100 protein-coding genes, 5 tRNA genes and 1 other RNA gene (2 of these 106 cut by a window edge) are annotated in these 115,343 nt (G+C 41.0%); 66 read left to right on the forward strand and 40 right to left on the reverse strand.

Translation table 11 applies throughout. From position 1 onward, the window contains the following. The 4 genes in view from NQT65_RS14775 to NQT65_RS14790 are tightly spaced (at most 24 nt apart) and all read left to right on the forward strand, a layout consistent with a single transcriptional unit that may run on beyond the window. On the forward strand, nucleotides 1-710 hold the 3' portion of the coding sequence (locus tag NQT65_RS14775; protein ID WP_004588314.1) for a ParA family protein. 61 nt of this gene lie to the left of the window's left edge; only the last 710 of its 771 coding nucleotides appear in the window; the start codon falls outside the window, past its left edge; its stop codon occupies nucleotides 708-710. Between the two features lie 3 nt (nucleotides 711-713). After that, a complete protein-coding gene (locus NQT65_RS14780) occupies nucleotides 714-1,496 on the forward strand; it encodes a chemotaxis protein CheW (RefSeq protein WP_256851457.1) in 783 nt (260 codons plus the stop codon). Between the two features lie 24 nt (nucleotides 1,497-1,520). After that, a complete protein-coding gene (locus tag NQT65_RS14785; protein WP_004588316.1) occupies nucleotides 1,521-2,018 on the forward strand; it encodes a chemotaxis protein CheW in 498 nt (165 codons plus the stop codon). A gap of 17 nt (nucleotides 2,019-2,035) precedes the next feature. Next, complete coding sequence (locus tag NQT65_RS14790; RefSeq protein ID WP_004588317.1) at nucleotides 2,036-2,437, forward strand: DUF2802 domain-containing protein; 402 nt, start codon at nucleotides 2,036-2,038, stop codon at nucleotides 2,435-2,437. Between the two features lie 82 nt (nucleotides 2,438-2,519). Here NQT65_RS14790 and NQT65_RS14795 read toward each other — a convergent pair whose 3' ends face one another. Next, nucleotides 2,520-2,840 carry an EscU/YscU/HrcU family type III secretion system export apparatus switch protein gene (locus NQT65_RS14795; protein ID WP_029773817.1) on the reverse strand — a complete coding sequence of 107 codons (321 nt, stop codon included), beginning with the start codon at nucleotides 2,838-2,840 and terminating at the stop codon, nucleotides 2,520-2,522. Between the two features lies 1 nt (nucleotide 2,841). After that, on the reverse strand, nucleotides 2,842-5,154 hold the full coding sequence (gene fliK, locus NQT65_RS14800; protein ID WP_256851458.1) for a flagellar hook-length control protein FliK: 2,313 nt from the start codon (nucleotides 5,152-5,154) through the stop codon (nucleotides 2,842-2,844). Between the two features lie 113 nt (nucleotides 5,155-5,267). Here fliK and ccmA point away from each other — a divergent pair, with 113 nt between their 5' ends. Genes ccmA through NQT65_RS14850 form a run of 10 tightly spaced genes read left to right on the forward strand, consistent with a single transcriptional unit; the run spans nucleotide 5,268 to nucleotide 12,983 of the window. After that, nucleotides 5,268-5,888, forward strand: coding sequence for a cytochrome c biogenesis heme-transporting ATPase CcmA (gene ccmA / locus NQT65_RS14805; protein ID WP_256851459.1), 621 nt, complete (start codon nucleotides 5,268-5,270; stop codon nucleotides 5,886-5,888). Beyond that, nucleotides 5,888-6,574, forward strand: coding sequence for a heme exporter protein CcmB (gene ccmB, locus NQT65_RS14810; RefSeq protein WP_004588321.1), 687 nt, complete (start codon nucleotides 5,888-5,890; stop codon nucleotides 6,572-6,574). Before ccmA ends, ccmB begins: the two co-directional genes overlap by 1 nt. A gap of 1 nt (nucleotide 6,575) precedes the next feature. Then, entirely contained in the window at nucleotides 6,576-7,313 is a 738-nt protein-coding gene (locus tag NQT65_RS14815; protein ID WP_004588322.1) for a heme ABC transporter permease, read from the forward strand. Between the two features lie 3 nt (nucleotides 7,314-7,316). Beyond that, the gene (ccmD, locus tag NQT65_RS14820; protein ID WP_004588323.1) at nucleotides 7,317-7,520 is read left to right on the forward strand and encodes a heme exporter protein CcmD; all 204 of its coding nucleotides are present in this window, start codon (nucleotides 7,317-7,319) and stop codon (nucleotides 7,518-7,520) included. Further along, on the forward strand, nucleotides 7,517-7,996 hold the full coding sequence (gene ccmE, locus NQT65_RS14825; protein WP_126007827.1) for a cytochrome c maturation protein CcmE: 480 nt from the start codon (nucleotides 7,517-7,519) through the stop codon (nucleotides 7,994-7,996). Before ccmD ends, ccmE begins: the two co-directional genes overlap by 4 nt. Before the next feature lies 1 nt (nucleotide 7,997). Further along, a complete protein-coding gene (locus NQT65_RS14830) occupies nucleotides 7,998-9,962 on the forward strand; it encodes a heme lyase CcmF/NrfE family subunit (RefSeq protein WP_004588325.1) in 1,965 nt (654 codons plus the stop codon). Beyond that, the gene (locus tag NQT65_RS14835; RefSeq protein ID WP_029773820.1) at nucleotides 9,962-10,531 is read left to right on the forward strand and encodes a redoxin family protein; all 570 of its coding nucleotides are present in this window, start codon (nucleotides 9,962-9,964) and stop codon (nucleotides 10,529-10,531) included. The genes NQT65_RS14830 and NQT65_RS14835 overlap by 1 nt, the downstream gene beginning before the upstream one ends. Beyond that, the gene (locus NQT65_RS14840) at nucleotides 10,531-10,992 is read left to right on the forward strand and encodes a cytochrome c-type biogenesis protein (protein ID WP_256851460.1); all 462 of its coding nucleotides are present in this window, start codon (nucleotides 10,531-10,533) and stop codon (nucleotides 10,990-10,992) included. Before NQT65_RS14835 ends, NQT65_RS14840 begins: the two co-directional genes overlap by 1 nt. After that, nucleotides 10,992-12,242 (forward strand): c-type cytochrome biogenesis protein CcmI, encoded by a 1,251-nt coding sequence (ccmI, locus tag NQT65_RS14845; protein ID WP_256851461.1) that lies wholly within the window; start codon nucleotides 10,992-10,994, stop codon nucleotides 12,240-12,242. Before NQT65_RS14840 ends, ccmI begins: the two co-directional genes overlap by 1 nt. Before the next feature lie 9 nt (nucleotides 12,243-12,251). Continuing rightward, nucleotides 12,252-12,983: an MlaA family lipoprotein gene (locus NQT65_RS14850; protein WP_004588329.1), complete on the forward strand. Its 732-nt coding sequence runs from the start codon at nucleotides 12,252-12,254 to the stop codon at nucleotides 12,981-12,983. Nucleotides 12,984-13,061: 78 nt separating this feature from the next. Here NQT65_RS14850 and NQT65_RS14855 read toward each other — a convergent pair whose 3' ends face one another. Continuing rightward, the gene (locus NQT65_RS14855; RefSeq protein ID WP_126007824.1) at nucleotides 13,062-14,285 is read right to left on the reverse strand and encodes an EAL and HDOD domain-containing protein; all 1,224 of its coding nucleotides are present in this window, start codon (nucleotides 14,283-14,285) and stop codon (nucleotides 13,062-13,064) included. A 334-nt stretch (nucleotides 14,286-14,619) separates the two neighbouring features. Between NQT65_RS14855 and putP the strand changes: the two genes are divergently transcribed. After that, the gene (gene putP, locus NQT65_RS14860; RefSeq protein ID WP_054983014.1) at nucleotides 14,620-16,098 is read left to right on the forward strand and encodes a sodium/proline symporter PutP; all 1,479 of its coding nucleotides are present in this window, start codon (nucleotides 14,620-14,622) and stop codon (nucleotides 16,096-16,098) included. A 116-nt stretch (nucleotides 16,099-16,214) separates the two neighbouring features. Here putP and fahA read toward each other — a convergent pair whose 3' ends face one another. The 10 genes from fahA to bcsR form a co-directional block, all read right to left on the reverse strand. Then, on the reverse strand, nucleotides 16,215-17,528 hold the full coding sequence (gene fahA, locus NQT65_RS14865) for a fumarylacetoacetase (RefSeq protein ID WP_126007822.1): 1,314 nt from the start codon (nucleotides 17,526-17,528) through the stop codon (nucleotides 16,215-16,217). Between the two features lie 130 nt (nucleotides 17,529-17,658). Continuing rightward, nucleotides 17,659-18,705 (reverse strand): 4-hydroxyphenylpyruvate dioxygenase, encoded by a 1,047-nt coding sequence (gene hppD, locus NQT65_RS14870; RefSeq protein ID WP_138685809.1) that lies wholly within the window; start codon nucleotides 18,703-18,705, stop codon nucleotides 17,659-17,661. Between the two features lie 308 nt (nucleotides 18,706-19,013). After that, nucleotides 19,014-21,761 carry a metallophosphoesterase gene (locus NQT65_RS14875; RefSeq protein ID WP_256851462.1) on the reverse strand — a complete coding sequence of 916 codons (2,748 nt, stop codon included), beginning with the start codon at nucleotides 21,759-21,761 and terminating at the stop codon, nucleotides 19,014-19,016. A 145-nt stretch (nucleotides 21,762-21,906) separates the two neighbouring features. After that, nucleotides 21,907-23,400: a peptide MFS transporter gene (locus NQT65_RS14880; RefSeq protein ID WP_024032295.1), complete on the reverse strand. Its 1,494-nt coding sequence runs from the start codon at nucleotides 23,398-23,400 to the stop codon at nucleotides 21,907-21,909. A gap of 245 nt (nucleotides 23,401-23,645) precedes the next feature. After that, entirely contained in the window at nucleotides 23,646-27,464 is a 3,819-nt protein-coding gene (locus NQT65_RS14885) for a cellulose synthase subunit BcsC-related outer membrane protein (RefSeq protein ID WP_256851463.1), read from the reverse strand. Beyond that, complete coding sequence (gene bcsZ / locus NQT65_RS14890; protein ID WP_256851464.1) at nucleotides 27,455-28,582, reverse strand: cellulose synthase complex periplasmic endoglucanase BcsZ; 1,128 nt, start codon at nucleotides 28,580-28,582, stop codon at nucleotides 27,455-27,457. The genes NQT65_RS14885 and bcsZ overlap by 10 nt, the downstream gene beginning before the upstream one ends. Beyond that, a complete protein-coding gene (bcsB, locus tag NQT65_RS14895; protein WP_126007815.1) occupies nucleotides 28,582-30,828 on the reverse strand; it encodes a cellulose biosynthesis cyclic di-GMP-binding regulatory protein BcsB in 2,247 nt (748 codons plus the stop codon). The genes bcsZ and bcsB overlap by 1 nt, the downstream gene beginning before the upstream one ends. After that, complete coding sequence (gene bcsA / locus NQT65_RS14900) at nucleotides 30,821-33,490, reverse strand: UDP-forming cellulose synthase catalytic subunit (RefSeq protein ID WP_126007814.1); 2,670 nt, start codon at nucleotides 33,488-33,490, stop codon at nucleotides 30,821-30,823. The genes bcsB and bcsA overlap by 8 nt, the downstream gene beginning before the upstream one ends. Before the next feature lie 2 nt (nucleotides 33,491-33,492). Beyond that, entirely contained in the window at nucleotides 33,493-34,206 is a 714-nt protein-coding gene (bcsQ, locus tag NQT65_RS14905) for a cellulose biosynthesis protein BcsQ (RefSeq protein ID WP_004588340.1), read from the reverse strand. 31 nt (nucleotides 34,207-34,237) lie between these two features. Next, complete coding sequence (gene bcsR, locus NQT65_RS14910) at nucleotides 34,238-34,417, reverse strand: BcsR/BcsP family cellulose biosynthesis protein (protein ID WP_256851465.1); 180 nt, start codon at nucleotides 34,415-34,417, stop codon at nucleotides 34,238-34,240. A gap of 114 nt (nucleotides 34,418-34,531) precedes the next feature. Between bcsR and bcsE the strand changes: the two genes are divergently transcribed. The 3 genes from bcsE to tyrR all read left to right on the forward strand — a co-directional run bounded on the left by bcsE (nucleotide 34,532) and on the right by tyrR (nucleotide 39,670). After that, a complete protein-coding gene (gene bcsE, locus NQT65_RS14915; RefSeq protein WP_256851466.1) occupies nucleotides 34,532-36,154 on the forward strand; it encodes a cellulose biosynthesis protein BcsE in 1,623 nt (540 codons plus the stop codon). Nucleotides 36,155-36,323: 169 nt separating this feature from the next. Further along, nucleotides 36,324-37,904, forward strand: a complete 1,581-nt coding sequence (gene bcsG / locus NQT65_RS14920) for a cellulose biosynthesis protein BcsG (protein WP_024032287.1) — start codon at nucleotides 36,324-36,326, stop codon at nucleotides 37,902-37,904. A gap of 209 nt (nucleotides 37,905-38,113) precedes the next feature. Continuing rightward, nucleotides 38,114-39,670 carry a transcriptional regulator TyrR gene (gene tyrR / locus NQT65_RS14925; RefSeq protein WP_004588344.1) on the forward strand — a complete coding sequence of 519 codons (1,557 nt, stop codon included), beginning with the start codon at nucleotides 38,114-38,116 and terminating at the stop codon, nucleotides 39,668-39,670. A gap of 18 nt (nucleotides 39,671-39,688) precedes the next feature. Here tyrR and NQT65_RS14930 read toward each other — a convergent pair whose 3' ends face one another. Then, on the reverse strand, nucleotides 39,689-40,183 hold the full coding sequence (locus NQT65_RS14930; protein WP_054983023.1) for a hypothetical protein: 495 nt from the start codon (nucleotides 40,181-40,183) through the stop codon (nucleotides 39,689-39,691). Nucleotides 40,184-40,286: 103 nt separating this feature from the next. On the opposite strand from NQT65_RS14930, the gene NQT65_RS14935 reads away from it, so the two are divergent. After that, nucleotides 40,287-40,823 carry a thioesterase family protein gene (locus tag NQT65_RS14935; RefSeq protein ID WP_256851467.1) on the forward strand — a complete coding sequence of 179 codons (537 nt, stop codon included), beginning with the start codon at nucleotides 40,287-40,289 and terminating at the stop codon, nucleotides 40,821-40,823. Nucleotides 40,824-40,883: 60 nt separating this feature from the next. On the opposite strand, the gene NQT65_RS14940 is transcribed toward NQT65_RS14935, so the two are convergent. Next, nucleotides 40,884-41,537 (reverse strand): OmpW/AlkL family protein, encoded by a 654-nt coding sequence (locus NQT65_RS14940; protein WP_004588347.1) that lies wholly within the window; start codon nucleotides 41,535-41,537, stop codon nucleotides 40,884-40,886. A 261-nt stretch (nucleotides 41,538-41,798) separates the two neighbouring features. Here NQT65_RS14940 and dapE point away from each other — a divergent pair, with 261 nt between their 5' ends. Continuing rightward, the gene (gene dapE / locus NQT65_RS14945; protein WP_256851468.1) at nucleotides 41,799-42,983 is read left to right on the forward strand and encodes a succinyl-diaminopimelate desuccinylase; all 1,185 of its coding nucleotides are present in this window, start codon (nucleotides 41,799-41,801) and stop codon (nucleotides 42,981-42,983) included. Nucleotides 42,984-43,299: 316 nt separating this feature from the next. Here the strand turns inward: dapE and olsF are convergent, their stop codons facing one another. Continuing rightward, nucleotides 43,300-45,006, reverse strand: a complete 1,707-nt coding sequence (gene olsF, locus NQT65_RS14950) for a bifunctional ornithine lipid synthase OlsF (RefSeq protein ID WP_256851469.1) — start codon at nucleotides 45,004-45,006, stop codon at nucleotides 43,300-43,302. Nucleotides 45,007-45,168: 162 nt separating this feature from the next. On the opposite strand from olsF, the gene NQT65_RS14955 reads away from it, so the two are divergent. Together NQT65_RS14955 and NQT65_RS14960 are read left to right on the forward strand one after the other, a co-directional pair. Beyond that, complete coding sequence (locus NQT65_RS14955) at nucleotides 45,169-46,089, forward strand: 2-hydroxyacid dehydrogenase (RefSeq protein WP_256851470.1); 921 nt, start codon at nucleotides 45,169-45,171, stop codon at nucleotides 46,087-46,089. Between the two features lie 96 nt (nucleotides 46,090-46,185). After that, nucleotides 46,186-46,326: a hypothetical protein gene (locus tag NQT65_RS14960; RefSeq protein WP_024032281.1), complete on the forward strand. Its 141-nt coding sequence runs from the start codon at nucleotides 46,186-46,188 to the stop codon at nucleotides 46,324-46,326. A 148-nt stretch (nucleotides 46,327-46,474) separates the two neighbouring features. On the opposite strand, the gene smrA is transcribed toward NQT65_RS14960, so the two are convergent. The 3 genes from smrA to NQT65_RS14975 form a co-directional block, all read right to left on the reverse strand. Next, nucleotides 46,475-47,056 (reverse strand): DNA endonuclease SmrA, encoded by a 582-nt coding sequence (smrA, locus tag NQT65_RS14965; protein WP_024032280.1) that lies wholly within the window; start codon nucleotides 47,054-47,056, stop codon nucleotides 46,475-46,477. A gap of 129 nt (nucleotides 47,057-47,185) precedes the next feature. Further along, a complete protein-coding gene (locus NQT65_RS14970; protein ID WP_083901815.1) occupies nucleotides 47,186-47,431 on the reverse strand; it encodes a hypothetical protein in 246 nt (81 codons plus the stop codon). A gap of 106 nt (nucleotides 47,432-47,537) precedes the next feature. Next, nucleotides 47,538-47,975: a hypothetical protein gene (locus tag NQT65_RS14975; RefSeq protein WP_096739284.1), complete on the reverse strand. Its 438-nt coding sequence runs from the start codon at nucleotides 47,973-47,975 to the stop codon at nucleotides 47,538-47,540. Between the two features lie 102 nt (nucleotides 47,976-48,077). Between NQT65_RS14975 and NQT65_RS14980 the strand changes: the two genes are divergently transcribed. Continuing rightward, complete coding sequence (locus NQT65_RS14980) at nucleotides 48,078-48,461, forward strand: response regulator (protein ID WP_004588354.1); 384 nt, start codon at nucleotides 48,078-48,080, stop codon at nucleotides 48,459-48,461. A gap of 111 nt (nucleotides 48,462-48,572) precedes the next feature. Here NQT65_RS14980 and rpsT read toward each other — a convergent pair whose 3' ends face one another. Beyond that, the gene (gene rpsT, locus NQT65_RS14985; protein WP_004588355.1) at nucleotides 48,573-48,833 is read right to left on the reverse strand and encodes a 30S ribosomal protein S20; all 261 of its coding nucleotides are present in this window, start codon (nucleotides 48,831-48,833) and stop codon (nucleotides 48,573-48,575) included. A gap of 294 nt (nucleotides 48,834-49,127) precedes the next feature. Between rpsT and murJ the strand changes: the two genes are divergently transcribed. The 13 genes from murJ to NQT65_RS15050 all read left to right on the forward strand — a co-directional run bounded on the left by murJ (nucleotide 49,128) and on the right by NQT65_RS15050 (nucleotide 64,156). Continuing rightward, nucleotides 49,128-50,666, forward strand: a complete 1,539-nt coding sequence (gene murJ / locus NQT65_RS14990; RefSeq protein WP_417655527.1) for a murein biosynthesis integral membrane protein MurJ — start codon at nucleotides 49,128-49,130, stop codon at nucleotides 50,664-50,666. 84 nt (nucleotides 50,667-50,750) lie between these two features. Further along, complete coding sequence (gene ribF / locus NQT65_RS14995; RefSeq protein WP_004588357.1) at nucleotides 50,751-51,677, forward strand: bifunctional riboflavin kinase/FAD synthetase; 927 nt, start codon at nucleotides 50,751-50,753, stop codon at nucleotides 51,675-51,677. 29 nt (nucleotides 51,678-51,706) lie between these two features. Then, nucleotides 51,707-54,535 carry an isoleucine--tRNA ligase gene (ileS, locus tag NQT65_RS15000; RefSeq protein WP_054983029.1) on the forward strand — a complete coding sequence of 943 codons (2,829 nt, stop codon included), beginning with the start codon at nucleotides 51,707-51,709 and terminating at the stop codon, nucleotides 54,533-54,535. Nucleotides 54,536-54,547: 12 nt separating this feature from the next. Next, nucleotides 54,548-55,048 (forward strand): signal peptidase II, encoded by a 501-nt coding sequence (gene lspA, locus NQT65_RS15005; RefSeq protein WP_004588359.1) that lies wholly within the window; start codon nucleotides 54,548-54,550, stop codon nucleotides 55,046-55,048. After that, complete coding sequence (gene fkpB, locus NQT65_RS15010) at nucleotides 55,045-55,485, forward strand: FKBP-type peptidyl-prolyl cis-trans isomerase (RefSeq protein ID WP_004588360.1); 441 nt, start codon at nucleotides 55,045-55,047, stop codon at nucleotides 55,483-55,485. The genes lspA and fkpB overlap by 4 nt, the downstream gene beginning before the upstream one ends. Next, on the forward strand, nucleotides 55,485-56,414 hold the full coding sequence (gene ispH / locus NQT65_RS15015) for a 4-hydroxy-3-methylbut-2-enyl diphosphate reductase (RefSeq protein ID WP_029774112.1): 930 nt from the start codon (nucleotides 55,485-55,487) through the stop codon (nucleotides 56,412-56,414). The genes fkpB and ispH overlap by 1 nt, the downstream gene beginning before the upstream one ends. A gap of 40 nt (nucleotides 56,415-56,454) precedes the next feature. Beyond that, complete coding sequence (locus NQT65_RS15020; protein WP_256851471.1) at nucleotides 56,455-57,489, forward strand: sensor histidine kinase; 1,035 nt, start codon at nucleotides 56,455-56,457, stop codon at nucleotides 57,487-57,489. Next, nucleotides 57,486-58,190 carry a LytR/AlgR family response regulator transcription factor gene (locus NQT65_RS15025; protein ID WP_256851472.1) on the forward strand — a complete coding sequence of 235 codons (705 nt, stop codon included), beginning with the start codon at nucleotides 57,486-57,488 and terminating at the stop codon, nucleotides 58,188-58,190. The genes NQT65_RS15020 and NQT65_RS15025 overlap by 4 nt, the downstream gene beginning before the upstream one ends. A 262-nt stretch (nucleotides 58,191-58,452) precedes the next feature. After that, the gene (pilV, locus tag NQT65_RS15030) at nucleotides 58,453-59,013 is read left to right on the forward strand and encodes a type IV pilus modification protein PilV (RefSeq protein WP_256851473.1); all 561 of its coding nucleotides are present in this window, start codon (nucleotides 58,453-58,455) and stop codon (nucleotides 59,011-59,013) included. 1 nt (nucleotide 59,014) lies between these two features. Next, nucleotides 59,015-60,010 (forward strand): PilW family protein, encoded by a 996-nt coding sequence (locus NQT65_RS15035; RefSeq protein ID WP_126007791.1) that lies wholly within the window; start codon nucleotides 59,015-59,017, stop codon nucleotides 60,008-60,010. Further along, the gene (locus tag NQT65_RS15040) at nucleotides 59,998-60,501 is read left to right on the forward strand and encodes a pilus assembly protein PilX (protein ID WP_256851474.1); all 504 of its coding nucleotides are present in this window, start codon (nucleotides 59,998-60,000) and stop codon (nucleotides 60,499-60,501) included. Before NQT65_RS15035 ends, NQT65_RS15040 begins: the two co-directional genes overlap by 13 nt. Nucleotide 60,502: 1 nt before the next feature. Continuing rightward, nucleotides 60,503-63,724 (forward strand): PilC/PilY family type IV pilus protein, encoded by a 3,222-nt coding sequence (locus NQT65_RS15045; RefSeq protein WP_256851475.1) that lies wholly within the window; start codon nucleotides 60,503-60,505, stop codon nucleotides 63,722-63,724. 9 nt (nucleotides 63,725-63,733) lie between these two features. Continuing rightward, nucleotides 63,734-64,156, forward strand: coding sequence for a type IV pilin protein (locus NQT65_RS15050; protein WP_024032268.1), 423 nt, complete (start codon nucleotides 63,734-63,736; stop codon nucleotides 64,154-64,156). A gap of 28 nt (nucleotides 64,157-64,184) precedes the next feature. On the opposite strand, the gene NQT65_RS15055 is transcribed toward NQT65_RS15050, so the two are convergent. Further along, a complete protein-coding gene (locus NQT65_RS15055; protein WP_096041389.1) occupies nucleotides 64,185-64,715 on the reverse strand; it encodes a GspH/FimT family pseudopilin in 531 nt (176 codons plus the stop codon). A 79-nt stretch (nucleotides 64,716-64,794) separates the two neighbouring features. Further along, entirely contained in the window at nucleotides 64,795-65,346 is a 552-nt protein-coding gene (locus NQT65_RS15060; RefSeq protein ID WP_126007785.1) for a GspH/FimT family pseudopilin, read from the reverse strand. 179 nt (nucleotides 65,347-65,525) lie between these two features. Between NQT65_RS15060 and NQT65_RS15065 the strand changes: the two genes are divergently transcribed. Then, a complete protein-coding gene (locus NQT65_RS15065) occupies nucleotides 65,526-65,864 on the forward strand; it encodes a P-II family nitrogen regulator (RefSeq protein WP_004588371.1) in 339 nt (112 codons plus the stop codon). 237 nt (nucleotides 65,865-66,101) lie between these two features. On the opposite strand, the gene NQT65_RS15070 is transcribed toward NQT65_RS15065, so the two are convergent. Beyond that, the gene (locus tag NQT65_RS15070) at nucleotides 66,102-66,470 is read right to left on the reverse strand and encodes a hypothetical protein (protein ID WP_024032265.1); all 369 of its coding nucleotides are present in this window, start codon (nucleotides 66,468-66,470) and stop codon (nucleotides 66,102-66,104) included. Between the two features lie 57 nt (nucleotides 66,471-66,527). On the opposite strand from NQT65_RS15070, the gene NQT65_RS15075 reads away from it, so the two are divergent. Next, the gene (locus tag NQT65_RS15075; protein ID WP_256851476.1) at nucleotides 66,528-67,064 is read left to right on the forward strand and encodes a GNAT family N-acetyltransferase; all 537 of its coding nucleotides are present in this window, start codon (nucleotides 66,528-66,530) and stop codon (nucleotides 67,062-67,064) included. Between the two features lie 95 nt (nucleotides 67,065-67,159). Continuing rightward, nucleotides 67,160-68,833, forward strand: a complete 1,674-nt coding sequence (ggt, locus tag NQT65_RS15080; protein ID WP_256851477.1) for a gamma-glutamyltransferase — start codon at nucleotides 67,160-67,162, stop codon at nucleotides 68,831-68,833. A gap of 44 nt (nucleotides 68,834-68,877) precedes the next feature. Here ggt and NQT65_RS15085 read toward each other — a convergent pair whose 3' ends face one another. Further along, complete coding sequence (locus NQT65_RS15085) at nucleotides 68,878-70,080, reverse strand: aromatic amino acid transport family protein (RefSeq protein WP_256851478.1); 1,203 nt, start codon at nucleotides 70,078-70,080, stop codon at nucleotides 68,878-68,880. 206 nt (nucleotides 70,081-70,286) lie between these two features. Here NQT65_RS15085 and NQT65_RS15090 point away from each other — a divergent pair, with 206 nt between their 5' ends. Continuing rightward, nucleotides 70,287-71,174, forward strand: coding sequence for a DMT family transporter (locus NQT65_RS15090; RefSeq protein ID WP_256851479.1), 888 nt, complete (start codon nucleotides 70,287-70,289; stop codon nucleotides 71,172-71,174). Between the two features lie 13 nt (nucleotides 71,175-71,187). Here the strand turns inward: NQT65_RS15090 and NQT65_RS15095 are convergent, their stop codons facing one another. Next, a complete protein-coding gene (locus NQT65_RS15095) occupies nucleotides 71,188-72,066 on the reverse strand; it encodes a flagellar protein MotY (protein ID WP_024032261.1) in 879 nt (292 codons plus the stop codon). Nucleotides 72,067-72,429: 363 nt separating this feature from the next. Here NQT65_RS15095 and rnt point away from each other — a divergent pair, with 363 nt between their 5' ends. After that, on the forward strand, nucleotides 72,430-73,122 hold the full coding sequence (rnt, locus tag NQT65_RS15100; protein WP_029774102.1) for a ribonuclease T: 693 nt from the start codon (nucleotides 72,430-72,432) through the stop codon (nucleotides 73,120-73,122). Here the strand turns inward: rnt and NQT65_RS15105 are convergent. Continuing rightward, nucleotides 73,106-74,731: a flagellar assembly protein A gene (locus NQT65_RS15105; protein WP_256851480.1), complete on the reverse strand. Its 1,626-nt coding sequence runs from the start codon at nucleotides 74,729-74,731 to the stop codon at nucleotides 73,106-73,108. The two genes, rnt and NQT65_RS15105, sit on opposite strands and share 17 nt — an antisense overlap. A gap of 266 nt (nucleotides 74,732-74,997) precedes the next feature. Between NQT65_RS15105 and ssrA the strand changes: the two genes are divergently transcribed. Next, nucleotides 74,998-75,354: a transfer-messenger RNA gene (ssrA, locus tag NQT65_RS15110) on the forward strand. Between the two features lie 86 nt (nucleotides 75,355-75,440). On the opposite strand, the gene NQT65_RS15115 is transcribed toward ssrA, so the two are convergent. The 4 genes from NQT65_RS15115 to mnmC form a co-directional block, all read right to left on the reverse strand. Further along, on the reverse strand, nucleotides 75,441-76,508 hold the full coding sequence (locus tag NQT65_RS15115; protein ID WP_256851481.1) for a hypothetical protein: 1,068 nt from the start codon (nucleotides 76,506-76,508) through the stop codon (nucleotides 75,441-75,443). Between the two features lie 355 nt (nucleotides 76,509-76,863). Then, the gene (locus NQT65_RS15120) at nucleotides 76,864-77,499 is read right to left on the reverse strand and encodes an SDR family oxidoreductase (RefSeq protein ID WP_054983048.1); all 636 of its coding nucleotides are present in this window, start codon (nucleotides 77,497-77,499) and stop codon (nucleotides 76,864-76,866) included. 169 nt (nucleotides 77,500-77,668) lie between these two features. Beyond that, nucleotides 77,669-77,992, reverse strand: a complete 324-nt coding sequence (locus tag NQT65_RS15125) for a hypothetical protein (protein ID WP_029772569.1) — start codon at nucleotides 77,990-77,992, stop codon at nucleotides 77,669-77,671. A gap of 270 nt (nucleotides 77,993-78,262) precedes the next feature. Further along, nucleotides 78,263-80,272 (reverse strand): bifunctional tRNA (5-methylaminomethyl-2-thiouridine)(34)-methyltransferase MnmC2/FAD-dependent 5-carboxymethylaminomethyl-2-thiouridine(34) oxidoreductase MnmC1, encoded by a 2,010-nt coding sequence (mnmC, locus tag NQT65_RS15130; protein ID WP_256851482.1) that lies wholly within the window; start codon nucleotides 80,270-80,272, stop codon nucleotides 78,263-78,265. Between the two features lie 181 nt (nucleotides 80,273-80,453). Between mnmC and fabB the strand changes: the two genes are divergently transcribed. From fabB to purF, 10 genes are all read left to right on the forward strand, one after another. Further along, the gene (gene fabB / locus NQT65_RS15135; RefSeq protein WP_004588393.1) at nucleotides 80,454-81,668 is read left to right on the forward strand and encodes a beta-ketoacyl-ACP synthase I; all 1,215 of its coding nucleotides are present in this window, start codon (nucleotides 80,454-80,456) and stop codon (nucleotides 81,666-81,668) included. Nucleotides 81,669-81,780: 112 nt separating this feature from the next. Then, nucleotides 81,781-82,902, forward strand: coding sequence for a 4-phosphoerythronate dehydrogenase (locus tag NQT65_RS15140; protein WP_256851483.1), 1,122 nt, complete (start codon nucleotides 81,781-81,783; stop codon nucleotides 82,900-82,902). A gap of 45 nt (nucleotides 82,903-82,947) precedes the next feature. Further along, nucleotides 82,948-83,964: an aspartate-semialdehyde dehydrogenase gene (locus NQT65_RS15145; RefSeq protein WP_004588395.1), complete on the forward strand. Its 1,017-nt coding sequence runs from the start codon at nucleotides 82,948-82,950 to the stop codon at nucleotides 83,962-83,964. A gap of 352 nt (nucleotides 83,965-84,316) precedes the next feature. Beyond that, nucleotides 84,317-88,519, forward strand: coding sequence for a FimV/HubP family polar landmark protein (locus NQT65_RS15150; protein WP_256851484.1), 4,203 nt, complete (start codon nucleotides 84,317-84,319; stop codon nucleotides 88,517-88,519). A gap of 270 nt (nucleotides 88,520-88,789) precedes the next feature. Next, nucleotides 88,790-89,584 carry a tRNA pseudouridine(38-40) synthase TruA gene (truA, locus tag NQT65_RS15155; RefSeq protein ID WP_054983053.1) on the forward strand — a complete coding sequence of 265 codons (795 nt, stop codon included), beginning with the start codon at nucleotides 88,790-88,792 and terminating at the stop codon, nucleotides 89,582-89,584. A 140-nt stretch (nucleotides 89,585-89,724) separates the two neighbouring features. After that, complete coding sequence (gene accD / locus NQT65_RS15160) at nucleotides 89,725-90,600, forward strand: acetyl-CoA carboxylase, carboxyltransferase subunit beta (protein WP_024032247.1); 876 nt, start codon at nucleotides 89,725-89,727, stop codon at nucleotides 90,598-90,600. Between the two features lie 25 nt (nucleotides 90,601-90,625). Further along, nucleotides 90,626-91,891, forward strand: a complete 1,266-nt coding sequence (folC, locus tag NQT65_RS15165; protein WP_256851485.1) for a bifunctional tetrahydrofolate synthase/dihydrofolate synthase — start codon at nucleotides 90,626-90,628, stop codon at nucleotides 91,889-91,891. Between the two features lie 11 nt (nucleotides 91,892-91,902). Further along, nucleotides 91,903-92,538, forward strand: coding sequence for an SPOR domain-containing protein (locus tag NQT65_RS15170; RefSeq protein ID WP_126007716.1), 636 nt, complete (start codon nucleotides 91,903-91,905; stop codon nucleotides 92,536-92,538). A 171-nt stretch (nucleotides 92,539-92,709) separates the two neighbouring features. After that, on the forward strand, nucleotides 92,710-93,204 hold the full coding sequence (locus tag NQT65_RS15175; RefSeq protein WP_004586885.1) for a CvpA family protein: 495 nt from the start codon (nucleotides 92,710-92,712) through the stop codon (nucleotides 93,202-93,204). 18 nt (nucleotides 93,205-93,222) lie between these two features. Then, nucleotides 93,223-94,749 carry an amidophosphoribosyltransferase gene (purF, locus tag NQT65_RS15180; protein WP_004586886.1) on the forward strand — a complete coding sequence of 509 codons (1,527 nt, stop codon included), beginning with the start codon at nucleotides 93,223-93,225 and terminating at the stop codon, nucleotides 94,747-94,749. A 99-nt stretch (nucleotides 94,750-94,848) separates the two neighbouring features. Here the strand turns inward: purF and NQT65_RS15185 are convergent, their stop codons facing one another. Then, nucleotides 94,849-95,448 carry a Yip1 family protein gene (locus NQT65_RS15185; protein WP_004586887.1) on the reverse strand — a complete coding sequence of 200 codons (600 nt, stop codon included), beginning with the start codon at nucleotides 95,446-95,448 and terminating at the stop codon, nucleotides 94,849-94,851. Nucleotides 95,449-95,663: 215 nt separating this feature from the next. On the opposite strand from NQT65_RS15185, the gene miaE reads away from it, so the two are divergent. Further along, entirely contained in the window at nucleotides 95,664-96,434 is a 771-nt protein-coding gene (gene miaE, locus NQT65_RS15190; RefSeq protein WP_004586888.1) for a tRNA isopentenyl-2-thiomethyl-A-37 hydroxylase MiaE, read from the forward strand. A gap of 32 nt (nucleotides 96,435-96,466) precedes the next feature. Here the strand turns inward: miaE and NQT65_RS15195 are convergent, their stop codons facing one another. The 3 genes from NQT65_RS15195 to NQT65_RS15205 form a co-directional block, all read right to left on the reverse strand. Then, nucleotides 96,467-97,267 carry a substrate-binding periplasmic protein gene (locus NQT65_RS15195; RefSeq protein ID WP_256851486.1) on the reverse strand — a complete coding sequence of 267 codons (801 nt, stop codon included), beginning with the start codon at nucleotides 97,265-97,267 and terminating at the stop codon, nucleotides 96,467-96,469. A 52-nt stretch (nucleotides 97,268-97,319) separates the two neighbouring features. Then, nucleotides 97,320-98,057, reverse strand: a complete 738-nt coding sequence (locus tag NQT65_RS15200) for a UDP-2,3-diacylglucosamine diphosphatase (protein WP_256851487.1) — start codon at nucleotides 98,055-98,057, stop codon at nucleotides 97,320-97,322. An 85-nt stretch (nucleotides 98,058-98,142) separates the two neighbouring features. Continuing rightward, nucleotides 98,143-98,634 (reverse strand): peptidylprolyl isomerase, encoded by a 492-nt coding sequence (locus NQT65_RS15205; protein WP_024032242.1) that lies wholly within the window; start codon nucleotides 98,632-98,634, stop codon nucleotides 98,143-98,145. Nucleotides 98,635-98,782: 148 nt separating this feature from the next. Between NQT65_RS15205 and NQT65_RS20310 the strand changes: the two genes are divergently transcribed. Both NQT65_RS20310 and cysS read left to right on the forward strand, forming a co-directional pair. Then, nucleotides 98,783-98,947, forward strand: a complete 165-nt coding sequence (locus tag NQT65_RS20310) for a hypothetical protein (RefSeq protein ID WP_420875624.1) — start codon at nucleotides 98,783-98,785, stop codon at nucleotides 98,945-98,947. Nucleotides 98,948-99,047: 100 nt separating this feature from the next. Continuing rightward, nucleotides 99,048-100,427: a cysteine--tRNA ligase gene (gene cysS / locus NQT65_RS15210; RefSeq protein ID WP_256851488.1), complete on the forward strand. Its 1,380-nt coding sequence runs from the start codon at nucleotides 99,048-99,050 to the stop codon at nucleotides 100,425-100,427. Nucleotides 100,428-100,499: 72 nt separating this feature from the next. Here cysS and folD read toward each other — a convergent pair whose 3' ends face one another. Beyond that, nucleotides 100,500-101,354, reverse strand: coding sequence for a bifunctional methylenetetrahydrofolate dehydrogenase/methenyltetrahydrofolate cyclohydrolase FolD (gene folD, locus NQT65_RS15215; protein ID WP_029772557.1), 855 nt, complete (start codon nucleotides 101,352-101,354; stop codon nucleotides 100,500-100,502). A 341-nt stretch (nucleotides 101,355-101,695) separates the two neighbouring features. Between folD and NQT65_RS15220 the strand changes: the two genes are divergently transcribed. From NQT65_RS15220 to NQT65_RS15270, 11 genes are all read left to right on the forward strand, one after another. After that, nucleotides 101,696-101,772: transfer RNA gene (locus NQT65_RS15220), tRNA-Pro, on the forward strand. 54 nt (nucleotides 101,773-101,826) lie between these two features. Beyond that, nucleotides 101,827-101,903: transfer RNA gene (locus NQT65_RS15225), tRNA-Arg, on the forward strand. 24 nt (nucleotides 101,904-101,927) lie between these two features. Continuing rightward, nucleotides 101,928-102,003, forward strand: a tRNA-His gene (locus NQT65_RS15230). A gap of 15 nt (nucleotides 102,004-102,018) precedes the next feature. Then, nucleotides 102,019-102,095: transfer RNA gene (locus tag NQT65_RS15235), tRNA-Pro, on the forward strand. Between the two features lie 51 nt (nucleotides 102,096-102,146). Then, nucleotides 102,147-102,223 (forward strand) — tRNA-Pro (locus NQT65_RS15240). A 355-nt stretch (nucleotides 102,224-102,578) separates the two neighbouring features. Next, nucleotides 102,579-103,883, forward strand: coding sequence for a trigger factor (gene tig, locus NQT65_RS15245; protein ID WP_256851489.1), 1,305 nt, complete (start codon nucleotides 102,579-102,581; stop codon nucleotides 103,881-103,883). Between the two features lie 163 nt (nucleotides 103,884-104,046). After that, complete coding sequence (gene clpP / locus NQT65_RS15250) at nucleotides 104,047-104,664, forward strand: ATP-dependent Clp endopeptidase proteolytic subunit ClpP (RefSeq protein WP_024033798.1); 618 nt, start codon at nucleotides 104,047-104,049, stop codon at nucleotides 104,662-104,664. A 135-nt stretch (nucleotides 104,665-104,799) separates the two neighbouring features. Further along, nucleotides 104,800-106,083, forward strand: coding sequence for an ATP-dependent protease ATP-binding subunit ClpX (gene clpX / locus NQT65_RS15255; protein WP_004586896.1), 1,284 nt, complete (start codon nucleotides 104,800-104,802; stop codon nucleotides 106,081-106,083). 150 nt (nucleotides 106,084-106,233) lie between these two features. Next, a complete protein-coding gene (lon, locus tag NQT65_RS15260; RefSeq protein WP_004586897.1) occupies nucleotides 106,234-108,594 on the forward strand; it encodes an endopeptidase La in 2,361 nt (786 codons plus the stop codon). A 183-nt stretch (nucleotides 108,595-108,777) separates the two neighbouring features. Next, nucleotides 108,778-109,077 (forward strand): HU family DNA-binding protein, encoded by a 300-nt coding sequence (locus tag NQT65_RS15265; RefSeq protein WP_286247754.1) that lies wholly within the window; start codon nucleotides 108,778-108,780, stop codon nucleotides 109,075-109,077. Nucleotides 109,078-109,249: 172 nt separating this feature from the next. After that, on the forward strand, nucleotides 109,250-111,151 hold the full coding sequence (locus NQT65_RS15270) for a SurA N-terminal domain-containing protein (protein WP_138685948.1): 1,902 nt from the start codon (nucleotides 109,250-109,252) through the stop codon (nucleotides 111,149-111,151). A gap of 113 nt (nucleotides 111,152-111,264) precedes the next feature. On the opposite strand, the gene NQT65_RS15275 is transcribed toward NQT65_RS15270, so the two are convergent. The 5 genes in view from NQT65_RS15275 to NQT65_RS15295 are tightly spaced (each overlapping or abutting the next) and all read right to left on the reverse strand, a layout consistent with a single transcriptional unit that may run on beyond the window. Next, nucleotides 111,265-112,026, reverse strand: a complete 762-nt coding sequence (locus NQT65_RS15275) for an ATP-binding cassette domain-containing protein (RefSeq protein WP_004586900.1) — start codon at nucleotides 112,024-112,026, stop codon at nucleotides 111,265-111,267. Then, nucleotides 112,026-113,018: a peptide ABC transporter ATP-binding protein gene (locus tag NQT65_RS15280; RefSeq protein ID WP_256851490.1), complete on the reverse strand. Its 993-nt coding sequence runs from the start codon at nucleotides 113,016-113,018 to the stop codon at nucleotides 112,026-112,028. Before NQT65_RS15280 ends, NQT65_RS15275 begins: the two co-directional genes overlap by 1 nt. Further along, nucleotides 113,019-113,912, reverse strand: coding sequence for an ABC transporter permease subunit (locus NQT65_RS15285; RefSeq protein ID WP_024033801.1), 894 nt, complete (start codon nucleotides 113,910-113,912; stop codon nucleotides 113,019-113,021). It abuts the gene before it with no gap. Continuing rightward, entirely contained in the window at nucleotides 113,899-114,933 is a 1,035-nt protein-coding gene (locus tag NQT65_RS15290) for an ABC transporter permease (protein WP_004586903.1), read from the reverse strand. The genes NQT65_RS15285 and NQT65_RS15290 overlap by 14 nt, the downstream gene beginning before the upstream one ends. Further along, nucleotides 114,933-115,343 carry the final stretch of an ABC transporter substrate-binding protein gene (locus tag NQT65_RS15295; RefSeq protein WP_096739311.1) on the reverse strand. It continues 1,197 nt past the right edge of the window, so 411 of the gene's 1,608 nt are visible here — the last part of the coding sequence; the start codon falls outside the window, past its right edge — the gene reads right to left on this strand; the stop codon is at nucleotides 114,933-114,935. Before NQT65_RS15295 ends, NQT65_RS15290 begins: the two co-directional genes overlap by 1 nt.

Below are 115,343 nucleotides of genomic sequence, written 5' to 3' on the forward strand. Positions count from 1 at the left end.
GTCTTGCTGGTATTTTGGCCTTGCAAGGTAAACGCGTATTACTCATAGATACCGACCCTCATGCCTCACTAACGTACTATTTTGGTATTGATTCTGAAGATTTAGAAGTCAGTGTGTACGATATTTTTGCTCGCGGCACCTCAATGCAAAGTGAAGAAATACTTCAAGCATTGTGCCCCTCTACCATGGAAAACCTGGATATATTGCCCGCGACGATGGCTATAGCAACCCTCGATAGAAGCATGGGCAATAAAACGGGAATGGGCTTAATTTTAAAAAAAACACTTGCAAAAATTAGTGAACATTACGATTATGCGCTGCTTGATTGCCCGCCCGTTTTAGGTGTTTTAATGGTGAACGCATTAGCCGCCAGCGAACGTATTTTAGTGCCTGTGCAAACTGAGTTTTTGGCGCTCAAAGGGCTTGATAGAATGATGCGCACTATGGAATTAATGCAAAGCTCTCAAGCGAAACAGTACCAATATACTATAATCCCTACTATGTATGATAAGCGCACAAAAGCGTCGCTTGAAGCCTACAAAACGTTACAAAATACATATAAAGATAAAGTATGGCCAGGGGTGATCCCCGTTGATACAAAGTTTAGAGATGCAAGCCTTGCACAAAAGGTACCCATAGAGTTTTGCCCACGTTCGCGTGGGGTTTACGCTTATAAAGCGTTATTAGATTATTTAATTGGACAAGGTTAATGAATGAGTAAGCAATTATTTGCTAATGAAAAAGTAATGACTCAATACTTAGGGGCGCTATTATGCGAAGACGAACCTGAGGAAAACCTTGAGCCTGTAGCAAAGCTACTTGAGCAAGTACCTAGTGCCTTACAAAACGACGAAGAACTTTTAAAGCCCAAAGCGCAATTAAAAGTAACCGAGCAGCTTTATTCTTTGCAAGTAAAAGAGAGTAATAGCGAGGCTGACGCCACTATTTCGCCACCGGCACCTATTGAGCCTGAGCCAGTAGAGACACCTGAGGTGCAAACCCAGTTAAGTACAGAACCTGCTCCTTTATTACATAGCCAAGAAGATTACTTTGAAGGTGAATTTCAGGCTCTGTTTTTTGAAGTGGCTGGCTTAACATTGGCTGTTCCTTTGAAAGCGCTTGGAGGAATTCATCAATTAGGTGAAGTAAATCATTTATTTGGTAAGCCAAAGTGGTTTAAAGGCGTTATGCTTAATAGAGATGAAAAGCTAAACGTAGTTGATACTGCCCGTTGGGTAATGCCTGAAAAGTACGATGAAAAGTTAGAGGCGTCTCTTAATTATCAGTATTTAATAACCTTAGGCGATAGCAACTGGGGTTTATTGGCTGAAAAGTTAATAAATAACATTACATTGAGTAAAGAAGATGTAAAATGGCGAAAAAACAGTGGCAAACGCCCTTGGCTTGCCGGTGTTATTAAAGAAAAAATGTGTGCTTTAATAGATGTAGATAATTTAAATGCACTATTAGAAAAAGGCTTAGATAGCCGTCAGTAGTAACGACCATTACGGGGTAACAGCATGAGCGAAGATAGACTATTATCAGCGAATAAAAACGCAGATAACAACGATGAAATTTTACAGTGGGTAACGTTTAAGCTTGAAGAAGAAACGTATGGCGTCAACGTAATGCAGGTGCAAGAAATTTTACGTTATACCGAAATTGCCCCAGTACCTGGAGCACCTTCATACGTTATTGGCATTATAAATTTACGTGGTAACGTAGTCACTGTTATTGATACTCGTGCACGCTTTGGTTTGCCTGCTGCAGATGCAACTGATAACTCTCGCATTTTAATTATTGAAGCAGAAGAGCAAGTAATTGGTATTTTAGCTGATAGTGTTTCTGAAGTTGTGTATTTACGCAGCTCTGAAATAGACAGCGCCCCAAATGTTGGTACCGAAGAAAGCGCTAAGTTTATCCAAGGTGTATGTAACCGCGATAACGAATTACTTATTTTAGTCGATTTAAATAAATTACTTAGCGATGACGAATGGGATGAGTTAAGCGATATTTAAGCTTTACCACTAAAATTATGTTGTTACTCAGTATCGCAATAGCAGCGCTAGGGATAGGTTTAATATCCCTAGCGCTAATTGTTGCATTAAAAAATAAACAGTCGGCGGAGCTTAATGCGGTATCACAGCAATTAAAAGATACCTCAGAGCAAACACATATATTACGCAGTGAAGTGTCTGAGCTCAGAACAGGGCTTTTAAGTATTGGTAAGCGCGTACTTGAAGTTGAGCAACAAAATCAAGAGTTGATGCAACAACAAGCTGCCCAAAAATATGATGACCCAGACGCAAAAATATATTCTCGTGCTGTTAAAATGGTTGAGCTTGGCGCAGATTTAGATGAGGTGATACGCGAGTGCGAGCTTCCTAGGGCTGAGGCTGAACTATTATTTTCGTTACATAAACAAAAAGACGCCTAGCGTCTTTTTTGCTTTTAACTACACGTAATACCAATGTGCAGTAATACTTAATAAAGGGGGTAGGTATAATTCATCCACCTAGTTAGGCCTTTACATTTAGCTTACCTTGAAAGTCTTGCCAGCCAGGTGGGAACTGCCCACGAAGCACGTACGAAAAAGCAATCAATTCAGCAATAACATAATAAAGCTCTTTAGGTATTTCCTCTCCCAATCCTAAGTGTGAGAGTGTTTTAGCAAGTGCTTCATCTTGGTGGATCATAATGCCTTTTTGTTTTGCTGCTGCGATTATTTCATCGGCCAACTCGCCAAACCCTTTTACACTTACCGCGGGGGTACTTCCTGCTTCATACAACAGGCCAATCGCAGATTTATTATTTGCTGCTAAATTAGAGGTGTCAGTCATGTTAAACCTTAATATTTATAATGGCATGCGATTGATAAAACGCTTGATGACTAGCATCTGCGCGTTTTAAGTTTAGCTCGCCTACTTGCAAGCCATGCTGAGCTAATTTAGCCCTGAGGCTATCTAAGTGAGGGTGTGCAATTGCACTTACTTCTTGGCTAGAGGCAAGCAGCTGGCAATCGAGCGCTTTGTCCATAAGCTCAGCCACTATTTGTAATTGCCCTTGCTGTGCATAATCAAAATTTAATCTAACAAACCACACGTTTTTTTCGGTTTTATCTACACTGGCTTTTTTATATTGCCCTAAGGTTATCTCTGTTTGTCCCGCTTCAGGCGGAAGTTTCATCGGAAATAAAAACTGTGCTAGCGGGTTTGTGTCGCTTTGTTGGTTTGGCGTAGTTACTTGTACTTGGCTAAGGGTATTTTTAACTTGTAGCAGCTCTGGGGCAAGCTCTTGTATTTGTGTTAGTTGAAGTTGCTCTAATAGTTTTTCCGCGCCATTACCTACTTTAAAAGTAGGTAAAAGCACATTAAGTAGGGCATCCACGCCTGTGTGGTTATTAAACGTTAGCGAAGTACTTGGTTGGCTTATTATTGGCGCCGCTAAAATAGTAACCGCAAGTTGCTCAAGCCCTTTTGTAAAGCTACTTTGTAGTGTGTCGTTTGGCGTAGTAAGCGGTTGTAAGGTACTTAAAAGCTCTCGTTGTATGGTGGCTGGGTGCACATTAGTACTGGAGACCATTCTATTAAAAGCTTGATTCACTAAACGCGTAAGATCAGGTGTATTTTGTGTAGCTTTACTTGCTATGTCAGTAATTTGGCTACTCAACAATGTCTTAGGGTTGGAAGCACTATTTGGGCGCTCACTCTCTGTTGGCAAATTTAAAAGCGAGGTTAAAAGTTTAGCTTCTGTTGGTTGTAACTGCTGACTTACAGCTGTGTTAAAAAGCGAGTGAGACAAACTGGGTTGATTGGGAGTATTTACCTGTGAAGTTGTGGCATGTAGTGTTTTTAAACTCAGCGGCGCAGAAGCGTTGCCTTGCGTACTTACATTTGTTGGTTGGGCGCTCACTGCTTGGGGCTGAGCTGTGTTGTTTGCTGATTGCCATAACAACACACTCGCCTTTAATTGCTGGGTTATTTGCACTAAAGGAGGCAGCTGCGCAAAGTGTTTAGCTAAAGGGCTGTTAGGGGTAAAAGAATGATTAGCCACTTCTGCGGTTATATTTAGCTTGCTTAAATTAGGGTTTGTTAGCGTGTTTATTGGTGTCGGCGTTTTATTTACATCAAGCTTAGCTTGTTGAGCCTGCAAAGGTGGTGTTTTACTCGCAAAGGGTTTGTTTTCAAAGTATTTAACGGCATCGTTAATTCGCGTTTTTAAATCACTAAAGCTGCTTTGTAACCATGACTTTATAGGGCTTTGTGCACTTAACTGCGGGCTTGTTTTATCAGCGGGGGGTCTGGCTGCATTTTGCTGCTGTGATAAAACCAAGTCGGTAAAGGGTTTACTAAATGAGTTATTAAGTGCGACCTGCATTTTAGGTAAGTTAGTTTTAATGAGCAGCTTATCTGCTTTATTGGTAATATTGACTGCCACGGGCTTGCTAGGCAATTCACTAAGCTGTTTATTAGTTATCGGTGTTGTGAACGAGCCGCTATGCTGAGGGTGCGAAATAATAGCTAATTTAGGCGTTGCTTGTAGTTGCGCGCTGGGCAGTAAGTTAGTTAATAGCTGCGAAATTTTATGCTGGCTGAGAGTTTGAGTATGGACGGTGTCAGCAAAGCGGTTAATAACATTTATTTGTGCGCCTTTATTGGTTGTATTAATAAGTACCTGTAATGGCTGCTCGGTATTTAACAGCTGTGCGGTTTCTTTGTTAATTGCAATACTGGCATTAAGGCTAGGTATCATAAGCTGCGGTGACGGCGAAAGCTGTACATTGACTGGCAAGGGTTTACTTTGTATTTCACTACCGGTACTAACATAATTTAAAAAACGCTGCAGTTGTGATGCGTTGCTAAGTGTAATATTGGTATTGTTAGGAGTAATATTTAGCTGCTTTCCATCAGCGCTGAGCTGTATGTTAGCACTTGCTATTTTGTCTGTATTTTGAGGGGGATGCGTTATGCCTAAGCGTAGAGTTTGCCAGTGTTTATCTATTAAAACATCGAGTGTAATTGAGCCTTTTGAAAACTGAATATTTTTAGCCGCAAGTACCTGCTCTGGTAATTGTACTAATTCGTGCGAAGTGCTCGGGGCGCTTTGGTTATTAACCAATGAATTAGATAATGTGATTTGCGTTGGATTATTCATTATTTTAAATCAAGTTTTCGCTAATTTTCGTGAATCGATTTTAAAGCAATATTCGTATTACCCTATCATTATGGTAGACTAACGCCTAATTTTTGGCATAGAGAAACGTCATCTTGTTACACATTAAGTCCGTCACCTGCATCAAGCAAGAACGTTGTTTGTTTGCGGATCTTAATTTTAGCCTAAATAGCGGTCAAATCATGCAATTAGCGGGTCCTAACGGGGCTGGCAAAACATCATTATTGCGTATTGTCGCAGGCTTTAGTGTGCCTGATGAAGGCGCTATTTTTTATAACCAGCAAGCTATTACCAAGCATTATGAAGAGTACGCCACAGACCTGCTATTTATAGGCCATAAAACCGGTGTCAATGTGCAGCTCAGCGCACTGGAAAACGTACGCCATTGGTTACGCATTAACGGCTATACAAATGAGCCCGACTTATATCCAATTTTAGCTAAGCTTGGCTTAGTGGGCCTTGAAGATGTGCCAGTAAGAATGCTCTCTGCAGGGCAGCAGCGTCGTGTCGCTTTAGTGCGATTATGGTTAAGCGATGCAAAACTATGGGTGCTTGATGAACCCTTTACTGCACTTGATAAAAATGGCGTTGCATTTTTACAACAACGTTTTTCTGAGCACTTAAAAAGTGGTGGCGCTATTTTACTAACAACCCATCAAGATTTAACAACACAGTTTGAAAACCTACAAACGGTGACCTTGGAGTATCGTTACTGATGACTCGTCAACATTCATATTGGCTGCTGTTTAGTGCGGTATTTAGTAAAGATGTAAAGCTTGCGTTTCGCCAGCGTGCTGAAATTATCAATCCTATCTTGTTTTTTCTCATTGTTATTTCTTTATTTCCGTTAGCAATTGGCCCAGAGCCCGGTCTATTAAACAGAATGGCGCCAGGTATTATTTGGGTAGCAGCTTTGCTCTCTACCATGCTTGGACTCGATAAATTATTCAGAGACGACTATAACGATGGCTCGTTGGAGCAGCTAATTGCTTCATCGTACCCGCTATCACTCACCGTGTTGGCTAAAGTCGCGGCGCATTGGGTTGTTACCGGTTTACCATTAGTATTAATGACACCGTTATTTGCTTTATTGCTTAATTTAGAGAGCTCTGCGCTGTTAGCGACCGTATTAACATTATTATTAGGCACGCCACTATTAAGCTTTATTGGTGCAATTGGGGCTGGCCTTACTGTGGGATTACAAAAAGGCGGCATTTTAATGAGCCTATTAGTGTTGCCTTTGTATATTCCTGTTTTAATTTTTGCAACGTCAGCCATTGATACCAGTACTATGTCGCTGGATTATAGCGGGCAGCTTGCCATTCTTGGGGCCATGTTAGTAGTTGCTATTATGTGCGCACCCATCGCCATATCGTCAGCATTAAAAGTGAGTGTAAGTTAATATGTGGAAGTGGTTACATCCCTACGCAAAAGCAGAGCGCGCATATCAATTATGTAATACGTTACTGCCTTATTTTGCCGTTGTTACGGTTATAAGTATGCTTGTTGGTTGGATTTGGGGCTTAGGTTTTGCACCGGCTGATTATCAACAAAAAGACAGCTACCGTATTATTTTCATTCATGTTCCATCGGCTATTTTGTCTATGGGCGCATACTCTTCTATGGCTATAGCAGCTATTGTCGCTTTAGTGTGGCAATTACGTAACGCTGAACTTGCTGTAATTGCTATTGCCCCGGTGGGAGCTTGTGTTACAGCTATTGCCTTAATTACCGGCGCTGCATGGGGTAAACCTATGTGGGGTGCTTGGTGGGTATGGGATGCACGTTTAACCTCTGAACTTATTTTATTGTTTTTATACTTAGGCGTGCTGTCGCTTTACCATGCCTTTGAAGATAAAAAATCAGCAGGGCGCGCAGCGTCTATTTTAGCCATTGTAGGGGTAATTAATTTACCTGTTATTCACTACTCCGTAGAGTGGTGGAACACTCTGCACCAAGGCGCAACAATCACAAAGCTTGATACAAAAGCCATTGACCCAAGTATGTTTTGGCCGCTTATGGTAAACATTTTAGCATTTGCAGCGTTTGTGGGCACTGTAACGTTAATTCGCCTTAAAAATGAAATATTACAACGTGAAAAGCATCGACCTTGGGTTCGAGCCTTGTTAAGTAAGGGGTAAATTATGCAGTTTGACTCTTTTTCTGATTTTATTGCAATGGGAGGCTACGGGTTTTACGTGTGGCTTTCATTTGGTACATGCGCCTTAATTTTGTTGGGCATTTTATTTAGCTCTTTACGTGATACAAAACGTATTATGGCCTCAGTAGAGCAGCAAGTTGCGCGTGAAGCGCGAATTAAAAAAGCGAAGCAGGAACAAATCTCATGAACCCAAGACGTAAAAAACGCCTATTGGTAATTATTGCAGTACTGTTTGGTATTGGTGCCTCTGTAGGCCTAGTGCTTTATGCACTACAAGAAAACATAAACTTATTTTATACACCAAGCGAGCTAATAGACGGCAAAGGCCCAGATAAAGAAAAGCCGCAAATAGGGCAAAAGTTGCGTATTGGCGGTATGGTTGTGCCGGGTTCTGTCGTTCGAAATGAACAAAGTTTACAAGTCAGCTTTAAACTGATTGATACCGGGCCATTGGTAACAATTAAATACCAAGGCATTTTGCCTGACTTATTTCGCGAAGGCCAAGGTATTGTAGCGCAAGGTGTGCTTGTAGAACCAAACGTGATTGAAGCTTTTGAAGTACTGGCTAAGCATGATGAAGAATACATGCCAGCAGAAGTTGCAGAAGCCGTAAAAGGAATTAAACACGAAAAACCAAAATACAACCTAGATAGCGGTAGCTAATATGATCCCAGAACTTGGTTATTTTTCTTTAACGCTTGCTATGGTGCTAAGCGTTTTACTGTGTATTTTTCCGCTATGGGGCGCGCATACCGGTAATCTTCGTTTAATGCGTGCGGCCCCATCTTTAGCCGTTGGGCAGTTTGCTTTTGTACTTCTCTCGTTTGCTGCGCTTATCTATGCCAGCTTAACTGATGACTTTACGGTATCTTATGTGGCGTATCATTCAAGTAGTACGTTGCCTTGGTATTATAAAATCACCTCTACGTGGGGTGGGCACGAAGGCGCTATTTTACTGTGGCTTGTAATGCAAGCAGGGTGGACCGCCGTGGTTGCTATGCGTTCTAAATCGCTACCTTGGGTGTTGCGTGCACGTGTTTTAGGTGTGCTTGGCTTTTTAGGTGTCGGTTTTATGATGTACACACTACTGCTTTCAAGCCCATTTGAACGCTTACTGCCGTATTTCCCTGTTGAAGGGCGTGATTTAAATCCGCTTCTACAAGACCCAGGTATGATCATTCATCCGCCATTACTGTATATGGGATATGTGGGGTTATCGGTTGCGTTTTCATTTGCTATTGCAGCACTTTTAACAGGTAAACTTGATAACACCTGGGCTAAATGGTCTCGCCCATGGACGATGACTGCTTGGGGCTTTTTAAGTTTAGGAATAACCATAGGCAGCTGGTGGGCTTACTCTGAGCTTGGCTGGGGTGGCTGGTGGTTTTGGGATCCGGTAGAAAACGCATCGCTTATGCCCTGGCTAGTTGCTACGGCTTTATTGCACTCTTTGAGCGTGACAGAAAAGCGCGGTGTATTTAAATCGTGGACTGTGCTGCTTGCCATCGCTGCATTTTCCCTAAGCTTATTAGGCACCTTTATTGTTCGCTCAGGCATTATTGTATCGGTGCATGCATTTGCCACTGACCCCGATAGAGGTTTATTCATTCTAGCCTTTTTAGGCATTGTTGTTGGCGGCGGTTTATCGTTGTATGCGCTGCGCGTATCACAAGTTAAAAGCGAAGGCCGTTACAAGTTTGTATCACGCGAAGTGGCGTTATGGCTTAACAACATATTTTTAGTGGTAGCCACATTAATTGTTCTTTTAGGTACTTTGTTACCTATGGTGCATAAAGAAATGGGCCTAGGCAGTATTTCTATTGGCGAACCGTTCTTTAATAAAATGTTTGCCATTTTATTAGTACCATTTGCCATATTAATGGGAATTGGGCCATTTCTTCGTTGGAAACAAAACAAGTGGGCTGTACTACAAAATAAAGTATTAATAGGTGTGTTAATAAGTGTTGTTATTACCTGTGCGTGGTTGTTCTCAAGCTACGATGTCGTAAAACCACTTACATTATTAGCCACTACCTTAGGTGTATGGGTTGCTGTCTCTACTGCCATAGATTTATACGCTAAGGCGTCGGTTCACGGAACGCTAAAAGAAGGCATTAAACGTTTAGGTATTAGCTACTGGGCTATGGTGCTAGGTCACGTTGGTTTAGCATTTGTTATTGCTGGCGTTACGCTTACTTCGGCGTACTCGGTGGAGCGTGATGTTTCTATGAAGCAAGGCGATATTGTCACGCTTAACCAATACGAATACCGATTTGATGGCGTTAAAGCAATACGCGGCCCTAACTACAGTGGACATGCTGGTGTAGTGTCGGTATTTAATAACGATAAGCTAGTGACTGAGTTACATGCAGAAAAACGCAAATACGATATCGGTATGCAATTTATGACCGAAGCGGCAATTGATGCCGGCTTTACTCGCGACCTATATTTAGCGCTCGGTGAGCAATTAAGTAAAGGGGCATGGTCACTGCGTATTTATCACAAACCGTTCGTGCGTTGGATGTGGATAGGCGGTGTACTTATATCGCTTGCAGGGTTTATGATTTTATTCGATAAACGCTACCGTACATCAGCAAGTACACGCAAAAAAGCGTTGGAGAATGCGTAATGAACCGTAAAATTTTAGCTTTAGCACCGTTATTAATATTCATATTTTTATGTGTATTTTTGTATCAAGGTTTGTTTGCCAACCCGCGTGAAATTCAAACCGGACGACTAGGCCAAACGATGCCTGCGTTTAACCTGCCTGATTTAATGCAAGATGATAAGCGCTGGACAGATGAAAGCCTAAAAGGCGAAGTTTATTTACTTAATGTATGGGGGACTTGGTGCCCTACATGTTTAGTTGAACTAGGGTATTTAACTAAGCTACGCGAGCAAGGCGTAAAAATTATTGGTTTGTACTATGTACAAGGGTACGATGCCGATTTTGATGGCCCATTTGATATGCAGGCTTTGCGCACCGATGTGAGCGATATGCTCAGCCGTGCTGGCGACCCATACCAATTTAATATTTTAGACTTGCACCGTACCTTGTCACTTGATTTAGGTGTATCGGGTGCCCCTGAAACATTTTTAGTGGATAAAACGGGTAAAATTTTATTACACCATACAGGGGATCTAAACCCGCGCGTATGGCGTGCTAAATTTGCCCCTGTTATGCAGGAGCTAAATTAATGCGAGTGTTTTTATTAACCCTGAGCTTTTTTATAAGTATGGCAGTGTATGCCGATCAAGATCGCTACCAGTTTGACAATAACCAACAAGCTGTGCGCTTTGAAGAGTTAACCAAAGAGCTCAGGTGCCCTAAATGTCAAAACCAAAATATTGCAGACTCTGATGCCATTGTTGCAAAAGATTTACGCGACAAGGTACTCGCGTTGGTAAAAGAAGGTAAAACAAAAGACGAAGTAATCGATTACATGATAGACAGATACGGTTATTTTGTTCATTACGATCCGCCTGTAACACCAGCCACATTAGTACTTTGGGTTTTACCTGTACTTATTGTTATTTTGGGTTTTGGTTTTATTGTAATTCGCCAGCGTAAGGCGTCAGTTAAGCAAACCTGGAACAGCGATGATGAAGCAAAACTTGCTAAGTTAATTGCAGAAAATAAACGTCAGGAGCAAAATTAATGATTTTAATGTGGGCGTGTTTTACTTTACTCACACTAATTGCACTGGCTTTTATTATGTTGCCTTTTTTAAAAAAAGAGCGCGTGCAAACCATTACTCACAATGCTAATGCAGAATTGATCAGCATTTACGAGCAGCGTTTAGTTGAGCTGCAAAACGACTTAGACAATCAACGTATTGATGCGCAAAGCCACAGTGAATCGGTTATTGAGCTAAAACGTCGTTTATTGAACGAGCTTTCACCAGAAAAATCGCTTAATAGCAAAGGTAATAACCGTATTTTTGCTTTAACAGGCGCAGCATTTTTATTAGCCCTCACCGGTGTTTTTTACACCTTTACAGGGAGCCAGCAGCAAATAGCAGCGTGGTATGATGCAATGGATAACCTTGCAGATTATGGCGAGCGTGCGGTAATGCAAAAAGGTGAGCCACTAACTCAAAACGAGTTGCAAGCGTTTGCTTTAGCGCTGCGCACTAAGCTTAGTGAATCAGGCGATGACGAAGTTGCGTGGATGTTGCTTGGACGTGTGGCTATGTCGTTAAATGAATTTGATATGGCGCAGCAATCGTTTGATAAAGCCCTGCGAATGAACCCAGACAATATGCAAGTACTCATTAGCTACAGTCAAGTTTTACTGCTTGAAGGCAGCGAAGAGAACATGACGCGTGCAGCGGGTATGCTATCTAAAGTGCTAAAGGTTGAACCAACAAACCTTGATGCTATTTCTTTATTAGCGCTTATTGCCTATGAGCGCAAGGACTGGCCGCAAGCCAAAGCGGCGTTTGAAGTATTACTGGCAAGCATGGATAAAAGCGATACGCGTTATTCAATGATAGCGCAGCGTATTTCTGATATAGAGCAACAAATGCAAAATGAGGGCTCTGTAATGCCGGTCTCTGATAATAGTGCTATTAGTGTTACTGTGAGCTTAGCGGATGAGCTTTTCGATAAGCAGCCACAGCAGGGGACTTTATTTATTTTTGCCAAGGCTGCTCAAGGCTCTCCTATGCCATTAGCGGTTGTTAAACTAAATGAATACAGCTTTCCGCTAACGGTGCAACTCACTGATGCTAATGCAATGGTTGATGGGTTAAACTTATCAAGTGCTAAAGATATTGTGATCACAGCGCGGATCTCAATCGATGAGTCAGTTATGCCAAGTAGTGGTGAGTTAGAGGGTCACTCTGAGACACTACAACGTGAAAACGTAAGTGACTACCAACTTCAAATTGATACATTAATACCTTAAGGACATTAGATGTTAAAGCATAGTTTTACTTTTTTATGTTTATTGGTGCTAGCCGGATGTGCACAAGTACCAGAAAACAAAGTTGATGAGCGCGACCCGCTACAAAGCATTAACCGTCCATTGTACGACTTTAATATGGATATTCTTGATGCTTATATTTTACGCCCAGTGGCTGTAGGGTATGTAGAAGTGACCCCTGTACCTGTACGCAATGGGATTGTTAACTTTACCGATAATATTAGTGCGCCTGTTGATATGATAAACGCAGGGCTACAAGGTAAAGCGGGCAACGCAGGCGTGAGTTTAGCGCGTTTTTTAGTTAACTCTACGGTAGGTGTGTTTGGTATTTTTGATGTTGCAAGTTCACTTGGACTTGAGCTGGTAGATGAAGACTTTGGCCAAACATTGGGCGTGTGGGGCGTTGGCGACGGCGCATATATTATGCTGCCAGCAATGGGACCAACTACAGCACGTAACTTAACAGGCGATGTAGTTGATAACTTTGTGTTACCAGAAATCGCCCTGACTACGCCTCAAACTATTTTAGTTTTTGCGCTTAAAGCGGTTGAAGCTCGTGCTTCACTTATCCCGCAAGAAGGCCTACTTAATGACTCTCTTGACCCGTACTTGTTTGTTAAAGACATATACTTTCAGCGTCAGCTTTATGAGCTATACGACGGCAATCCTCCAATCAAAGAAGAGCCTGAAGACTTTGATGAAGACTTTTTAGAAAGCTTATAAATAACAGCTATAAAAAATGCCAGCAATTGCTGGCATTTTTTTATGTGTATTTTGAGCTTAAATAAGCTCTAATGTTTATTATTCTTTAACCATCAGCTGCATTTGCTCATTAACCCAGGTTAAGGCGTCATGGTATGCGTTGGCAACTTCTTCGCCTAAATTTAACTGTTTAGCAATTTCGTTGGCGGCTTCCCAATCTGCGTGCTCATAAAACTTAACCAAGTTTAGATACTGAGCAAGCAGGCCTTCGTCATTCAATAGCGCAGCTTTTATCTCTGCAGACAGCGGGAGCTTTTGCATAACGCTTTCCATGGTTTCATCTAAAATAGCGTCCATAAGCGACATCATGCCAGTTAAAAAGGCCATACCGGTATCTTTAAACTGCCCGTGTGAAATAGCAAGTAGTTCGCCAAATCGTGCACGTGTTAGCGAAAGCCTAATTAGCTCAACAGGTTTATCGGCAGAAACTTGCGCTGCAAATAACAAAGATAACAGCTTTTTAATTTCGTTAGCGCCAAGGACGATGAGTGCTTGTTTGATTGTGTTTATTTCGGCTCTGCGCGCAAACGCAGCTGAGTTTGAATAACGCAATAATTTGTATGATAGATTTACGTCACGTTCAAACACATCGGTTATCTTTTTAAGATCCATTTCAACAGATGAGGTTTCATAAAGCAGCTCTGCTAATGCCATTTCTGATGGCGGCAGTGCTTTACTTTGTACCATTTCAGGCTTTGAAAAAAAGAACCCCTGAAAATATTCAAACCCAAGCTCTAGAGCTAAATTATAAGCTTCATAGGTTTCTACTTTTTCAGCTAAAAGCTTGATGTGTGGATAGGCTTTAATATCGTTAATTATGGTTTTTATTGCACTTTCATCAGTGGTTAAAAAGTCTATTTTTATAATATCGATATATGGGTAAAAATGGCGCCATACTGGTTGGTGAATGTAATCATCAAGCGCTAGGGTGTAGCCTTTTTCTTTTAAATCTTTAACAATAGCCAGTAAGCGCTTACCTGGTTGCACTGTTTCAAGGATTTCTACAACGACCGTCTCTTTCCCTAACATAGTAGGGTAACCTTTAAGTAAGGTTTCTAGGGTAAAGTTAATATAGGCGGGTTTGTTGCCAGTTAAATCTTCTAAGCCAAAATTAAACTGACTCCCTTCGATTAGCTTCGTTGTTGCTTCGTCACCGTCTATGTCTGGAAATACATTATCAACGCCATCGCGAAATAATAACTCGTATCCAACAAGCTCCTTTTCGCGGTCTAAAATAGGTTGGCGTGCAGCATAAAAATACATAAATAGTTCCGTACAAAATAATAATTATTAGCAATGGCTATAATATATGGCAAAACGTTCGAAATAGCATTAGGTAATTATTATTGATTTAATGAATTGTTATTAAATATTAGCTATATATGTAAATAAATTTACCGTATACCGGGTGTTTGAGGGTTAAATAGTCAATGCGGCTGTTTTTTGTTCACTTCAGTGTAACAAGTTGGAGTTATCACCTTTAAGCATGGTATAGTCAAGACGGATGGTTTTTACCCCAATAGTGTCTTTATTATAATATTTTAAGAGTCATTATTAGGATTAAAAGCCTGTTTTATACAACTTTGTGGAGGCGAATTTGGAAACAGGAATGATTATTTCACTGGTATTGTATTTTATAGTCATGCTTGGCATTGGACTTTATGCATACAAACAGTCTACAAGTGATGTTTCGGGTTATATGCTAGGTGGACGTAGCTTATCTCCAAGTGTTGCAGCATTATCTGCTGGCGCATCGGATATGAGCGGTTGGATTTTAATGGGCTTACCTGGCGCTATGTTCGTTACTGGCTTTAGTAGCACATGGATAGCAATAGGCTTGGTTATTGGTGCGTGGTTAAACTACTTTTTAGTTGCGCCTCGTTTGCGTGTTTACACTGAAAAAGCAAACGACTCAATCACAATCCCAGACTACTTCTCTAATCGTTTTAATGATAAATCAAACCTTTTACGTGTAGTTTCTGCGGTAGTAATTATTGTGTTCTTTACGCTTTATACATCATCAGGTGTTGTAGCAGGCGGTAAATTGTTTGAAAGCTCGTTTGGCTTAAGTTACGAAATGGGTTTATACATCACCACTGGTGTTGTTGTTTTATATACCTTATTTGGTGGCTTCTTAGCAGTTAGCTTAACTGACTTTGTGCAAGGCTGTATTATGTTTATTGCCTTGATACTGGTGCCGACCGTTGCTTACTCTTTATTAGATCAACCGCTAGAGTCAACACTTCATAGCGTTAACCCCGATATGCTTAATTGGATAGGTGCAGGCTCTGCATTAGGGATTATTTCGGCAATGGCATGGGGTTTAGGCTACTTTGGTCAACCTCATATTATTGTACGTTTTATGTCGGTGCGTAGCGTAAAAGATATGCCAACGGCTCGCCGTATTGGTATGACATGGATGATAGTTGCAGCCATTGGTGCTGTGGGTACTGGTTTATTTGGTGCCGCGTACACTTACGAAAACAACATTGTTGTTGAAGACCCAGAAACCATTTTCTTAATTCTTTCTGAGTTATTATTCCACCCATTAATTGCTGGTTTCTTATTGGCGGCTATTTTAGCTGCAATCATGAGTACAATTTCTTCGCAGTTACTTGTTAGCTCAAGTTCGTTAACTGAAGATTTTTACAAAACGTTTTTACGCAAAGAAGCAAGCGACACAGAGCTTGTTACTGTAGGACGAATTAGTGTAGCAGCAGTCGCTCTATGTGCTATTTACTTAGCGTACGATAGAGACAGCTCAATATTAAGCTTAGTAAGTAATGCATGGGCAGGTTTTGGTGCGGCATTTGGCCCACTGGTTTTATTTAGCCTGTACTGGAAACGCATGAACTTTGAAGGCGCACTAGCAGGTATGGTTGTAGGTGCTGGTACGGTTCTGTTTTGGATTTACTCACCATTTATGATTGATGGACAAAGCTTAAGCAGTTACATGTACGAAATTGTACCAGGCTTTATTTTAGCAAGTATTGCAATTGTCGTTGTAAGCTTAGCGACGAAAGAGCCAGCGCAAAATATTACTGCGCTATTTGATGAGGTTGAAAAAGACCTTTAATCAACCCGTACTTTAGATACGAAAAAGCCACCTAGTTTAACTAGGTGGCTTTTTTATTTGCTATGTGTTGTCCTCAAATGTGTTTGCTTATTTAGGACATATCAATAACCTATAAGTTATTTAGCAGGTAATACTGTGCTTTCTACACTACCAAAGCCAATACGGGCATAGCCTGGTTTTTCACACCAGCCGCGCATAATTACATTATCGCCATCTTCTAAAAAGCTGCGTTGCTCACCATTACTCAGGGTTATTTTTTCTTTACCACCACGAGAAAGCTCTAATAAAGAGCCCGCTTCTTTATGTGTAGGGCCTGACTGCGTGCCAGAGCCGAGCATATCACCTGGCATAAAGTTACAGCCATTTACAGTATGGTGGGTCACCATTTGCGCCACAGTCCAATATGAATGTTTGAAGCTTGAGGCAGAGACCTGCTTAGGTTGGTGGTTTTCATCACGCATTTTTTGAGTCTGAATTTTAACATCCATCTGGATATCAAATGCTCCTTGCTCGCGATTAGCGGCAGATTCTAGGTACGGCATTGGCTGTGGATCGTTTTCATCACGTGTCCAGCTAGTTCTAAAAGGTGCAAGTGCTTCAGTGGTGACAATCCAAGGCGATACGGTTGATGCAAAGTTTTTAGCTAAAAACGGGCCTAATGGTTGGTATTCCCATGCTTGTAAATCTCGTGCTGACCAATCGTTAAATACACAAAAACCAAATACATGGTTTTCAGCGTTTTCAATGGCGATAGCATCACCCAGCGCATTGCCTTTGCCTAAGTAAATACCAAGCTCTAACTCGTAATCTAGGCGTTTACATGGGCCAAATGATGGGGTATCTGCATCGGGCGCTTTAGTTTGCCCTTTAGGGCGGTGAAATGTTTGCCCCGATACATCAATAGATGAAGAGCGGCCATGATAGCCAATCGGCACCCATTTATAGTTTGGTAAAAGCGGGTTGTCTGGTCTAAACAAGCTACCAACGGCGGTTGCATGGTAAATTGAGGTATAAAAGTCGGTGTAATCACCAATACGACACGGCAGCGAAAACTCTATATCAGCTTGCGCAATAAGGGTACTTTGCATTTCTTTTTGTTGCTGTGCGCCTTCACGCAATGCTTTTGAAAGCGCTAAGCGCAGTGCTGACCAGTATTGCTTCCCTAAACCCATAAATGTATTTAGTGTTGATTCGCTTGCTGCATCTAGGGCTGTTTTAGCATCACCGGTAAAAATGTTTAAGTGGCTCAATTTTGCTAAATCAATAACCTGATCGCCAATAGCAACCCCGCCTCTAAATTCTTCATTTGTGTTTTTAGTACGAAATTCTGCAAAAGGTAAATTTTGAATCGGGAAGTCACAGCCTTTAATATTGGCCGACTCTACCCAGCTAGTTAAATTAATGTCGTGGGTTTCGTTAATTTGGCTCATTACTTATCCTTTAGGTTTGATGTTGGGTGCATGCATTTATTTAAGCATACTTGTATCTTGCACCCTACTTTTTAAATATTAAAACGACAAAAAGCAGCGAAGATCGCTGCTTTTAATTTACTCAAAAAAGTTATAAAACGCCGCGGCGCTCTTGGTCTCGCTCAATTGACTCAAACAATGCTTGGAAATTACCTTCACCAAAACCACCATCATCTACACGTTGGATCATTTCTATAAAAATAGGTCCAAATAGGTTTTTAGAGAAAATTTGTAATAGGTAGCAGTTTTCACTTTGGCTATCGACTAATATTTGATGCTCGCGAATTTTTTCTTTATCTTCTGCAACCCACGGCACACGGTCAAAAATAGTGTCGTAATACTCAGGAATAATGTCTAAAGTAGCAATGGTCGATTTATCAAGCTTATCAAGCGAGCTAACTAAATCGTCAGTTAAAAACGCGAGATGTTGTACACCAGGGCCATTATATTCGCCTAAATACTCGTCAATTTGGTTGTTGTTATTGCCTTTACCTTCATTAATAGGAATTGAGAAGGTGCCACAGGGTGATTTTAATGCATACGATAGCAACGCTGTTTTTTGACCTTTAATATCGAAATAGCGTACTTCTGTAAAACCAAACACGTCTTTGTAAAAGTTTGCCCATGTTTCCATAGTGCCTTTGTAAACGTTATTAGTTAAGTGATCTATACGTATAAAGCCTTTATCTTCAACTACATTAGGTGATGATAAATCTTCAAAGTCAGACTCATAAATAGACCCTTTATCACCAAATTGCTCAATAAAGTAAATCAGGCTATCGCCAATACCGTAAATGGCGGGGTAAGGTAAGTCTTTATGGGTTGAGTCGGTTGCGGGTTTTGCACCACGTGCTACAGCTGTTTCAAATGCATGCTGTGCATCCTCAACGCGCCAACCCATAGAGCAAATTGCTGGGCCATGACTTTTTGCAAATTCAGCAGAAAAACCATCGCGTTCGTTATTTAGTAAAAAGTGAATGTCGTTTTGGTTGTAATAGACAATATCTTTGCCTTTAAATTTTTTTAATTTTGAAAAACCAAAATCAGTAAACACCTTATCCATGTAGTCTGTATCAGGTGTTGCGTATTCAGTAAACTCAATACCAACTAAACCTAGTGGATTATTTGCTTCACTCATTTTTATTACTCCTGCAATAAATATTGCTACTGCGATTATGTGTTGTTGTCGTGTTGAGCTAGATAATCAACTAGATTTTAAGTTTGGGGAAGAGGGGGAGCAGATTTAGCATTCGAGCAAACTGTAAATTTAATAAGACGTTTACTTAGTCAATAGGTTTAGACCTTACGCTTTAGGGTAAACGAGCATGTATTAGCTTGATGCTTTTCGTTTATTAAAGTTTAAGGTATTGATATAAATAAATAAAAAAGAGGTTTTATAAAAATAAAACCTCTTTTAAAAATGTAGTTACGTAATGTTTTTTGTATTTAATTGTTTACACTTTGTGTGCTGTTGTTAAAAAACGTGTTGCGCTGCTCGAGCCAAAGGTTAGGTTTTACGGTTGGAGCTGCTTGGTAATGGCGCTCAATAGCTTGGTTTAATACCCGTGTTGTAGGGGTAAATGTCAGCTTTGATTGTGCACTGCCCATGCTTTTAATTTCGTCTCGAGTCAGGGCGCGCCCAGCATATAAAAGGGCGTTTAAATAACCGGGCACTGTTTCAAAGTTGTTATCTGTAAAGAGTAAAACAGATGACGTTAATGCCCAGGTGTTATTTATTTCACCGTCTTCTTTAACACCAGCAAGCTCGCCGTCTATGTACACTTCAAATACCCCATTACTGGGGGCGGTATAAAATACAAATGCAACTCGGTGCCAGTTTTCAGGCTCTGTTTGTCCAAAGTAACCACTATCACTGGTTGATTTACCATAACCGCCGGTTGGGTCGATAAACATATCGGCATCATCAGTGAGGTAATCTTGTGTGTTTGCTTGCATGATAGCGCGATAAATATCTTTGCCTTCTTCTGGCCAATATAAGTCCATTACTAAGGTGTAATCAGAAACCATTCCTTCACTTGCATAATCACCATTGGCAGGTGTATTTAAGGTTATTAATAACCCCTCGGTAGGGGCGTGGCGTGAAAACGCCATTACACCTGAGCTGCCATCAGCAAAATCAGCAATACCAAGTGCTTGAGTTGTATTATATTGCGTTTCTTCAGGGCCCCAGTTTGTTTGTTCTGGGTCAAAATAGCTCAATACTGATGGGCCATAATCTGCTGCCAAAGGGCTATTTGCATCATCAAAATTCCACACTGTGACATTACTTTGCTCATTACATGAAAAGAGTTGATTATCGGTATCTAGGTATAAGCATTGGCTTGTTCTAAAACGCGCATATTGATCAAGTAACCACCATGCTTCGTCAATAGCTTCTACATTTGAAAAGGTAACACCGCTAAAAAATAGCTCAGGATTAAGCGCTGCGCCTTTAAACAACGCAACCTGATAAGTGCTCGCAGCTTGTATATCATCTGGTTTGAGTAAAAACCAATCGGGTTGACTGGCAAACATGGTGTTTAAATCGCTACCTGTAACCGTTACGCTATATAACGAATTAAAGCCAGGAGTGTTAGAGGGCTGGCGCTCAACATAGTAGGCTTTATGAAAGTCTTCTTGCGTTAAGGTCCCTGGTGTCCACCTCGTTTGTACTAATTCTGGGTTAAGCAAGGCCGCCGTTATATCACTTGCATGGGCTGCAGCTAAAGCCGTTATTTCTGCAAGTTCTAAACTACTTGGGTAGTTTTCAGAAATAGCAATTTCTGTGTTTGCATCAGGCGCATAGCGGCCCATAATTTCATCAATTGCCAGTTTAGTTGGTTCATCACGTTCGCTGATGCTGTCAGTTTCAATCGTGCTGTAATCTATTGTTGGCGATGTTTTATCTTGCAAGTTAAACGTAAGAGTAACATCGGTGATGCCTTTGGCGTAAAAATCTGGCTGAATAACCACAGCGCCGTTCTCGAGCGTATTATAACTTTCACCGCCATGAGTATGACCGCCTAACACTAAATCAATACCGCTTACATCGGTTGCCATATCAATGTCTAAGCCTTCACCTAAATGGCTTAGCATTACCATGTAGTCAACATCGCCTTGGTATTGGTTTACTATACTTTGTGCTATTTGTTGCCACTGCCAGCTCATTTTAAATTGTTTGATAAAGTCAGGTATAGGCTCATCATCTATCGGTTCATCTAGCTCGTTCCAAGGTACTGAGGTCATACCAAAGACACCTAAGGTCACACAGCCTACTTGTACTTTAGCAAAGCCTACAGCGGCAAAATCTTGTAATTGTTCGCCTTCATAGCGTGTATTACTGGCAAGTACTATGGCGTTATCATCTTGCGAGTAGCTTAATAATTTTTCTGGCCCCCATGCATAGTCGTGATTTCCTACCACACGTAAATCAAACTGCATGGCTTTAATGGCTTCTTCTGTAGCGCTACCTTGTGATAGTTGCTCAGCAACAGTGCCTTTTTCGTAGTCATCACCCCCGTTGGTAAAAAGGGTATGCGGCGTTTGTGCAAGTACTTGGTTGTAGTAGGCTTTTATGCGGCTAAAGTATTGCTCCTCATAACCGAACCGCGCGTGTAGGTCGGCAACATGAACAAATCTAACCGATTGCTCTGTGGCTGTGGCATCACACGTTGGGCCTATAGCTGCAAAGGCCTCATTGCGCTGCATTATAATAGCGAAGGTTCCTAGTGTTGTTACTTGCGCACTTACAAAACCATCTGCAACAAAAGAGTTATCAATAACTGCCCAGCTATCGCCAGATTGTCTAGCAATAAATAGCTGGCCTCCTAATTGGTAATCATCAGGTATTTTTATGGTAATTGTTATTGGATTACTAAAAGAAAGCGTATTTGGGGTGAGTAGGTGTATATCTGAGATAATATTTAGTAGTGCATTTGCATCATCTAATACTGTTTTTTCGTAAGTAAGCTCAGTATTTTGAGAGACGGCATTGGCAGGTACAGTCAGTAAAAAGCTTCCTTCATCAAGGCTGACATCTAAACCGGTAGTTGTAGATACAGTTAACTCGCTAGGCTCAGGCTCAACGGGATCATTAGGGTTAGTTGTAACTTGATCGTCTGAACCACCACAGGCTGATAAAAAAAGAATGCTTAAGGTTAAAAATAGGGTGTGAGATAAAGTTAACAAGCGCATGTACTGCGTCCCTGAGACTAGTTAAAAATTAATCAGCAGATGATACCAGTTTACAGCGAGGTGATATAGAAATTTGAGAAAATTTCCCCCATAGCGGCTATGGGGGAAATTATAATTAGTATTACGCGTAATTAAACGTGCAATATTATGCAGCTTTTTCTTCTAGGCCTTGTTTTTCCCATACTTTCGCTTTAAAGCTCATAAGCACTAAAACAATACCTACGCCAATGCTAAATAAGGCAATTTGTAAGTATAAGTTAGGGATTTCTTCAACGTTATTTGGATCAAAGTTACCAGCCAGTAAGCCAGCAATAATGTTACCAATTGAATAAGTTAATACAAATACACCCATCATTTGGCCTGTGTAACGACGCGGCGAAAGTTTACTTACCGCACTTAATGCTACAGGGCTTAAACAAAGCTCACCCACTGTATGTAAAAAGTAGGTTGTTACCAGCCAGTATGGCGCTACTTTTAAGCCTTCAGCTGCGTAGTGAGCGGCCATAAACATAACTAAAAAGCCAGAAGCCATAATAATTAAGCCCATTGCACATTTTACGCTGTAAGTCGGCGATACCATCTTTTTAGATAAGTTAATCCAAAGCGCGGCAAAAAATGGCGATAAAGCAATAATAAATAGTGAGTTTAAAGATTGGAACCACGTAGTCGGAATTTCAAAAGTACCAATAAGGCGATCTGTGTAATCACGGGCAAATAGGTTAAGTGATGAACCCGCTTGCTCAAAGCCAGACCAAAAACACGCAGAGGCAACGCACACTAAAAATAGTGCCCACATTCTTTGCTTTTCGCCCGCTGTTAATTTACCTGTAAAGTAAATAACCCCGAAATAAATAAAGAATATAATAGTAAACACTACAGCTGTGTAGCCTGCAACAACGGTTGGGTTAATAATAATTGCGCCCGTCATTGCTGCAGCGGTCACACCAGCGGCAATAACAACAAAAGCAGCAATACCAAACCATGCACGAGATGCACCTTTAGCGCTTAATGGGTTAGCCGGTAGTGCACTGTGCTCTGGTAGGTTGTTAAGCGTACGCTTATATTGGATTAAGCCAATAGCCATACCCACAGCAGCTGCACCAAATGCCCAGTGCCAACCTACGTTTTCCATAAAGTAGCCACATACGTAGTAACCAATTAAAGAACCTAAGTTAATACCCATGTAGTATATAGCGTAACCGCCATCACGGCGCTCATCAGCATCGCTGTATAACTGGCCTACCATTGCGCTGATATTTGGTTTTAGCAAACCAGTACCTGTAGCAACAAAGATCAAACCAATAAAAAATGAATACTCATGAGGCACGGCCAAAATAATATGGCCACACATGATGATGATACCGCCGTACCATACGGCCTTTTGACCACCGAATAATCTATCCGCTAGCCAACCACCCGGTAAGCCTAAGAAATAAACGGCACCTGTGTATAAACCGTAAATTGCAGCAGCTGATGCAACCGTAAAGGCAAGGCCTTCTTCTTGTAGGCTTGCTGTCATAAACAATACGAGCATCGCTCGCATGCCGTAGTAACTCATTCGTTCCCACATCTCAGTGAAGAACAATGTCGAAAGTCCTTTAGGGTGGCCAAACCAACCACTATCTGGAGCTGAACTCATATTTACTTCCTAACTTTAAGAATTGTTGTAATGGCCTTATAATTTTTTGCTTTAGCTGTTTTGTGCCATGGGGCACTAAAACGCTCGACCATCTGTATATTATTTGTAGCTAAGATAATGATTTGCTAAATGGTAGTAACACCACAAGGTAAGAGACACACCCTTATCCTAGTTACAATTGCGCTCAAGTATACATATACCTTAGTGCGAGGGGAAGCATTCGCGATGTATCACCTTGCACTGCGTTAAAAGTCTGCATAGGGAATAATTGGGGTGCCAGGAAACTCTAACGTCCCGTACACAGGATTGAAGTAATAGCGAATATAGAGCTGGCCAAAGTTTGGTTCGTAAAAGTCAGCGCGATCGATGGCTAAATAACCACCAAAAAACCAATGTGGCGTTATACGGTACTCAAAGCTCCCTTCAAGATTGTATGACACGCCAGAGCTGTCATCACTCTCAAATACTGGGTCTACCCCGGTAATCGCTTCTCTATCGTAGGCTTGTAGCTGCAAGTCAGTATCGTTAGGATAAAAATCAATGGCTTGGGTTTTTGTTTGCGAATACGAAATCCCTGTTTTTAAGCGATAAACAAAGTCATCGCCCCAGCGCGCATCGTAGCTTAAAGGCACCGACAACCCAACGTAGTTTTGTGGGCTATAGTAACCGCCGTGGCCCCATGTTTCTTCACTTAAATTATACTGATATGCCCAATGTAATAGACTTGCGCCGACGGTAAATTCGCGTTCTTGATTACTAATAACGCGATAATAAGACCCGCCCATTACTCTATAGCGTTGGTTATCTTTAACATTTTGCCCTTTATAGAGCGTAAAGTCGGCGCTTGACCAAAAGCCCCAATCGCCACCTAAGTCATGAGATAGGTTGGCAGTTAGGCCTGTTGAGCGCACGCCGCCCCAAATTTCACCGGTATTTACATCTTCAAGCCCAGCATAAGAGAGCACGGAACTTGTTACAGGGCGTTTTTCGAGCTCTAGGCTATAACCAAAGTCGCCAATACTGTTGGCGTAATTTACACCCCATACTATGTCTTCAATTAAAAAGCCAAGTGGGGTCGTGCCTACATCAACACGCCAATTTTCATTTTGCCACCCAATACCTATGTCGACCCCATCTTGCTCAGGGCTTACTTCATTAATAGCACAGGTAAATATACAAAGTGCACCTTGGCCGTAGCGGCTACCAGCAAATTGCTCATCAAAGCGAGTTGTTTGTGCGCTAATAGTGGTTGGGTCTATTTTAATAAACCCTTGGCCTTGCCAAAGTGGAAAGTAGGCCTCAATAGGTACTAAGCCTGCGCCAAGAGTCGCCTCGCTTTCGGTGCTTGTTTGGCCACTAAAGTTTACCCCAATAGCAATGTATGCTTGGTTTTTGCTTTGCTCATTTATAAGCTCGCGCTTAGCGCCATTAATATACCACGCATCATTTTCATCTATGCGAGCAATTTGTTTATAAAACGATTCATCGTTTAGGCGTTGCTCGCTTGATAGCGTTTTTAAATACCATTGCTTAGCTTGGTCTTGTTCATTAAAATTTCGAGCAACTTCAGCGCCCAAATAACTAAGCTCTTTATCATTGGGTGATTTAGCAATTAATTGATTGGCTAAAACTAAAGCATCACCTGCGTAGTTAAAGTCATTTAACGAGGCCATTATTTGGCGTTGTAAGTAGGCTTGCTGATCATCTGTTTGCGTTATTGCGCGCTCAGTGACTTCTTTTGCCTGAAAGTCGTTACCTAATTCTCTGTAAGCTTTTGCTATTGCAAGCATAGCTTGAGGTTCAATTGGCTGATTGTTTTTCAGTTTTTGCTGATAAACAATAATTGCTGACTCTTGCTGCCCCAGAGCTAAATTAGCATTTATTAATGCCGTGGTGATGGCGGATGTACTTTGGTACTTTTGATCAAGCTGGTTAAGCTTTGCTAATAATTCGCCACCTTCGTAATACTGATTAATATACGTGGTGTATAAATTGACGTACTGTTCTACTTCGCCAGCACTTGCATTATTAGGCAAGCTGTAATGAGAAAACCATTGTTCTACAGCAGGGCGCTCGTTTTGTTCTAATAGCCACTGCGCGTAAAGCATATGCCAATAAGGTGATAAAGTGGGCTCAGTATTTAATGCAGTATTGATTAACTTTAGAGCGTGTTTTTTCTCATCTATTTGATACCAGCTGCGCGATAGCTCGGCTTTCATTACAGGAGTTAAATTTTGCGCTTCTAAATTACTTAAATGAAAAATAGCCGTGGTTCTATTTTTAGTATTTAAGTGTCGCTCGCTTTGTCGAAGAGACTCGTTGAGCCTAAGTTGTTGCTCAAGAGAAATTATGTCGTCATTTCGATCATTAACCGGCACATACTCTAAGGTGTTTAAAGCGCCTTGATAATCATCAATTGAGCGTAAAAATAAAGCATGGCTATAACGCAACTGTGGATTGAGCGGAAACTGCCAAAGCACATTATTAAATAACGTTTTTGCCTTTTTAGTTAACCCGTTTTGTTGATAAATAAACGCTAAATCGTAATAAAGCCAAGGCTGTTCAGGGGCCTGTTCAATTGCCTTTTTTAAGGTTTGCTCAGCAAGCTCTGTATCGCCAGCATCACTATATTGGCGTGCTTTTTCGCGAAGCTGGCTACTTAACGTTGCCGCATACACAGGTTTAAGTTGTGCTTTTTGAGACTGAGATAAAGCATTATAAAACTTGATTAACGATTGCTCATTGTTATCCAATTCAACAATTTCTAATAACCCTGTTAGAGCGCCATTATTAAGCGGATCATTTTTTAACACGGTTTGATAAATAGCGGCCGCTTGTGAATAATTACCTTGAGCAAATTGTAACAATCCGCGGTTATACAAAACGCTAGCAGGGTCTTGCTCAAGTGTGTCGGCTAAATTTAATTTAAGCAACGCCGTTTTAAATTGACTATTATTAATGGCTTCTTTAGCTTGGCGTATGTAAAGCCAAAACTTTGCAGTAGCGGCTAAGTCTTTTAGCGTTTCTCGCTCGGCAAAATCGGCGGTATGCGAATACGCCTTAGTAAAATAATTATAAGACGTTTGATTTTTACCCATACGCAAATAAAGGGTGCCAAGGCTGCGCATAATTGCGCCATCGTTAGGGCGCCCTTTGAGCGCTTTTAGTAAAAGCGGCTCTGCAGCAACGAGCTTGTTTTTTTCAAGTAACGCCTCACCTTTAAGCCATAGTTGGTAGGCCGGGTTAGCTAATAATTTTTGTCGCGCTTTTAAATCTTTTTTGAAATCTTGATACTGTAATTCGCCTTTGCTGCTAAACGGATACACGCTAAAGTAGCGCTGAAATTGTTTCTCTGTAGCGCTATTTAATTGCATGTTAGATAAAGCACCTAACCAGATTGCTTCTACTTCATTACTGTAGCGAGAGGTGGCACCATATTTACTTAAAATAGTTAGTGCGGTGCTATCAGTGGGGTTATTTCTGAGTAAGTGGCGCGCATATGCAATATCTACTGCGCCGATGTTCTCGTAACTGCGTAGTAGCCTTTCGTAGCCTTTTTTTACATTTTGCCATTGGCTTTGCTCTTGTGCATACCAACTTAAATGCTCAAGCTCAAACGCTAAGCTTGGATAGGAGTTTTTAAAAAGCCTGTTGTAAATTAATCGCGCTTGTTCGTAACGTCCCGCACGGGCAAGTAATTTAGCTTGTTGTATATCTGCTTTGTCTTCGTTTTCTAATCTAGCAATTAATCGTAACTGTTCTACACAAGGGTGGGTACGTGTGTTGTTACCGTCAATTTTTCTTAAAATTTGATTTGCTTGTATAGCCTTACCATTGGCAAACTCAAAACGAGCAAGCGCACACTGGCTTTCTATTCGATTAGGGGCAATGGCCAATAGCTTTTGTAAGCTATCGGCAATTAAATCTTTATTTTCTTGCACTTCACCAATATTGATTTGGCTTAAAAGCCACTCAACAGAGTGTGTATCAATGTCATTATTTGTTTTAGCATGCACACTTGCGCTGACTGCTAACGTACAAACAACAGCCCATTTTAACGACATTCAGTGCTCCACCTTGGCTTGAGCGTCCCGTCTGCTGTTATTGAAAAGCGCTTATTAAGCGCGCTACTACCAAACAGATTTAATACACTGTCGTAATAGCGTGTTTGTGTGAATGACTTATCGACCATTAACTTTTGTTGAATGGCCATAACCAAAGAATCATCGCCATTTTCTTTTAGCATGGGCAGTAGGGCAGCATTAAAGCCTAATGGGCCACGCTTTTGGGTTTTGCCAGAGCGTGCATAGGTATTTAAAGGAACGTAGCCACGGTTGTTTATAGCCTCTACAAAAGGGGTAAACTGCTCGCTTAGTTTTGCTTTGTAAGGCGCATCATTCGCCATCATACTGGCCCATAAGTAAACCCTAATGGCGTTAAAGCTGCCTAAATCGGTTGCTTTTTTATCATAATAAAAACCTTTTGCTGGGCTATACATCACCCAATCAGGGCTCACTCCGTTTTTAGCGGTATCCAAAATAAGCTTTGCAGACGCTTCATGTAATTGCTGCCAAGGTGAGTGCGGGTATAATTTGCTAAATTGCTGATAAATAAATAACGGTGAATAACTAGGGTTGAGTTTATAGGTGTTATTTTCAAATTCAAACCCAGCAGGGGCGGGTAATAAAGTAAGCCCTAAGCCTGAAATATAGGCGGTTTCTTCTCGCATAATACGCTGCGCTAATACAGCAGCTAAAATACTATAGCGGCGGTCGTCCCATAAAATAGCTGCTTGCGATAAACTATATGCTATCCACAAATCAGAATCTGATGCTGGGTTTGAGTCTAAAATCCCATAGGTATCATTGCCTGTTTCACCCCATTGCCAAGCAGGCAAACGTGTACTTAAATCGCCTTCAGAGAGATGGTCTTGCGTCCAATCTAAAATGGTATCAAACGCGGCTTTATCGTTTGCTACTAGCGCAAAAAATAGTGCGTATGATTGCCCCTCTGAGGTGGTAATATTTTGTTTTGAACCTAGGTCTATTACGCGGCCTTCATCACTAATAAAGTGATTTTTAAATACTTGCCACCCCTGCCAGGGCTCGCACTGCTGCGTTTGCGCTGACACAGAAAAACTTAAAAAAGCGGCTACTAATAATGCTCGGTTAAGTAATGTCATTATTCATCTCCTTCAGCTAAACGCTTATGGGTGAGTGCTTGTAGTAATCGCCATAAAATAAATGAAATTAGTAACAGCGTTAATATTGAAAGCAGAGCTAAAATAAATGGATGGTCAGATAAATGGAACCACACCAGCGTATGTACAGGAATATGACCGACAAAGTATTGCTCTTCGGTTTTTATTGTTTTAACGCCTTGTGAGTTTATAACCGCAGCACTGCCTTTTAATTGGCTTAATGTTTGCGAGTCCATAAGGGTTTTATTAATCAAGCCAAAGGCTTTTTCAGTGGTGGCATTAAGTGACACAACAGAGCGCTCAGAATCAAAAGGTGATTGATAAGCTGTAATTACCGCCATATCTCCGCTACTTTTTACACTTACTTGTATTTTATCTGTGGCTTGCTCATCGTATGCACCGTTGTAAATTGCTTGCTTTATTTCACGTTGGTTATTCGTTAAAAGTACGTTTGTATGCGCATCTTCATCTAGTTGCTGAGCTGTGCTGCCAGGCTTTGCAACAACTAAAATATCTTTGTCGTCTAAATCAACATTTTCATTTAAATGGGCCACTGTCATTCTGTGGGTTGGATACCCCGTTATTGCGCCAAAATGACCGGTAAGATTAAACAGCAAAGTTAACGCTTTTGCAGAAGGCTGCGGGTCAATTAATACAAGTGTTTGCTGTAAATCAGCATATTTGGTGTACGGGAAGCCACTGTTCGCAAATACATTTAAATCTGGCAGGGCAATGTAATGATCAAAGCCACTTACATCAATATTAGAATTACCATCAATAACACCAAACTCACCACCAGGTGGTGCTATTGCACACTCACCTTTTTTCAGCACACCAAATCTAAAATCAAAGTTTAGCTCGTTCCGAGTGGCTAAGTTTATGCCATTCAGTGAAAAGTTTTCTGCGTTTTGTGTAGTATCGGTATTGGCAATAAGTGGCAATAATGTTTTTGTAGTATTGAGTGCAGAGTCGTCATTATCTAACAAATATCCACTAATAAATTTTTGATTAATCAACATATTTAACCGAGAGTCCAAAGACTCGCTCTCGGGTGTGCTGCGATATTGCAATGTAATGGGGATGCCTTTTTCGCGCCAAGTAAATAAATCTGGAGCAAAACGCACATTTAATTTTACGGGGCCGTTATTTAACCCTTGTGCTTGTAGCTGATTGTCAAAATCAATTAATTCGTCAAAGTGTACAGCTCTATCAGCGCGTAACCAGCGCGGGGCATCGTACGCCTTGCGAAGCGGTAGTTGGTTAATTGCTTCTATGCTAGCTGTTCTGCCGGTCATGACTTTATGGCCAAAGGCCAATCCCGTGACGGCGGTTTTTAAATCGTCTTCATCACGCCCTAAAATAAGCAACATTTTACTGTATCTATGTAGTGGGTTTGAAATAATCTCAACGGTTGGCTTTTCCACATCGGGATAGTCTTTTAAAAAGTCAGGCTTTGAATCGTTGGTAATAAAAACCACGCTGTGCGTATCTAATGATTTGTTAATCACCACCGGAAAATCAGCACCACGCCAGTCAGCTTGCGCGCCAAACCAGCTTGAAAGAGTCGCAGCCGCTTCAATTGTTTTGGTGTTAGGTGTTTTTGCAAACACAAACGGTAAGCTTAACTTATTGTAATCTTTGGCATCAAAAAAGGGCTCTGGTAAATATTCTAAACGGCTATCTATTGCCAGTTGCTTTTGATTGAGCGTGATATTGCTCGATTTATTAATTTCGGTCCAAATAGAGCGACTAAAGTAATCTTGGCAACGTAAATCATAATAACCAACAAGCTCAAACCGTACTTGGTTGTAGTCTTGTACATACTTAGCATTGAGTTTTAGGCTATGGTTAACGGTATTTTTAACCACACTTAGTTGCTCATTTATGGGCAGTACAGTGACTAAGTTTTCATTAAAATACACTTTTAAATGCGACACGTTAGCAATCAATGATGGCGAGTTTGTGTACGAAAAATTAAGCTGTAAATCGGTGCTTAATTTATCAATGCGGTTGGTAAAATCCACTCTTGAGTTGTTGTTTATGCCATCAAGCTTGTAGCCATTAAAGCCCAAAGCAGCAAAGTCTAATCTTAAACTAGACACGTTGGCGCTTTCTGGGTAGCCATTTATAAACACAGATTTATCGTGCATTGGCTCAATAGCACATGCTTTGTAAGCACTGCATGTTAAAAACAGTATTAGAAATGTATTAAGCAAATTTTTAATCATAATTATTATGCACTATTGGTTTTTTAGGGGTGAAAGAGTTTATATATACAACAATTTTTGTCATTAGTTTTACAAAGGGTTGTAATGGCTTAGGAGCATGAAACAATAAATTGCTAAATCCTCTTAAACTTGTTTTTTGTACTTCTTTAAAGCTATATGAAGGGCGGTCATGACGAAAATTATTTTGCCAGTCCAGCCACGCATCCGCTCTTGAAAAGGTGCACTGTATAAATGCTTTTTGCTTTTCGAGCGAGAGATCTTTTAACGTTAAGCCTATTTGTTTGTTTCGGGTGTTACATACATATGTTGTAAACGAAAACTGTTTATTACCGCGGCTCATTAATAGCTCTATTTTGTCGTTTACTCGGCACAAATGAGCGTGCTCTGTTTCAATACCCACTCCATTATCAGAGTAATCGGTAATTTTAACTTTTAACGTATGCCCATTTGCTAAGCGCACGCCCGCCGGAAAGTTTGCCTTAATACGGTGTGACTGCCTTACTTGCCTAGCTTCTGCAGCAACGGCTACCGCAGCGCCTAAAATAATAATATTATAAATTGCCCAGCCCATGCTGATTAACAAAACGCCCACTTGGCTCGGATCGCCAAAGCCTAAGCGTAAAACACCTACTAGCATGCCAACTAAGTTTATGAGCAAAAGTACCAAGTAGGGTTTAGATATACCCCAATCGTAATGCTCTTTATCATTTAAGCCGCCTTTTTCTGTTACGTTAAACTTACCCTTATTAGGGTTTATTAGCGCAACGGTTGTCGGCTTTAATATGTACCAGGCAAGAACAGACTCATACACTTCACCCCAAAAAGAGTAGCGATATTTACCCTGAATTCGTGAGTTGGTCGCTTTTATTTGTATGAGTGTAGGCACTACATAAATAAAAATAGCTAAAAACGGCGCATAAATAATGTAAGCATTAAAGTATATGAGCGCCAGTGGTGCGGTTAAAAATACAATACGCGGAATGCCCGATAAAAAGTGCAGCATGGCGTTTAAGTAGCACAGGCGCTGTGGTATATCGAGCCCTTTACCTAAAATTGGGTTATCGAGCCTAAATATTTGTGCCATACCCCGAGCCCAACGAATACGCTGGCCAATATGTGCAGAGAGGCTGTCGGTGGCAAGGCCTGCAGCTTGTGGGATATTTATATAAGCGGTTTTATAACCGGCACGTTGCATACGCAGAGCAGTGTGGGCATCTTCGGTTACCGTTTCAAATGCAAAGCCACCAATATTGTCGAGTGCTTCGCGTTTTAAAACAGCGCATGAGCCACAAAAGAAGGTGGCATCCCACATGTCATTACCATCTTGGATCAACCCATAAAAAAGCATGTTTTCATTAGGGATTTGGCTGTGGTTATTTAAATTACGCTCAAACGGGTCTGCTGAGAAAAAGTGATGCGGTGTTTGCACTAAACATACTTTGCTGTCTTTTAAAAATTGGCCCATGGTCATTTGTAAAAATGAGCGGGCAGGTACGTGGTCGCAGTCAAAAATAGCAATGTAGTCGCCGTTAGTGTAGCGCATGGCACTATTCATATTACCGGCTTTAGCGTGGTTATTATCGGGCCGTGTTAAATAACCCACCCCCACTTTTTGAGCAAATTCTTTAAACTCAGGGCGTTTGCCATCATCAAGAATATACACGTTGAGCTTATCAGCAGGCCAATCAATGCTCATCGCTGCAAGCGTGGTAGGTTGTACAACGCTTAATGGTTCATTATAAGTAGGAATGTATACATCGACTGTTGGCCATAAGTCGGTGTTTTCTGGCAACGGAACAGGTTTACGCTCAAGGGGGTTTATAGTTTGAAAAAAGCCTAAAATGAGCACTAGCCACGCATAGGTTTCTGCCAGCAGCAAGCCTGCGCCTAACGTAAGCGCAACAGGGTCATCCCAATTGAGGGTTTCTGTGTAGCGCCACCATAAATAACGCGATGAAGTGGTTACCGATAGGGTGATCATTACAATCGTGGCCATTTGCCCTTTAACGCGTTTAAGCCCGTATGCCACTATCAAAATAAAACTAATAAACACGGCTTGCGCTTCTAGGCTAAACGGAATGGTTATAAAAATAGCCAGTAAAAACAATATAAAGGCTACAACCACATATTTTATTAGTTTATTTTGCCAAATCTTAGCGTCAGCCATGGTTTTAAAAGCACTTTTTTTAGGACCCTTAACGTTTTTTGATAACAAACGCTTTAGTAATCTACCTAGTTTTAAGTCAAACCAACGCAACTGTTTAAGTGAATAACTTATCCCATTATAAAACTGATTTGATAGCCGCTCCCTTACAGAGTTATTTTTAGGTTTGTATTTAAAAAATAACAAATAAGCGCTTTGAATGATAAAGCGCAAAATATTTGAATAAATAAACGTGCGGTACGGCAAGCGAAGATGCGGGTAGTAATCATATAAAATAAGTTCAAAGTTAATTTTGTGGTCTTTTATATTGATAAACAATGAACTAATCAGCGTAATAAAAGGCATTAAAAAGGCTTCTATTACGTTTACTTTGTGCTGGTTAAAATAACTATGAAACTTAAATAAAATATAACGTACAAGTTTTTCAGTAAAAATAATGCTTAACAGTAAATACAAAGTACTGTGTATTGGGCGCTTATAAAATAAAGAAAAGCTCATAACTACAGGGCCGATTTACTTACAAGCCAGCCGGCAAGTGTTTCAAAGTCATCGTTAGCAACACTGTAAGGCGCACAGTTAAGCGCTACATTTCTATAGGCTGTAGACTCTTTAATTACTTCATCACTATTTATAAAAAAAGGCGCCATAAGCGGCAAGGTAGATTGCCATAAAGAAAACAGGTCAAACTCAAGTGTTGATGCAGAGTTATAACGATTGACTAAAAAGAAGTGTTTCCACTGGTTGTCAGTGTGTTTTAACGTTTGTAGTTTTTTATAAATTAAGCTGTGGCAAATAGCATCACAATTAACTATTTCAATCACTATGTCGTTTTTATCGAGCGGGTAGTGGGTGATATCAATATGTGCAGGGCAATCAAAAAGAAGCCAAGCATTATTGTTGTAATCCAGTTTATTGCAATTGTTTATAAAATCGAATAACGCTGCGGTACTAACACTTTTATCGCCAAAAGGTAAAAACACTATGCCATCACTATCTTGATGAAAGTGCTCAAGTGCTTGTTCAAAGTCCTGTTCGTTACTCCAGCCGTGGTTGTACTGCCAAGGCAGGCCAAAGTGCAGGCCCAAATCGCTTTTAGAATCTAAATCTATAGCAATAACGTCAGAGCCCGACTTTTTTAATACGCAGGCTAAGTTGGCAACCATAGAAGTAGCGCCAGTGCCGCCTTTAATGCCTTTTAGAAAAATTCTTTGCAAAGGGTTGTTTACCTGTCGTTTTAATTATTACTTACGTATTTACTGCTCGGTATATTTCGTTCAGTAATGCGTATTTTTTTATTGTTTGTTTATTTTTTTGTTTATTAACAATTTCAACGTAATCTTCACTTTTGCCGCCAAAACGTCGTGCAAGGTTCTCAATGTCATTTGATGTTAAGGTTTCAGAGCTTTTTGTCGTTAAATTACGCATTGTTGCCTTTATGGTGAAGTTTATTATTTTTATTTAAAGTGGACAATATTTGTCTATTATATATAGAATAGCGGGTAAAACTAGTAAAAAAGTATTTTTTATAGGCTAAATTCAGTGCAAAACTTTAACATTTCAGGCTTGCAGCCCTCTGCTGCAGAGCTAAAACCTGCATCGTTATATGCAATTTTAGCCCCTTTAGACAATTTTGCTACTGAACTGGCATTACATGCAATTAATAAACCCTCAGCCTCTGATATTTATATTGTTTCTTCTCAAATAGAAACATTTTTTGAAGGCCCTTTTAGCGATGCATTAAATCATGCATTTGACCAACACAAAGTGCATCCGTTTAGGTTTTCGGCAGATACACGCGACTGGCCAAAGCAACAAATAATTAACAACACCCTAAAAGAGCTAAATGCTTATAAACAGCTAAATAACGCTTTAGTCATTGTTCACTTTAGTACGACTGATTTAGCCTCATTGGATCAAAAGCAACTGATGCAAAGTGTTCAGACCTATAAAAAATTTAGTACACAATCAGGAGCGACCGTCTTATTTTTAGTTTCTGGCCCTGAGGTGACTAACTATCGCTTTTTATTAAGGCGGTTAAATTCGGACCTCGACGGGTTGGTATATGTTGAAAATGATTCAACAGTGCGCGTACTAGAGTACGATTATTGGCATCACAGTACAGGTATCATCGCCTCTGTACAGTATCCATTAATGATTGAAAATGGCTGCTTTAAAGTGCAGCAAAATAGTATTACGGAACAACAAACCTCAACATCGGGTGTATTTGCAGATGAAGACGATGTGTGGATTGTACAAGGAGCTATTCCTGAAGGGACCAAGCTTCCTGCAAAATATAAAATAATAAAAGACAACAATGCGCTTTTTTCTCAAGGCCCTAAATTAGAGGCGGCAACATTGGTATTTGCAGTTTCGCGCTATACCGATTTAGCCCTGCTTGCCAAGCAATGTTTTGAGCTGAGAAAAAACTGTGGTCGCTGGCTTAAATTAGTGATTCAGAACGTTGATGGGGTGATCCGCCATCAAGATGAATGCTTATTTTTGACCTTAGGTGTTAATCTTATTTTGTATAGTTTTTCAGAGCCTTCTAGGTTGCTCTCACAGGTGCAGTCAATTCAAGGGTTTCAATTTTCAAGACCGTTACCGCCTTCTATTGAACATGTACTTCAATTTACCGAAAATACCTTTTCTAAAGGTTACCTGCCTTTTATAGAATTTACCAAACAGGTAGAAGTTCACAGCGACTCAGCTGTAAATTTAGGGGTAAGCGGGGTGTTGGTTAAATTAGAGCTTTTGCCTCGGATTGATCCTATCCACCCTTTGCATTTATTTCATATAAAGCGTGAGGGCGACGTATTCAGTTTGGTAGAAAACACCGTGTATTTGTACTTACATGCGTGTCGCGAAAATGATGTAAACAATGCGATAAAGCACTTGTTTAAATTAGAAACAAACGATTTTTTTGCGCAGCAAAATATTATTTCCGATCATTTTTATATTCAGCAAGAATGTAAACAGCTTAGGCGTTATTATGCGGGCCAAGATATAACCGATTACTCTGCCCAATTAACAGAGAATGACAGCTATAAATTTTCGCAAAAAATAGATGCAAGTGTTGCAACTAATTTAGAAACACCAGAGTTTACTAAAAACGAGCGCGCAGATGCCGTGCCGTTCAAAATGGCTATAAAGAGTAATGTATGAGTATTAATCAATTATTGATTACAGCAATTTTAGCGATGCTAGTTGGCGTATTTTTATGTATGTCGGGGTCGTTGATACTGAAAAAAATAAAAAAATACTATGCTCAGCTTACGTTTAAACATGAAGTACTCGAACCTTACAAACCAAATAGAATAAAGAAGGGTAAATAGTGAAATTATCAGGCTTAGGGGTGTGGAACCTCTATTTTTTAGTTAAGTTTGCACTTTTTTATTATGGTGCAATCGACTTTGGCTTATTAGCAAATGCTGCGCTGGCTGCTTTTTTTGCTATTTCTTACACGCACCCTTTACTAAATAAAGCCAAACATTGGTTAGGCGCAGTAATGGCCATTGTTTTACTTTATAAAGATTCGTGGTTGCCCCCTATAGACCGTTTAACACGCCAAGCTGGTAACGTGCAAGACTTTAGCTTTGGCTACTTTTTAGAGCTCATGGCGCGTGTTATTAATGTTGATATGTTATTGGCGCTGTTTGTTATTACTGTGTGCTTTTGGTATTGCTCACAGTGGATACGCTTTACCACCGTAACAATAGTTGGGCTTATGTTTGTAGCTTGGCAGGGGACAAACAACGAGGATAATTTAATTACACAGCCTGTGGCGGCTAATAATGTTCAAACAGCAGCGCCTCGTGCACAAGCACAAGTGGTAACGCAAGAAGCAAAATCGCCTGATCAGCAATTAAAAGAGTTTTATCAGCAGCAAAGTTTGCTAGCAAGCCAATTCCCTCAGCAATATAATGGCGAGTTATTTGATGTCATAGTACTAAATATTTGCTCGATGGCCGTGGCTGATCTAGAGGCCATTGGCGTAAGCCTTGATGATTTATATAGCGATTTTGATGTGGTGTTTTCTGATTTTAATTCGGCTACTTCTTACTCTGGGCCTGCTGCAATTCGCCTTCTACGAGCAAGCTGCGGTCAAACAAGCCAAACTGCCTTATTTGAAAATGCGCCAGAGCAGTGTCACTTGTTTAAAAATTTAGAAAACTTAGGTTACAAAAGCAATGTGGTTATGAACCACGACGGCCACTTTGATGAGTTTAAAGGTTTGGTGAAAAAGTTTGGTAAAATAGATGAGCAGCCTTACGATATAACTAACTTACCTGTTGCTCAATACGGGTTTGACAACAAACCTATTTATTCAGACGGGGCAGTACTAAACTCATGGTTAAATGATAAAGGTGAAGACTGCGCGCCATGTGCTATGTATTACAACACCACCAGTTTGCATGATGGCAATCAACTAGCGAATCAAGCCCGCATGAGTAGCCTTGAAAGTTACCCAATTAGACATAAAAACTTATTTAACGATATTAACGGGTTTATTAAAAACCTAGAAAAACGTGGCCGTAATGTCATGCTGATGATAGTACCTGAACACGGCGCAGCATTAAAAGGCGATAAAGTGCAATTTGCTGGGCTTCGTGAGATACCAAGCCCAAGTATTGTATCTGTTCCGGTGGCGATTAAGTTTATTGGTAAAAATGTACAAAGTTATTCACAAACGCTTGTTAGCGAATCAACAAGTTACTTTGGTTTATCGGAGCTAATTAGTGGCGTGCTTAGCACAAACTTTTTTGCAGGTAATGGCAATATTGCCGACTTAGTTGATACGCTGCCTCGTGCACCTAAAGTAGCCGAAAACGCCGACACAATAATGATGTATGTTAATAAGCGCCCTTATATTCAATTAGATGGCGGAGACTGGACCCCATATCCGCAAAATTAATTGCGTATACGCACGACCCCTTTTAAAACGCAGCTTACACGCTGCGTTTTTTAGTTTTAAGCTGCACGTTATTACAGTTTGATGTTTATAGGCGTGAGTTTACAGCGATAAAGACGGTGGTTTGTCCAAATTTGTTTACAATTTACTGTATTGAATAACGGAGTTAGCGTATTATTCGGCTAATATAGTTTTTCCTTATTCGAGGATGTATGCGTCTAGATATTCATTGTGCCGACCGTGTAGGTATTGCCCAAGAGATCCTAAATATTTTAGTAAACTACGATGTTGACTTAAAAGGGATTGAGGTTGATTCGGTAAATTGCCGTATGTATGTAAGCTTTCCTGAAATTGAATTTGAGCAATTTCAAAAAATTATGCCTTCTATTCGTTTGATTGATGGCGTACATGATGTTCGCACAACCGCCTTTTTACCCTCTGAGCGAGAGCATAACGAATTAAATACACTGCTGCGTGCACTTCCCGATGGCGTTATCTCGATTGACGCAAAAGGGTGGGTACGTTTGTGTAACGACGCTGCCTGTAAAGACCTACAGTTGAGCGAAAAAGAAGTGGTAGGGGCCAATATTAATAACCTACTAAAAGGGTTTAACTTTACGCGTTGGTTAGAAGGCAAAGAAGTACTTGGACAAACAACCCGGGTAGATGTTGCCGGTGAAGACTTTATTGCCGATATTTTACCGATTGCCGTCCCGCAAGGTGGTGAAGGTGACGTGTTAGCTGGTGCGGTTATAAATATAAAATCGCAAAGCCGCCTTGGTCAGCAGGTCAGTGCCTTTAGACGTTACGGGCAAGAAAGCTTTGCAACTATTCACAACTTTAGTACTGCTATGCGCCGGGTAGTGCGCGAAGCACGCAAAATGTCGCAGCTAGAAGCACCCATTTTAATAACCGGAGAAACTGGCACAGGTAAAGAGCTCCTTGCTCGTGCGTGCCACTATGCCTCTAATCGTTCGGTTAAGCCGTTTATTGCACTTTCGTGCGCATCTTTGCCCGATGATGTGGCTGAATCTGAATTATTTGGTTACGCCGGATATGAAGAAAACACCGCACCTAAACGCGGGGTACTAGAGCAAGCAGATGGCGGTACTGTGTTTTTAGATGAAGTAGGCGAAATGTCTACACAGCTACAAACAAAGCTGCTGCGCTTTTTACAAGACGGCACATTTAGAAAAGTGGGCGACGAAAATGAAGTAAAAGTAAACGTGCGTATTATTGCAGCCACGCAAAAAGATTTACCCGCGATGGTGCAAGAGGGCGTATTTAGAGAAGACTTATACTATCGAATTAATGTACTCACATTAGAGATTGCACCACTGAGAGACCGTAAAGCTGATGTGGGCCCATTAGCCGAGCACTTTATTCAAAAGTACGCACAGCAGAACGGCCATGCAATTCCGCTTTTATCACAAGAGTGCTTACGCTTTTTACAAGAGTACCCGTGGCCGGGTAATGTGCGCCAGCTAGAGAATGCAATTTATCGGGCGGTGTCGTTACTTGATGATAGCGAGCTACGTGTAGAGCATTTGCAATTGCCCACCTTTACCCACGATTTAGGCTATTTAGAATCAGACTTTGAAGGGTCGTTAGATCAAGCTGTAAAACGTTTTGAAGCAACCTTGCTACGCAAATTGTATCCGGCTTACCCAAGCTCAAGACAATTAGCTAAGCGTTTAGGGCTTAGCCACACTGCAGTGGCAAATAAACTACGAGATTACGGTATTAATCGCAAAACTGTTAAAGTTTAATAGCCGCTTTACTGGGCACTAGCTCTTAGTGCCCATGTTTTTAGTAACCCCATCAATGGCGATTGTTTCTATGCCATTTTCATCAAAATTAATCACTATGCTTGCGTTATTACGAGTAAAAAAGTAACTGCGGCCATTAAGCTCAATCACGTAATTGCCTTTTACGGGGTCTTTAAATTGCTGCTTTTTTAAACTGACTGTATGTTTACCTATTTGCCAATCAAACGCTTCAATAAAGCCATTATTAAACTCTTGTACCCACACTTGGCTATCGTCTTTAGCTAAAGTGATTGCCACCGAGTATGAGTTAGGTAATTGCGACATATCGTAGCTTTTGCTACCTATCGAAAATTTACCAAGCTGCTGCTGCCATGCAAAGCCAAAATTAAAGGTTTTTTCTATACCTGTTGGGTAAGTTACCGTACCTGGGCCTTTAATTGTAAAATCGGCCAGTGCGCAGGTGCTAATGCATAATAAACTGGTTGTGAAAAGTGTCGCTAATTTATATTTCATACTATGACTTTTTTATATTTATAATTTGAGATTAAAACAGAACATTCGCCTTAACAAGTGGCTATGTTACACTGAGTTAACTTTATACTGGTAAGACCTTCTCGTGAACTTATATATTAGACTTCTTTTATTATTTTTTAAAATTAAGCGCAACCGCGACTACCAACAGTTACTTGATACTGTCGATATTGATTACAAAGCGCTACCAACAGACTGCGATATAAACCTGCATCTAACAAACTCGCGTTATTTGGCTATGATGGACTTGTCGCGCACTTGGATGATTGAGCGAATTGGTCTATTAAAACAAGTGTTGAAGCGCCGTTGGTTTCCTATTGTTAATGCTACAGCCATAACTTATATTCGCGATATTAAACCTATGCAGCGTTATACCATTAGTACCAAGCTGGTGGGGTGGGATCATAAATATTTTTACATTGAACAAAAGTTTCATTCTGCACGTGGCCTGCATGCAATAGCGTATGTGCGCGGTGTGTTTAAAAACAAAAAAGGCATTGTGAGTATTGAAGAAATGCTTGAAGTAGCCGAGTTTGATGGTGTAGCGCCTATTTTGCCAAGTGAAATTATGCACTGGAAAGAAATGCTTGAGCAAAAAAAGGTGAATAACCTTCCTAAATAATTTTTATAAAATAAGGCCTTTCGGCCTTAAACACATAGAACATAGGCGCTGCAAACTTAATTAAAAGCTGTACCTTACACCAAACATGGCAACGACAGGGTCAAGCTCAACGGTTGATGTAAGGGCTTTTGCACCGTTTGCATACACTGTGGCATCGGTATCTATGTCAATCATTGATACCATGGCATGTAGCCCCCAATGTTGATCGATTTTATAGTTAGCGCCTACTTGTGCAATAAAGCCAAACGAATCATCGAGTTTTACTTCAACATCATCAGTGCCTAGGGTTGCTTTTAGCGCTTGAGAAGGCTGCTCGTCAAAAAAGGTGGTGTAATTTAACCCTACACCAATAAACGGGCGTAGCGCGTAACTTGTATCTAAAAAGTGGTATTGCGCAACCAATGATGGCGGAAGCTGTTTGATGTCGGCAATTTTATTGCCAGCTAACCCACCCGCGCCATTTACATCGTGCGAAAACGGCGTAGCGGCAATAAGCTCTACCACCCACTTATCGTTAAATGCATAATCGATTGTAATACCTAGCTGCGTGTCAGAGTCGCCTTTTAGACCCAGGGTTGGCGCTTCGTTAATTGCCGAGCTGCTGTTATCTGGATTTACATTAATAGCGCCAACATTAACGCTAAGGTTAGCGTGTGCCGCAGGGGTAATAGCAAGTAAAGAGGTAAGTAATGCAATGCTGATTTGGGTTTTCATGTTGTGCTCCAATAACTACTTTTTGATTGACGCTATTATTACAATCTCCGAGCGTTGAAAACCTGTTCTAGATCAAAGTTTCAAAAATGTTTGAAGTATGTGAACCCTTTTCTTGATTTAGATTAAAGTCAGTGCAAAAAGTATTTTAATTAATTGACACAGTTATATATTTAACGGTCATCGCACTGTATTAACTTTGCCATTATTTGGTCATATTCTCGCGCTTTAATAATCTCTCTTATGGTTATTGAGTGTGTTGTTATGTCTGTTGCAAAAGTATCGCAAAACAGTGTAAGTGAGCCTTTAAGCGCGGTGGTAAAAAATACGCAAACGCTTATTAGGTTTGAGTCTGTAACGCCTAACCAAGGCGGTGCCATAGATTGGCTTAGCAATGAGTTAACTGCGCTTGGTTTTAACTGTGAGCAGTTTATTTGTGAAGGCGTTACCAATTTAATTGCCTACGTTAGTTTTGAGCAAGAAGGACCTTGTGTTGCGTTTTCTGGGCATATTGATGTTGTGCCCGCAGAGTCGGGCAACTGGCTAAGCCCGCCTTTTGCCGGCAATATTATTAATAATGCCGTGTATGGTCGCGGCGCTGCCGATATGAAAGGCGGCGTGGCGGCTATGCTTGGTGCTACTAAGGCACTATTAAAAGAGACTAAAAGTAAAAAAGGGCGTTTTTACTGGCTTATTACCTCCGATGAGGAAGGAGAGGCCGAATTTGGCTCAGAGGTAATAGCCGCGCGTTTAGCAAAAAATAACATACAACTTGATGGCTGTATTGTAGGTGAGCCGACAAGCTCTTCACACGTAGGCGATACAATTAAAAATGGTCGCCGAGGCGCTATTTCTTCTCGTATAAAAGTATACGGCAAGGCCGGACATGTTGCCTACCCACAGAACACTATAAATGCTGCGCATATTGCGGGTAATATTGTAAATTGTTTAAGTAATTTAACATGGCCTGACGATGAGCCAAGCTCTAAAACCACCTTGCAAGTGACCGGCATTAATATAAATAATGTTGTTGATAATTTAGTGCCTAGTGAATGTGAAATTACCTTTAATGTGCGATATAGCCATGGTTATACAAGCAATGCAATAAAGCACTTTATATCAGCGGCGCTGAGTGAATACGCCCAGCACCTGGAGGTTGAATGGGAGCGAGCGTGTGAGCCCTATTATACGCCACCAACAAACGGGTGGAGTTTATTGCAACAGTTAGAGCACACCATTTATGCGCAAACAGGGAGTTACCCCATGTTAAGTACCAGTGGCGGTACTTCGGATGGGCGATTTTTTGCAAACCAGCATACCCAAGTTATTGAGTGCGGCGTTAAAAATAGTACCATTCATCAGGTAAACGAGCATGTTCCGGTTGATGATTTACTTAAAATTGAGGCCATTTACACAGACTTATTAGCGCGAATTTTTAGCCATAAATAGTAATCGCCTAATAAAAATAAACAGCGAGAATCACCTCGCTGTTTGTTTGAGTAGGGCGTGTTGATCTTTAATGATTGAGTTTGCAGCAGTATGTTTGGTTTTTAGGCAAGGCAGAGCCTATGAAGTGTGGTTATTCCCCATAAATAGGCGATAACGCAGCATAAATGCCAAACATGCGCTGCCCTTCGGGTTCTGCCTAGGGGCGATAAACTCTTTGTTGCTCGGTTTTTACTTAGCCCACTAGGTTACAAACCTCGCGCCGCGATTAAATCGCCCCTAGATTGAACAAATTTCAATCCGTAAAGTTCAACACGCCCTAACCTAAATAGCGCTTGGCTTTATTTTCTTTTACGTTTTGTAAATCTACCAGCACTAACCCATCAATACAGTTGTTAAAGTCGGGGTCGATACTAAAGCTTAAAAACTTTACGCCGCCAGGCTTGCACAGCTCAGTATATTGCTTAAATAGCGTAGGAACTTGTGCCCCCATATTGGCCAGTACATGTTTTAATTCTACAAAGTCTTCTTTTACATCGTTGCCACTAAAAACAGTTTTACACTGAGTGAGTTGTTGCTCGCTTAATTTAAACTCGTTATTGGGGGTGGCGAGGTGTTGCTCTGATTTATAATAATGTTGATAGTAATGCACGAGCATGGCTTTTGCTTGTTCAGGCAAGGCGTTAGAAACGCTCACCGCGCCAAATAAGTAACGATATTGCGGGTAGTTTTTAATAAATGCGCCAATACCATACCATAAGTAGTCTAAGCTTTTACGCCCCCAATATTTAGGTTGCACAAAGCTGCGGCCAAGTTCTATACCTTGCTCTAAATACGGTTTCATTGCTTGTGTGTAACTAAATAAACTATCGGTGTATAAGCCTTCTCGGCCATGTTTCTCTATTATTTCCTTTGCACAAGCAAGGCGATATGCCCCCACTAATTCTAGCTGCGTAGGATCCCATAGCACTAAGTGTTGGTAATCCATATCATATTTGTCGATGTCGCGGCGTTTTCCGCTGCCTTCACCTACCGCTCTAAAGGCAATTTCTCTCAGTCGTCCAAGCTCTCTAAACACTGGTGAGCTGCCAGTGTACTGATATAAATGAATATGCATGCCATCTTGTGTTTTGCCTAATAACTGACAACTCTCTATGGCTTTTTTTAGCTCTTTGCGGCACTCGGGTATAGCAATAGGGGTTTGGGTTTTAAGGGGAAGGGGCTTTTTAGTGGTAAGGCGATAAAGTTGTTTGCGAATGAGATTAACGATTTCTTTATCTTTTAAGTTTTCGATTAAATATGACTCAGGTGGAATGGAAGCACCAATTTCAAACTCTAATGACTTTTGTCGCTGCTTAAACATTTCTTTTACTAATAATAAGCTCGCAAGTGGTTTGTAAATCATTGAGGTGCCATAAAAAAGCGGGCTGTTTTTAGCTTTTATATAAATAGGTAAAATAGGGCTGTTTGCTTTTTTAGCCATGCGTAAAAAGCCACTGTTCCACTTGCAATCTTTAATACCGGTAGGGCTTAAACGCGAGACCTCTCCCGCAGGAAAAATAAGTAACGCACCTTCATCTTTTAAGTGTTTTTGTATATTACTTAATTCTTGTTTTTTACTGGTTCCCGATAAATTATCTACTGGCAACAGCAATGAATGCATAGGGGTGACCGACATTAGCATGCGATTGGCAACCACTTTTAAATCTTGCCTAACGCTGGAAAGTACTTTTATCAGCGCAAGTGCGTCAAGCGAGCCAATGGGGTGGTTAGCCACAATAACTAACTTACCTTCGCTGGGTATGTGTTCAATTTGTTTTGGTTTGTAGCGGGTATCAAAGTCAAGCTCATCAAGCACTTGTTCAACAAACTCTAGCCCTTGTAAATGGGGGTAAGCATCGCCAAAGGCGACAAATTCTTGTTCATGTAATAAGTAGCCTAGCCCCTTTTTAACTAAACCTTTTACTTTAGGGGAGTTCTCTAATTGTGGTAAGTTTGCTGCTATTACTTTATCAACGCTTATCATATTAACCTCATTTACAATTTGGCCTATTCGCCATCCTGTTTAGAGTAAAAAAAGGGTGTGACATTTACTTTGCAGTTGTGTGACTTTTTAAAGAGCACATAACGAGCTGCTCAGTTGTTTATTAGTGTAGATAAAATTTATTCAATAAAATTAGGAGCTTCTATGTCGGTATTAGTAGCCATTACCGGGCGAGATAATACAAAGCTAATTGCAAAGCTAAAAGAGCTATTACCCAATGAAGAAATAATGCAATGGCCAGAGTGTAAAAAGCTCAACAATGTAGAGTTTGTATTAGCCTGGAATGCACCAGATAATTTGTGGCAGCAATTACCTAACTTAAAAGCGGTGTCATCGTTTGGGGCGGGTGTAGATAGTATTAATATGTCTTTATTGCCTAAAGAGGTAGACGTGGTTCGCATTGTTGATACTGAGCTTGCTCAAGATATGGCAGAGTACGTGCTAGGCCATTTACTTGCGCACAAGCTGCGTTTAAAAGAGTATTTTGTTAAGCAATCACAATGCAATTATAAACCTAAGCGTGCATATAAATATAATCACGTGGGTATTTTAGGGTTTGGTGAGCTAGGTAAAGCGTGCGCCAAAAAACTAACCCTGAATGGCTTTTCGGTAAGCGCTTGGTCAAAAACTGAAAAAAGCGATGAGCAGGTGCATCTATATTCTCAGCAGCAAGGCCTTAAGGAAATGCTGCCCACAATTGACTACTTGGTATGCCTACTGCCGCTAACTAAAGATACTAAGGGTATTATTAATGCCGATTTATTAGCTAAGTTACCGGCCCATGCCTGTGTAATTAACGTTGCCAGAGGTGAGCACCTAGTAGAGCAAGATTTAATAAACGCACTTAACAGTGAAATGTTAAGGGCTGCCACGCTCGATGTATTTACCCAAGAGCCGCTACCGCAAGACCACCCATTTTGGCATAACGCTAAAATAACGATTACACCACACTGTGCCGCGTTATCTGATTTAAATAGCGTAACAGCGCAAATTGCAGAAAATATTAATCGCCTAAAAAGCGGCCTTACATTAAATAATCGTGTTAATAGAACAAAAGGTTATTAATAGATAGCAAAACAGTTTAACAAACAGCTTGTTAACATTTGTAATTTTAATTATTGTGAAGTTTAGTCACTAAAATAAAAATAATAAGAGTAACGTATGAAATCAAGTCAAGGCGGAGTAAAACTAAGTTTAGTAGTGGTTTCTATTATAGTGCTAGGCGTGTCTGCTTGGTTTAACCAAGCAAGTGCCGATCAAGTGCCACAAAGCAAAAGTTCACAAACTTCACAAAGTGAATAAGTGCATTTGCAGGCAAATTATAAAAAGGGGGATCTGTTAATTTGTTTTTGGCTTAATAAAGCCAGATCATTAAAGAGTACCCACCTTTCATTAGGTCATTTAATTACTAAAGTGCGCTTCGTTACTGGTATTTAGTAAAATAAGTTAATTAGTACCGTTTAGCATGGATCTCTCGGTTTTCATGCTTTTTCTCATCACTTTTTTTAAGCAACACATACGTTGCGCCACTGCCACCATGGTGCTTTAAAGCGGTATGATACGCTAATACCGCGGGTAGAGCCTGTAGCCACTTATTAACATAGCTCTTTAGTATACCGGGCTTAGCTTTATTTTTTATACCAATGCCATGGCGAACTAATACAACGCGAATGTTTCGCTGGTGGCAATCAGTAATAAAGTTAAATAATGTTGTGCGTGCGTTTTTAAGTAATTGGCCATGCAAATCTAATGTGGCATCAACTTGGTATTTAGCTAAGCGTAAGTTTTTAAATACTGCGCTTTGTACGCCATCTTTTTTAAAACTGAGTAATGCATGCGGGTCTAAAAGCTCTACATGCTCAGATTGTAAGTAATTTTCGTCATTCGCAAGGCTAAGCTCGGCAGCTTTGCGTTTTTCTTGCTGGGCAAGAGTGGCACTGGGATTACTTGCAAGGGGAGTTACAGTATCGTGGTTTATAGGTTTTACATCTTCCATAGAAGATAAAAATAAATCGAAATCAGATAAAGACATAGTAAGACCTAAATGAGGATTAATACGAGATAAATTTTATCTTAGTTCAATCTGTTCCCCAAGCCTTTTAATTTTTTCAAATAAAAAAGCCCAGCAAGGCTGGGCTATAAAATATCCTAAGGGGAAATGTTAACTCTGCGTTACATTAAATTGTCCAAACGTATACACTTTGAACAAGTAAAATGTATTGATCAACACTAAACTCATATTCGAAATAACACTCGACGACATCAAATCCAAGCTAAAAGACAAAAATAACAGACCACATGCACTAATCGCTGCAACACGCAGTATTGTTATGTGGTTAATAAAGAATGCACCTAAACCTAGTGCAAGTAATACAGTGTTTAAAAGCCAATCTAGCTCGTTTAGCATGGTCGTTTCAATAGTTCAGTTGTTGAAAAAAGGAGCGCCATTATGTTGATCTTTTGCACACCTTTCAACCAAGTAATTTTAAATTTTCAGATTAGTTTTTTTAATGCTAAATATAGCTAGCTAGTGCTGCAAAAAAGCCATTATTTTTTATTAGTTGGTACTTTTGACAGCTTTGCGGCGCCTTCATATCTGCGCATAAATAAAGGGCATTGCGCTTCTCGTCTAGCTGCGGGTGTAAGTTTGAATCAAGTAATGTACGGCCATACCCAAAGACCCCAGGCCAATAAATACTTTCGCTCACTAACCCTAATTTTTTATAGGTGAGCAAAGTTGGTTTTGGAAAAATAATGGCTACAGCAAAAATGATAGCCAGCGTAATAAGTAACCCTTTTTTAGACTTTACTGGCTGCTCCGCTGGGGTTGATGTTGGGTTAGCTGAAGATTGCGGTGCTGTTTGCGGCCTATTGCGGGGCTTTTTTACAGGGGTTTTTCTTTTTTGTGGTGTTTTACCAAGCAATGATTGTTTTTTTGTGTTGTTTGACATAAAGCAAATCTGGCCTTTTGAGCGTAGGTCTCTATAATAAAATGATTAAATATCTAGTTATATAATAACTTATACAATGCTTTTAGCCTACGAGGAAGATACATGGATACGCAGCTATCAATTTTAATAGTAGATGATGTTAGCACAGTGCGTAGTTTTTTGAGCCAAACGCTCATGCACTTAGGAATAGAAAACGTTAAAGAGGCTTCAACGGCTAAACAATGCATTAGCGAATGCCAAGCAGCTAATTACAATATGATTTTTTTAGATATTGAACTGCCTGACGGCGATGGAAAAGAGTTAATCGCGCAAATTAATGATATTAACCCTGAAACTAATGTGGTGATGGTGTCGGCGCATTCAGCAGTAGAAAATGTTAAAGAAGCCATTGATAAAGGTGCTAAGGGGTTTGTGGTTAAGCCATTTACGCCTAAGAAAATTGCGGCCATGTTGAAAAAGTTTTATCCCGATTTGGAAAATGTTTAACCAGCTTTAATAGTAATGCGTTAAATTAGCTTAAAGTTTAGCGGATTGCTAAATACCAAATTTTAGATATAAAAAAACCGGCCTAGGCCGGTTTTTTAATCATAAAACAAATTATAGCGCTTTAATTTTAGCTGCTAAACGGCTCTTATGACGAGCTGCTTTGTTTTTATGAATTAGACCCTTAGTTGCGTAACGGTCTAGGATAGGTGTAGCAACAGAGAAAGCTTGCTGTGCAGCTTCTTTATCGCCAGCTTCAATAGCAGCGGTTACTTTTTTGAAGTAAGTACGCATCATTGAACGACGGCTTGCGTTGTGCTGACGGTTTTTTTCGCTAGTGATAGCGCGTTTTTTTGCAGACTTGATGTTAGCCAAGGTTTGCTCCTAACAATCTTAAATAAAGCTTAAATTAAAGGCCGTGGAATATGCCTGTTTTTATCATGAATGTCAATTTAAATTTAACAACTCAAGAAAAACTGCTCCTTATAACGAACATCAATTTGCCGCTTTAGCAGTTAATATCGCTATTGTAACAAAGCACAGACGCCCAGCCTAGTGCTTTAAAGCGATTTATAAAAAAGACTGTGGCATAATTGCGCTAACTAAAGGTTTTTAAGTAGGTTTAAGGTGTCAAAAGGATTATTTCGCTCCGGTATGATTGTAAGTTGTATGACAATGATATCGCGTATTTTAGGGTTAGTACGAGACGCTGTCGTTGCAAACTTATTAGGTGCTAGTGCAGCTGCTGATGTTTTTTTGTTTGCTAACCGTATTCCCAATTTTTTACGCCGTCTATTTGCAGAGGGGGCCTTTGCTCAGGCATTTGTGCCTGTACTTAGCGAAATTAAAGAACACCATGGCGATGATAAAGTTAAGTTATTTGTAGCACAGGCTGCCGGTACGCTGGGCACTATTTTGCTTTGTGTGACTATTTTTGGCGTTATTGCCTCGCCTGTTATTGCCGCGTTATTTGGTACTGGCTGGTTTATAGATTGGTGGCAAGGTGGCCCCAATGCAGAAAAGTTTGTGCTGGCAAGCTCATTATTAAAGTTAACCTTTCCGTATTTGTTATTTGTTAGTTTGGTAGCACTTAGCGGTGCGGTAATGAATGTGTATAACCGCTTTGCAGTGGCTGCTTTTACGCCCGTATTACTTAATGTTTCAATTATTACCTGCGCCATTTTATTGCACGACAAATTTAGCGTGGGGGCGTATGCGTTAGCTATTGGTGTATTTGTGGGCGGAGTGGTGCAATTGTTGTTTCAGTTACCATTTTTATACCGAGCAAAAATGCTGGCACGTCCTCGCTGGGCGTGGCAAGACGAGAACGTTAAAAAAGTGCGTAAGCTTATGCTACCGGCATTATTTGGTGTTTCAATAAGCCAAATTAACCTCCTGCTCGACACCATGATTGCCTCGCTATTAATGACGGGCTCTATCGCATGGCTTTATTACTCAGATAGGTTAATTGAGTTTCCACTTGGTTTATTTGGTATTGGTATTGCCACCGTTATTTTACCCGCACTTTCTAAATTACATAGCAGTAAAAAGCTCAGTGATTTTCAGCATACGTTAGATTGGGGGGTGCGTTTTGTGATTTTTTTAGGCATACCCGCCATGGTTGGTTTAATGATTATAAGCCCGCTTATCATTACTGTGTTATTTGATCACGGCGCATTTAAAGACGCTGATGTTGATCATGTTAAAGCGGTAAGCTTAGGGGTGGTTGCCTACTCGGTAGGGTTAGTTAGCTTTATGCTTATTAAAGTGCTAGCGCCGGGTTTTTACTCGCGCCAAGATACCAAAACACCTGTGCGCATTGGTATTATTACGCTGGTGCTTAATATGGTATTTAATATTATGTTAGCCCCGTTTATAGGATATTTAGGGCTTGCTTTAGCAACGTCTATGTCGGCCAGCTGCAATGCTTTTTTACTTTACAGGCAACTTAAAAAAGAAAACGTGTATCAGTTTTCTGCAATGAGCCTGCGCTTTAGCGTAAAGTGCATAGTGGCAAGCTTGGTAATGGGCGCTCTAACGTGGTACGTCAGCAGCCGTTATTATTGGGCTACATGGCACTTTTCTGAGCAAGTAATGTTGTTAATTGCATTGCTAGTAATTGCCGCAATAAGTTACTTTGCGGTGCTGTTTTTACTTGGTGTAAGACTAAATACGATAAAAAGTGTAGCAACTACTGAATCAAACTAAAAAAAAGATTATAATCGGCAGCCCTGTGGTTTTGAACGATTTTAAAGTCGTTAATAATACTCGCTGAAAAAGGCATTAGGTGGCATGGAGTTAATTAGAGGTATACACAATATTCGAGCGCAACATTATGGTTGTGTGTTGACTATTGGTAATTTTGACGGTGTGCATTTAGGCCATGGCGAAGTGTTAAAAGGGCTGTTAGCGGATGCCAAAGCACATAACTTACCCAGTACTGTGATGTTATTTGAGCCGCAGCCGCAAGAGTTTTTTGCTAAAAACAATGCGCCAGCTCGACTTACTCGGTTACGCGACAAACTCAGATTACTAAGTAACTTAGGTATTGAGCGGGTTATTTGTATTAGCTTTAACCAACAATTTGCCAATATGCATGCTGAGCAATTTGTTAGTGATATTTTAATTAAAAAGCTAGGCGTTAAAGCACTCACAGTAGGTGATGATTTTAAATTTGGTAAACAGCGCCAAGGGAATTTTAATTTACTGCTCAGCATGGGCAAACAAGCGGGCATGGATGTAAAAAGCACCGCGAGTTTTCGCCAATTAAATGCTAGAGTAAGCAGCACACTAATACGTGAAGCATTAGCCGCAGGCGACTTAGAAAATGCTAAGTTAATGCTAGGGCACAATTATGCTATTTCAGGGCGTGTAATACATGGTTGGAAAAGAGGGCGAGAGCTTGGTTTTCGAACTGCAAATATAGCGCTTAAACGCCAAGTTTGCCCTGTAAATGGGGTGTTTGCCGTAAAAGCAAACATTGCCGGAAAACACGTTTATGGGGTAGCCAATATTGGTAACAAGCCCACTTTTAATGGAACTCGTGCTTTGTTAGAAGTTCATCTTTTTGATTTTGCACAAGATATATATGGACAGTTTATGCATGTGGAGTTAATAAAAAAACTTCGCGATGAGAAAAAATTCGAGACATTAACACAGTTAACGGCACAAATTGCAACCGATGTTGCCGCCGCAAAACAGTGTTTTGGTTTAAATTAGGTAGCCGATAGATACGGAAAGTAGGATTAATGAGCGACTACAAACATACTTTGAATTTACCGGAAACACAGTTTCCAATGCGTGGCAATTTGGCACAACGTGAACCAAAAATGCTTAAAGCATGGTATGAAGACGACCTGTACGGTCAAATTCGCAGCGCTAAAAAAGGTAAAAAGACCTTTATTTTGCATGACGGCCCTCCGTATGCAAACGGCGATATCCATTTAGGCCACTCAGTAAATAAAATTTTAAAAGACATAATTGTTAAGTCTAAAACTTTATCTGACTTTGATGCACCTTATGTGCCTGGTTGGGACTGTCATGGTTTGCCAATTGAGTTAATGGTTGAGAAAAAAGTAGGCAAGCCAGGCGTTAAAGTAACCGCGAGCGAGTTTCGTGAAAAATGCCGTGCTTACGCTAAAAAGCAAGTTGAAGGTCAAAAAGTAGACTTTAAACGTTTAGGTGTGTTTGGCGATTGGGACAAACCTTACTTAACAATGAACTATGACTTTGAAGCAAACGCTATTCGCGTGCTAGGTCGTATTATTAAAAATGGCCACCTTCATAAAGGTGCAAAGCCTGTGCATTGGTGTACAGACTGTGGTTCTGCATTAGCAGAGGCCGAAGTAGAGTACCAAGATAAGCAATCTCCAGCGATTGACGTACGTTTTACATTTGCAGATCAAGACGCGGTTGTTAATGCCTTTGATTTAGCCGATGGCCATAAAGGCCAAGGCAGTGTAGGTACTGTTATTTGGACTACAACGCCGTGGACCTTACCCGCAAACCGTGCGGTAGCAGTGCATGCAGATTTAGAGTACGCCTTAGTACAAGTAGATGATGAAGGCTCACAGCAACGTTTAATTTTAGGCTCAGAGCTTGTTAAAGATGCAATGGACCGTTATGGCTTTAATCATTTCCACGTACTAGGTTATGTTAAAGGTGCAGCACTTGAAAACTTACACGTTGCTCACCCATTTTACGATTTTGATGTACCGGTAATTGTAGCAGACCACGTAACTACTGACTCAGGTACGGGTGTGGTACATACCGCGCCAGGCCATGGTCAAGAAGATTTCGCGGCAGGCTTAAATTACAATCTTGAAGTAGCAAACCCTGTGGGCGCGAATGGCGTTTACCTGCCTGATACAGAATTATTTGCTGGTCAGCATGTATTTAAAGCAAATGCCAGTGTAATTGACGTACTAACAGAGCGCGGTGCTTTAATGCATCATCATGCGCTTACGCATAGCTACCCGCATTGTTGGCGCCACAAAACACCTATTATTTTCCGTGCTACACCGCAGTGGTTTGTAAGCATGGATCAGGCTAACTTACGTCAAGACTCGTTAAGCGAAATTAAAAACACCCAATGGTTGCCAGAGTGGGGCGAAAGCCGCATTGCGAACATGGTTGAAGGTCGCCCAGATTGGTGTATTTCACGCCAACGTACTTGGGGTGTGCCAATTGCTTTATTTGTTGATAAAGACACTGGTGCTTTACACCCAAATACGCAAGCGCTTATTGAGCAAGCTGCAGAGCTGGTAGAAAAATCAGGCATTCAAGCATGGTATGACTTAGAGCCTGCCACCTTGTTAGGCGAAGAAGATGCCAAGCAATACATGAAAGTACAAGATACGTTAGATGTATGGTTTGATTCGGGCGTAACACATGCATGTGTTGTTGATGCACGAGAAGAGTTAGTTGGCCCAGCCGATTTATACCTAGAAGGTTCTGATCAGCACCGTGGTTGGTTTATGTCATCAATGATGACCTCAGTTGCTATTAACGGTCACGCACCTTACAAGCAAGTACTAACGCACGGCTTTACCGTAGATGAAAACGGCCGCAAAATGTCAAAATCGTTAGGCAACGTTATTTCACCACAAAACGTGATGAATAAACTTGGCGCTGACATTTTACGTTTATGGGTAGCTTCTACCGATTACACCGCCGAAATGACGGTATCGGATGAAATATTTAAACGCTCTGCAGATCGCTACCGCCGTATTCGTAACACTAGCCGTTACTTGTTAGCTAACCTAAGTGGTTTTGATCCAAAAACAGACCAAGTTGCTGTTGATGATATGGTTGAGCTTGATAAGTGGATTGTTGGCCGTGCAGCCCAATTACAAGAAGAAATTTTAGCAGCTTACGATAGCTACCAAATGCTATTAGTAACGCAAAAGCTAATGAACTTCTGTACAGGTGAGCTTGGTTCGTTCTACTTAGATGTAATTAAAGACCGCCAGTACACAGCAAAAAGCGACAGTCATGCACGTCGTTCTTGTCAAACTGCGCTTTATCATATTGCTGAAGCAATGACTCGTTGGATGGCGCCAATTATGAGCTTTACAGCTCAAGAAATTTGGGAAGCATTACCGGGCGAGCGTAGCGATTACGTATTTACATCGGTATGGTACGACGGTTTACACGCACCGACAAACAGCCAATTTAGCAACGATGACTGGCAAGCGATTCTAAATGTACGTGACGAAGTAAACCGCGTACTAGAAGCAGCCCGTAAAGAAGAAGTGATTGGCGCAACGTTACAAGCAAGCGTTAACTTATACGCCGAAAAAGCACTGGCTGATAAGTTAGCAGCATTAGGTGATGAGCTACGTTTTGTATTACTAACGTCTGCGGTCACAGTATCTGCAGTGGATAGCCAGCCAAGTGATACACAAACAACCGAAATTGAAGGTTTGTACATTAGCGTAGCAGCCACAGATGCAACTAAATGTGAGCGTTGTTGGCATTACAGCGATGATGTAGGTTCAGAGCCTGCACACCCTGAAATTTGTGGTCGTTGTGTAAGCAATGTTGACGGCGAAGGTGAAAAGCGTCAATTCGCTTAGGAGCTTTACTCAGTGAGCAAACTAGCCCAAAAAAGTGGTTTAGTGTGGCTTTGGTTAAGTCTATTACTGCTTGTAATAGACTTTGCCACTAAAACACTTGTTGTGAATACCATGGCTTATCAAGAGTCGATTAATTTACTGCCTGTTTTTAGTATTACCTACGTACATAACTATGGAGCGGCCTACAGCTTTTTAAGTGAAGCGGGTGGCTGGCAACGTTGGTTTTTAAGTTTTATTGCCATTGCTATTAGTGCGCTATTAGTGTGGTGGTTAAAGCGTTTACCAGCGACAAATAAAATATTATGTAGTGCTTATGCGTTAGTGCTTGCTGGCGCTATTGGCAATTTATATGACCGTGTTGCTTATGGTTATGTAATTGACTTTATACATGTGTTTTATAAAAACTCGCATTTTCCAGTATTTAATATTGCCGACTGTGCAATTTGTATTGGTGCCGCATTATTATTATTTGATGCCTTTACAGGCGAAAGTCCGAAGGAGCATAAAGCATGAGCCAAGCTGTAATTGGTGAAAACTCAGAGGTTATTTTTCACTTTTCTATTAAACTAGAAGATGGCTCTGCCGCAGACTCAACCAAGGTGCATAATAAACCAGCCAAGTTAACGATGGGTGATGGCAGCTTAACGGCTAATTTTGAAAAGTGCTTACTAGGTTTAAGTGCAGGCGAAAGCAAAACGTTTGAATTAGAACCAGAAGACGCCTTTGGACAACCTAATCCAGATAATATTTACTATGTAGAACGCAGTAAATTTGGTGCAGAAACGCCAGCTAAAGTCGGCGCAATTATTGCCTTTACTCAGCCAGATGGTACTGAGCTGCCAGGACTGGTACGCGAAGTACAAGGTGAGTCGGTTACTATAGATTTTAATCATCCGTTAGCAGGCCAACGTTTAACGTTTGAAGTAGATATTATTGAGGTGCAAGGCTAATGGATATTTTATTAGCGAACCCGCGAGGCTTTTGTGCAGGGGTAGACCGTGCAATTAGCATAGTAGAGCGCGCTTTAGATATTTTTGAAAAGCCAATTTACGTACGCCACGAGGTCGTTCATAACCGCTACGTAGTAGATGGTTTAAAAAACCGTGGTGCCGTATTTGTTGAAGAGCTAGACCAAGTACCTGATGACAGCATTGTTATTTTTAGCGCCCACGGTGTATCGCAAGCAGTACGCTCAGAAGCTAAACGCCGCGATTTAAAAGTATTTGATGCAACATGCCCATTAGTTACTAAAGTGCATATGGAAGTAACGCGTGCGAGCCGTAAAGGTATTGAGTGTATTTTAATTGGTCACCATGGACACCCAGAAGTTGAGGGTACTATGGGGCAGTATGACAATAACGACGGTGGTATTTACCTTGTAGAAACCGCAGAAGATGTTGCCAAACTTAACGTTAAAAATGCTGATAATCTATTTTATTGTAGCCAAACAACGCTTTCGGTAGATGACACTGCAGATGTAATTGATGCGCTGCGCGAAAAATTCCCAGCAATTGATGGCCCGCGCAAAGATGACATTTGCTATGCGACACAAAACCGTCAAGATGCTGTGCGTGATTTAGCAGACAAAGTAGATGTGCTATTAGTTGTGGGGGCTAAAAACAGCTCTAACTCTAACCGTTTACGTGAACTTGCAGATAAAATGGGCACAACCGCTTATTTAATCGATGACGCAACCAATGTTGAAGCACAGTGGTTTGGCGAAACTAACGCTGTGGGAGTAACTGCGGGGGCTTCTGCGCCAGAAGTGCTTGTACAACAAGTTATTGCACGTTTAAAAGAGCTAGGCGGCAAGCAGGTAGTTGAAAACCCAGGTGAAGAAGAGAATATCGTATTTGCCGTTCCTGTTGAGCTGCGTTAATCTATATAAATTAATTATTTAGATTACAAGGAGAGCCGTTATGAGCAAGTTGCCGCAAGGTGAAACATTGCTTTTTTCGGCTCTTTTTAATGAGCGCGGGGTACTTGCCACGCTTATTGTTACCCAAGTTGTAGCTACCATCTTAGCGTTTGCTCCTTTTGTTGAAGGGGATAGCTGGCAAAGCCTTGGCGTAATTAGTTTATTTTCTCATATGACCGTTTTGGTCAGTATTTCTGCTTTATACTCTTTTCGGGGTGTTTTACAAAAAAAGCCGCAAACCACCCAACTTTTTGCTTTTTTTATTTCCTTTTTAGCCAGCACCGCTCTATTTAGTGTGCTGTGTGCCCGCTACTTTTTAGATATTACAAATAATGAAACGAGTATTTATTTTGTATTACGAAACTGCTTAATTGTTTTTTTGATCACGGCTTTATTTGTACAGTTTTTACTGATTTACTTTGAAAAAGAGCAGCAAACAAAAGCGCTCTCGCGCGCGGAGCTTGATGCTTTGCAAGCCAGAATTCGCCCTCATTTTTTGTACAATAGCCTTAATACCGCCGCTGAGCTAACACATCATGATGCCGATGCTGCAGAGCAAGCAATACTTGCGCTTGCGGCGCTGTCGCAAGCGGCTATGCGCTCGGGACAGCGCGTTTCTCTCGAAGATGAGCTGACCTTATCAAAACAATATGTTGCGCTGGAAACTTGGCGCTTTGGCAGTCGTTTAAAGCTTAATTGGCAAGTGCCTGCTGATTTACCAGATATTAGTATTCCGTGCTTAACCCTTCAGCCGTTAATAGAAAATGCGGTGTGCCATGGGGTAGAGCCCAGTGAAACAGGGGCCGTTATTAGTGTAGAGCTACACGTAACAACAGGGTATTTAACATTGATTGTTTCTAACCCTATCACTCATAATGAGGCGTTAAAAAGACCAAATAACGGCATGGCACTTGAAAATATTCGCCAACGATTGTTTATATATTACAAAGAAAAAGCACAACTAACGATCACACAAAAAGAGGATGTATTTAGAGTAAAAGTGGTGATCCCTAAGCAGTTTGAGAACCCCCAATGAATGTTGTAATTATTGATGATGAACCGCTAGCTCGCGCTAGAATAAAGCGGCTACTGCATCACAACGAGCATATTTTAGTTAAAGGCGAAGGTGATAACGGCGCGCAGGGGCTTGCCATTATCAAGCAGGTTCATCCCGATTTGGTTTTTTTAGACATAGATATGCCGGGTATTAATGGCCTAGAGGTAGCGCAGCAACTCAATACGCTGAGCGTGCCCCCGGCAATAGTATTTGTAACGGCTTACCCCGAGCATGCACTTGATGCGCTACAGCTCAGTGCCGCAGGATACTTAGTAAAACCCGTTACTGAACAGGCATTAAATAAAGTGTTAGTGCAAGTAGGGCGTTTAAATAAAGCGCATATGCAAAAGCAGCAATCTACAAAATTTAGTTATCAGCTTGGTGGCACAATAAAAAGTATTGAACTTGATCAAGTGTATTACTTTAATGCTCAAGAAAAATACACCAATATGGTATTTAAAGAGGGCGAGGCCCTAATTGAACAAAGCTTAAAACAACTTGAGCAACGCTTCCCAACGCAATTATTACGTATTCACAGAAATACGCTCATAAACAAACAAAAGCTTGTTGCCTTGCATACCCAAAGCCCTGGTGTACATAGCGTAGAACTAGCCGGATGTAAGGAGAAATTAAGCGTAAGTAGGCGAGAGCTAAAAACAGTAAAAAATGCGCTATGTTAGAGCCTGTTATATTTAAGTTGAATTTGTAGTAGGTTGCTTGGCTTTTTAAGTAAGGCAGAGGCCGTTATTGAGCCCACTAAATTAGCAGCATTGCGCTGGAGTTAAATCGCTTCTAGATAGAGTAACTTTAATCCTCAAAGCTCAATTGGTTTGATGCTGTTAACCGTTTATCAACAAATTTAACCGCTTGTCCTAGTATATATTGCATCTACATTTTCAATGCATAAACTTATAATCAGATAAAATTTATTTGGTTTTTACTATGCATTCACCTCACAAAAAACCTCAAAAAGGCTTTACTTTAATTGAAGTGCTGATTGCGTTTATTATTTTAAGCTTTGGCTTATTAGGCGCTGTTGCACTGCAAGCAAAAGCTAAGCAGGCAAGCTTTGACTCTATGCAGCGGGCAGCCGCGGTAGCGTTAGGAAATGATATTATTCAGCGCATTAGAGCAAATGATACCGCACAGCTAGTTACTTTATATACGCAAACTTTCACCAGTACAACATCAACGTCTACCTCTACGGCTTGTTTTAGTGGGTCATGCACTGCAGCGCAAGTTGCAGCCCTTGATTTACAGCAGTGGAAACGCGCCATTCGTGCACGCGAAAACACCGGCTCTCTCGATGATGCCACTGTATGTATAAACCCTACGGCTGCAGCAGGTACGGGTGGGCGTGGGTTTAATATTGAAGTAATAGTGTCTTGGCAAGGCCGCCAAGAGTTTAATGCCAATGATGAAACCAAAGCGCTTAAATGCGGTACTGACGATAAAAAACGCCGTTTGGTTGCATTAAATAGCTATATATACCTAAGGAGCTAACATGAGAGAAAAAGGTTTTACACTAATAGAAATGATGATTTCATTATTTATTGGTGGGCTTATTTTAGGTGGGGTGATGTTTACCTATATTGGTATGAAAGTAACCACAAAAGACACAATGACAATAGGCGAGTTACAAGAGTCAGGCCGCTTAGCCATTAATATTATGCAGCGTGATATAGAGCAGATAGGCTTTTGGGGAACTTATTATGATGATTCGTTTACTGCAGCAAACACACAAACGTTAGCTAACCCTGGTGGTGATTGCTTCGAAGGGCTTAATAACGGCAGCTTTCCAGATTTAGCATCTTCTAGCAATTTCAGAACTATTTATGCAAAAGAAGCCAGTTCAACAAGTGAGCTTAACTGTATAAGTAAGCCAATTGCAGGGACTGACATTTTACAAATCAAGTTTTTACAAGGTGAGCAGCTCACGGTAGATGGCGCTACTAATGAAACACAAGCGGATGAAAACTACTTTATAGCTGAGCAAGAAAGCGCAGAATTTACCCGAGGCGTTGTAGCTGCGGGTAGTTTAAACGTTAATGCCACGGTGTGGCCTTATAGCCATCATGTTTATTACCTCGCAGAGCAAACTTATACGGTAAATAATAAAAGCCTTACAGTACCAGCATTAATGCGTAAACGCTTAAATGGCGCCAACATGAAGGCCGAAACCATTATGGAGGGCGTTGAAAACATGCGCTTTGTATTTGGTTTAGATACAGACAGTGATAGTCGTGTTGATTCGTACCGAAGCATTGAGGATATGCAGCACTCTGATTGGGAAAACCGCAAAAGCATTCTAACAGTGCAGGTTTTTTTGTTAGTTAGAGCATTGCAACCAGATCCGGGACTTAAAATAAAAAATCAAACATATATTTTAGGTGAAGATGAAGACTCCCGAGAGCTCACTTTTACCGATACTTACAGAAGAACAGTATTTACCACCACAATTCGTTTAAATAACGTGGGAGCAAATTTATGGCGTATCTAAGTAAACACGCAAATAAACAACAAGGTGTTGTGCTTATTACAGCCCTTATTATGGTTATTGCTGTAACGGGAATTGCCGTTACATTAATGAGCAGCAGTAGTGTAGATATCAAAATTACTAATGCAGCTCAAGAGCGAGAAGTCGCTGAAAATGAGCTCATTGGAGAAGTACAGCGAATGATTTCTGATGAGGCAAGCAAAGGTGCTGCTAATCAGTTTTTTTTAACGCCAGATGAAGTATCAACTCATGCAGGCGCAGATGATGAAGGGATGGTAATAGCCACGCACGACGGTATGCAAAGCAAAATGGTAAACCTAAATCAGGGGGCGCTTGATTTAGAATGCCCACGCCGATTTAATTTTACTGCCGGTATATCGTGTAACATGCTGCAAGTTTCTACCACTATTCAATATGGCTCTAAAGCAAAGCACGAACTTACAATTGTAACAGGTGTAGCTCAAGAAATGGCCAGTATAAGTAAGGGGATTTAGAATGAAATTTAATCTTAATAAGCCATTGGTCTCTTTACTTGGTTTAGCACTGAGCGCTTCAGCAGTTGCTGAAGATATAGAGCTTTATGTAAATCATGATTTAGATTTAGATGAGAAACCAAGGGTTTTACTCATATTTGATACATCAGGCAGTATGGCGTTTTCATCCTCTAATGGTAATAGTTGTGGCTTTAGCAACCAAACTGGTTACTACTTATGTGCAGATAGTCGCCTTGCGGCAGCACAATATGCTATGACAAAAGTGGTATCAGATAACGAAGACTCTATTGATTTTGGTTTGATGCGATTTAAAAGTGATTCTGAGGGCGGCTATGTTGTAAATGGTGTTGGTAGTGACTCATCTATAGTGCGCAGCTCCATCGCAGCTCTCCCAGCCAATGGTGGCACCCCTCTAACCGAAACGTTATGGGAAGCTTATCTGTATATTACTGGTAAAGGGGTGGGGTATGGCCTAGATGCCTCTACCTTTGAGCGAGATACAAGCGTAGAAGATACAACTACCACCCAAGTAGTGAAAGAATACTGCTATACAATCGGACGAGGGCGAAATCGTCAAGAGTACTGTTATGATTATGTTGATACCCAAACAAGTTATACTTATATATCGCCCTTTGCAGACAGTGAAGCTGAAGCGGCTCGTTGTGATAATTCAATCAACATTATTTATATGACTGATGGCGACCCTTCTAATGATAACGGCAGCGATAGTGATATTAGTGATGAACACGAAAAGTACTTTGGAGAGCCATTAAACTGGAATACCGATAGTTATTACAGTAACTACTTACACCAAATGGCTAAAATTATTCATGGTACAAGTGATGTTACCGTTGATTTATACCCTGCCACTGCCGATATCCACGAAACAGGCCGCTTATACACTATAGGTTTTGGTTCAGGTATGAGTGCAAGCGGGCAAGAACTTTTAAGACGTGCAGCCTTATTGGGTGGCGGTGAAAACTTACCAGCAAGCACCCCAGATGAGCTTTCTAACTCGCTAAATAGTGCTATTTCTCGTATTCGTGAAGTAAACGATAGCTTCTCTTCGCCTTCGGTAGCAAGTAACAACGTAGACCAAACACGTAGCCGTGATGCCATTTACTTTGCCATGTTTTACCCAGAAACAAACACCCGATGGGGTGGGAATTTAAAAAAATTAAAAGTATCAGGCAGCGAAATAGTTGACTCTGCAGATAATACAGCGCTTGATTCTGATGGTTTAATCGATACCGATGCTAAAACATTTTGGTTGCCAGATGGCCAGTCTGCCGATGGTAACTTAGTTGCACAAGGGGGTGTAAACTATCATTTAGCTACACTTACGGGGACTCCAGCTGAAGAAAGACGCAACCTCTATACAGATAAGCAAGGCGATATAGTTGAGTTTACTACTAATATTGTGAGCGATATTTTAGATTTAGTCACCAATAACCCGATTAGCCTAGCTAGTTCAGATATAAAATGGGCAATGGGGATAGATGTTGACGATGAAGACAACGATGGCTCAAACACCGATCAACGCAGCGATATTTTTGGCGACCCTTTACATTCTAAGCCAGTGGCAATCGACTATGGCAATGACGACATACGCATATTGATTGGTACTAATGCCGGCTTTTTACATATGTTTAAAGACGATGATACCAATAACCAAGTGACCGAAAGCTGGGCGTTCATTCCCTCTGATCTTTACGATATTATTCAGCCTTTACGCAATGAAGACACCGGTAAACTCTACGGGATGGACGGCCCAATCAGTGTTTACTTTAGTGATAAAAGCTTAAATGACGAAGGCATTAACGATGGTATTGTTGATGCAAGCGATGGTGACGACGTGTGGGCATTTGCAGGTATGCGCCGTGGTGGAAAAAACTATTACGCCTTTGATATTACTAACCCCGATCAGCCTAAAAAACTATGGGATAACCCTATAGAAGGCGGTACTGGCGATTTTAAAGAGCTAGCTCAAACGTGGTCAAAACCCCAAATAGCGTACATAAAAGCATTTGGTGATAAGCCATTACTCGTTTTTGGTGCAGGGTACGATACAAATAAAGATGCCGTGGTAAGAAGTGAAGACTCGGTTGGTCGCGGTATTTATATAGTAGAAGCTGAAACAGGTAAAAAAGTGTGGGCTTTAACGCCAAACGAAAATGGATTTAAAGGCAAGCACTCGATTGCAGCAAATGTTTCTACGCTTGATTCAGATTACGATGGTTACATTGACAGAATTTATGCTGCCGATACCGGGGGCGATATTTGGCGTATAGACATGCCAGGCACAAGCACCAGTAATTTTACGCACTTTAAACTTGCAGAGCTTGGTAGCAGTTTAGCAAGCCAAGACCGTCGCTTTTTTTACCAGCCGTTGGTGGCACGTACACTTTATAGCAAAGTAAGTGAAACAACGATTAATGGTGAAACAGTGATTACACGTTTAGATACGCCGTATGACGCTATTGTAATAGGCAGCGGAAATCGCTCAAAACCAACAGGTACAAATGAAGACGATCAGCTGTTTATGATAAGAGATGAAAATACAGTAACTCAGTCATTCACTAGCGCCCCTTCAGCGATTAAACCAGCAGATTTAATGCTAATGAACAGCGACCCGTTTGGTAATGCACTTGATGATGTAGATGAGTTTGTTGATTTAGAAGTCGATTTAGCTAAATTTAAAGGCTGGCGCTATGAATTAGGCACAGGCGAAAAATCTTTAGCAGCAGCCACAGTGGTGGGCGGTGTCGCTTACTATACAAGCTTTACTCCATCATCAGAAACCTCTACAGAGAACCAATGTTCGTTAAGTGGCGGTGGCGGCTCGTTGTATGCGTTCCATTTACATTATGGCACCAAGGTATATGACGACTTAAAGTTTACCACTAGCTATGATGTACCTGATACACCACAATTGTACTTTGGTGAAGGCCCCTCTTGTGCCGATGGAAATGGCGACGGCTTTTGTGATGATAACCCAACCATTGAAGTGACCGAAGAAAGCCAGTTTTACCTTATTGGGCCGGGAATAAAAGGCGAAGATGCACAAAACCCAATGAAGCCAGTAGAAATAATGGGCCCAGGCTTAACGGTTGTAGATGGTACCGTACAATTAGTGAATGACGATGATAGTGTAGGGTTTGGCTTTAAAACCCAACAAACCTATATTTATAAACGTGAAGAAAATGATGAAATTGATGATTAAGGAATATTAATGAATAAACAAGCACGCGGATTCACGTTGATAGAGTTAATGATAGCCGTAGCTATTGTAGGTATTTTAGCCTCAATAGCACTGCCTAATTATACAGAGTATGTTAAACGCTCTTCTCGAGCCGAGGCCGCAGCGGCGCTTTTAGATGCTGCAAACAAACAAGAGCAGTACTTTGTAGATAATCGTGAGTACACAGAGACATTCTCAGACTTAGGTATACAAGAGACCACAGAAAACGGCCATTTTGAGCTGTCGATTGATGTGGATGATGACGATAATACGTTTACAATTACTGCAAAACCTATTGCGGGTGCTGTAAAAGGCGACGGTGACTGCACGCAAATTACAATTACTGACACAGGCTATAAAGGCGCAAAAGGCAGTAAAGGTAATTCAGATGTTGAGTATTGCTGGGGACGTTAACTTAATCGGGTTAACTTAATCGGGTTAACTAGTCGCTCTGACATTTGTCGGTTGATTTAATTCGTATACGGCCTGTTTGACTGACCGATAAAGCCAGCCCCTCAAGGTTGGCTTTATCTTTATTTGGGCAATATATAAATGTTCCATTTTGAAAACCATTTAAAGAGCCATCGGGCCGAAAGGTAATTGCACTTCGGGGGTATTGCATAGAATCTGCATCATGGATTTTTTCAAATGTGCTTATTAATAAGTCGTCGGTGTCTAATGACGTAGACTTGTCGTTATCAATAAACAGCGACATTTGCCCATCCCACTCATCTTTAGTGCATTGATTATCTTTTAAAGCACACAAAGTAACATAAGTGCCATTTTCAATGGCGTAAAGGCGGCCATAATTAATGTTTCTGTGCAGCAAACTAACATGATTGTCAGCTCGGTTTTTCGCTAAAAAGTCAGGAAAAACCGATAGAGAAATTTGGCTAACAATACTCACAATAGCAATAGATGCCATTAATTCTAAAAGCGTATAGCCAGCCTGAGTTTGGGTAGATAACCTCATCCCTGAAGCCTTGAGTCAAAAAATGTATTAACTCAGTGTAGTAAATGATAAAAATATGACAACCTAAATTGTATGTTTTTTAACCGCATTTAAGTGCACTGTCACCGGCATAAAAAGCAGTACCTGATTGCGATAAAGTAAGCGCTTTATTATTTTCAGTGCCACCATTGGGGCAAAAAACAAAGTCACCTGGGTTTGTGGTAATTCGTCCACTGGTATTAAAACGAAGGCGACGCTCATTTCCTGTAAAGGTTAACTTGTCGTTATCTGATATTTCTTCCATTACTCTAAGCAGCGTATCGGAAGCGCCGTTATAGTGCCCATCGTTATCTACATCGATAAATACAACAATAATTTTATTCTCGTCCCACTTTTTGTTGCAGTTGAAAGTGTCTTCGCTGTTTTTAATTTTACCTTGGCCAGTAGGGCACAAAACAACAATTTCATCTGTACTGGCAGCTTGTGAGCGAGCAAAGCTAATATTGCGCTTTAGTTCAAGCAAGAAATTCTCAGCGCGGTTCTCCTCAAGCATATCGCTACTGTCCCAAAGAGCTATAGAGGCGATAATACCGACTATGGCTACTGCCACCATGAGCTCTAATAAAGTTAAACCGGTTTGGAATTTTTTCATATTATTTATACCTACTACATTTGTTATTATTATAGCTAGTTGAGAAAGATTTATAATTCAGACTTATAAATAATTATACCACGCTTGGTTGTTTTATCATCGAATTCAATTGCTTTGTTTGCTATGAACTCCATGATTGTCTAAAATCGAGGCAACTAAAGCTTTAATAAGTAGTGAGCATGAAAAAAATAGAAGCAATCATCAAACCGTTTAAGTTAGACGACGTACGCGAAGCCCTATCAGATGTAGGTATTACGGGTATGACTGTAAGTGAAGTAAAAGGTTTTGGTCGTCAAAAAGGTCACACAGAACTTTACCGTGGCGCTGAGTACATGGTGGATTTTTTACCTAAGGTAAAACTTGATATTGTGCTAACCGATGAAGATGTTGAACGCGCTATAGAAGTAATAGTAAAAACAGCGCAAACAGGCAAAATTGGTGATGGTAAAATATTTGTCACAGACGTTGAGCGTGTAGTACGTATACGCACCGCAGAAGAAGACGAAGAAGCAATTTAATTATAGTAATAAGCGCATAAATAAAAAGGCTGCAAATAATGTTATTTGCAGCCTTTTTTTGTAAATACTATTTAATACCAATCAGCAATAATAATTAAGTGTTTTAAGGGGCTAAGCCCCACGCTAAGTGCGTTAAAAACGCTTGTTAAGAACACCTAAATAGCAATTTTTTACTTACTAAACGATGTTTTTACCCCAAAGAAAATTACTTAATTAAATGAATTAGTATCAATAATATTACTGTTTTTCAGCATGTTCTTCACGCGCTTCTTCAATTTCTTCAGCGATTTCTTGCGCTTTTTGCTTCGTTTTTTCGGTTAATTCACCGGCTGCTTCTTTGCTTTTTATCCATGCATCAACGGCAATTTCTTTGCCATCGTCGTACATGTCTAAGCCCATTGCTTTACTTTGTTCAAGCAACTCATTTAATGACTCATCATTTTTAAGCTCTGTGGCTTTATCTTTTACATCGTTCCATGTATCACCAAGCTGCTCTTGCATTTGCGCGCTTTTATCTTTTGCATCTTCTTGTACTTCCTGAGCATCTTCACAGCCCGTTAGTGTAATTAAAGTGCCTAATAAAGCTAAACCTGCTAATTTGTTCATGTGCTATCTCTCCTTAGAGACAAATAATTAATTCCATTTAATAATAGAACAGCGAAGATGAACACACCTGTAACAACACGCTTAAATTTCAAATTAATGAATGAACACGATTGGCCGCTGCTGCATGAACTAGATCAAGACCCCGCGGTAATGAAATACATAAACCGGGGAACGCCTTCGACATTAAAACAAATTAAAGAAATAGGGATCCCCAGAATGCTTGCCTATAAAAATGCAAACAAAGGCTGGGGGCTGTGGAAAATCACCCTTAAAAAAGAGGACTCTTTTATAGGGTGGGTGCTGATTAGGCCTATGCACTTTTTTACTCAAACTCCCGATTTTACAAATATTGAAATAGGGTGGCGCTTTAAGCAATCTAGTTGGGGACAGGGTTATGCAACGGAGGCGGCTAGAGCATTATGTAACGCCTTAAAAATGCAGCCAGAGATAAAAACACTATCAGCAATGGCACTGGCCGATAATAAAGCTTCAATTAGCGTCATGCAAAAGCTGGGGTTTAGCTGGGTCAAAAACTATATACACACTGATGAACAAGGCGATTTGGATGCCGTTTTATACGCAAAGGCGTTATAGCATACAAAAAATTACTTGTATAAACATTGACCTAACATTCTATGGTATGCATAAATGAGCCAAGCGAGATTCAAATAATAAAGTAAGGATGTTTTATGGGGTTATTCTTTCGACCAAGCCGGCTCATTGTTAAGAGTGTGTTGATTGCACAATTTTGTATATTTAGCGTGCAGGCGGAGCAAGTTACTAAAAGCGCTGTCGCAATGCCTGACTCGTTTAGTGCAGATACAGCACAAGCTATTTTAGAACAAGGTGGAAATGCTGTTGATGCGGCTATTGCTGCGCAATTTGTATTAGCGGTAACGCTTCCCGAAGCCGGAAATATTGGCGGGGGAGGCTTTATGCTTATACAAAAAGAGGGAAAAGGCGACTTTATAGACTATCGCGAAACGGCTCCTCAAGCAGCGCACAGAGATATGTATTTAGATGCCAAGGGCGATGTAATTAAAAACAAGTCAATTTATGGTATTCACGCAAGTGGTGTACCAGGGAGCGTAGCCGGTATGTGGCTGGCGCATCAAAAACACGGCACCTTAAAATGGCAAACATTATTACAGCCTGCGGTTACCTTAGCAGAGCAAGGCTTTAAAGTGCCGCCCAAATTGGCTCAAGGGGTCGCACAATACATTGCTCATTTAGACAAACAAAATATAAATGTAAATTTTAAACACTATTTTGCAGATATAAAAGCAAATCAGGTTTTTAAACAGCCAGAGCTAGCCGCTACTTTAAAGCGCATAAGAGATAACGGTCAAGACGGGTTTTATAAAGGCGAAACGGCCCGCATTATTGCCAACTTTATGCACCAGCACGGCGGCATTATTAACGAAACTGATTTGGCTAATTACACGGCTGTGTCGCGCACGCCGATTAAAGCTAACTGGAACGGTTATGAAGTATTAACCTCTCCACCGCCTAGCTCTGGCGGAATAGCTATTTTGCAGTGGCTAAAAATGTTTGAGCTTAAAAAAAGTGAAATGGGGCTGGTACATAACTCTACTCAATACGTACATTTACTTGCTGAAATAGGTAAACGTGTGTTTGCCGATAGAGCAGAGTATTTGGGCGATCCGGACTTTTTTGATGTACCAGTGACTGAACTTACTCATATTGATTACCTAAAAGCGCGCAGTAAAGATATTTCTTTAACAGCTATTTCAACAACCGAAAACATTAAACCAGGCCTCAAAGAAAGTGAACAAACCACGCATTTTTCTATTATTGATAAAATGGGTAATGCAGTGGCCAATACCACAACGATTAACTTAAGCTTTGGTAGTGGCGTTGTGGTTGAAGGTGCAGGCTTTATATTAAATGACGAAATGGACGACTTTAGCGCTAAACCTGGGGTAATGAACGCCTTTGGTGCGCTCGGCGGTAAAGCCAATGAAATTCAGCCACAAAAGCGTATGCTTAGCTCAATGTCGCCAACCATACTGCTCAAAAACAACCGCGTTAAAATGGTCACAGGCTCGCCTGGGGGCACAACAATTATTAGCTCGGTGTATCAATCTATTTTAAATGCGGTTGAATTTAACATGGGCGCCAACGATATTGTTAATAGCACGCGGTTTCATCATCAGTTATGGCCTAAAAACGTGATCAGGACACACGCAGGGCTCAGTGAAAATACTCAAGCTGAACTTATAAAAATGGGCTACACACTGGATGAGCGCCGTTTTGGCGATTTGCAGGTTATTGTAAATAAAGACGGTGAGTTACAAGCAGCTTCTCAGGCTACAGGCCGTGGTGAGTCTCGGGTATTTTAACATTTTTAACTAACCCCTTTAAGCTAAAGGGGTTAGATTTTTTATTAACCAATAGCGGGTACTAATCCCAACATTTGCATAAATTGGGCGACAATAATCACAACGCCGCACAGCCCTGCCACCGCTAATCCCATATTACCACTTCGCACTTGGTATCCCGTTTGAGGGCCCGATTTACGCTGCCTATACACCATAGAAACCGGTAAAAATATTGCTAATACCACAAGGGCGATGGCTGCATAGCCTAGCGCCATTATAAATCCCTGAGGGTAAAATAACGCAAACCCTAAAGGGGGAATAAAAGTAATTAGTGCGGTTTTTATTCTTTCTGATTTGGTGTCGCCTTTATTAAATGCATCAGCAAAAAAATCAAATAACCCTAAGCTAACACCTAAAAAAGAGGTGGCCAATGCTAAGTCGGCAAACAGTGTAACAGCGCTTGTTACCTGCGGATTATGCGCAATATTTGCCACGCTCTCTACAAAACCTGTTAAGCCATTACTATTGAGTAAATCACTTTGCTGCATAATCCCCTGGCTAAGCAGTTGCCAAAAAATATAAATCACTAAAGGTAAAGCAGCCCCTGCAATCATTACCTTACGCAATACTTTTGTTTCTAGCCCCACATACTTAACAATTGACGGAATAGAGCCATGAAAACCAAACGAGGTAAAAATAACGGGTAAGGCAGATAAAATCAGCCCTTGCTCAACGGGCATTTCAAGTAAGTGCTTACCTTGTACATAGGGTGTAAGCATATAAAACAAGCTGCCCAGTACTAAAATTTTAATCGTAAATAACACGCGGTTAAGTTTATCTACTTTACTGGTGCCTAAAGTAACCACGCTACCTATTACAATGGCTAAAACAATAGATGCAATTTGGGGCGCTATGTTTATGCTCAAATCACTACTAATACGCGACTGCAACTGCGCGCCACCCCCAGCAATATAGGCTGCGCACAGGGCGTAAAACAAAAATATCATCGAAAAGTTAGCAACGTACTGGCCGCGTTTTCCTAACCAGCGCTTTGCTAAAGTGTTTAACGTTGCATCTCTAGGGGCGTATTGGTGGAGCTCTAGCATTAATAAAGCGGTGTAGGTCATCAGTAACCAACTGGCTATTATCAGTGCAAGCGCGGTATTAAACCCAAGTCCTGCAGAGGCAATTGGCAATGCCAGCATACCTGCGCCTATGGTGGTGCCTGCAACAATTAACATGCTGCCTATTGTTTTATTTTTAAGCACTTAACTATCCTAAAATGTGTGAGAGGCACTCAAGATATAACTAGTTACTTAAAACATAAATAGTTTTGTAATAAATGCCGGTAAATAATAATGTAACTATGAATTTACAGCTGTATTTAGGCGTTTATATATGTACTGCGTATTACTTTCGCGCGTATAATTTACTTTAATAGGGTTTCTACCTCCTCAGTGCAAAGGAATGGCGTGTGCCAGTTAAATTATCTTATTTACTACTTGTCATTATTTGGTGTACTACGCCTTTAGGTATTGTATGGAGCAGTGAAACTGTAGCACCAACGCTCGCCGTTTTAATGCGCATGATTATAGGCTTATTTGTTGCTGGGTTAATTGTTGCTATAGCCAATATTCGTGTACCTTGGAGCAAAAACGCGTGCACGTTATATGCATACTCCAGTTTGGGTATTTTTGGCGGTATGTCATTAAGTTACATGGCAGCTACCACAGTACCTTCAGGTATTATTTCGTTAGTGTTTGGCCTTGCGCCTATTCTCTCTGGCTTTTTAGCACAAAGGTTACTTAATGAGCCTAAATTTAGCCCTATTAAATTAATAGCACTGAGCTGTGCATTAATAGGTCTTTATTTTGTAAGTTATAACCAGCTACAAACCTCACAAACTCAGGGCATAGGGCTGATGTATGTGTTATTGGCGGTTATTTTATTTAGTCTCAGTGGGGTGATGATCAAACGTGTAAAAATTGCTATTCATCCTATGGCAACCACTTTTGGAGCGCTGGTTTTTGTTACTCCTTTATTTGGACTGTTGTGGTGGCTGGTAGATGGGCAAATAAGTATGGACTATTGGAGTGCTCGCTCGTTATGGAGTATTGCGTATTTAGGTATTTTTGGCTCGATTGTAGGGGCTTTAGCGTATTTTCATGTATTACAAAAGTTAAACGCCAGTACTGTAGCCTTAAGTAGTTTAATTACACCAAGTTTTGCATTAGCGCTAGGCGCATTACTTAATAACGAGCCTTTAAGTCAGGAGCTCATTATAGGAGCCATAATTATATTTTTGAGCCTAACGTTTTTTCAGTTTGGCGATAAGCTCATAAAGCGGCGCAGCGGTAGTTAGCAGTTTAGGGCGGTTACATTTTTGCTATTTGAATAATTAAACGACGGTTTTTATTTCGCCCTAAAATATTTTCGTTAGTATCAACAAAACGTTTTTCACCTAGGCCTGTGGTTTGTACTTTGCCCTCATCAACCCCTAAGCTGACCATATAATCTTTTATAGCTTTAGCACGCTTACGCGATAAATCTAAGTTATTCCAACGACCACCGTAGCTATCGGTATACGAATCAATACTTATAGACTCAATACTGGTGTCATTTTTTAAATACTCAGCAATTTTATCTAAGCGCTTTTGCGACTCTTTAGTGAGCTTACTGCTATTTGATTGGTAGTTCATTACAGTAAATGAAATATCTTCAAAGCTGTATGGTAAAAGCTCATCGCGGCACTGCAAAAACGCCCAATAGGCTTGTTTAAAATTAACGCTTGAAATACCAACGGCAATTTTGTCGGCACTATTTTGCCAGTCTTGGTAGTAAAAGGTAGGATGAAACCCTTTTTCAAGTTCAGTTAGCATTTCCCATGCGGTTTTATTACCAAGCTCACCATCAAACTTTTTAAGTAACTTCATCGTGGTTATATCACGCGCGGGCAGGCCTGAACGCCATGCTGGTGGCACCGCCTTTAAACCGGCTATATCGTAATTGTCGGGGCGCACAACCATATCTAGATTAAAAGTTAGGTTTTTGTTTTTACTGGCCGATGCCTTAAATATGGCCTCACCGTAGTAGGGCACTTCGTGGTTTAATTGACACTGTAAGCGCGTTGTTTTTATAACTTCCCAATTGGAGTTATCTTGATTTGCGCTGTATTGGCGCATAGCCGCTTGCGATGAATAACTCATCAAGGCGGTGCCAAGGCTTACGCTAATAAAAAACAACTTACACTTCATAAAACGCTCCGGTTAATCTACTAAGCCAATATTTTGGCGTACGGCTAAAGTAGGGCTCTGTACCAACTTAATTAAAAAAATAATCTTTGTATCGTATTAAATAGCCGTCTTACTGCGTTAAACTTATTGATATAGAACAAAGCTATAAATAATTTTCGCCTTGTTATTGCGCTATTTTCAAGGCGCCTTACTAGTATCCGTAATTTAATGCGATGGGGATTAATAACAGCCAATACAATTAGCAGTTATTTAAAAGCAAATAGCATGCCTACAATATATTAATTAAATAATTTATAAAGCCCTAGCCGAGTAGCCCCCAATTTTGACATAATAGTGAGCTTATCCTCATAAACCAAGAAGACTATGGCAAATACTGAGCAAACACTTTTCGCACAACGCTTTCGCGGCTTTTTTCCTGTTGTTATTGATGTAGAAACCGCCGGCTTTAATAAAGAAACCGACGCCTTACTTGAAATTGCCGTATCAATTTTAAAAATGGATGACGAAGGGTTACTCAGCATAGACCATACAGTTCATTTTCATGTAGAGCCTTTTGAAGGCGCTAATATTGAACAAGCCGCAATTGAATTTAACGGCATAGACCCGTTTAGCCCGTTGCGCGGCGCTGTACCAGAAGACGAAGCAATTAAAGAAATTTGTAAAGCAGTACGTAAAGCGCAAAAAGCTGCTGGGTGTCAACGCTCAGTTGTAGTGGCACATAATGCAGCCTTTGATCATGGCTTTTTAAATGCAGCCATTGAGCGTAACAATATTAAGCGTACGCCATTTCATCCATTTGTGAGTTTCGACACAACCTCGCTTGCAGGGTTAGCTTTAGGCCAAACGGTACTGGCTAAAGCATGTAGAGCCGCGGGGATTGAGTTTGATAACAGCCAAGCACACTCGGCACTTTACGATACAGAACGCACAGCAGAGCTATATTGTTTAATAGTAAATCGTTGGCAAGAACTAGGGGGCTGGCCGTTAGCGCCACTACCTGAAAGTGACGCCCAAGAAACTGAAAACACTGAAGAGGATACTAAAACGACTGAGTGATTTTTCCCTCAGAAAGTTTTACTAAGTGGGGTGGGTAAATACGCGAAAACTGTTTTGTGTCTTTTGCTATTTTAAGCTCCACACCTGGGTGCATTATTTCATTAATTTTAAGTCGGCTAGTTGCCAATAGCTGAGAAATTTTTTGCTTCACCAATCTTTTTTGACGTTGTACGTGCATAGCGCGAGTTTTTATATGCTGCTCATTAGCGGCAATTTTATCTAGTAGCTTTTGGCGTTGAGCAGCAACTGGAATTTTTATCGCTTTTTCTTTAGCTTGTTTAAGTGCAGATGTTTTACTTGCCAACACTTTTTCAAAATCAATTATTTGAGACTGCTTTGAGCGCAGTTCATGCCAGTTTTGAGCTAAAAACACACGGGTCTTAGTCCCTGCCGGCGCACCTAGTTCACCTGTTTCTATACGCATAGCATCAAGAATATTCCCCCCAATTATTTTGCCGCGAGGGTTACCTGCTTTACCTACACGTATTAAGCGCCTTGCACTTAAATTACAATGCAATGCTTGGCGTTCTATAAATAAATCTTGCGCACTTTTAATATTACAGTACTGGGCATAGCCAATAGAAATAGTACGCTGGGCTGAAATTTCACACGTAAATGCTTCTTCATTTTCACGCTTACGGCCAATAGCGCCGAGCATAATAGTTACCGCGCTTTGGCTTTCAATTGTGCCTGATTCAACAAACCCTAATACAGTAATATCGCCATTGGCTTTAACCCGCATACCGTCTTTTACGTCACCAGATATAATTACACTGCCATCAAAATCAACGTGGCCTGTACTTACATCTACGTTATGAAAACACAAAACATCGTCAACCCGCATGCCTCTAGGTAAGGCCACAGGCACACCTTTACAATCGGCAATGAGCATGTTTGGGTTATTAGGGTCTATTTTTGTGCCTTCAAAGGGCTGTAATTGATGCTCTTTACCAGGTGTTGCCTTGATCATATCGCCAAAAACCGTATAGCCATCTTCACCTGGAGTAGCAGCTACTCGCTGCATTAAAGGGGTGCCGGGCTTTACCGTAATAATCGCGCCGAGGTCTTTCATATCGACCTTGCCACCTTCTTTTGCTTGGGGGCTAAGTACGCGGTCTTGCGCAGTAGAGCAAAGGCGAACAAACCTCGCATCACTACCTTCTTTAGGGTTTCGGCCATGAGCCACAATAGCGCTGTATGATGTACCTGCAGGGTGAGAAAACTGCTGACCTAAAAACGTATCAAGTGCGCGAGGGCTAATGCCTTTTTTTACACCGGCTTTAACTAAAGCTGCTTGAGCTGCCTCCATTGAGAGTAATGCGCCGCCTTTGGCCGTGGTAAGCGTAGCCACTGCAACCATGTTTTTTTCATCAACGTTAATAACAATGCTCGCGTCCGTGGCTTTGGCAATTACTAATGATTCTTGCTGATAATTTTTACTCGGTGAAAATAACTTACCAATATTGCTAGAGAGTACTTCAAACTCGCAATAATCTGACTGTTCAAGCAGCTCAATAAGTTGAGCACTCGTCACCGGAAATCCATTATCAATAGGGTGTGCAGATAACGCCAGCTCACCCGTTTGTTCATTAAATAAAAAAACCGACATTTATAAATTCCCTACGTAATATGCCTGTTATTATGATTATTACTTTTACTACTAAAGCCTTATAGCTAGTGTAAAATTTAACTCCTTATTTGAGCACAACTTGACCGGTATGTTAAGTAAATGTTCGGTATTTGTTTGCTTTTTTACAAACTTGTGCTTGTTTACTGTTCAGTTGATTCAGTTAGCTAAAATAAAAGTGTCACACCCCTTGAGTATCAGTCGTTTACTCAGTTATACTGCCCTCACTGAAAGAAATTCATATTTCAGGGGCTGATTAGGATTCGACGGAATTCAAGAAGCCTGAGGTGCATGTCGAGGTGCGGTTTGCCTCGTAAAAAAGCCGCAATTTAAAGTAATCGCAAACGACGATAACTACTCTCTAGCAGCTTAGGCTGGCTAGCGCTCCTTCCATGTATTCTTGTGGACTGGATTTTGGAGTGTCACCCTAACACCTGATCGCGACGGAAACCCTGGCCGGGGTTGAAGCGTTAAAACTAAGCGGCCTCGCCTTTACCTACCGTGTTTGTCCGGGATTTAAAGGTTAATTAAATGACAATACTAAACATGTAGTACCGACGGTCGAGGCTTTTCGGACGGGGGTTCAAATCCCCCCAGCTCCACCAATACAGGTATTTAAGTTCGTTACTTAAAAACCATAAAAAACCGCCAATTTGAGCAATCAGATTGGCGGTTTTTTTATGGCTTTAATCTATTCTGTGCTTGCAGTGGCTAGCTTCATTTTTATCGATCTTACTTTCATTTTAATACTAATAATAATAAGCGTTAAAAACGACATTAAGCTAATTAGCAGAGTTAAATCTAATATCGGTGACTTGGCGAGTTGTGTGTTTGTAGGCGTGACGGGCAAAGCGTCAGGCTTATTTTGTTGTTGCCTAATGTAGCTTTGGCTTATCCAATCAACGGCGTTTATCCATTGAATTTTATCAGGGTTATCATTACCAAGCTTGTTCATTACATGGGCGTCGTTATTAAGCGATTTAGCAAGGTTAATTAACTGCTCCCAAAATACATGTTCAGTGCCTAGCGCATCTATTTCTTGTAGGTGCTGCTTTAACCTTTCTGCGCCCATGCTGTTTATATTTGGTTGCTTTAGAATTTTTGCGTAACTGTTTATATGCGTTGAAAAACGAGCAAAATAGCTATCAATTTTTTGCTGCGCCACTTGGTTAAGCTCATCTGTGTTGTGGGTGTTAGGCAAGGTGACTTCTGGGTGCTTTTTTTGATTTGCTAAGTACTGCTTATAATGAACGTAATTTAATGTTGTTGAGGGCGAAGCTGATGAGCTGTCTATCATACTCATTTTAAGTGTGTTAAAGCTTATTACTGCTGAGCAAATAAGGCAGATGAATAATAAGCTATAACAAAAAAATAATGCGCTTTGCAGTGCTAATTTGGACAAGGCGGTTGGGCTATTTACGCTGGACTTTTTAATGCTGGTTATTGTATTAGCTATTTTTTTTACTGCAGGCTCATTGTGAGCAACAACCAGTTTAGTACCCGCGGCACTTTGGGGTGCCCTTACACTTGCGTGCGGTTCTACTTTGGTGATTAAACCAAAACTTTTTAGTTTAGATTCTGTTTTAACTGCATCAATACTCGATAGGTCTTTGACGAGTGCGTAGGCTCGGCCATCAAATAACTTTACAGCGACATTATGGGGAATTTTTAAAAACTGACAGAGTTGCTCTTGTACGGTACTAATGTCAGCATTTTGGTGTAACTGACCATTAAAAATAATTTTAAATGAGGCGCTCACGCTATGTCCTTATTCGTGCAACTTCCATTGAGGAATTTTTATTATTGTTTTAACACGCTGTTAATTTACCAGATAAAATAAGGGGTTTCTAGTATTTAGCCTTATTAAACTAGTAAAAAAGCCTGAACAAAATTTACTCTGTTAAATTTTTAACGCATTGTTTTGCGGTGATTTTAGTGGAAGTGCTTGTTTTTCATGTTGTTTTATTAGGAACGCGGTGTGTAGGCTTTTATAAAGCGATTTAAACGTGTTGTTTACATTTAATAAATATAGTGAAGCAAGAGAGGGCGCGTGCGATTTAGCATTTAAATACGTTGCCCTTTGCAAGGGGGTTTACAAAGGGCAACCAGAGTGTTTATTTTACGGCTGCTTTAATGGGCGTTTCGCCGTCAAATAGTTCAAAAACGCGGTTACCATTAAATGCGTTAGTAGCAATATGTAATAGGGCATTGGCAACGTTTTCGCGGCTAATTTTAGCTTTAGAACGATCGTTTGGACGCTCGGTGGTTACTTTCATTGAGGCGCTTTCATCGGTCAGCCCACCTGGGCGTACTATGGTGTAGTTTAAGCCACTGTTGATAAGGTGCTCATCGGCCATATGTTTGGCAACTAAGTAAGGTTTTAAGTCACTTTCTATTGAGTCTGGATCGTCAGCGCCAATAGAGCTAATCATAATAAAATGTTTTACGCCATGCTCTTTAGCATACGTTGCTGCTTTGGTGGCTGCCCATAAATCAATAAGCACGGTTTTATCTGTGCCTGTACTTCCGCCCGAGCCAGCAGCAAAAATAACTTGATCGCAATCTTTTAACGCACCAGAAAAATCGCCTTCGAGATCTTGCTCCACAATGCTTAAAAATGGACTATCTAAATCATCTAACTTACTTTTATCACGCACTAATGCAGATACATTTTGCTCATTGTTTAAAAGCAATTTGGTTGCCATTTTACCAATTTGTCCGCTAGCGCCAATAATTAGGGTCTTACTCATAATTAATTCCTTCTCAATTTAGTGTAAAGGTATTTAGTACAAATAGACCTTGGGGTAGGTATTCGTTTTTAAAGGGTAAAACATGATTATTCTTCACAAATAATAAATTTGCTGGTGAATAAAGTAGGAGTCTGAACTGAGCGTGAAAATTAGTCGCTTTTTGCCGTGTTTATTCAATCATTATGCTGACTTCGGTAACATAATTATGATGGTATAAACTGATGCGAACAGCATGGTTTTGGTAGTTATAGTAAAGGGTGCGGTAGTTATTATCGCCTTTGCTGTTAATGGGATCACCAAGGGCCTGCTGATAAAATTTAGAAATAGCATCAATAGAAGCAGCTAAATACCCTGTTCTAACCAGCGGGTATTCGCCAGTTACATCCATGGTGGTGATGAATTCTTCAGGTAAGGGGATGGCGGTTACGTCTTGGCTAAATGTGTTAAACGATATAGCGGCGAGTAATGTTACAGCACAGGTTAAAGCTTTCATTGTTATCCTTTTATTGATACCCATCCGCATTCATACATATGGTGCGCATTGGTTATATATTACCAGTGCGCAATAATACTTGATCATTTTGCGGTGCTAACCGTGTCGTTACCTTTTTTAAAAAAATTCTCTTTTAGAGCAACTAAATAGCGAGTTTTTTGCCTAGCCATCAACACGTTTTTCCAGCCTCAAAATTGATCACTTAATTAAGCGGATTGGTATAAATTCCTTTTATGGTTATTATTTTACGCAAAAAATGAATGATGTCATTTAAATTTTATTTCGTATTAAATCACGCACTATAAAACGCGCAGGGTGAACGGCTTGGCTTACACGCTCGCTGAGTGGGCGTGGTTCATTATTTAACGTGCTAATAAAGTGCTCGCTTAATAACGGTGCGCTGCATAATGCGCGCGCTCCAAATCCGGTAAAAATATGTAAGCCTTGTTGTGGCTTGCATAGAGGTGAGTATTGATAGCGTTTACCTAGGCGTAAATTAGCAAAGGCGGTGCTGTAATCGCTTTGCTCACACCATTGTCCTGCCATTGGTAAGTGATCTATAAACGTGCAGCGCACAGCTGCTTTAGCACAGGTGATGTTACCTAATGTGGTGGCAAAGTCGCTTTGATGGTAAAAGCTAAGTAGTTGCTCATGGTTTAGCTGGTTGTCTTTTTCTGTAACGGCGCGACTTTTTGTGTTTTTTTCAAATGTAGCGCCCATACAGTGTTTACCTAAATAGGCGGGGGTAAAATAACCTTTATGGCACAACACGGTTTTAAGCTGCTTAGATTGTTCACTCGCTTGAATATGCGATACTTGACCACGTACCCCTACAATAGGTAATGCGTTTGTTTGTTCAAACGCATCGCTATGCTCACCTGCACATATTATTACATCACTAAAAGGGCCATATTGGGTATGCTTGTGGGTTAAATACCAGCCTGCATCGGTTTTAGTAAGCTGCTGTATATGGCAATTAAAATAGCTATTAATGGGGTTAAGGCTATTGGCCGCTTTTAGCATTGCCTCAACTAGCTGGGGTGGGTTTACCCAACCGCCTTGCTCAAAATAAACGCCGGAGTAGTCGGTTTTTACGCCTGCCAGTTTATCTCCTTGCTCTACAGTTACATTGCGCATTAAGGCTTGAGGCCATAACTGTTTTTGTTCTAAGTTTTGATGTTTATCGGCAAGAGGCTTTTTAACCGCATGTTGCAGTACACCGCACCAGCTATAATCAAAATTAAAGCCGTTTTTTAGTAGTTGCTGGTAACTGCGTTTAGCGTATAAAAAACTGTGCGCAAATAATTCACTATGAGGTGAGTTTTTAGCTTGCAGATGGGGGTAAACCGCGCCTTGTACGTTATGTGAAGCGCCCATAGCTGGTTTTTCATCTTGGCAAAATAGGCTACTTTTAATGCCACGCTTAGCCAAACTGTGCAAAATACAGCTACTCGCAATCCCTCCGCCAATTACAGCAACATGCTCTAGTTTGGCAGGGGGTTGATCAAAGTACGGGGGTGATGACTGTGCACTATTAGCGTGTGCTAATTGGCCTATCAGCATTTCGCGTTTACGGCCAAAGCCTTTCGCTTTTTGCATGCTAAAGCCTGCAGCTATTAAGCCTCGGCGTACAAAGCCTGCAGCGGTAAATGTGGCAAGTGTTGCATGCTTGCGCGATATATCAACCATGGCATTAAACACACTTTGTTGCCACATGTCAGGGTTTTTACTTGGTGCAAAGCCATCTAAAAACCACGCATCGACCACTCCTGATTGCGGGTAGCTCATTGCATTTATTGAATCAAGCACGTCGCCAAAATACAAATCAAGAATAACTTGGCCGTTATTAAATTCTATGCGATGACAGCCGCCTAAGTTTATAGGATAGTGCGTTATTAATTCGTCACTAAGCTTGTTTAATGTTGGCCACGCTTGCAGTGCTTTTTTTAGATCATCAGCATTAAGCGGGTATTTTTCAAACGAAATAAAATGCAATCGCTTAACCCGTTTGTCTACTTGATTTTGAACTTGTTGATTGGCAAGGTGGTCATTAAAGTGTTGCCATGCATTTAAAAAGTTTAAACCAGTACCAAAACCGGTTTCGGCAATAACAAAATGCGTTTGGTCATGATTTTGTAACCGCGCCTCTATATTGTTTTGTTGATAAAACACGTAATGCGATTCAGCAAGGCCGTCGTCATTAGAAAAATAAACATCGTCAAAGTTATCGGCTACCGGTGTGCCTACTTCATTAAAGTGTATTTGGGCGTTTTTTATCATGACTTATTAAATTTTTAGACAGTATTTTTTAATTATTTTACGGGTTTTCTTTGAAATAGTCTGGCGTTATTTATAAGCTATTAAATTCAGAGTACAGGTGTACGCTAGAAAGCTGACCACTTAACACCTAAAAACAGCGTAAAATACACAGTAATTTAGTATCAAGCTAAGGGAATTACCCATGAGAAGAGCCGTAATTACGGGTATCGGTGTTGTATCAAGCATCGGTAATAACAAACAAGAAGTATTAGAGTCACTAAAAGCGGGCAAAAGCGGTATTGCTTTTAACCAAGAATTTGCCGATTACAACTTACGTAGTAATGTATCGGGCAAAATTGATATTGATGTTAAAGAACACGTAGACCGTAAAGCAATGCGCTTTATGGGTGATGCTGCTGCTTACTCTTATATTTCTATGAAGCAAGCAATTGAAGATGCTGGCTTATCTGATGAGCAAGTATCTAATGAGCGCACGGGTTTATTAGTTGGCTCTGGTGGTGGCTCTTCAAAGTGGCAAGTAGAAGCGGCCGATATTTTGCGCGAAAAAGGCGTAAAGCGTGTAGGTCCTTATATGGTTCCGCGTACGATGGCAAGTACGACATCGGCTTGTTTAGCAACGCCATTTAAAATTAAAGGCGTTAACTATTCTATAAGCTCTGCGTGTGCAACATCTGCACATTGTATTGGCCACGCTGTTGAGCAAATTCAATTAGGCAAGCAAGATGTTATTTTTGCCGGTGGTGGTGAAGAGCTCCACTGGACCCTTGCAATGGAATTTGACGCAATGGGCGCGTTATCTACCAAATATAATGAAACACCAGAAAAAGCATCTCGTACGTACGATGCAAACCGCGATGGTTTTGTTATTTCTGCTGGTGGCGGTATTGTTGTAGTAGAAGAGCTTGAGCATGCACTTGCTCGTGGCGCACATATTTACGCAGAAATTGTAGGCTACGGTGCTACATCTGATGGCTACGACATGGTAGCACCTTCAGGTGAAGGCGCAGTACGCTGTATGCGCCAAGCAATGCAAGGCGTTGATACACCAATTGATTATTTAAACACGCACGGTACATCTACGCCAGTAGGGGATGTTAAAGAGCTAGGCGCCATTCAAGAAGTATTTGGTGGTAACTCGCCGCTTATTAGTGCGACTAAATCATTAACGGGTCACGCACTAGGTGCTGCGGGTGTTCACGAAGCTATTTTCTCAATTTTAATGATGGAAAACGACTTTGTAGCGCCATCTATTAACGTAGATGAGCTAGATGAGCAAGCACAAGGCCTTAACATTGTAACTGAGCGCCGTGATGCACAGCTTAATACTGTTATGTCTAATAGCTTTGGCTTTGGTGGTACAAACGCCACATTAGTTATGAGCAAATATAAAGGTTAATTCGTTTTCTCTTTATAGTGATTAAAAGCCGAGCATTGCTCGGCTTTTTAGTTTGTGTAATGGCTCGGTTGTTCGTTACAATAGCGCCTTATTTTGCCATACGGACTCCCCAATGAAGATTCTTGCCGATCAAAACATGCCTTTAGTTGAGCAGTATTTTGCAGACTTTGGTGAGGTAACGCGCTTTGATGGACGAAACTTAACACCCGATGCGTTAATTGGTGTTGATGTATTACTTACGCGTTCGGTTACTAAAGTAAACAGTGACTTGCTTGCCCACGCTAATAAATTAAGCTTTGTAGGTACCGCCACTATTGGTGTTGATCATATAGATACACAGTTACTAAACGATAAAGGCATTGCCTTTAGTAGTGCCCCTGGCTGCAATGCAATTGCGGTGGCTGAGTACGTAATAAGTAGCTTGTTTGCCTTAAGCCAAGAAAACGCAGCCCCTTTATGTGGTCAAACAATAGGTATTGTTGGGGTGGGTAACATTGGCAGCTGTTTAGCACAAAAACTAAAAGCACTTAATGTTGATGTTTTATTATGTGACCCAATTAAACATGAGCAGGGCTTATTAGCCGAGCATGTTGAGCTTGACGAACTACTTGAGCGCGTAGATGCGGTTACCTTTCATGTACCGCTGATTAAAACCGGTGAGCACAAAACGCATCATCTAATTGATGAAAAACGCCTTAAAGCGTTAAAGCCTGGGTTAGCAGTTATAAATGCGAGCCGTGGAGAAGTAATTGATAATCAAGCTTTGTTATCGGTTATGGAGCAAGGGGCAGACTTAGATTTAGTTTTGGATGTTTGGGAAAACGAGCCTAACATTTTAATTCCATTGCTTGATCATGTGCGCTATGCCAGCGTGCACATTGCCGGCCATACCCTTGAAGGAAAAGCCCGCGGCACACAAATGCTGTACCAAGCATTGTGTAAATTAAAAGGCGTAACCGCAGAAAAATCTCTCGCTGATTTTTTACCACAACCTGCTGTTACAAGCCTAAGTTTACAAAGCAGCTTTACTGAGGCTGATATTGCGCGTTTAGTGCATTTAATTTACGACGTACGCCGTGATGATGGCATTTTGCTGCGCAACTTAGCAAAAGACGGGTTTGATAGTTTACGTAAAAACTACCCAGTCAGGCGTGAGTTTAGCACTTTAACGGTAAAAGGGAGTGCACAGCATACAGATGCACTCGCTCAGCTTGGCTTTAACACCGCAAACTAATTTAACTAGTAGTGTTGTTTTAACACTGCTTAAAGAGGATAAAATATGTCGCAAAAATATAACGTTGCTGTACTTGGCGCTACAGGCTTAGTAGGGCGTCAAATTATTGAAACCCTGGAAGATCGTAAATTTCCGGTAGACCAACTTTTTTTACTAGCCAGTAGCCGCAGCGCAGGCGAAGACATAAAGTTTCGTGGTGAAACCATTGAAGTGCAAGACGTAGAAGGCTTTGACTTTAGCCAAGCACACATAGGTTTGTTTTCAGCTGGTGGCAGTGTATCAGAAAAATACGCGCCAATTGCAGCCGATGCGGGCTGTGTTGTAATTGATAACACCTCACATTTTAGAAATGATTTTGAAGTACCGCTAGTGGTACCAGAAGTTAATGCAGCAAGCCTTGAAGACTTTAGAAATCGCAATATTATTGCAAACCCTAACTGCTCTACTATTCAAATGATGCTAGCGCTTAAACCAATTTACGATGCTTATGGTATTGACCGCATTAATGTATCTACATACCAAGCTGTATCTGGTGCAGGCAAAGAAGCCGTAGATGAATTAGCAAAGCAAACAGCTAATTTAATGAATGCTCGCCCAATGGAAAACGAAATTTTTCCTAAGCAAATTGCATTTAACGTTATTCCTCAAATAGATACCTTTGAAGATAACGGCTACACGCGCGAAGAAATGAAAATGGTAAACGAGACGCATAAAATTTTGGGCGATACCACTATTGCTGTTAACCCAACCTGTGTACGTGTACCTGTATTTTTTGGCCACTCTGAGTCAATCAACATTGAAACACGCATGCCGTATGACTTTGAACACGTTAAACAGCTTTTAAATGATGCCCCAGGAGTCGAGCTTATTGAAGATGAGGGCGATTACCCAACCGCGGTTTCAGATGCCAGTGGTAATGATACAGTTTACGTTGGCCGCTTACGCGCTGATATTTCACACCCTCATGGTTTAAATATGTGGGTTGTAAGTGATAACACCCGCAAAGGGGCTGCCACTAATAGTGTGCAAATAGCGGAAGAGTTAATCGCTAACTACTTATAAATACCCGCTAACATTGCGTGTAAATTAAGCGGCAAACTTTTATAGTTTGCCGCTTTTGTATTTAAGGGAGCCAAATTATTGCCGCTTAGCGTTGCTACTAAACTAAACGCCTTGATCTATCACGATAAAATAGTATTAAGAATAAAGTTTTAAGGTATTTATTTTCAAAGCGTTGCAATGGATATTAGGCCGCAACTGGTTTATAGTTTGTAACTGGAATAGAGCTTGCAATAAAAATAGATTGTAATAACAAATGTAGATCAGCTATTTGGCTGGTTACGGCAAGAATAATTAATGTTGAGCAGCTAAATAAATAGCAAAGCATTTAACATTTACACATTAAAGGATCAGCATGCGCGGTTTAGCTTCACTTATTATATTAGCGTCTGCATTGGTAGTAACTCCAATTTACTCTCAAGACAGCACCCAATTAAAGGGGCCAAAAGGCGCTGACTATGGTGCGCAAGGGCGATCAATAGGGCCTATAAAGCCAACCGATACACTATGGCGTATTGCTGCCAAAGTACGCCCAGATAACTCAGTTAGTATTTACCAAGTTATGCAGGCCTTGTATAACAAAAACCCTAATTCTTTTTTAGAACAAAACCTAAACCACATGCAAAGTGGTGCATATTTAAAAATACCCACTTTAGCGGAAATTAGACGCGTAAATCCACAGCTTGCTAAACAACGCTCAGAGCAAGATGACGCGCTGTGGGAAAAAAAGAAAAATGGCACACTAACCACCAGTGAAATTAACGCCGCGCAAACTAAAGTAACACAAGCTCGTAAAGCCGATGTTGACGACGCTAAAAAAGAAATCCAAAAAGAATTAAATGAAATAAAAACGCAGCAAGGTAATAAGCTTGTTGAGCTGCAGCAGCAATTTAAAAGCTCGGTTAATAATGTAGAAGAAATATTAGCTGAGAATAATAATCTCAAAAAACAATTGTCGGGTATTTCAAAAGAGCTCGCCAATGTAAAAGAACAGCTAGGTCAAGACAGCGAAATTCAAAAACAGCTAAAAGAGCTAATAGAAAAACAAAACGAAATAATAGCTCAACAAAAAGTGCAAGAAGTACCAAAAGAAGAACCTTTTAACCTAGGCGCTTTAATGTCTAACCCACTTGTGCTTATTTTATTTATGACCATTCCTGCGTTATTAATTATTTTTGCTGTGGTGATGTTTTTACGAAAGCGCGCCAACAAAGACGAAGAAACTCAAGATGACGATGATTTTCTGCCACAAACGCCCAGCTTTACCGAAGACGAGCCGCAAAGTAATGATGCGTTAGACGATCCAATCATTCCTGACCCTCTTGATGATTTAGATATTCAACTAGATGACAATCATAGCAACGATATTTTGCCAGAGGATGATATTGCATTTGATGATGCGTTAGACGATGAATTTTCTGATTCAGAAAACTTGCTCGATCAAGACGAATTAGAAAGCCTATTAAGTGATGATATTGTTTTTGATGACGAAGGCAGTGAAGAGGACGAGTTAGACGTTTTCATGCAGCAGGGCTTTGATGAATCTGTAGATGAAAAACAAGATGATGAAATTGACCTTGATTTAGATGATACAAAAGATTCGGACGATATTTTAAGCAGTGACGACCTAGACGATTTATTTGATGAGGACGATAGCCTGCCTGAAATTGACTTGCCTGAGGTTGAGCAACCTACCGCAGATAGCAGCTTAGAAAGCAATGATGAGTTGGCCGCCTTAAGCGAAGAGCTAGCCCAAGAAGAGGATGATGACTTTGATATTGATGAATTATTAGATCAACAAGCTGATAAAGAATCATCAAAAGACGATGACTTTGATTTAGACGACATAGACAGCTTAATTGATGAAGCCGGCGATACACCTGATGAAACCCCTGCTGATGCTGCGCTAGTTGAAGAAAGCAATGACTTTGATTTAGATGACATAGATAGCCTAATTGATGAAGCCGGCGATACAACCGAAGAAACACCTACTGATGCTGCGCTGGTTGAAGAAAACGATGACTTTGATTTAGACGACATAGACAGCTTAATTGATGAAGCGGGCGATACACCTGATGAAACCCCTGCTGATGCGCTAGTTGAAGAAAGCGATGACTTTGATTTAGACGACATAGACAGCTTAATTGATGACGCAGGCGATGCACCTGATGAAACCCCTGCTGATGCGCTAGTTGAAGAAAGCGATGACTTTGATTTAGACGACATAGATAGCCTAATCGATGAAGTTGAAGATTCACCTGCCGCTCAAGTAGCAACAGATAATGATACAGAGCGAGATATTGATAGCGCATTAGCTGATTCAGTCGAAGATCTAGCTGATGCACAGCAAGATTTTGACGAAGATGATATTGAAACCTTAGCGTCTTCACTTATTGATGAGCCAGAGCTTGCAGAAGAACCAGAGCTTCTCGAGGAACCAGAGCTTGCAGAAGAACCAGAGCTTGTAGAAGAGCCTGAGCTTAAAGAGGAGCCTGAGCTTAAAGAGGAGCCTGAGCTTAAAGAGGAGCCTGAGCTTGCAGAAGAGCCTGAACTTGTAGAAGAGCCTGAGCTTGCAGATGAGCCAGAGCTCGAAGAAGAGCCTGAACTTCTCGAGGAACCAGAGCTCGAAGAAGAGCCTGAACTTCTCGAGGAGCCTGAGCTTGTAGGTGAGCCTGAACTTGTTGAAGAGCCAGAACTTGAAGAAGAACCCGAGCTTGCAGACGAGCCAGAACTTCTCGAGGAACCAGAGCTTGAAGAAGAACCCGAGCTTGCAGATGAGCCAGAGCTCGAAGAAGAGCCTGAACTTCTCGAGGAAGCAGAGCTTGTAGAAGAACCAGAGCTTGTAGAAGAACCAGAACTTGATGCTGACTTGCTTGAAAACACTGACTTTACAGATAGTTCAGAAACGTTACTCGACCCAGAGGATGCACAGGAAGAGTACACTGACGATACCCTAAAAAGTGTTGATGAATTACTCAACGAGCTACAGCAGGCTACAGACGAAGACTATGTTGAAAACCCTGATTGGGCGTTAGATGATCTTGATGATGACATTGAAGAGGTAGAGGTTGATTTAGGTGATGATCCGCTTGATTCACAAGAAACACCAGCGAGTCCGCTTTTAGATACTCAACCTGAAAATGATGCTGTAAATGATACGCTTAGTGATGATATAGACTTTTCAGATGATAAGCCCGAGACGTTAGATGTAACAGAGCAACAGCAATATCTTCCTGATGAGTTATTGGGAGATGAGCTTGATGGTGATGCAACAGGCATGCAGCCAAGCCAAGCTGAACAAGACTTAGCAAACGCACTTTCAGGCAGTGAATTAGATAGCTTAGAAGACGACTTTGATGATGAGTTACTCATTGATAACGATTTTTCAGAGCCAGAGCTTGAGCCGAAGCATACCGATGGTATAGGTGCAGATGATAACCACGCTCAAGTGCCGTCATCACTAGATGAATTAACTGATGATGAAAGCGAGCTAGATTTATCTGAAAATACGGATGCAGACGAAGGGGTTTTCGATGATGATTTATTGCAAAGCGTTGATGAGCTAGACGACGAGCTCTATGCTTTATTAGATGAGCAAGTAACTCCAAGTGAAGAACTTGACGAGTACCCTGAGTTAGAGCTTGATAACGATGACGAAATTGATTTAGATGATCAGCAATCATATAGTCCGCAAGAATTACAAGGTGATGAACTTGATGGGCAAGCAAGCGGTATGGCGCCAAGCCAAGCTGAGCAAGATTTAGCAAATGCACTTGCTGGTAACACTGGTATTGATTCGTTAGAAGCCGACCTAGTTGACGAGCCGCTGATTGACGATGAGCTTGATGCGCCTTTACCGCAAGAGGAACCTTTAGGTGAGGCGAAAACAACGGATAGTGCGCAGGAACAGCCTGATTTTGACGATGCAATTTTAGAACAAGCACTTTCAGAAGACGTTGAAGATGAAATAACAAATTCGCAATTAGAAGCCGAGCTAACACAGGCTGCTGATGATAAAACTAATGAAGACGTTATACCCGACGAGCAGCTAGACGATGAGTTTATGGCTGACTTAACGCAAACCGATTTTGATGCGTTGCTTAGTGAGTTAGGTGAACCGGATGAGTTAAATTTAGAAGATAGCAGCGAATTTGATGTCGATTTTGATAGCCTATTAAACGAAGACTTAGACACTGAAGTTGAAGCGAAAGCGGTGCAAGAAGAGCCTTCGCAAAGTGATCAGCAGGCTACAACCGATGACTTTGTTGATATTGACGCGCTACTTGAGCAAAGCGATGACTCAGTACTTGAGCACGAACCCTATGACGAGGTTAATATGGACGTAGGCTTAAGTGACTTTGATTCGTTACTTGCAGGCGATAACCCAACAGATGTTGACTTAGAAAGCGGTGGTTATTCTGCCAAGCTTGATTTGGCAAGAGCATACATTGAAATTGACGACTTTGACTCAGCCCTTAAAGTAATTGAAGATGTTATTGAAAGTGGCCCTGAAGATGTACAAGAAGAAGCGCAAAGTTTAAAAGCTAAACTTAACTAGAGCATTCATGATTAAAAAAACCGCATTAGCTTTGTTAATGCGGTTTTTTTATAGGTACGAATAACTCTAACCTATAAAAGCACTTAATTAGTTTTAGACGTTTATTAAACCCAGGACGTTAAAAGCTCACTAACTTATCGCTGTGTTTTATTGGGGTAAAATAAATTACTTAATTTTGCGAATAACTATAAATAGACGAGGTTACTTTTATTGCACCGCGAGATAGCATAAAATGCCCCGTTCATTAGCACAGTAGGTAAAGCAGTAATTATGCGAGTAGCACTTGGAGTTGAATACAACGGCGCACGTTACAGTGGGTGGCAACGTCAGTCTCATGTAAATAGCGTACAACAAGAAGTAGAAAAAGCGTTGTCGAGCATTTGTAATCATCCGGTTGAAATAGTGTGTGCGGGCCGCACAGATGCAGGTGTGCATGGCACTGGTCAAGTTGTACACTTTGAAACCCATGCTCCCCGTGAGATGGTTGCATTTACTATGGGAATGAACACGTTACTCCCTAAAGATATAGCGATTCGTTTTGCACAACCTGTTAGTGAAGACTTTCATGCACGCTTTAGCGCAACAGCGCGTCGTTATCGTTATGTTATTTATAATTACGCTTATAGAGGCGCAGTTATGAATGAAGGCGTTACGCACTTTCATCACCCACTTGATGAAACAAAAATGCAAGAGGCGTGTCAGTACTTAATTGGCGAGCACGACTTTACCTCTTTTAGGGCGCTGCATTGCCAAGCTAATACAGCAAACAGAACTATTCATCATTTATCGGTACAACGCCAGGGCGATTACGTTATTATTGATATTAAAGCGAACGCTTTTTTACACCATATGGTGCGTAATATTACCGGCTGTTTAATGGATATAGGTCTACACAAGCACCAACCTGTATGGTTAAAAGAGCTATTAGATTTAAAAGAACGTGCTAAAGCCAGTGCCACAGCAAAAGCCGCGGGTCTTTATTTAGTAGATGTAGATTACCCAGAACACTTTAATATTCCTAAAACCCCACTAGGGCCATTATTTTTACCTGACTCGGAATGTTAGTGTTGAATTTATAAGCGTTTATCTAACTACTAAGACCAGTTTTTTATACCGTGTTTGTGTAATTCATGTTTTAATTGAAAAAATCTGTCTGCTACTTATTAGCAGACTCGCGACACAGAACAGCATTAAGAGAGTTGCAAATGAGTTGGTTAGAAAAAATCTTACCTAAAACGACTAAGTCGTCAGGTCGTAAAGAAATTCCAGAAGGCGTTTGGGCTAAATGTACAGCTTGCGATTCAATTTTATATAAAGCTGAACTAGAAAAATCATTAAACGTATGTCCTAAATGCGACCATCACATGCGTGTGAGCGGCCGAAAACGTTTAGAGCACTTTTTAGATGAAGGTGACCGCACGGAGCTTGGCACTGAGCACGAGCCTAAGGATGTATTAAAGTTTAAAGACTCTAAAAAATACTCAGACCGCATTAGCGCAGCCCAAAAATCAAGTGGCGAAAAAGACGCGTTAGTAGCAATGAAGGGCCGCTTAAAAGGTATTCCTGTTGCTGCGGTTGCTTTTGAATTCTCATTTATGGGTGGTTCAATGGCTTCGGTAGTAGGCGCACGTTTTGTTGATGCCGTAGACCAATGTTTAGAGCACAACATGCCATTAGTGTGTTTTTCTGCCTCAGGTGGTGCACGTATGCAAGAAGCGCTTATGTCGCTAATGCAAATGGCTAAAACCAGCGCTGCGCTTGCTAAAATGAGTGAAAAAGGCCTGCCGTTTATATCAGTAATGACCGACCCAACCATGGGTGGCGTATCTGCATCATTAGCGATGTTAGGTGATATTAACGTAGCTGAACCAAAAGCTTTAATTGGCTTTGCGGGTCCGCGCGTAATTGAGCAAACAGTACGTGAAACCTTGCCAGAAGGTTTTCAACGCAGTGAGTTCTTATTAGAGCACGGTGCAATTGATATGATTATTGACCGTCGTGAAATGCGCGACACATTAGCACGCGTACTTGCTAAATTTATGAACTTGCCTTCTACCGAACAAGAGCATAGAGTAGCGTAAATTTCAGCTTTACTGATTACACGCTATGACAAATACAATTCCTAGCCAATCATCAAGCCTTGATGATTGGCTTTGTTATTTAGAGAGTGTTCACCCTGCAAATATTGAAATGGGACTCGAACGCGTTGCTACTGTTGCAAATAACATTGGCTTATTAAACACTTCCAGCAAAATTATTCTTATTGGCGGCACAAACGGCAAAGGCACAACTGCACGCTGTTTAGAATCGCTATTACTTGCGCAAGGTTACAGCGTAGGTACGTATGCCTCTCCTCATTTAATTAGATACAACGAGCGTGTGCGCATAAATGGCCAAGAGCTTGATGATCAATACCATGTTGATGCCTTTAACACGCTAGAGCAAGGTCGCGCTAGCACGGCGCTTACGTATTTTGAATATGGCACCCTAGGCGCGCTGGCTATTTTTAAACGCTTTGAGGTTGATTATGTGCTGCTTGAGGTTGGTTTGGGCGGGCGCTTTGATGCCACCAATATTGTTACACCTTATGCAAGCGTGATCACCACCATAGATTTAGATCATAAAGAATACCTAGGCGATACACGAGAGTTAGTTGCTTATGATAAAGCAGGTATATTTCGTCAAAACACGCCAGCTATTATTGGTGATTTAAACATACCACATACAATGACCGATTACGGTGCTGAGATTAAAGCAGGCATGGTTATATCCGGTACTGATTTTATATTCAAAGAGCACGAAGCGCATTTTACATGGCAATATAAAAATTATAATTTGCTGTTAGATAAGCCAGCGATCCCAGCACAAAATGCAGCAACGGCCTTAACAACCTTAGCTGTGCTAAATCTATTGCCAAGTGATGAGGTAATTAAGCATTGTTTAGCTAACTTAGTTGTTGAGGGGCGCTTTGAGCAGTTAAGCACTGCACCTTTAGTGTTTACCGATGTAGCTCACAATCCCGAATCTGCTCGTTATTTAGCACTAAAGCTTGCAAGCTATAAAGATAAAGGCTTTAAAATTCATGCATTAGTCGCTATGCTTGCTGATAAAGATAAAGCGGGTGTACTTAAAGAGGTAAGCCATGTAATTGATCACTGGTCTCTTACTAGCTTGCACATACCTCGTGGCGATAATGTTGAAAATATGGCCGCGGCGTTGCAAACTATACCTCATACAGGCACGCATAAACGCTATGATAGTGTGCACGAAGCACTTAATGTAATTATGCCTACACAGCAAAGTGATACGCTTTTAATTGTGTTTGGGTCATTTTTTACTGTTGCAGATGCTATAAACTACTTTAAAAAATAGAGAGAAAGTCGGTGAACTCAGGTTTTATAAATCGTTTAGTCGGAACCAGTATTGTGGTGATCGCAGCAATTGTGTTTATTCCTAATATACTCGATGGCGAAAAGGTCCACTACAAAGAGGGCTTTAAAGCTATCCCTGAACGCTCTGAGTTTAAAACTATTGACCTTCAAGAGTCTATAGATGAAAAAGTAGCGCAGGCTGAGCCTTTAAAACAAGAGCAAATTGAAGACATAGCTGCCGATGACGATGTGCTGACAAGCAAAGAAAGCCAATACGCAGCAGAGCCTGAAATAGTCGAAGCAAGCATAGAGCCTCAGACTGCGCCAGAGCCTGTAGCGAAAGCGCCAGAGCCGGTAAAAGCAAAACCTATTGCGCCACGTAAAAGTGAAGAAAACCTCACTGACATGGCCTATGTAATTCAGCTAGGTAGTTTTTCCCATGCCGCCAATGTTAAGGCCTTACAAGCTAAGCTTAAAGCGAAAGGCTTTAAAACGTTTACAAAACCAATTAAAACGCCAAATGGCACATTGACTAAAGTGTTTGTTGGTCCCTCGCTTGATAAGGCGGAGCTGACCAAAAAGTTACCCGAGCTTAAAGCGCTTACTAAGTTAAACGGCAAAGTCACTCAATACAGCGTCTCTAATTGATTTTAAAAGGCCTTACTATAGTAAGGCTTTTTTTGTTTTTAAGGGCTAAAAATAGCCGTTAAAGTGATAAGTTTTTGTACGTGCTAGTTGCTGGTTATCTCCCGCTTTAACTTGCATATTAACGAGGTTTGGGTATAGAATGCGCCCCAAAATAGCGACTAATTGGTTAATATGATCTGGGTTGATTACGCCATTCTTGGCATCATTGCACTGTCTACCATCATCGGTTTAATACGCGGCTTTGTTAAAGAAGCTATGTCATTAGCAGTATGGGCTTGCGCATTTATCATCTCTAGTTTGTTTTACCAATATTTAGCTTCCTTCCTAACAAGTATTTCTGAACCCCTTTTAAGAAATGCGGCGGCCATTGCCATACTCTTCTTTGCGACGCTACTGTTAGGCGGTTTACTAAACTACATTTTAGGTGAGCTTGTACAACGTACTGGTTTATCTGGCACCGATCGTGTCTTCGGCATTGTTTTTGGTGCGTTACGAGGCGTGTTGGTCGTGAGCGCGTTACTCTTCTTTCTTGATGCTTTTACTGGTGCACCAAACACGCACTGGTGGGGCAATTCTATTTTGATTCCAGAATTTGGCTTTGTTGTTGAATGGTTCTTTTCGTACCTAGAAAACAACTCGAGCTTTTTAAATTCAGTAAACCGTTAATCGGCGAGGATAAATTACATGTGTGGTATCGTTGGGATAGTCGGAACATCTCCTGTTAATCAGGCGATTTATGATGGCTTAACTGTTTTGCAGCACCGAGGTCAAGATGCCGCGGGCATCATTACCATTGAAAACAATACGTTTAGCTTGCGCAAAGCAAATGGCCTAGTAAAGGATGTGTTTCACACCCGCCATATGAAACGACTACAAGGCACAATTGGTATTGGCCACGTACGTTACCCTACTGCTGGCTCGTCAAGTTCATCTGAAGCGCAGCCGTTTTATGTTAATTCACCATTTGGTATTGCGCTTGCGCACAATGGTAATTTAACCAATGCTGAAACTCTAAAGCAGCAACTGTTCTCAGAAGCGCGTCGTCACGTTAATACAACGTCTGACTCAGAAATACTACTTAATATCATGGCGCATGAGCTAAGTAAGTCTGACAAATTGCATTTAGACGCTGAAGACATCTTCACTGCAGTAACCGAAGTAAACAACAAAGTAACCGGTGGCTACGCCGCTATTGCGATGATTATTGGTCACGGTGTTTTAGCATTTCGTGACCCAAATGGTATCCGTCCTTTGGTATTTGGTAAGCGTGAAACCCCTAAAGGCACTGAGTACATGTTTGCCTCAGAAAGCGTCGCTTTAAAGCCCGACGGCTTTGAATTTGTGCGTGACGTTGCACCAGGTGAAGCGATTTACGTAACTGAAGATGGCCAATTTCATTCACAAAGTTGTGCTGAAAAAGCCTCTTATGCGCCGTGTATTTTTGAGTTTGTTTATTTTGCTCGCCCTGATTCAACCATCGATCGTATGTCGGTTTACGCAACGCGTGTAAACATGGGTACTAAACTGGGTGAAAAAATTGCGCGTGAGTGGAGCGATAAAGACATTGATGTTGTTATCCCAATTCCTGAAACCTCATGCGATGTGGCGTTAGAAATTGCCCGCATGCTTGATTTACCTTACCGCCAAGGCTTTGTTAAAAACCGTTATATTGGTCGTACATTTATCATGCCTGGCCAAGAAATGCGTAAAAAGTCAGTGCGTCAAAAGCTAAATGCGATTGACCGTGAGTTTAAAGGTAAAAACGTTTTACTGGTTGATGATTCAATTGTACGCGGTACAACCTCGGCACAAATTGTAGAAATGGCCCGTGAAGCCGGAGCAAAAAATGTGTATTTTGCCTCAGCAGCACCAGAAATTCGTTTTCCTAATGTGTATGGTATTGATATGCCATCTGCCGCAGAGCTTATTGCGCATGGCCGCGAAGTTGAAGACATTAACCAAAGCATCAGTGCTGACGGCTTAATTTTTCAATCGCTAAACGATTTAATTGCCGCTGTAAGCCAAGAAAACCCAGAAATTACTAAGTTTGAAACCTCTGTATTTGATGGGCAATACATTACCGGTGATATCGATCAAGATTACTTAAACCATATTGATCAATTGCGTAACGACTCGGCTAAAAGTAACCGCGAAAACGCCATGTCATCAGGCCTTGAAATACACAATCAAGATGCCAACGAAGCTGATTAATGTGTGATTAAACATAATCAGACATAAAAAAAGGAGCTAATTAGCTCCTTTTTTGCGAAGGAAAGAAAGGGAACACTTCATATCAAACAACGTGGTTGATTAGGTAAACATTGGACTCACAATGCCGTTAGTCCAAAGTATTGCGGTTACAGCTAAAATTATTACCAATAAAATTAGCCCGCAGGTGACAACAGAGCTGGCATAAATAAAGCCGCGCTCTTGTGGAATATGCATTAGTATTGGCACGCCTGTATAAAGCAAGTACACCGAGTAGGCTAGGGCAATCATACCTACGCAAACAACAAACCACAGCTCAGGTAAAAAAGCGGCTAAGGCCGACATAAACACGGGTGTAGCAGTATAAGCGGCAAGTTCAAGCGTTTGTGTAAAGGTAGGTTTAGCACCAAATGTAACGGCCATCCAATGGGCTAAATAGGCCAGTGCAAACACACCGGCTATTAACGCACCATACATAGCCACGGCAATTAGCAGTGCGCTTTCATGTGTTAAAAATACTGGGTTGCCCGCACCAATACTCCAGCCTAAATACACCGATGAGTAATACCCCATAATCGATGGAAATAATGCAATAAGTAAAATATGCGACAGGCTATAAGTCAGGCTTTCGTGGCGGTTATCTATTGTTTGCCATTCTTCGAGTGGATGAGCATAAATGCCCCACAGGTGGTTCAGTATCATAGCGGTACTCCATAAAAGGAACGTATTACTGTTGGTTATAATTTAGTTTTAGTTAGTTTGTTTTTTATACAGTATCTATATTTATGGTGTAGTTCATATACAAAGTCAAGTTAACTGCTTATTAACATTTTAAAGAGGTTGTTTTAGCTCGTTTTATTCTTCGTTATTTTTTGTGTTAAAATGGCTTTTTATTATTTGAAGTAACGAGCAGCCCTGTGCCACATAGCGAACTTTTAGCCCCTATTAATAATTTTTTATTGTGCGAAACCCCAAATGAATGGGTTATTGAGGCAGTAAAAAAAGAAAATTTATCGATTATTTTAATCGATCACTTAATTTGTGAGTTAAAAGCAGCGCAAAGTGCAATGTTTTTAATTCGTAAGTACGCGGTAGATAAAGACAGCAGCGATGCATTACTTGAATGGCTAAAGCCCTTTGAAACACTTATTTATAAACGTGAAGGTAATTGGCGTGATTTAGCGGCTAAAAATAAACTTACAAAATCTATTATCCCAAAGTCTAACTCACCTTACGGGCAAGATTTAATAGATAAAATGGTGATGCTAATAAAAGAAGAATTACATCACTTTTATCAAGTGCTCGAAATAATGGACGAGTATGGGGTAGAGTACAGAAGCATTACACCGTGTCGTTACGCTAAAGGGATGCTACGTAACGTTAAAACGTTTGAGCCTAATGCATTAGTCGATAAACTAATTGTAGGTGCTTATATTGAGGCTCGCTCATGTGAGCGTTTTGCTGCACTTGCTCCACATGTTGATAAACGCTTAGGCGATTTTTATATTTCATTGCTTCGCTCTGAGGCGCGCCATTATCAAGATTACTTAACACTGGCACAAGAAATTGCTGATTTTGATATTACTGAGCGAGTCGACTTTTTTGGTAAAATTGAGGCTGATTTGATCACTAGCCCTGATGAAGACTTTAAATTTCACAGTGGCGCACCTGCACTAGTTACTAACTAAAGTGGTGCTATTTAGCTCTTTAAGCACACCGGCTAGTTAGGTGTGCTACTTCTTTCTATAAAGTCTATGAGCTCAAGCGCCGTGCTTTGAGAAAAGCCATGTTTTACTAATAGCTCTTTTGCGGTGCCATTGTATAAAATAGTAGAAAAGCCTTGTTCAAGCGCGTCTCTTTTTTGTTTTGCATCAGGGTCAGACTTTGGAAACATAACATGCAGTTGATGATGCTCTAAATCGGGCGAAATATATTCAACTTGTGGCGCGCCGGGTTCATTAAGCTTTTCGGTGTTTTTTAACCAGTATTCACCCACTTCTTTAGTGCCTGCTACTAAGTCTATTCGTCCTTTTTGAAGCATATATAAACTGTTAATTAACCCGCGAGTGGAGGTTACGGCAAGGCCATTACTTTCAGAAAAAACTTCACTTACTGCATAGCCAATGCCTTTACAAATACTGTATGGCTGTAAAGAGTCCATACTGCCGTCATAGTTTATTTGTCTGTCTTTGAGCTTAAATAGTCCAACGTATACGTTAGCAAGTGGGCGCGAATAATAAAAAAGATCAGTACGCGACTTTGTATAAAAAGCGCCTAAAATTGCATCTTTTTTATTTATTTTGGTAAGCTCCAGCGCTCTGTTCCAGCTGGTAAACTCAATGTCGTTATTAATATTTTGATTAGCTAAGGCCGCTTTAGTTAAGGCAGTAACCCAGCCGTTATCAATTAAGCGCTCACCAATATAGGGTGGGGAGTTTTCGGCGACGAGCTGCCAATTTTCTGAGGCATACCCTTTGGAAAAAATGCAACAAAGCACCAAACAATAAATAGCTTTATACATATATCCTTATCCTATTACCAAAAAGTACTTAAATAATAGTCAGGATTTGAAATTATGCTAAGGGCGTATTAATGAGTTTTTGACCTTGTGGAGTAACCACTAAATATGAGCCTTGAGTATACCAATCACCGAGCACAGTGCGTGTTAGTGTTTGCTTATCTACAGTGTAAGTGTGTACGTTAGGGCGGTGGGTGTGGCCGTGTATCATGTTGCTTACATTATACTTGGCAAACATCGCTAGTACGGCGTCATCTACTACGTCTAAAATTTCTATGGGTTTGTCGGCTTGGCTTAATTTGCTTTTTTCTCTGGCATTGCGAGCAATTTTTTTTCTGTACCATAGTGGCATTGCTAACATTAATTTAGGCCACCACCAACCGCGACTTTTTTTACGAAACTTTTGATACTCAATATCTTGAGTACACATTTCATCACCGTGCAAAATAACAGTGGGAGTGCCATATAAATCTATAACCGTTTGCTCGTTTAGCAATACCATACCTGCGCGTTTAGCGTATTGATCACGCATAATAAAATCGCGATTACCGTGTATAAAGTACACTGGTGTTCCGCCATCTTTAACGGCTTTTAAATGCTTTGCTACCTCACTAGCCAATTCTGTTACGTAGTCATCCCCAACCCATACTTCAAAAAAATCACCTAAAATATACAGTGCATCTACGGGCTTACCAATAATGTGCGTATTTATAAAGCGATAAAAAGCCTCGCTAATATCTGGGCGGTTTTCACTTAGGTGTAAGTCTGCAATAAAGTAGGTTTGAGAAGTCATAGAGGCATCTAGTTAGGTTAAATAAAAAGCGGGCGCATACATAATGTACCATGCCCGCTTAATTACTCAGTATATGAGTAAACGTTTAGCTTACAGTAACGTTTTCGATGATTACATTTTCAAGCGGTACGTCTTGGTGAAAACCAGCGCTGCCTGTTGCTACACCTTTAATTTTATTTACTACGTCCATGCCTTCAACTACTTCAGCAAATACACAGTAACCCCAGCCTTGCGAAGTTTCGCTGCTGTGGTTTAAAAAGTCGTTGTCGTTAACGTTAATAAAAAATTGGGCTGTTGCTGAATGTGGATCAGGCGTACGCGCCATTGCTAATGTACCTACTTTATTAGATAAGCCATTATTTGCTTCGTTTTGAATTGGGTCGTTAACGTCTTTTTGTTCCATACCAGGTACAAACCCACCGCCTTGCACCATAAAGCCGTCAATTACGCGGTGAAAAATAGTGCCGTTGTAAAAACCTGAGTTTGCGTACTCTAAAAAGTTTTTAACTGTGTTTGGAGCTTCTTGCTCAAACATTTTAATGGTGATGTCACCAAAATTAGTGTGTAGAACAACCATGTGGTTTCCTATATCTGGTTTAATTAGTCGCGCTATTTTATCTTAGTTAACTAAGATAAACAAAGTGCTTGTTCAATATATCCAAAGCTGCCCAAGGTATATACTTGTGCGTTTTACAGGGGGTTGATATCGAGGCGGTATTTTGCCGTTGTGGTATTTTCTCTCAATATATAACCATGCACAGAGCAAGAGCCTGTTAAGCAATAAACAGGGGGGGTTAAAATTGATTTTTACAGTGTTATTAATTTTAACAACAGAACCTCTATTACATACAATCAAGGCCTTGCCTAAATTGGTTTTAATTCCATCTTAAACATGCGTATTGAAGAGGTTTGGGTATAAAAAGCGCTAGAGCGGGGGCTTTTCAAGTGTTAACATAGCCAACTCAGCAAACAGTCAAGGACTAAAAGTAAATGGTACAAATATACAACACACTCACGCGACAAAAAGAGCAGTTTAAACCTATGGTCGAAGGCAAAATCGACATGTATGTGTGTGGTATCACCATTTATGATTTTTGTCATATCGGTCATGCGCGTACATTTGTCGGGTTTGATGTTATTGTCCGCTACCTTCGCCACCTTGGTTACGACTTAAAATACGTACGTAATATTACCGACGTAGATGATAAAATAATTAAACGCGCAAACGAAAATGGCGAGTCAATTAATGACCTAACTTTGCGTATGACCCAAGCCATGCACGAAGACTTTGATAGCCTAAACATGTTGCGCCCAGATATTGAACCTACGGTTACAAACCATATGGATGAAATTATCGAAATGGTTGAGCGCTTAATTGCAAAAGGCCATGCGTACGTAGCAAACGACGGCGACGTGCTTTTTGATGTTTCTACGTTTGAGCAGTACGGCGCACTATCGCAGCAAGATTTAAGTATGCTCCAAGCAGGCTCTCGCGTAGAGGTTGCACAAGACAAAGACGATCCGCTTGATTTTGTATTGTGGAAAAAAGCAAAAGCAGGCGAACCTTCATGGTCATCTCCTTGGGGAGAAGGGCGTCCAGGTTGGCATATAGAATGTTCAGCAATGAGCTCAAAGCATTTAGGTGAGCATTTTGATATTCACGGTGGCGGCTCTGATTTACAGTTCCCGCATCACGAAAACGAAATTGCGCAATCATGCTGTGCAAACAATGGCAAGTATGTAAATACGTGGATCCACACAGGCATGGTACAAGTAAATAAAGAAAAAATGTCTAAATCATTAGACAACTTTTTTACTGTGCGTGAGGTATTAAAAACATATGACGCTGAATCAGTTCGTTACTTTTTAATATCAGGGCATTACCGTAGCCAGCTAAATTACTCGCAAGAGAATTTAGATCAAGCACGTTCATCGCTTGAACGTATTTACACAGCACTTCGCGGTGTTGAGCCAATTACGTGCGATATTGAAAACAATGAGTACGTGGCTAAATTTAGAAAAGCCATGAATGATGATTTTAATACACCAGAGGCGTTACCGGTTTTATTTGAACTGGCTAAAGAGCTAAACCGTGTTAAAGACACCGATACACAGCAAGCAGGGCAATTAGCATTTGTGCTACGCAGCATAGGCGAAGTACTTGGTGTTGCCCAGCAAGCACCTGAATCGTTTTTGCAAGGCGGACAAGATGATGATGAAGTGGCCACTATCGAATCGCTGATTGTAAAACGTAATGAAGCGCGCGCAAACAAAGATTGGGCTGCTGCTGATGAAGCACGTGATGCACTTAATGCACTCGGTGTTGTGCTTGAAGACTCAGCAGGTAAAACAACGTGGCGTAAAGCGTAAATGCGTTAAAGTAGCTTTTAAACTAAAAAGGGTTGCCAGTTGGCAACCCTTTTTTAATGCTAAGGCATTAAATTAACTGTGGTATTTTTCACATGCTTCGAGGGTGTTTTCAATTAAACTTGCTACAGTCATTGGGCCAACGCCACCCGGTACAGGGGTAATAAAATCAGCTTTTTGCTCTGCAACACTGTACTGAACATCGCCCACTAACTTGCCTGTATCTAAACGGTTAATACCTACATCAATCACAATTGCACCTTCTTTTACCCACTCACCTGGTATAAATTCAGGTTTACCTACGGCCACGACTAATAAGTCTGCGCGGCGCACATGGGTTTCTAAGTCTTGTGTAAATTTGTGACATACCGTTGTAGTACAACCGGCAAGTAATAACTCAAGCGACATAGGGCGACCAACAATATTAGAAGCACCAACAACTACCGCATGCATCCCTTTGTAACGCACGCCCGTTGAATCTAATAAGGTAATAATCCCTTTGGGTGTACATGGGCGCAGCGCCGGCATACGTTGCGCTAAGCGGCCAATATTGTAAGGGTGAAAACCGTCTACATCTTTATGTGGTGTAATGCGTTCTAAAATCTTTTCTGCATCTAGGCCTTCAGGTAGCGGTAGTTGCACCAAAATACCATCTACTTCGCCATCATTATTTAGCTCATCAATTAATGCTAGTAGTTCTTCTTCGCTGGTTTGCGCAGGTAAATCAAATGACTTTGAAATAAATCCTACTTCTTCACACGCTTTACGCTTAGAGCCAACGTAAACTTGGCTTGCAGGGTCAAGCCCTACCAGTACTACTGCTAAACCGGGTGCACGTAAACCGTTTGCAACGCGTTCGCTTACGCGCTCAGCCACTGCACTACGTACTTGTTTTGCGATTGCCTTACCATCAATGATGTTTGCCGTCATGGGGGACCTTTAATTGGGGTTAAATAAACTTCGATACTTATATTTTAAAAGCATCTGCATATAAAGAGGGGTGTATGCAAAAAATTAATTTTATTAATGCTTTTTTAATATGCAGGCTATTTTCGCAGAAAAGGCCCGAAGCGCCAAGTTGCTTTTAGGTTATAAACAGGTGTTTTCAAAAAAAGCGTCTAAATTTCAGCTTAGTTTTGCAATATTTAACCATTATGAACTAAAAATGACCGATTGATTTATTTTATGCAAAAAACGTTTGACCTCTCCCAGGCAAATCACTATTATGCACCCCGTTGTCAACGAGGTCACTCGCAGGCAATCGTAAGCATCGGCGATTAGCGCAGTTTGGTAGCGCACTTGGTTTGGGTCCAAGGGGTCGCAGGTTCAAATCCTGCATCGCCGACCACTTCTTTTATTTTTATAATAGAATAGCTTACAGGCAAACTATGAAGTTTTCGATGCGCCCGTAGCTCAGCTGGATAGAGCAACGCCCTTCTAAGGCGTTGGTCGAAGGTTCGAATCCTTCCGGGTGCGCCATTTGAAAACAAAGTAAATACCGTGGTGATTGTAGCTCAGTTGGTAGAGCCCCGGATTGTGATTCCGGTTGTCGTGGGTTCGAGCCCCATCAGTCACCCCAATTTACTTCGAGTATCGGCGATTAGCGCAGTTTGGTAGCGCACTTGGTTTGGGTCCAAGGGGTCGCAGGTTCAAATCCTGCATCGCCGACCACTTTCTCATAAGTGGTCTTAAATTCAACATTTAAGTATTCAACACGATTATCGGCGATTAGCGCAGTTTGGTAGCGCACTTGGTTTGGGTCCAAGGGGTCGCAGGTTCAAATCCTGCATCGCCGACCACTTTCTTAACCTTAAAGAAAGTAAACGAGTCATCACTCAGCAATAACTTCTATTTACTTCCTACTAAAATATCGCTTTAACGTACCAGTTAGTCTGTTTTTTACGCAGTTGGTCTCGATCGTAGCTAAACTAGTCCAAATAATTGCCCCCTACACTCGACTATCATAATTATTAGGTTATAATGCCGCGTCTATTGTTTAACATAGTGCCCGAAGGGCAGAGCAGCAATGGGATCTCATGGTAGTGACGGATGCTTTTTAGTGAAAAATCGCTTTAAAATTTATCAAGACTCATGAAGATTACTTTGTTTGTAAGGAAGGCGAACAGTCGCCAAAATTGAATATTGAGGTAAATCATGCAAGTTTCTGTTGAGACGACTCAAGGCCTTGAGCGCCGTCTGACCATCACCGTTCCTGCAGAGAACGTTGAGACCGAAGTAAAAAAACGCTTACAACAACTGTCAAAAACGCAGCGTATCGATGGCTTCCGTGCTGGTAAAGTACCAGTTTCAGTAATTAACAAGCGTTTTGGACCTGCGGTTCGTCAAGAAGTAGCTGGCGAAGTAATGCAGCGTAACTACATTGAAGCAATTGTTGCTGAAAAAATTAACCCTGCTGGCGCACCATCATTTGCACCTAAATCACTTGAAGCAGGTAAAGATTTAGAGTTTACAGCAACGTTTGAAGTATACCCTGAAGTTGAAGTTCAAGGTTTAGACAAAATTGCAGTAGAAAAACCAGCGGTAACAGTAACTGACGAAGATTTAGCAAACATGCTAGAAACACTTCGTAAGCAACACGCTTCTTGGGCTGATGTTGACGCAGCTGCTGGCGAAAACGACCGTGTAACAGTTGATTTCGTAGGTACTATCGACGGTGAAGAGTTTGAAGGCGGCAAAGCTGAAGACTTCCCACTTGAGCTTGGCCAAGGTCGTATGATCCCAGGTTTTGAAGACAATATCGTTGGTAAAAAAGCAGGCGAAGAAGTAGTTGCTGATGTAACTTTCCCTGAAGATTACCACGCTGAAAACCTGAAAGGTAAAGCGGCTCAATTCACTATCACAGTGAAAAAAGTTGAAGCACAAGAGCTACCTGAATTAAGCGAAGAGTTTGCAACTAAGTTCGGTGTTACCGAAGGCGGCGTAGACGCGCTTAAAGAAGAAGTTAAAAAGAACATGACACGTGAGCTAGACCAAGCGGTTAAAGCTAACGTGAAAGACCAAGCGATTAAAGGTCTTTTAGAAAACAACGAAATCGAAGTGCCTAAAGCACTTATTGATCAAGAAGTTGACGCATTACGTCAGCAAGCAGCTCAACGTTTTGGTGGCAACGCTAAAAACATGCCTGAGCTTCCAGCTGAATTGTTCCACGAGCAAGCTGTAACTCGCGTTAAAACTGGCCTATTACTAGGTGAAGTGATCAAAGCAAACGATATCAAAGTTGATGATGAAAAAGTTGAAGCATTAATTGCTACAGTTGCATCTGCTTACGAAGATCCAACTGAAGTAGTAGAATACTACAAAGCAAATGATCAACTTATGCAGCAAATGCGTAATGTTGCAATGGAAGAGCAAGCTGTTGAAGCTATTTTAGCTAAAGCAAACGTGTCTGACGTTGAAAAAGCATTTGATGACATCATGAATCCTCAGCAAGGTGCTTAATAAGTCATTGACTTAAGCGCTCGCTAACGATTAAATGGCTCGTGTTACTCTGTTTATGCAGTGTGCCCGGGCCATTTTAGTTTGTGCCCCATAATTTGCGAAAAATGATAACTATGCTTCCTTTAGTAAGAAAAAGCATAAGCGCATAAGGAATTAAAAAAGTATGAACACTGGTATGACAGATCCCCTAAATGCATTAGTCCCTATGGTTGTTGAACAAACAGCTAAAGGTGAGCGCTCGTATGACATTTATTCGCGTCTATTAAAAGAGCGAATTATCTTTTTAACGGGCCAAGTTGAAGACAACATGGCAAACCTAATTTTAGCGCAAATGCTATTTTTAGAATCAGAGAACCCTGAAAAAGATATCTTTTTATATATTAATTCACCAGGTGGTTCGGTAACCGCTGGTATGGCAATTTACGATACAATGAACTTCATCAAACCAGATGTAAGTACTATTTGTGTTGGCCAAGCGGCAAGCATGGGCGCATTTTTGCTTACTGCTGGCGCTAAAGGTAAGCGTTTTTGTTTACCAAACTCACGTGTAATGATTCACCAACCGTTAGGTGGTTTCCAAGGTCAAGCATCTGACTTTGAAATACACGCAAAAGAAATTCTGTCTATTAAAGACAAACTTAACCGCTTAATGGCAGAGCATACAGGCCAGCCATTAGATGTTATTTCACGCGATACTGACCGTGATAACTTTATGAGTGCATCACAAGCTGTAGATTACGGCCTGGTTGACTCAGTGTTTACAAATCGCGAAAGCAAGTAAGCGTGTAGGCAAGCAAATAATTGCTTGCCACTTTGAGTTACTATGCGAAAACCAGTAAATTTTGGTATAGTTAAAAGCGAATTTGAAATAGTTGCCAACCTTATTTGGCAGCCAACGTATAAAAGAGGTAGCTGAATGTCTGACACTCCTACAGACGGCGACAAAAGTAATAAATTGTTATACTGCTCTTTTTGTGGCAAAAGCCAACACGAAGTGCGTAAATTAATTGCAGGTCCTTCAGTATACATTTGTGATGAATGTGTAGAGCTGTGTAACGATATTATCAGGGAAGAAATCAAAGACATTGCTCCTAAGCATAATTCGTCTGATAAACTACCTGTGCCAAAAGAAATTCGTAATCACTTAGATGACTACGTAATTGGTCAAGACCATGCTAAAAAAGTATTGTCTGTAGCGGTATACAATCACTACAAGCGCCTACGCAACCAATCTACAAAGCAAGAAGTAGAACTAGGTAAAAGTAACATTTTGCTTATTGGCCCTACAGGTAGTGGTAAAACATTACTGGCAGAAACACTTGCGCGTTTACTTGATGTACCGTTTACTATGGCAGATGCAACTACACTAACCGAAGCCGGTTATGTAGGTGAAGATGTAGAAAACATCATTCAAAAACTGCTACAAAAATGTGACTACGACGTAGAAAAAGCGCAACGTGGTATTGTTTACATTGATGAAATTGACAAAATTTCGCGTAAATCAGATAACCCATCTATTACACGTGACGTGTCGGGTGAGGGCGTACAACAAGCGCTGCTTAAACTAATTGAAGGCACGGTTGCCTCAGTCCCACCACAAGGTGGTCGTAAGCACCCGCAGCAAGAGTTTTTACAGGTTGATACCTCTAAGATTTTATTTATCTGTGGTGGTGCCTTTGCAGGCCTAGATAAAGTAATCGAACAGCGTAGCCATAAAAATACCGGAATTGGCTTTGGTGTTAACGTTAAAGAGTCAGCGTCGAGCCGCTCTTTAAGCGAAACATTTAAAGACGTAGAGCCAGAAGATTTAGTTAAGTACGGCTTAATTCCTGAGTTTATTGGTCGTTTACCTGTTGTTGCTACATTAACTGAGCTTGATGAAGCGGCACTTGTACAAATATTAAGTGAACCTAAAAACGCCATTACTAAACAGTTCTCTGTATTGTTTGGTATGGAAGACGTTGAATTAGAGTTCCGTGATGATGCACTAAGCGCTATTGCTCACAAAGCAATGGAGCGTAAAACAGGTGCTCGCGGACTTCGCTCAATTGTTGAAGGCGTACTCCTTGATACTATGTATGAGCTGCCATCAATGGATGATGTAAGCAAAGTGGTTATAGATGAAACCGTGATTAAAGGTGAATCTGACCCAATCTTGATTTATGAAAACAATAATCAAGATAAAGCTGCATCAGAGTAGTTTTTAAGCTATTTGTATAAAAAAGGAGCCTTAGGCTCCTTTTTTTATAATTAATTTGAACGAGTTGGGGAAAATTGTTGAACTTTAATTAGATTATCCCCATATACTTGAGTAATCTTTTAAATAAATGAAGTGCGAAGAGAAACTATAATGACGCTTGAGAGAACCGATCGAGTCGAAATCCCAGTGTTAGCACTGCGCGATGTTGTGGTATATCCGCACATGGTGATCCCGCTTTTTGTAGGCCGTGAAAAATCAATAAAATGCCTCGAAGCGGCAATGGATAAAGACAAACAAATTTTCTTGGTTGCACAAAAAGATGCAACTGTAGACGAACCTGAGCAAGACGATATTTACCGTATCGGTACTATTGCTACTGTACTTCAGTTATTAAAGTTACCAGACGGTACAGTTAAAGTTTTAGTTGAAGGTACGCAGCGCGCACAAATTGAAGAATTTGTAGATAACGATGAGTTTTTTGTAGCGAATGCTCAGTTCATCGAATCTGATTCAGTGGATGAGCAAGAGCAAGATATTTTCATCCGCAGCGCTGTTAGCCAGTTTGAAGGCTATGTAAAACTTAATAAAAAAATTCCACCTGAGGTATTAACCTCTGTTTCAGGCATTGATGAGCCAGCACGCCTTGCCGATACAATGGCAGCGCATATGCCATTAAAAGTGCCTGAAAAACAAAAAGTGTTAGAAATTTCAAGCGTTACAGAGCGCTTAGAATACCTAATGGCACTGATGGAAGGTGAAATAGACTTATTGCAAGTTGAGAAAAAAATTCGTACCCGCGTGAAAAAGCAGATGGAAAAGTCTCAGCGCGAGTACTACCTCAACGAGCAAATGAAAGCCATTCAAAAAGAACTTGGTGAGCTTGATGATGTACCTGACGAATTTGAAGCGCTTAAAAAGCGTATTGAAGAATCAGGTATGCCAGAAGAAGCGAAAGAAAAAGCATCAGCTGAGCTTAATAAGCTTAAAATGATGTCGCCAATGTCTGCAGAGGCCACTGTAGTGCGTTCATACATTGATACGTTAATTAACGTACCATGGAAAAAACGCTCTAAAGTGAAAAAAGACTTAGCAGGCGCGCAAAAAATTCTTGATAGCGATCACCACGGCTTAGATAAAGTTAAAGAACGCATAATTGAATACCTCGCGGTGCAACAACGTACTAATAAGCTTAAAGGGCCTATTTTATGTTTAGTAGGGCCACCGGGTGTAGGTAAAACGTCACTAGGGCAGTCTATTGCACGCTCTACGGGTCGTAAATATGTTCGTATGGCATTAGGTGGCGTACGTGATGAAGCCGAAATTCGTGGTCATCGTCGTACTTACATTGGCTCTATGCCAGGTAAGCTGATTCAAAACATGACAAAAGTGGGCGTTAAAAACCCATTATTCTTGTTAGATGAAATCGACAAAATGTCATCAGATATGCGCGGCGACCCGGCATCAGCATTATTAGAGGTGCTCGATCCGGAGCAAAACAGCCACTTTGCTGATCACTACTTAGAAGTAGACTACGATTTATCGGATGTAATGTTTGTAGCAACATCAAACAGCTTTAATATTCCTGGTCCATTATTGGACAGAATGGAAGTTATTCGCTTATCGGGTTACACCGAAGATGAAAAGCTAAACATTGCAAAAGAGCACTTAATTACTAAGCAAGTTAAACGCAATGGTTTAAAACCTTCTGAGCTAGTAATAGAAGACAGTGCAATTATTGGCATTATTCGTTACTACACGCGTGAAGCGGGCGTACGTAATTTAGAGCGCGAAGTATCTAAACTATGCCGTAAAGCCGTTAAAAATATCTTACTTGATAAAGAGACTAAAACAGTCACTATCAATCAAGATAACCTAGAAGAGTTTTTAGGTGTACAGCGCTACGACTACGGTAAAGCTGAAGACGGCGATCGCATTGGTCAGGTAACAGGCTTAGCGTGGACTGAAGTAGGCGGCGATTTACTGACCATTGAATGTGCGGCTGTGCCAGGTAAAGGCAAACTAAGCTACACAGGCTCACTGGGCGATGTAATGCAAGAGTCGATACAGGCGGCCATGACGGTGGTTCGTAATCGTGCTGATACGTTCCGTATTAATAACGATTTTTACGAAAAACGCGACATTCATGTGCATGTACCAGAGGGTGCGACCCCTAAAGATGGTCCAAGCGCCGGTGCAGCAATGGTAACGGGTTTAGTATCGAGCTTAACAGGTAACCCCGTTAAAGCCGATGTAGCAATGACAGGTGAAATAACACTGCGCGGTGAAGTACTGCCTATTGGTGGTTTAAAAGAGAAACTACTTGCAGCACACCGTGGTGGAATTAAAACAGTTATCATTCCTAAAATTAACGAACGTGACTTAAAAGAGATCCCAGATAACGTACTGGCAGGCTTAGATGTTCACCCAGTTACATGGATTGATGAAGTATTAAAGTTAGCTTTAGTGCATCCTGTTGAGAGTTTTTCAGTCGAAACACCGAAAAACCAATAAAAAACCCAAAAAAAGTGCTTTAAAGGGCTTTTCAAATCTAATCGGTATGATAAGTTAAGCACTGGTTTTCGAGCCTAGCCCTTATGGGGCCTAGGCTTAAGAAAAATATAATCATGTGAGCATTAAAAGTTTGCTCTAAAATTTTCAAAAAAGTGATGTTAGTTTAAAAAACAATCGCTCTTGATAATAACAATGAAAGAGGATGATATTGTGAATAAATCTCAATTAATCGATCAAATCGCAGCTGACGCTGACATTTCTAAAGCGGCTGCAGGTCGTGCACTAGATTCATTCATCGAGTCTGTATCTGGAGCGCTTAAAGATGGCGATTCAGTTGCACTTGTAGGTTTTGGTACTTTCTCAGTACGCGAGCGTGCTGCTCGTTCAGGCCGTAACCCACAAACTGGTGAAACTATCCAAATCGCTGCGGCAAATATTCCTTCTTTCAAAGCCGGTAAAGCGCTGAAAGACGCAGTAAACTAATCACTGTTTAAATACAGATTAGTTATGGCGAGTGTATATAAACTTAATTATCCTAATCGATGAATTAAGTAACTTCACCGCCAGTTACTTCAAGTGAAAAAGCGTATCTGGTAAGATACGCTTTTTTTACATATGACAAGGTAAAATACCTTGATCAATAAGAGATAAACAAATGCTTGAGAAAATCAGAGAGGGCTCACAGGGTCCTGTAGCCAAAATAATTTTAGGCGCGGTGATTTTATCTTTTGCCTTAGCAGGGATCGGTAGTTACTTAGGTCAAACCCCAGAACAACCCGTTGCTGAAGTAAATGGAATTAAAATTAGCCAAACCGAATTTAATCGTGCTTATCAAAACGAACGTAGCCGTTTAGAGCAACAATTTGGCGAATACTTTGCACAAATCAGTGCAGATCCAAATTACATGGCGCAAATTCGTCAAGGTGTAATTGACCGCTTAGTACAACAAGAATTGCAATCACAATTAGCGGCAGATTTAGGCCTTCGCGTAAGCGACGACAGCGTACGTAAAACAATTTTAGAACTACCGTACTTTCAAATTGGTGAAAAATTTAATAACGACCGTTACCTACAAGTAATTCGTCAAATGAACTTTCAACCAGATGCTTTTCGTGAGTACTTACGTAAAGACATGACACGCAGCCAATTAGTGTCTGCGGTTGCTGGTACTGAGTTTGCACTTGAAAACGAGCTTAAACGCGCTGCAGCCCTGCAGCAGCAAACGCGTAGCATAGACTACCTTGTGTTAAGCAAAGAAGCGTTACAAGCAAACGTAGACGTATCTGAGCAAGAAATTGCTGATTACTACGAGCTAAACGCATCACAATTTTTATCGCCAGAGCGTGTATCGGTTGATTACATTGAGCTTAAAGCACAAGATATCACCGTCGAGTCGGTAACAGAAGACGACGTAAAAGCGTATTATGAGCAAAATAAAGCACAATACATCGAGCCTGAAAAACGCCGTGTATCGCACATTTTAATTGATAACAGCGAAGATGATGATGCCGCGCTTGAAAAAGCCAACGCATTACATGAGCAGTTAGAGCAAGGTGCTGATTTTGCACAGCTTGCAGAGTCATCATCTGATGATGTTGTGAGTGGCGAAATGGGCGGCGACCTAGAGTGGATTGAGCGCGATGTAATGGACCCAGCTTTTGAAGATGCTGCATTTGCGCTTCAAAGCAAAGGTGATATTTCAGAGGTTGTAGCATCAGAGTTTGGTTATCACATCATTAAACTTACTGACTTACAGCCAGAGCAAGTGAAAGCGTATGACGACGTAAAAGCCGACTTACGTGCAGAGCTTGAGCAAACTGAAAAAGTAGATGCGTTTTACGAAAAGCAAACAGAAATGGGTGCCTTAGCATTTGAGATTTCTGACCGTTTAGACGATGCAGCAGAAGTGGCAGACGTTGAAGTTAAAACCACGCCACTTGTTGCACGTAATGCATTGCCAGAGCCTCTTAATACACCTGCGGTAATTTCACAGTTGTTCTCAGTAGAATTACTTGAAGATAAAGTAAACTCAGAAGTGATTGAGCTAGGTGATGAGCACGTTATTGTAGTACGTGTAAATAAATACGAGCCATCTGCAACTAAACCGCTTGCGCAAGTGAGTGAGCAAATCAAAACACGTTTAGTTAATGAAAAAGCATCAACACTTGCTAAAGAAAAAGCACGTGAGTTATTTGCACAAGTTCAAGCAGGTAAAACGCTAAGCGATGTGGCGAGTGAGCAAAACCTAACGGTACGTGAAGAAGCGAGCTTAACGCGTCAAAGCTACACGGTTTCGCCTGCTATTGTAACGCAAGCGTTTAAAATGCCTCGTCCTAATGATACACCAAGCACAGACGTGGTTGATTTAAACAACGGTGATGCGGCAATTGTTGCACTTAAATCGGTAAGCGATGCGCAAGTAACCGCAAATATCGACCCGCAAGTACAGCAAAACATTACTATGGCGCAAGCTAACAAAAACTATTTAGCGTTTATTGAGTCTTTAAAGGCTAAAGCTGAGCTAAATCTACCTGTGGTAGAGCAAGCAGCAGAATAATCGCGACACATTAAAAAAGGCGCGTTACTTTATAAGTAACGCGCCTTTTTTATAACTTCAATGTGCTTAGTAAAATGATTAGGCAGTATTGTTTTATAAATATAAGCTTAGTATTAACAGCAAATTAAGCGCTGTGTTACTTTTGATTGCGGATTTTGAAACACCTCTTCGGTACGCCCATATTCTACTACCTCACCTTTTTCAAGCACCACTAGCTGATCGCTGATATGGCGTACTAAACTTAAATGGTGCGTAATGAGTACATAAGTTAAACCGGTTTCTTTTTGCAGCTTAAGTAATAAGTTAACTGTTTGCGCACGAACGGAGGGATCTAAGGCTGATAGCGCTTCATCAAGCACCACCACTTTAGGGTCTAAAATGAGCGCCCGCGCCAACGCTACACGCTGCAATTGGCCTACACTAAACATGTGAGGGTAATAATGTTGATGATCGATTAGCAGCCCCACTTTAGAAAGCGTGGCATCTATTTTTTCTTGGCGAGCGAGTTGGTCTGAATCGGTATTATACTGCAAGCAATCATCTAGCATATCACCTATGGTGAGACCCGGATTGAGCGAGGCAGCGGAGTCTTGGAATATCATGCGGATATGTCGACATTGATCATCGCGCACACCATCATCTTCAATAATATTACTTTCTAATAAAATTTGCCCACTGTCAGCGCTATCGGCCCCTGCGAGTAATTTAGCGAGTGTACTTTTACCCGCACCGGTTTCACCGATTACTGCGATTGTTTCGCCTTTGCCCACACAAAAAGAGATATTTTTTAGTACCTCAAATTTTTTGCGGCTAAATAAACCGGCACGTATGTTAAAGGTTTTACAAAGCGCTTGTACTTTTAATACCGGTTGCATTACTTCATCTCCTTAATAAGCGGAAAATGACACGCATAGCTGTGCCCATGGTGCTTAGTAAGTGCAGGGGTAATTACACATTCTTTTTGTGCTTGAGGGCAGCGTGGGCCTAATCGGCAACCTATAGGTAAATGTTGCAAAGTAGGGATAGTGCCTTTAAGTGCATAAAAGGGTTCTTTGTGTGCTAAGCCTTGCTCATAATTGGGTAAGCTTTTTAATAACGCTTGCGTGTAAGGGTGGCGAGGCTGGCGAAAAATACGTTGCGTAGGGCCGGCTTCAACCATTTGCCCACAATATAAAACATGAATACCGTGCGACCAGTCGGCTATTTCTTCAAGCTCATGAGAAATCATCAAAATAGACATGTTTTTTAATTGATTTAAGCTTTTTAGCAACCTAAATACCTGTGCGCGGGTGGTGCTTTCAAGCGCTGTAGTCGGCTCATCAGCAATTAGTAGCTTAGGAGTGCGCGCTATGGCCATGGCAATCATGACTTTTTGGCACACGCCTTCTGAGAGCTCGTGCGGGTAACTATCAAGCACAGCGTCGTGGTTTTTAATACCCACTTTATGAATAAGTGCTTTTACGCGGTCTTTACGTTCTCTATTGCGCTTTAAAAAAAAGCCTTTAGTGGATGTTTCAGACAGTGTTTCGGCTATTTGGTCAAATATTTTAGCGGTCGGGTCAAGGCAGCGGCTAGGGTCTTGGTAAATCATCGCAATGTCTTGGCTGACTGTTTTTCTGCGTTGCTCTGGGGTTAAGCGCATTAAATCAACACCGCGCCAATGCATTCTATCGGCTGTTATATGCCAGCGTTCGTTAAGTACCCCAACAATGGCTTTGGCTATTAAGCTTTTACCTGAGCCCGACTCACCCACCAAGCCATGTACTTCACCTTCTTTTAGGCTAAAGCTGACTCTGTCTACAGCGCGAATCACCGTTTCTGAGGTACGCAGCTCTATGGTTAAATTTCTAACGTCGAGTAATTGCATTTAATCAGCCTTACGTGCTTTAAGCACTTTTCGTAGGCCATCACCTACTAAATTGGTAGACAAAACAGCTAAAAATAATAATACACCCGGTAGCGCAACGGTCCAAGGTGCTAAATATATAAGGCCTAAATTCTCAGCCAGTATGGCGCCCCATTCGGTAGTAGGGGGCTGTGCACCTAGTTTTAAAAAGCCTAAGGCGGCAATATCTAAAATAGCAGTAGAAAGCGCGGTGGTAAAAATAACCACAATGTGTTCATAAATATTAGGAAAAATACCCCGCGACAAAATATGCCAGTTAGAGGCACCATCAAGCCTAAAAGCGGTAATGTAGTCTTTGCTTAGCTCATCAACAATTAAATTACGAATAGAGTGAATAAATTGCGGTAATAACGCCAATATAATAGCCCACACTGTATTCATTAAGCCCGGCCCAAGCACTGCGATAATAATAATCGCCAATAGCAAAGACGGAATAGAGAGCGTGATATCAAGCAAGTGATTTAAAAAGCTTGAGCGAAGGCCGCGGCTAATGCCGGCAAAAGTGCCAACAAGTACACCAATAATGGTAGTAATAAAGGCAGCCACCACCGATAAGCCAAACGTGTAGGTTGCGCCATTCATTAAGCGCGAGAGTACATCGCGTCCTAAATCATCGGTGCCCAAAATAAAGCGCACATCGCCCATTTCTCGCCATGATGGCGGTATAAGTAAAGCATCGCTATGTTGTTGATTAACCCCATACGGTGCTAAAAAGGGCGCACTGGCGGCCAATAACGCAAACGCCATAAAAATCCATAATCCCACCAAGGCGGGGTGATTGTTTTTAAATTTGCGCCAAAAACGCGCCAGCGGCGATTTATTCGACTCTTCAGAAAATAATTTAAACTTTACCATGTGCCTGATTCCGCGAAATTGGGTCGAACAGAGTATATGTAAGCTCGGCAACAATAGTGGCAATAATAACAAACATAGACACCGCCATTAAACCGCCTTGAATAGCAGGGTAGTCTCGTTGGTAAATACTATCGATTAGCCAACGGCCAATACCCGGCCAAGAAAAAATAACTTCGGTTATCATGGCAAGCGTAATGAGCGTACTAAATTGCAGCCCTATTTGTTTTATTACCGGCAATAGCGCATTGCGCAGCGCATGATGCATGATTAATTGGCGGCGATTAAGGCCTTTTGCCCTGGCTGTTTTTATAAAGCTTTGATCCATTACTTTAAGCATAGAGTCGCGGGTAAAGCGCACTAAAACAGTGGTAGGAAACATGGCCAGTACTATGGTTGGCAGTGTTAAGTGATGCAGTGCATCTATAAATGCTTCACCTTTGTACGGGAAGCCTGCGAGCATAATATCGATTAATATAAACCCGGTATTAGGCGGTATTTCAAATAGTAACCCCATTCTACCCGACATAGGAAACCAGCCCAGCTTGAGCGAAAAAATCATAATAAGTAACAGCGCTAACCAAAAAACCGGAATAGAGTAACCAATCATGGTGGTAGAGCTAATTAATTTATCTGGCCAACGGCGTGTGTATGCTGAAGCTAAAATGCCTGCTGGTACACCTACCACAACCGATACAATAAGCGCATAAACACACAGCTCTAAAGTTGCTGGGATTAAATCTAAAATGTGCTGAAAAACGTTATCTCCCGAGGCAAACGACACACCCCAATCACCTTGAAATATCCGCCCTAAAAATGCTAAATACTGCATAACGTAGTTGCTGTCATACATGTATTTATCTTCAAGCTCACTGTGCTGAGAAAAATTACCGCTAGGAATACCACTTAGGTTGCTAAGCGGATCCCCTGGGAACAAGTAGCTAAGCGAAAAGGTAAATATGCTTAGCATTAAGATCATGAACAAAAACAAGCCAAGGCGGCGTAATATATAATCAAGTATCATTATTTTTTCCTCGCATTTGCGAGTGAAATAGCCCCAAATGGGCCAAGGGTTATCCCTTCTACATCGGCACTATTTGCTTGAAAACGCATACCATGAGCAATAGGGACCAACGGGAGCTGATCAATAATGAGCGCTTGAACCTGATCGTAATACTGTTTGCGTAAGCTTAAATCGGTGGTGTCGAGCGCTTGGGTAAGCAATAAGTCAAACTGCGGGTTACACCAATTGGCTGGGTTTTTACCGCTAAAAGTGGCAGTGCAGCTTAGCAATGGGCTAAAAAAGTTATCTGGATCGGGGGTATCGGCAGCCCAGCCGAGTAATACGCTATCGTGGCGGTGCTCACCTATACGCTGAATAAAAGTATTCCACTCGTATTCAACAATACTTACATTAACACCTATTTTGCGTAA

This window comes from Pseudoalteromonas agarivorans (genome assembly GCF_024518735.1).
GTDB classification, from domain to species: Bacteria; Pseudomonadota; Gammaproteobacteria; order Enterobacterales; family Alteromonadaceae; genus Pseudoalteromonas; species Pseudoalteromonas atlantica.

Coding starts and splice junctions, on each gene's coding strand:
- ccmI (WP_256851461.1), top strand. CDS start 10,992: ATGATTTTAATGTGGGCGTGTTTTACTTTACTCACACTAATTGCACTG.
- murJ (WP_417655527.1), top strand. CDS start 49,128: ATGACAATGATATCGCGTATTTTAGGGTTAGTACGAGACGCTGTCGTT.
- NQT65_RS15040 (WP_256851474.1), top strand. CDS start 59,998: ATGGCGTATCTAAGTAAACACGCAAATAAACAACAAGGTGTTGTGCTT.
- NQT65_RS14955 (WP_256851470.1), top strand. CDS start 45,169: ATGTCGGTATTAGTAGCCATTACCGGGCGAGATAATACAAAGCTAATT.
- dapE (WP_256851468.1), top strand. CDS start 41,799: ATGTCTGTTGCAAAAGTATCGCAAAACAGTGTAAGTGAGCCTTTAAGC.
- NQT65_RS15050 (WP_024032268.1), top strand. CDS start 63,734: ATGAATAAACAAGCACGCGGATTCACGTTGATAGAGTTAATGATAGCC.
- ccmE (WP_126007827.1), top strand. CDS start 7,517: ATGAACCCAAGACGTAAAAAACGCCTATTGGTAATTATTGCAGTACTG.
- NQT65_RS15280 (WP_256851490.1), bottom strand. CDS start 113,018: ATGCAATTACTCGACGTTAGAAATTTAACCATAGAGCTGCGTACCTCA.
- NQT65_RS14970 (WP_083901815.1), bottom strand. CDS start 47,431: ATGCTAAACGAGCTAGATTGGCTTTTAAACACTGTATTACTTGCACTA.
- NQT65_RS14855 (WP_126007824.1), bottom strand. CDS start 14,285: ATGTATTTTTATGCTGCACGCCAACCTATTTTAGACCGCGAAAAGGAG.
- NQT65_RS14785 (WP_004588316.1), top strand. CDS start 1,521: ATGAGCGAAGATAGACTATTATCAGCGAATAAAAACGCAGATAACAAC.
- NQT65_RS15200 (WP_256851487.1), bottom strand. CDS start 98,057: ATGACTTCTCAAACCTACTTTATTGCAGACTTACACCTAAGTGAAAAC.
- bcsZ (WP_256851464.1), bottom strand. CDS start 28,582: ATGACATTACTTAACCGAGCATTATTAGTAGCCGCTTTTTTAAGTTTT.
- NQT65_RS15145 (WP_004588395.1), top strand. CDS start 82,948: ATGTCGCAAAAATATAACGTTGCTGTACTTGGCGCTACAGGCTTAGTA.
- ccmD (WP_004588323.1), top strand. CDS start 7,317: ATGCAGTTTGACTCTTTTTCTGATTTTATTGCAATGGGAGGCTACGGG.
- bcsB (WP_126007815.1), bottom strand. CDS start 30,828: ATGATTAAAAATTTGCTTAATACATTTCTAATACTGTTTTTAACATGC.
- folC (WP_256851485.1), top strand. CDS start 90,626: ATGACAAATACAATTCCTAGCCAATCATCAAGCCTTGATGATTGGCTT.
- ccmB (WP_004588321.1), top strand. CDS start 5,888: ATGACTCGTCAACATTCATATTGGCTGCTGTTTAGTGCGGTATTTAGT.
- cysS (WP_256851488.1), top strand. CDS start 99,048: ATGGTACAAATATACAACACACTCACGCGACAAAAAGAGCAGTTTAAA.
- NQT65_RS15105 (WP_256851480.1), bottom strand. CDS start 74,731: ATGTCGGTTTTTTTATTTAATGAACAAACGGGTGAGCTGGCGTTATCT.
- clpX (WP_004586896.1), top strand. CDS start 104,800: ATGTCTGACACTCCTACAGACGGCGACAAAAGTAATAAATTGTTATAC.
- purF (WP_004586886.1), top strand. CDS start 93,223: ATGTGTGGTATCGTTGGGATAGTCGGAACATCTCCTGTTAATCAGGCG.
- NQT65_RS14930 (WP_054983023.1), bottom strand. CDS start 40,183: ATGAAATATAAATTAGCGACACTTTTCACAACCAGTTTATTATGCATT.
- fahA (WP_126007822.1), bottom strand. CDS start 17,528: ATGAGCCAAATTAACGAAACCCACGACATTAATTTAACTAGCTGGGTA.
- NQT65_RS14830 (WP_004588325.1), top strand. CDS start 7,998: ATGATCCCAGAACTTGGTTATTTTTCTTTAACGCTTGCTATGGTGCTA.
- lon (WP_004586897.1), top strand. CDS start 106,234: ATGACGCTTGAGAGAACCGATCGAGTCGAAATCCCAGTGTTAGCACTG.
- NQT65_RS15060 (WP_126007785.1), bottom strand. CDS start 65,346: ATGAAAAAATTCCAAACCGGTTTAACTTTATTAGAGCTCATGGTGGCA.
- clpP (WP_024033798.1), top strand. CDS start 104,047: ATGAACACTGGTATGACAGATCCCCTAAATGCATTAGTCCCTATGGTT.
- accD (WP_024032247.1), top strand. CDS start 89,725: ATGAGTTGGTTAGAAAAAATCTTACCTAAAACGACTAAGTCGTCAGGT.
- NQT65_RS14975 (WP_096739284.1), bottom strand. CDS start 47,975: ATGTCAAACAACACAAAAAAACAATCATTGCTTGGTAAAACACCACAA.
- NQT65_RS14980 (WP_004588354.1), top strand. CDS start 48,078: ATGGATACGCAGCTATCAATTTTAATAGTAGATGATGTTAGCACAGTG.
- smrA (WP_024032280.1), bottom strand. CDS start 47,056: ATGTCTTTATCTGATTTCGATTTATTTTTATCTTCTATGGAAGATGTA.
- ileS (WP_054983029.1), top strand. CDS start 51,707: ATGAGCGACTACAAACATACTTTGAATTTACCGGAAACACAGTTTCCA.
- NQT65_RS15275 (WP_004586900.1), bottom strand. CDS start 112,026: ATGCAACCGGTATTAAAAGTACAAGCGCTTTGTAAAACCTTTAACATA.
- NQT65_RS15045 (WP_256851475.1), top strand. CDS start 60,503: ATGAAATTTAATCTTAATAAGCCATTGGTCTCTTTACTTGGTTTAGCA.
- ispH (WP_029774112.1), top strand. CDS start 55,485: ATGGATATTTTATTAGCGAACCCGCGAGGCTTTTGTGCAGGGGTAGAC.
- NQT65_RS15035 (WP_126007791.1), top strand. CDS start 59,015: ATGAGAGAAAAAGGTTTTACACTAATAGAAATGATGATTTCATTATTT.
- NQT65_RS15150 (WP_256851484.1), top strand. CDS start 84,317: ATGCGCGGTTTAGCTTCACTTATTATATTAGCGTCTGCATTGGTAGTA.
- truA (WP_054983053.1), top strand. CDS start 88,790: ATGCGAGTAGCACTTGGAGTTGAATACAACGGCGCACGTTACAGTGGG.
- NQT65_RS15095 (WP_024032261.1), bottom strand. CDS start 72,066: ATGAAGTGTAAGTTGTTTTTTATTAGCGTAAGCCTTGGCACCGCCTTG.
- NQT65_RS14850 (WP_004588329.1), top strand. CDS start 12,252: ATGTTAAAGCATAGTTTTACTTTTTTATGTTTATTGGTGCTAGCCGGA.
- ggt (WP_256851477.1), top strand. CDS start 67,160: ATGGGGTTATTCTTTCGACCAAGCCGGCTCATTGTTAAGAGTGTGTTG.
- tig (WP_256851489.1), top strand. CDS start 102,579: ATGCAAGTTTCTGTTGAGACGACTCAAGGCCTTGAGCGCCGTCTGACC.
- folD (WP_029772557.1), bottom strand. CDS start 101,354: ATGACGGCAAACATCATTGATGGTAAGGCAATCGCAAAACAAGTACGT.
- tyrR (WP_004588344.1), top strand. CDS start 38,114: ATGCGTCTAGATATTCATTGTGCCGACCGTGTAGGTATTGCCCAAGAG.
- bcsA (WP_126007814.1), bottom strand. CDS start 33,490: ATGAGCTTTTCTTTATTTTATAAGCGCCCAATACACAGTACTTTGTAT.
- fkpB (WP_004588360.1), top strand. CDS start 55,045: ATGAGCCAAGCTGTAATTGGTGAAAACTCAGAGGTTATTTTTCACTTT.
- NQT65_RS15175 (WP_004586885.1), top strand. CDS start 92,710: ATGATCTGGGTTGATTACGCCATTCTTGGCATCATTGCACTGTCTACC.
- NQT65_RS14780 (WP_256851457.1), top strand. CDS start 714: ATGAGTAAGCAATTATTTGCTAATGAAAAAGTAATGACTCAATACTTA.
- NQT65_RS15120 (WP_054983048.1), bottom strand. CDS start 77,499: ATGAGTAAGACCCTAATTATTGGCGCTAGCGGACAAATTGGTAAAATG.
- NQT65_RS15270 (WP_138685948.1), top strand. CDS start 109,250: ATGCTTGAGAAAATCAGAGAGGGCTCACAGGGTCCTGTAGCCAAAATA.
- NQT65_RS15185 (WP_004586887.1), bottom strand. CDS start 95,448: ATGATACTGAACCACCTGTGGGGCATTTATGCTCATCCACTCGAAGAA.
- NQT65_RS15065 (WP_004588371.1), top strand. CDS start 65,526: ATGAAAAAAATAGAAGCAATCATCAAACCGTTTAAGTTAGACGACGTA.
- hppD (WP_138685809.1), bottom strand. CDS start 18,705: ATGAGTGAAGCAAATAATCCACTAGGTTTAGTTGGTATTGAGTTTACT.
- NQT65_RS15195 (WP_256851486.1), bottom strand. CDS start 97,267: ATGTATAAAGCTATTTATTGTTTGGTGCTTTGTTGCATTTTTTCCAAA.
- NQT65_RS15140 (WP_256851483.1), top strand. CDS start 81,781: ATGAAGATTCTTGCCGATCAAAACATGCCTTTAGTTGAGCAGTATTTT.
- bcsR (WP_256851465.1), bottom strand. CDS start 34,417: ATGCGTAATTTAACGACAAAAAGCTCTGAAACCTTAACATCAAATGAC.
- NQT65_RS14885 (WP_256851463.1), bottom strand. CDS start 27,464: ATGTCGTTAAAATGGGCTGTTGTTTGTACGTTAGCAGTCAGCGCAAGT.
- NQT65_RS14795 (WP_029773817.1), bottom strand. CDS start 2,840: ATGACTGACACCTCTAATTTAGCAGCAAATAATAAATCTGCGATTGGC.
- NQT65_RS15070 (WP_024032265.1), bottom strand. CDS start 66,470: ATGAACAAATTAGCAGGTTTAGCTTTATTAGGCACTTTAATTACACTA.
- NQT65_RS15055 (WP_096041389.1), bottom strand. CDS start 64,715: ATGAGGTTATCTACCCAAACTCAGGCTGGCTATACGCTTTTAGAATTA.
- NQT65_RS15205 (WP_024032242.1), bottom strand. CDS start 98,634: ATGGTTGTTCTACACACTAATTTTGGTGACATCACCATTAAAATGTTT.
- NQT65_RS14940 (WP_004588347.1), bottom strand. CDS start 41,537: ATGAAAACCCAAATCAGCATTGCATTACTTACCTCTTTACTTGCTATT.
- NQT65_RS15285 (WP_024033801.1), bottom strand. CDS start 113,912: ATGGTAAAGTTTAAATTATTTTCTGAAGAGTCGAATAAATCGCCGCTG.
- NQT65_RS14875 (WP_256851462.1), bottom strand. CDS start 21,761: ATGCGCTTGTTAACTTTATCTCACACCCTATTTTTAACCTTAAGCATT.
- ribF (WP_004588357.1), top strand. CDS start 50,751: ATGGAGTTAATTAGAGGTATACACAATATTCGAGCGCAACATTATGGT.
- NQT65_RS15025 (WP_256851472.1), top strand. CDS start 57,486: ATGAATGTTGTAATTATTGATGATGAACCGCTAGCTCGCGCTAGAATA.
- NQT65_RS15125 (WP_029772569.1), bottom strand. CDS start 77,992: ATGAAAGCTTTAACCTGTGCTGTAACATTACTCGCCGCTATATCGTTT.
- NQT65_RS15075 (WP_256851476.1), top strand. CDS start 66,528: ATGAACACACCTGTAACAACACGCTTAAATTTCAAATTAATGAATGAA.
- olsF (WP_256851469.1), bottom strand. CDS start 45,006: ATGATAAGCGTTGATAAAGTAATAGCAGCAAACTTACCACAATTAGAG.
- pilV (WP_256851473.1), top strand. CDS start 58,453: ATGCATTCACCTCACAAAAAACCTCAAAAAGGCTTTACTTTAATTGAA.
- NQT65_RS15020 (WP_256851471.1), top strand. CDS start 56,455: ATGAGCAAGTTGCCGCAAGGTGAAACATTGCTTTTTTCGGCTCTTTTT.
- NQT65_RS14840 (WP_256851460.1), top strand. CDS start 10,531: ATGCGAGTGTTTTTATTAACCCTGAGCTTTTTTATAAGTATGGCAGTG.
- rnt (WP_029774102.1), top strand. CDS start 72,430: ATGGCAAATACTGAGCAAACACTTTTCGCACAACGCTTTCGCGGCTTT.
- fliK (WP_256851458.1), bottom strand. CDS start 5,154: ATGAATAATCCAACGCAAATCACATTATCTAATTCATTGGTTAATAAC.
- NQT65_RS14835 (WP_029773820.1), top strand. CDS start 9,962: ATGAACCGTAAAATTTTAGCTTTAGCACCGTTATTAATATTCATATTT.
- NQT65_RS14790 (WP_004588317.1), top strand. CDS start 2,036: ATGTTGTTACTCAGTATCGCAATAGCAGCGCTAGGGATAGGTTTAATA.
- NQT65_RS14880 (WP_024032295.1), bottom strand. CDS start 23,400: ATGAGTTCAGCTCCAGATAGTGGTTGGTTTGGCCACCCTAAAGGACTT.
- fabB (WP_004588393.1), top strand. CDS start 80,454: ATGAGAAGAGCCGTAATTACGGGTATCGGTGTTGTATCAAGCATCGGT.
- mnmC (WP_256851482.1), bottom strand. CDS start 80,272: ATGATAAAAAACGCCCAAATACACTTTAATGAAGTAGGCACACCGGTA.
- NQT65_RS14815 (WP_004588322.1), top strand. CDS start 6,576: ATGTGGAAGTGGTTACATCCCTACGCAAAAGCAGAGCGCGCATATCAA.
- NQT65_RS14960 (WP_024032281.1), top strand. CDS start 46,186: ATGAAATCAAGTCAAGGCGGAGTAAAACTAAGTTTAGTAGTGGTTTCT.
- NQT65_RS15290 (WP_004586903.1), bottom strand. CDS start 114,933: ATGATACTTGATTATATATTACGCCGCCTTGGCTTGTTTTTGTTCATG.